The organism is Phenylobacterium sp. Root1290 (genome assembly GCF_001425305.1).
In the GTDB taxonomy this organism is placed as follows: Bacteria; Pseudomonadota; Alphaproteobacteria; order Caulobacterales; family Caulobacteraceae; genus Phenylobacterium.
In genome coordinates this window covers 807,201-917,233 of record NZ_LMEE01000002.1, presented here as the reverse complement: position 1 = coordinate 917,233, position 110,033 = coordinate 807,201, and the positions used below count along the sequence as shown (strand labels likewise).

The 110,033-nt window shown below is 68.0% G+C and carries 112 protein-coding genes and 2 pseudogenes (1 of these 114 only partly in view); 54 read left to right on the top strand and 60 right to left on the bottom strand.

Annotated elements, in window-relative coordinates:
* The first annotated feature begins 64 nt into the window (after positions 1–64).
* Both ASC79_RS21125 and ASC79_RS21120 read left to right on the top strand, forming a co-directional pair.
* Complete coding sequence (locus ASC79_RS21125; RefSeq protein WP_056017431.1) at positions 65–1,654, top strand: MFS transporter; 1,590 nt, start codon at positions 65–67, stop codon at positions 1,652–1,654.
* A 2-nt stretch (positions 1,655–1,656) separates the two neighbouring features.
* Positions 1,657–2,730, top strand: coding sequence for an HlyD family secretion protein (locus tag ASC79_RS21120; RefSeq protein WP_056017428.1), 1,074 nt, complete (start codon positions 1,657–1,659; stop codon positions 2,728–2,730).
* Positions 2,731–2,751: 21 nt separating this feature from the next.
* On the opposite strand, the gene ASC79_RS13975 is transcribed toward ASC79_RS21120, so the two are convergent.
* From ASC79_RS13975 to typA, 3 genes are read right to left on the bottom strand one after another with little or no spacing between them, the layout of a single operon-like run.
* On the bottom strand, positions 2,752–3,093 hold the full coding sequence (locus ASC79_RS13975; protein WP_056017425.1) for a response regulator: 342 nt from the start codon (positions 3,091–3,093) through the stop codon (positions 2,752–2,754).
* 17 nt (positions 3,094–3,110) lie between these two features.
* A complete protein-coding gene (locus ASC79_RS13970; RefSeq protein ID WP_056017422.1) occupies positions 3,111–4,418 on the bottom strand; it encodes a sensor histidine kinase in 1,308 nt (435 codons plus the stop codon).
* Entirely contained in the window at positions 4,418–6,253 is a 1,836-nt protein-coding gene (gene typA / locus ASC79_RS13965) for a translational GTPase TypA (RefSeq protein ID WP_056017419.1), read from the bottom strand. The genes ASC79_RS13970 and typA overlap by 1 nt, the downstream gene beginning before the upstream one ends.
* Positions 6,254–6,650: 397 nt before the next feature.
* On the opposite strand from typA, the gene ASC79_RS13960 reads away from it, so the two are divergent.
* Together ASC79_RS13960 and def are read left to right on the top strand one after the other, a co-directional pair.
* Positions 6,651–7,922 carry a DNA recombination protein RmuC gene (locus ASC79_RS13960; protein WP_056017416.1) on the top strand — a complete coding sequence of 424 codons (1,272 nt, stop codon included), beginning with the start codon at positions 6,651–6,653 and terminating at the stop codon, positions 7,920–7,922.
* A 15-nt stretch (positions 7,923–7,937) separates the two neighbouring features.
* A complete protein-coding gene (gene def, locus ASC79_RS13955) occupies positions 7,938–8,447 on the top strand; it encodes a peptide deformylase (protein WP_056017413.1) in 510 nt (169 codons plus the stop codon).
* On the opposite strand, the gene ASC79_RS13950 is transcribed toward def, so the two are convergent.
* Both ASC79_RS13950 and ASC79_RS13945 read right to left on the bottom strand, forming a co-directional pair.
* Positions 8,444–8,866, bottom strand: a complete 423-nt coding sequence (locus ASC79_RS13950) for a DUF1801 domain-containing protein (protein WP_082532111.1) — start codon at positions 8,864–8,866, stop codon at positions 8,444–8,446. The two genes, def and ASC79_RS13950, sit on opposite strands and share 4 nt — an antisense overlap.
* 59 nt (positions 8,867–8,925) lie before the next feature.
* Positions 8,926–9,267, bottom strand: coding sequence for a hypothetical protein (locus ASC79_RS13945; RefSeq protein ID WP_082532110.1), 342 nt, complete (start codon positions 9,265–9,267; stop codon positions 8,926–8,928).
* A 90-nt stretch (positions 9,268–9,357) separates the two neighbouring features.
* Between ASC79_RS13945 and fmt the strand changes: the two genes are divergently transcribed.
* Positions 9,358–10,284 carry a methionyl-tRNA formyltransferase gene (fmt, locus tag ASC79_RS13940; protein WP_056017408.1) on the top strand — a complete coding sequence of 309 codons (927 nt, stop codon included), beginning with the start codon at positions 9,358–9,360 and terminating at the stop codon, positions 10,282–10,284.
* Positions 10,284–11,021 (top strand): tRNA pseudouridine(38-40) synthase TruA, encoded by a 738-nt coding sequence (gene truA, locus ASC79_RS13935; RefSeq protein ID WP_056017405.1) that lies wholly within the window; start codon positions 10,284–10,286, stop codon positions 11,019–11,021. The genes fmt and truA overlap by 1 nt, the downstream gene beginning before the upstream one ends.
* A 63-nt stretch (positions 11,022–11,084) precedes the next feature.
* On the opposite strand, the gene dapE is transcribed toward truA, so the two are convergent.
* Positions 11,085–12,236, bottom strand: a complete 1,152-nt coding sequence (dapE, locus tag ASC79_RS13930; protein WP_056017402.1) for a succinyl-diaminopimelate desuccinylase — start codon at positions 12,234–12,236, stop codon at positions 11,085–11,087.
* Between the two features lie 363 nt (positions 12,237–12,599).
* On the opposite strand from dapE, the gene ASC79_RS13925 reads away from it, so the two are divergent.
* Positions 12,600–13,055, top strand: a complete 456-nt coding sequence (locus ASC79_RS13925) for a hypothetical protein (RefSeq protein WP_056017399.1) — start codon at positions 12,600–12,602, stop codon at positions 13,053–13,055.
* Here ASC79_RS13925 and ASC79_RS13920 read toward each other — a convergent pair.
* The 16 genes and pseudogenes from ASC79_RS13920 to ASC79_RS13845 all read right to left on the bottom strand — a co-directional run bounded on the left by ASC79_RS13920 (position 13,052) and on the right by ASC79_RS13845 (position 27,676).
* Positions 13,052–13,543 (bottom strand): hypothetical protein, encoded by a 492-nt coding sequence (locus ASC79_RS13920; protein WP_056017396.1) that lies wholly within the window; start codon positions 13,541–13,543, stop codon positions 13,052–13,054. The genes ASC79_RS13925 and ASC79_RS13920 overlap by 4 nt on opposite strands.
* A 399-nt stretch (positions 13,544–13,942) precedes the next feature.
* Positions 13,943–14,773, bottom strand: a complete 831-nt coding sequence (gene dapD, locus ASC79_RS13915) for a 2,3,4,5-tetrahydropyridine-2,6-dicarboxylate N-succinyltransferase (protein ID WP_056017393.1) — start codon at positions 14,771–14,773, stop codon at positions 13,943–13,945.
* Positions 14,773–15,435: a pyrimidine 5'-nucleotidase gene (locus tag ASC79_RS13910; RefSeq protein WP_056017390.1), complete on the bottom strand. Its 663-nt coding sequence runs from the start codon at positions 15,433–15,435 to the stop codon at positions 14,773–14,775. The genes dapD and ASC79_RS13910 overlap by 1 nt, the downstream gene beginning before the upstream one ends.
* Positions 15,432–16,346: an acetylglutamate kinase gene (argB, locus tag ASC79_RS13905; protein ID WP_056017383.1), complete on the bottom strand. Its 915-nt coding sequence runs from the start codon at positions 16,344–16,346 to the stop codon at positions 15,432–15,434. Before argB ends, ASC79_RS13910 begins: the two co-directional genes overlap by 4 nt.
* A 149-nt stretch (positions 16,347–16,495) precedes the next feature.
* Complete coding sequence (locus ASC79_RS13900) at positions 16,496–17,638, bottom strand: acyl-CoA dehydrogenase family protein (RefSeq protein WP_056017380.1); 1,143 nt, start codon at positions 17,636–17,638, stop codon at positions 16,496–16,498.
* Between the two features lie 90 nt (positions 17,639–17,728).
* Entirely contained in the window at positions 17,729–18,379 is a 651-nt protein-coding gene (yihA, locus tag ASC79_RS13895; protein WP_056017373.1) for a ribosome biogenesis GTP-binding protein YihA/YsxC, read from the bottom strand.
* The gene (gene yidC / locus ASC79_RS13890; RefSeq protein ID WP_056017370.1) at positions 18,376–20,187 is read right to left on the bottom strand and encodes a membrane protein insertase YidC; all 1,812 of its coding nucleotides are present in this window, start codon (positions 20,185–20,187) and stop codon (positions 18,376–18,378) included. Before yidC ends, yihA begins: the two co-directional genes overlap by 4 nt.
* Positions 20,188–20,198: 11 nt before the next feature.
* Positions 20,199–20,597, bottom strand: a complete 399-nt coding sequence (gene rnpA, locus ASC79_RS13885) for a ribonuclease P protein component (RefSeq protein WP_056017367.1) — start codon at positions 20,595–20,597, stop codon at positions 20,199–20,201.
* A gap of 34 nt (positions 20,598–20,631) precedes the next feature.
* Positions 20,632–20,766, bottom strand: a complete 135-nt coding sequence (rpmH, locus tag ASC79_RS13880) for a 50S ribosomal protein L34 (RefSeq protein WP_056017364.1) — start codon at positions 20,764–20,766, stop codon at positions 20,632–20,634.
* Positions 20,767–20,842: 76 nt separating this feature from the next.
* Positions 20,843–21,592, bottom strand: a complete 750-nt coding sequence (gene map, locus ASC79_RS13875; protein WP_056017363.1) for a type I methionyl aminopeptidase — start codon at positions 21,590–21,592, stop codon at positions 20,843–20,845.
* A 16-nt stretch (positions 21,593–21,608) separates the two neighbouring features.
* Positions 21,609–22,587: pseudogene (locus ASC79_RS13870) on the bottom strand (NADPH:quinone oxidoreductase family protein).
* A complete protein-coding gene (locus ASC79_RS13865; RefSeq protein WP_056017360.1) occupies positions 22,568–23,620 on the bottom strand; it encodes an alpha/beta hydrolase in 1,053 nt (350 codons plus the stop codon). Before ASC79_RS13865 ends, ASC79_RS13870 begins: the two are co-directional and overlap by 20 nt.
* Before the next feature lie 5 nt (positions 23,621–23,625).
* Entirely contained in the window at positions 23,626–24,249 is a 624-nt protein-coding gene (locus tag ASC79_RS13860) for a TetR/AcrR family transcriptional regulator (RefSeq protein WP_056017357.1), read from the bottom strand.
* Between the two features lie 64 nt (positions 24,250–24,313).
* Positions 24,314–24,631 (bottom strand): hypothetical protein, encoded by a 318-nt coding sequence (locus tag ASC79_RS13855; protein WP_056017354.1) that lies wholly within the window; start codon positions 24,629–24,631, stop codon positions 24,314–24,316.
* Positions 24,632–24,685: 54 nt separating this feature from the next.
* On the bottom strand, positions 24,686–25,600 hold the full coding sequence (locus ASC79_RS13850) for an SDR family oxidoreductase (RefSeq protein WP_056017351.1): 915 nt from the start codon (positions 25,598–25,600) through the stop codon (positions 24,686–24,688).
* A gap of 135 nt (positions 25,601–25,735) precedes the next feature.
* The gene (locus tag ASC79_RS13845; RefSeq protein ID WP_056017348.1) at positions 25,736–27,676 is read right to left on the bottom strand and encodes a methyl-accepting chemotaxis protein; all 1,941 of its coding nucleotides are present in this window, start codon (positions 27,674–27,676) and stop codon (positions 25,736–25,738) included.
* 238 nt (positions 27,677–27,914) lie between these two features.
* Here ASC79_RS13845 and ASC79_RS13840 point away from each other — a divergent pair, with 238 nt between their 5' ends.
* On the top strand, positions 27,915–28,223 hold the full coding sequence (locus tag ASC79_RS13840; RefSeq protein ID WP_056017344.1) for a hypothetical protein: 309 nt from the start codon (positions 27,915–27,917) through the stop codon (positions 28,221–28,223).
* A 71-nt stretch (positions 28,224–28,294) separates the two neighbouring features.
* On the opposite strand, the gene ASC79_RS13835 is transcribed toward ASC79_RS13840, so the two are convergent.
* Positions 28,295–29,098 (bottom strand): DUF72 domain-containing protein, encoded by an 804-nt coding sequence (locus ASC79_RS13835; protein WP_056017341.1) that lies wholly within the window; start codon positions 29,096–29,098, stop codon positions 28,295–28,297.
* A 16-nt stretch (positions 29,099–29,114) separates the two neighbouring features.
* Complete coding sequence (locus ASC79_RS13830; RefSeq protein ID WP_056017338.1) at positions 29,115–30,764, bottom strand: M28 family metallopeptidase; 1,650 nt, start codon at positions 30,762–30,764, stop codon at positions 29,115–29,117.
* A 234-nt stretch (positions 30,765–30,998) separates the two neighbouring features.
* Between ASC79_RS13830 and ASC79_RS13825 the strand changes: the two genes are divergently transcribed.
* From ASC79_RS13825 to ASC79_RS13810, 4 genes are all read left to right on the top strand, one after another.
* Entirely contained in the window at positions 30,999–32,441 is a 1,443-nt protein-coding gene (locus ASC79_RS13825) for an efflux transporter outer membrane subunit (RefSeq protein WP_162244294.1), read from the top strand.
* 1 nt (position 32,442) lies between these two features.
* The gene (locus ASC79_RS13820; RefSeq protein ID WP_056017332.1) at positions 32,443–33,597 is read left to right on the top strand and encodes an efflux RND transporter periplasmic adaptor subunit; all 1,155 of its coding nucleotides are present in this window, start codon (positions 32,443–32,445) and stop codon (positions 33,595–33,597) included.
* Positions 33,597–36,728 carry an efflux RND transporter permease subunit gene (locus ASC79_RS13815; RefSeq protein WP_056017329.1) on the top strand — a complete coding sequence of 1,044 codons (3,132 nt, stop codon included), beginning with the start codon at positions 33,597–33,599 and terminating at the stop codon, positions 36,726–36,728. Before ASC79_RS13820 ends, ASC79_RS13815 begins: the two co-directional genes overlap by 1 nt.
* Before the next feature lie 65 nt (positions 36,729–36,793).
* A complete protein-coding gene (locus ASC79_RS13810) occupies positions 36,794–37,711 on the top strand; it encodes a hypothetical protein (protein ID WP_056017326.1) in 918 nt (305 codons plus the stop codon).
* Here ASC79_RS13810 and ASC79_RS13805 read toward each other — a convergent pair.
* A complete protein-coding gene (locus tag ASC79_RS13805; RefSeq protein ID WP_056017323.1) occupies positions 37,708–38,688 on the bottom strand; it encodes a threonine/serine dehydratase in 981 nt (326 codons plus the stop codon). The two genes, ASC79_RS13810 and ASC79_RS13805, sit on opposite strands and share 4 nt — an antisense overlap.
* Positions 38,685–39,104, bottom strand: coding sequence for a VOC family protein (locus tag ASC79_RS13800; protein ID WP_056017320.1), 420 nt, complete (start codon positions 39,102–39,104; stop codon positions 38,685–38,687). Before ASC79_RS13800 ends, ASC79_RS13805 begins: the two co-directional genes overlap by 4 nt.
* Before the next feature lie 201 nt (positions 39,105–39,305).
* Here ASC79_RS13800 and ASC79_RS13795 point away from each other — a divergent pair, with 201 nt between their 5' ends.
* Positions 39,306–40,592: an adenylosuccinate synthase gene (locus ASC79_RS13795; protein ID WP_056017317.1), complete on the top strand. Its 1,287-nt coding sequence runs from the start codon at positions 39,306–39,308 to the stop codon at positions 40,590–40,592.
* A gap of 78 nt (positions 40,593–40,670) precedes the next feature.
* A complete protein-coding gene (locus tag ASC79_RS13790; protein ID WP_235528668.1) occupies positions 40,671–41,486 on the top strand; it encodes a two-component system response regulator in 816 nt (271 codons plus the stop codon).
* 25 nt (positions 41,487–41,511) lie between these two features.
* On the opposite strand, the gene ASC79_RS13785 is transcribed toward ASC79_RS13790, so the two are convergent.
* From ASC79_RS13785 to ASC79_RS13770, 4 genes are all read right to left on the bottom strand, one after another.
* Entirely contained in the window at positions 41,512–43,815 is a 2,304-nt protein-coding gene (locus ASC79_RS13785) for a TonB-dependent receptor (protein WP_235528666.1), read from the bottom strand.
* A 292-nt stretch (positions 43,816–44,107) separates the two neighbouring features.
* Positions 44,108–44,995: an RNA polymerase sigma factor RpoH gene (rpoH, locus tag ASC79_RS13780; RefSeq protein WP_056017997.1), complete on the bottom strand. Its 888-nt coding sequence runs from the start codon at positions 44,993–44,995 to the stop codon at positions 44,108–44,110.
* Positions 44,996–45,212: 217 nt separating this feature from the next.
* Positions 45,213–46,172, bottom strand: a complete 960-nt coding sequence (locus ASC79_RS13775; RefSeq protein ID WP_082532142.1) for an RluA family pseudouridine synthase — start codon at positions 46,170–46,172, stop codon at positions 45,213–45,215.
* 53 nt (positions 46,173–46,225) lie between these two features.
* Positions 46,226–47,140 (bottom strand): helix-turn-helix transcriptional regulator, encoded by a 915-nt coding sequence (locus tag ASC79_RS13770; protein WP_056017312.1) that lies wholly within the window; start codon positions 47,138–47,140, stop codon positions 46,226–46,228.
* Between the two features lie 199 nt (positions 47,141–47,339).
* On the opposite strand from ASC79_RS13770, the gene ASC79_RS21115 reads away from it, so the two are divergent.
* Positions 47,340–47,486: a hypothetical protein gene (locus tag ASC79_RS21115; protein WP_156378269.1), complete on the top strand. Its 147-nt coding sequence runs from the start codon at positions 47,340–47,342 to the stop codon at positions 47,484–47,486.
* 244 nt (positions 47,487–47,730) lie between these two features.
* Positions 47,731–49,401 carry an alkaline phosphatase gene (locus ASC79_RS13765; RefSeq protein WP_056017307.1) on the top strand — a complete coding sequence of 557 codons (1,671 nt, stop codon included), beginning with the start codon at positions 47,731–47,733 and terminating at the stop codon, positions 49,399–49,401.
* A gap of 13 nt (positions 49,402–49,414) precedes the next feature.
* Here ASC79_RS13765 and hisI read toward each other — a convergent pair whose 3' ends face one another.
* Positions 49,415–49,813, bottom strand: a complete 399-nt coding sequence (hisI, locus tag ASC79_RS13760) for a phosphoribosyl-AMP cyclohydrolase (RefSeq protein WP_056017993.1) — start codon at positions 49,811–49,813, stop codon at positions 49,415–49,417.
* Between the two features lie 46 nt (positions 49,814–49,859).
* On the opposite strand from hisI, the gene ASC79_RS13755 reads away from it, so the two are divergent.
* The gene (locus ASC79_RS13755; protein ID WP_082532108.1) at positions 49,860–50,774 is read left to right on the top strand and encodes a DUF817 domain-containing protein; all 915 of its coding nucleotides are present in this window, start codon (positions 49,860–49,862) and stop codon (positions 50,772–50,774) included.
* On the opposite strand, the gene folE is transcribed toward ASC79_RS13755, so the two are convergent.
* On the bottom strand, positions 50,771–51,403 hold the full coding sequence (gene folE / locus ASC79_RS13750; RefSeq protein ID WP_056017304.1) for a GTP cyclohydrolase I FolE: 633 nt from the start codon (positions 51,401–51,403) through the stop codon (positions 50,771–50,773). The two genes, ASC79_RS13755 and folE, sit on opposite strands and share 4 nt — an antisense overlap.
* Positions 51,404–51,616: 213 nt before the next feature.
* On the opposite strand from folE, the gene cysS reads away from it, so the two are divergent.
* The 6 genes from cysS to ASC79_RS13725 are packed head-to-tail and all read left to right on the top strand — an operon-like array spanning position 51,617 to position 57,261.
* Positions 51,617–53,005 (top strand): cysteine--tRNA ligase, encoded by a 1,389-nt coding sequence (gene cysS / locus ASC79_RS13745; protein ID WP_056017990.1) that lies wholly within the window; start codon positions 51,617–51,619, stop codon positions 53,003–53,005.
* On the top strand, positions 53,005–53,562 hold the full coding sequence (locus ASC79_RS13740) for an SRPBCC domain-containing protein (RefSeq protein WP_235528664.1): 558 nt from the start codon (positions 53,005–53,007) through the stop codon (positions 53,560–53,562). Before cysS ends, ASC79_RS13740 begins: the two co-directional genes overlap by 1 nt.
* Entirely contained in the window at positions 53,559–54,008 is a 450-nt protein-coding gene (locus tag ASC79_RS13735) for an iron-sulfur cluster assembly scaffold protein (protein ID WP_056017986.1), read from the top strand. Before ASC79_RS13740 ends, ASC79_RS13735 begins: the two co-directional genes overlap by 4 nt.
* 56 nt (positions 54,009–54,064) lie before the next feature.
* Entirely contained in the window at positions 54,065–54,346 is a 282-nt protein-coding gene (gene yidD, locus ASC79_RS20805; protein WP_082532107.1) for a membrane protein insertion efficiency factor YidD, read from the top strand.
* Positions 54,343–56,313 carry a threonine--tRNA ligase gene (gene thrS, locus ASC79_RS13730; RefSeq protein ID WP_056017302.1) on the top strand — a complete coding sequence of 657 codons (1,971 nt, stop codon included), beginning with the start codon at positions 54,343–54,345 and terminating at the stop codon, positions 56,311–56,313. Before yidD ends, thrS begins: the two co-directional genes overlap by 4 nt.
* Before the next feature lie 9 nt (positions 56,314–56,322).
* Positions 56,323–57,261, top strand: a complete 939-nt coding sequence (locus ASC79_RS13725; RefSeq protein ID WP_056017299.1) for a glycosyltransferase family 2 protein — start codon at positions 56,323–56,325, stop codon at positions 57,259–57,261.
* Here ASC79_RS13725 and ASC79_RS13720 read toward each other — a convergent pair.
* Together ASC79_RS13720 and ASC79_RS13715 are read right to left on the bottom strand one after the other, a co-directional pair.
* Positions 57,258–58,154, bottom strand: a complete 897-nt coding sequence (locus ASC79_RS13720; protein ID WP_056017297.1) for a hydroxymethylglutaryl-CoA lyase — start codon at positions 58,152–58,154, stop codon at positions 57,258–57,260. The genes ASC79_RS13725 and ASC79_RS13720 overlap by 4 nt on opposite strands.
* A complete protein-coding gene (locus ASC79_RS13715; protein ID WP_056017295.1) occupies positions 58,151–59,824 on the bottom strand; it encodes a glycosyltransferase family 39 protein in 1,674 nt (557 codons plus the stop codon). The genes ASC79_RS13720 and ASC79_RS13715 overlap by 4 nt, the downstream gene beginning before the upstream one ends.
* Positions 59,825–59,873: 49 nt before the next feature.
* On the opposite strand from ASC79_RS13715, the gene ASC79_RS13710 reads away from it, so the two are divergent.
* From ASC79_RS13710 to ASC79_RS13700, 3 genes are all read left to right on the top strand, one after another.
* A complete protein-coding gene (locus ASC79_RS13710; protein ID WP_056017292.1) occupies positions 59,874–60,602 on the top strand; it encodes a glycosyltransferase family 2 protein in 729 nt (242 codons plus the stop codon).
* 71 nt (positions 60,603–60,673) lie between these two features.
* Positions 60,674–61,102 carry a hypothetical protein gene (locus tag ASC79_RS13705; protein ID WP_056017984.1) on the top strand — a complete coding sequence of 143 codons (429 nt, stop codon included), beginning with the start codon at positions 60,674–60,676 and terminating at the stop codon, positions 61,100–61,102.
* A gap of 155 nt (positions 61,103–61,257) precedes the next feature.
* Positions 61,258–61,572, top strand: coding sequence for a hypothetical protein (locus tag ASC79_RS13700; protein ID WP_056017289.1), 315 nt, complete (start codon positions 61,258–61,260; stop codon positions 61,570–61,572).
* Here ASC79_RS13700 and ASC79_RS13695 read toward each other — a convergent pair.
* Together ASC79_RS13695 and phaR are read right to left on the bottom strand one after the other, a co-directional pair.
* Complete coding sequence (locus ASC79_RS13695) at positions 61,569–61,892, bottom strand: hypothetical protein (RefSeq protein ID WP_156378268.1); 324 nt, start codon at positions 61,890–61,892, stop codon at positions 61,569–61,571. The two genes, ASC79_RS13700 and ASC79_RS13695, sit on opposite strands and share 4 nt — an antisense overlap.
* A gap of 30 nt (positions 61,893–61,922) precedes the next feature.
* The gene (gene phaR / locus ASC79_RS13690) at positions 61,923–62,528 is read right to left on the bottom strand and encodes a polyhydroxyalkanoate synthesis repressor PhaR (protein WP_056017286.1); all 606 of its coding nucleotides are present in this window, start codon (positions 62,526–62,528) and stop codon (positions 61,923–61,925) included.
* 179 nt (positions 62,529–62,707) lie between these two features.
* On the opposite strand from phaR, the gene ASC79_RS13685 reads away from it, so the two are divergent.
* The 3 genes from ASC79_RS13685 (at position 62,708) to ASC79_RS13675 (ending at position 65,500) form a co-directional block, all read left to right on the top strand.
* On the top strand, positions 62,708–63,883 hold the full coding sequence (locus ASC79_RS13685) for an acetyl-CoA C-acetyltransferase (RefSeq protein WP_056017284.1): 1,176 nt from the start codon (positions 62,708–62,710) through the stop codon (positions 63,881–63,883).
* A 65-nt stretch (positions 63,884–63,948) separates the two neighbouring features.
* Positions 63,949–64,674, top strand: a complete 726-nt coding sequence (phbB, locus tag ASC79_RS13680) for an acetoacetyl-CoA reductase (RefSeq protein WP_056017281.1) — start codon at positions 63,949–63,951, stop codon at positions 64,672–64,674.
* 115 nt (positions 64,675–64,789) lie between these two features.
* Positions 64,790–65,500: a DUF4908 domain-containing protein gene (locus ASC79_RS13675; RefSeq protein WP_235528663.1), complete on the top strand. Its 711-nt coding sequence runs from the start codon at positions 64,790–64,792 to the stop codon at positions 65,498–65,500.
* A gap of 63 nt (positions 65,501–65,563) precedes the next feature.
* On the opposite strand, the gene ASC79_RS13670 is transcribed toward ASC79_RS13675, so the two are convergent.
* Complete coding sequence (locus tag ASC79_RS13670; RefSeq protein ID WP_056017278.1) at positions 65,564–65,881, bottom strand: UrcA family protein; 318 nt, start codon at positions 65,879–65,881, stop codon at positions 65,564–65,566.
* 262 nt (positions 65,882–66,143) lie between these two features.
* Here ASC79_RS13670 and ASC79_RS13665 point away from each other — a divergent pair, with 262 nt between their 5' ends.
* The 9 genes and pseudogenes from ASC79_RS13665 to ASC79_RS13625 all read left to right on the top strand — a co-directional run bounded on the left by ASC79_RS13665 (position 66,144) and on the right by ASC79_RS13625 (position 75,494).
* Positions 66,144–66,611, top strand: coding sequence for a (2Fe-2S)-binding protein (locus ASC79_RS13665; RefSeq protein WP_056017275.1), 468 nt, complete (start codon positions 66,144–66,146; stop codon positions 66,609–66,611).
* Positions 66,612–66,613: 2 nt separating this feature from the next.
* Positions 66,614–68,794, top strand: a complete 2,181-nt coding sequence (locus ASC79_RS13660) for a xanthine dehydrogenase family protein molybdopterin-binding subunit (RefSeq protein WP_056017272.1) — start codon at positions 66,614–66,616, stop codon at positions 68,792–68,794.
* An 82-nt stretch (positions 68,795–68,876) separates the two neighbouring features.
* Positions 68,877–70,094: a TetR/AcrR family transcriptional regulator gene (locus ASC79_RS13655; RefSeq protein ID WP_056017270.1), complete on the top strand. Its 1,218-nt coding sequence runs from the start codon at positions 68,877–68,879 to the stop codon at positions 70,092–70,094.
* Between the two features lie 53 nt (positions 70,095–70,147).
* On the top strand, positions 70,148–73,480 hold the full coding sequence (locus tag ASC79_RS13650) for a carboxyl transferase domain-containing protein (protein WP_056017267.1): 3,333 nt from the start codon (positions 70,148–70,150) through the stop codon (positions 73,478–73,480).
* A gap of 84 nt (positions 73,481–73,564) precedes the next feature.
* Positions 73,565–73,768 (top strand): hypothetical protein, encoded by a 204-nt coding sequence (locus ASC79_RS13645; protein ID WP_056017264.1) that lies wholly within the window; start codon positions 73,565–73,567, stop codon positions 73,766–73,768.
* Positions 73,769–73,923: 155 nt separating this feature from the next.
* Positions 73,924–74,091 (top strand): annotated as a pseudogene (locus ASC79_RS21655) (LuxR C-terminal-related transcriptional regulator); the annotation flags it as partial.
* 109 nt (positions 74,092–74,200) lie between these two features.
* Positions 74,201–74,470 (top strand): hypothetical protein, encoded by a 270-nt coding sequence (locus ASC79_RS13635; protein WP_056017258.1) that lies wholly within the window; start codon positions 74,201–74,203, stop codon positions 74,468–74,470.
* A 192-nt stretch (positions 74,471–74,662) separates the two neighbouring features.
* Positions 74,663–75,019: a hypothetical protein gene (locus tag ASC79_RS13630; RefSeq protein WP_056017255.1), complete on the top strand. Its 357-nt coding sequence runs from the start codon at positions 74,663–74,665 to the stop codon at positions 75,017–75,019.
* A 4-nt stretch (positions 75,020–75,023) separates the two neighbouring features.
* On the top strand, positions 75,024–75,494 hold the full coding sequence (locus ASC79_RS13625; protein WP_156378267.1) for a hypothetical protein: 471 nt from the start codon (positions 75,024–75,026) through the stop codon (positions 75,492–75,494).
* A 3-nt stretch (positions 75,495–75,497) separates the two neighbouring features.
* Here the strand turns inward: ASC79_RS13625 and ASC79_RS13620 are convergent, their stop codons facing one another.
* The 3 genes from ASC79_RS13620 to ASC79_RS13610 form a co-directional block, all read right to left on the bottom strand.
* Positions 75,498–76,850 (bottom strand): VWA domain-containing protein, encoded by a 1,353-nt coding sequence (locus tag ASC79_RS13620; RefSeq protein ID WP_056017249.1) that lies wholly within the window; start codon positions 76,848–76,850, stop codon positions 75,498–75,500.
* 4 nt (positions 76,851–76,854) lie between these two features.
* The gene (locus ASC79_RS13615) at positions 76,855–77,817 is read right to left on the bottom strand and encodes a MoxR family ATPase (RefSeq protein WP_235528661.1); all 963 of its coding nucleotides are present in this window, start codon (positions 77,815–77,817) and stop codon (positions 76,855–76,857) included.
* A gap of 185 nt (positions 77,818–78,002) precedes the next feature.
* Entirely contained in the window at positions 78,003–79,085 is a 1,083-nt protein-coding gene (locus tag ASC79_RS13610) for a hypothetical protein (RefSeq protein WP_056017246.1), read from the bottom strand.
* 182 nt (positions 79,086–79,267) lie between these two features.
* Here ASC79_RS13610 and ASC79_RS13605 point away from each other — a divergent pair, with 182 nt between their 5' ends.
* From ASC79_RS13605 to ASC79_RS13595, 3 genes are read left to right on the top strand one after another with little or no spacing between them, the layout of a single operon-like run.
* Positions 79,268–80,548, top strand: a complete 1,281-nt coding sequence (locus tag ASC79_RS13605) for a cytochrome P450 (RefSeq protein WP_056017244.1) — start codon at positions 79,268–79,270, stop codon at positions 80,546–80,548.
* Positions 80,549–80,554: 6 nt separating this feature from the next.
* On the top strand, positions 80,555–81,574 hold the full coding sequence (locus ASC79_RS13600) for a phosphotransferase family protein (protein ID WP_056017242.1): 1,020 nt from the start codon (positions 80,555–80,557) through the stop codon (positions 81,572–81,574).
* Entirely contained in the window at positions 81,571–81,990 is a 420-nt protein-coding gene (locus tag ASC79_RS13595) for a hypothetical protein (RefSeq protein WP_056017240.1), read from the top strand. The genes ASC79_RS13600 and ASC79_RS13595 overlap by 4 nt, the downstream gene beginning before the upstream one ends.
* Positions 81,991–82,142: 152 nt before the next feature.
* Here the strand turns inward: ASC79_RS13595 and ASC79_RS13590 are convergent, their stop codons facing one another.
* A complete protein-coding gene (locus ASC79_RS13590; protein ID WP_056017237.1) occupies positions 82,143–82,571 on the bottom strand; it encodes a DUF1810 domain-containing protein in 429 nt (142 codons plus the stop codon).
* A gap of 117 nt (positions 82,572–82,688) precedes the next feature.
* Here ASC79_RS13590 and ASC79_RS13585 point away from each other — a divergent pair, with 117 nt between their 5' ends.
* Together ASC79_RS13585 and ASC79_RS13580 are read left to right on the top strand one after the other, a co-directional pair.
* Positions 82,689–83,093 carry a Zn-ribbon domain-containing OB-fold protein gene (locus ASC79_RS13585; protein ID WP_056017234.1) on the top strand — a complete coding sequence of 135 codons (405 nt, stop codon included), beginning with the start codon at positions 82,689–82,691 and terminating at the stop codon, positions 83,091–83,093.
* Positions 83,094–83,106: 13 nt separating this feature from the next.
* Positions 83,107–84,246 carry a thiolase gene (locus ASC79_RS13580; RefSeq protein WP_056017231.1) on the top strand — a complete coding sequence of 380 codons (1,140 nt, stop codon included), beginning with the start codon at positions 83,107–83,109 and terminating at the stop codon, positions 84,244–84,246.
* A gap of 111 nt (positions 84,247–84,357) precedes the next feature.
* Here the strand turns inward: ASC79_RS13580 and ASC79_RS13575 are convergent, their stop codons facing one another.
* A complete protein-coding gene (locus ASC79_RS13575) occupies positions 84,358–85,488 on the bottom strand; it encodes a zinc-binding dehydrogenase (protein ID WP_056017228.1) in 1,131 nt (376 codons plus the stop codon).
* 219 nt (positions 85,489–85,707) lie between these two features.
* On the opposite strand from ASC79_RS13575, the gene ASC79_RS13570 reads away from it, so the two are divergent.
* From ASC79_RS13570 to ASC79_RS13555, 4 genes are all read left to right on the top strand, one after another.
* The gene (locus ASC79_RS13570; RefSeq protein WP_056017225.1) at positions 85,708–88,167 is read left to right on the top strand and encodes a TonB-dependent receptor; all 2,460 of its coding nucleotides are present in this window, start codon (positions 85,708–85,710) and stop codon (positions 88,165–88,167) included.
* Positions 88,167–89,675 (top strand): CehA/McbA family metallohydrolase, encoded by a 1,509-nt coding sequence (locus tag ASC79_RS13565; protein ID WP_056017222.1) that lies wholly within the window; start codon positions 88,167–88,169, stop codon positions 89,673–89,675. The genes ASC79_RS13570 and ASC79_RS13565 overlap by 1 nt, the downstream gene beginning before the upstream one ends.
* 95 nt (positions 89,676–89,770) lie before the next feature.
* Positions 89,771–90,373, top strand: coding sequence for a two-component system response regulator (locus ASC79_RS13560; RefSeq protein WP_056017218.1), 603 nt, complete (start codon positions 89,771–89,773; stop codon positions 90,371–90,373).
* Entirely contained in the window at positions 90,370–90,843 is a 474-nt protein-coding gene (locus ASC79_RS13555) for a hypothetical protein (RefSeq protein ID WP_056017215.1), read from the top strand. Before ASC79_RS13560 ends, ASC79_RS13555 begins: the two co-directional genes overlap by 4 nt.
* A gap of 40 nt (positions 90,844–90,883) precedes the next feature.
* On the opposite strand, the gene ASC79_RS13550 is transcribed toward ASC79_RS13555, so the two are convergent.
* From ASC79_RS13550 to ASC79_RS13495, 12 genes are read right to left on the bottom strand one after another with little or no spacing between them, the layout of a single operon-like run.
* On the bottom strand, positions 90,884–91,333 hold the full coding sequence (locus ASC79_RS13550) for a hypothetical protein (RefSeq protein WP_056017213.1): 450 nt from the start codon (positions 91,331–91,333) through the stop codon (positions 90,884–90,886).
* Positions 91,330–91,926: a response regulator gene (locus ASC79_RS13545; RefSeq protein WP_056017210.1), complete on the bottom strand. Its 597-nt coding sequence runs from the start codon at positions 91,924–91,926 to the stop codon at positions 91,330–91,332. The genes ASC79_RS13550 and ASC79_RS13545 overlap by 4 nt, the downstream gene beginning before the upstream one ends.
* 13 nt (positions 91,927–91,939) lie before the next feature.
* Positions 91,940–92,305, bottom strand: coding sequence for a hypothetical protein (locus tag ASC79_RS13540; protein WP_056017207.1), 366 nt, complete (start codon positions 92,303–92,305; stop codon positions 91,940–91,942).
* Positions 92,305–92,865: a chemotaxis protein CheD gene (locus tag ASC79_RS13535; protein WP_056017204.1), complete on the bottom strand. Its 561-nt coding sequence runs from the start codon at positions 92,863–92,865 to the stop codon at positions 92,305–92,307. Before ASC79_RS13535 ends, ASC79_RS13540 begins: the two co-directional genes overlap by 1 nt.
* Complete coding sequence (locus tag ASC79_RS13530; protein ID WP_056017201.1) at positions 92,862–93,251, bottom strand: response regulator; 390 nt, start codon at positions 93,249–93,251, stop codon at positions 92,862–92,864. Before ASC79_RS13530 ends, ASC79_RS13535 begins: the two co-directional genes overlap by 4 nt.
* Entirely contained in the window at positions 93,251–94,288 is a 1,038-nt protein-coding gene (locus ASC79_RS13525) for a chemotaxis response regulator protein-glutamate methylesterase (protein ID WP_056017198.1), read from the bottom strand. Before ASC79_RS13525 ends, ASC79_RS13530 begins: the two co-directional genes overlap by 1 nt.
* Positions 94,285–95,166 (bottom strand): protein-glutamate O-methyltransferase CheR, encoded by an 882-nt coding sequence (locus ASC79_RS13520; protein ID WP_056017195.1) that lies wholly within the window; start codon positions 95,164–95,166, stop codon positions 94,285–94,287. Before ASC79_RS13520 ends, ASC79_RS13525 begins: the two co-directional genes overlap by 4 nt.
* Positions 95,163–95,633 carry a chemotaxis protein CheW gene (locus tag ASC79_RS13515; protein WP_056017192.1) on the bottom strand — a complete coding sequence of 157 codons (471 nt, stop codon included), beginning with the start codon at positions 95,631–95,633 and terminating at the stop codon, positions 95,163–95,165. Before ASC79_RS13515 ends, ASC79_RS13520 begins: the two co-directional genes overlap by 4 nt.
* Before the next feature lie 2 nt (positions 95,634–95,635).
* Positions 95,636–97,960, bottom strand: coding sequence for a chemotaxis protein CheA (locus ASC79_RS13510; RefSeq protein WP_056017189.1), 2,325 nt, complete (start codon positions 97,958–97,960; stop codon positions 95,636–95,638).
* Positions 97,961–97,989: 29 nt separating this feature from the next.
* On the bottom strand, positions 97,990–98,355 hold the full coding sequence (locus tag ASC79_RS13505; protein ID WP_056017186.1) for a response regulator: 366 nt from the start codon (positions 98,353–98,355) through the stop codon (positions 97,990–97,992).
* A 10-nt stretch (positions 98,356–98,365) separates the two neighbouring features.
* Positions 98,366–98,647: an STAS domain-containing protein gene (locus ASC79_RS13500; protein WP_056017182.1), complete on the bottom strand. Its 282-nt coding sequence runs from the start codon at positions 98,645–98,647 to the stop codon at positions 98,366–98,368.
* Positions 98,648–98,683: 36 nt separating this feature from the next.
* Positions 98,684–100,594, bottom strand: coding sequence for a methyl-accepting chemotaxis protein (locus tag ASC79_RS13495; RefSeq protein ID WP_235528660.1), 1,911 nt, complete (start codon positions 100,592–100,594; stop codon positions 98,684–98,686).
* A 564-nt stretch (positions 100,595–101,158) separates the two neighbouring features.
* Between ASC79_RS13495 and ASC79_RS13490 the strand changes: the two genes are divergently transcribed.
* The 5 genes from ASC79_RS13490 to ASC79_RS13470 all read left to right on the top strand — a co-directional run bounded on the left by ASC79_RS13490 (position 101,159) and on the right by ASC79_RS13470 (position 105,301).
* Positions 101,159–102,346, top strand: coding sequence for an acyl-CoA dehydrogenase family protein (locus tag ASC79_RS13490; RefSeq protein ID WP_056017175.1), 1,188 nt, complete (start codon positions 101,159–101,161; stop codon positions 102,344–102,346).
* 1 nt (position 102,347) lies between these two features.
* Complete coding sequence (locus tag ASC79_RS13485; RefSeq protein ID WP_056017172.1) at positions 102,348–103,424, top strand: acyl-CoA dehydrogenase family protein; 1,077 nt, start codon at positions 102,348–102,350, stop codon at positions 103,422–103,424.
* 50 nt (positions 103,425–103,474) lie between these two features.
* Positions 103,475–104,275, top strand: a complete 801-nt coding sequence (locus ASC79_RS13480; RefSeq protein WP_056017169.1) for a hypothetical protein — start codon at positions 103,475–103,477, stop codon at positions 104,273–104,275.
* Complete coding sequence (locus ASC79_RS13475) at positions 104,272–104,568, top strand: UBP-type zinc finger domain-containing protein (protein WP_056017166.1); 297 nt, start codon at positions 104,272–104,274, stop codon at positions 104,566–104,568. The genes ASC79_RS13480 and ASC79_RS13475 overlap by 4 nt, the downstream gene beginning before the upstream one ends.
* Positions 104,569–104,689: 121 nt before the next feature.
* Entirely contained in the window at positions 104,690–105,301 is a 612-nt protein-coding gene (locus tag ASC79_RS13470; protein ID WP_056017163.1) for a PEPxxWA-CTERM sorting domain-containing protein, read from the top strand.
* Here ASC79_RS13470 and ASC79_RS13465 read toward each other — a convergent pair.
* The 4 genes from ASC79_RS13465 to ASC79_RS13450 form a co-directional block, all read right to left on the bottom strand.
* Positions 105,298–105,507: a hypothetical protein gene (locus ASC79_RS13465; protein ID WP_056106281.1), complete on the bottom strand. Its 210-nt coding sequence runs from the start codon at positions 105,505–105,507 to the stop codon at positions 105,298–105,300. The two genes, ASC79_RS13470 and ASC79_RS13465, sit on opposite strands and share 4 nt — an antisense overlap.
* 132 nt (positions 105,508–105,639) lie before the next feature.
* Positions 105,640–105,936, bottom strand: coding sequence for a GNAT family N-acetyltransferase (locus ASC79_RS13460; protein WP_056017156.1), 297 nt, complete (start codon positions 105,934–105,936; stop codon positions 105,640–105,642).
* A complete protein-coding gene (locus tag ASC79_RS13455) occupies positions 105,933–106,247 on the bottom strand; it encodes a GNAT family N-acetyltransferase (RefSeq protein ID WP_056017153.1) in 315 nt (104 codons plus the stop codon). Before ASC79_RS13455 ends, ASC79_RS13460 begins: the two co-directional genes overlap by 4 nt.
* 46 nt (positions 106,248–106,293) lie before the next feature.
* A complete protein-coding gene (locus ASC79_RS13450; protein WP_156378265.1) occupies positions 106,294–107,127 on the bottom strand; it encodes a hypothetical protein in 834 nt (277 codons plus the stop codon).
* A 91-nt stretch (positions 107,128–107,218) separates the two neighbouring features.
* Here ASC79_RS13450 and ASC79_RS13445 point away from each other — a divergent pair, with 91 nt between their 5' ends.
* Positions 107,219–108,547, top strand: coding sequence for an SLC13 family permease (locus tag ASC79_RS13445; RefSeq protein ID WP_056017147.1), 1,329 nt, complete (start codon positions 107,219–107,221; stop codon positions 108,545–108,547).
* A 1-nt stretch (position 108,548) separates the two neighbouring features.
* Here ASC79_RS13445 and ASC79_RS13440 read toward each other — a convergent pair whose 3' ends face one another.
* A complete protein-coding gene (locus ASC79_RS13440; RefSeq protein ID WP_200937187.1) occupies positions 108,549–109,607 on the bottom strand; it encodes a class I SAM-dependent methyltransferase in 1,059 nt (352 codons plus the stop codon).
* A gap of 142 nt (positions 109,608–109,749) precedes the next feature.
* Here ASC79_RS13440 and ASC79_RS13435 point away from each other — a divergent pair, with 142 nt between their 5' ends.
* Positions 109,750–109,998, top strand: coding sequence for a DUF333 domain-containing protein (locus ASC79_RS13435; protein WP_056017144.1), 249 nt, complete (start codon positions 109,750–109,752; stop codon positions 109,996–109,998).
* On the opposite strand, the gene ASC79_RS13430 is transcribed toward ASC79_RS13435, so the two are convergent.
* Positions 109,983–110,033: the end of a VOC family protein gene (locus tag ASC79_RS13430; RefSeq protein ID WP_056017141.1), read on the bottom strand. Its footprint extends 588 nt past the window's final position; only the last 51 of its 639 coding nucleotides appear in the window; the start codon falls outside the window, past its right edge — the gene reads right to left on this strand; its stop codon occupies positions 109,983–109,985. The two genes, ASC79_RS13435 and ASC79_RS13430, sit on opposite strands and share 16 nt — an antisense overlap.

Here is a 110,033-nt window from a genome sequence, read left to right as displayed (position 1 = left end):
GTCGAGATGGAGCGCCCGCTCTAGCTTGCGGCGCGACGTCTCCGGCGGAGGAGGGGCATGAGCCATGGGCGGAGCGCAGCCGCCAACCGGCTGGAAGCGCTATGTCACCTATGGCGGCGTCTCGCTCCTGCTGGGCCTTACCCAGGGGCTGGGCTTCAACCTGGTCAACAACAACCTTCCCTGGATCCAGGGCTCGCTCGGCGCCTATCCCAGCGAGGCGGCCTGGCTGTCGACGGCCTATACGGCCACCAACGCCACCATCGGCCTGCTGGCGATCAAGTTCCGCTTCCAATACGGGCTGCGGCTGTTCGGCGACATCGGGCTGGGCCTGTTTATCATCGTGGCGATCGCCCACCTGTTCACCGACGACCTGCGCTCGGCCATCGCGGTGCGGGCGGCCTCGGGCATCGCGGCGACGGCGCTGTCGACCATGGCGCTGCTCTACATGATCGCCGCCGTGCCCGAGCACCGGCGGCCGATGGGCATCGCGCTGGGCGTCAGTTGGAGCCAGCTGGCCGCGCCGCTGTCGCGGCTGGTGTCGTCGGAGCTGCTGCAGAACGGCCAGTGGCACGGGCTCTACCTGCTCGAGATCGCGCTGAGCCTTCTGTGCCTGGTCGCCGTCAACCTAGTACGGGTCCCGCCGATGCCGCGGGTGAAGATGTTCCAGGCGCGGGACTTCCTGACCTTCGCGCTGTTCGCGCCGGGAGTGGCGCTGCTGTGCGCGGTGCTGGCCCAGGGACGGTTCGTCTGGTGGTTCGACGCGCCATGGCTCGGCTGGGCGCTGGTGGCCGCGATCATCCTGCTGGCCGCCTCGGTCCTGGTGGAGCTGCACAGGGCGCAGCCGCTGCTGCACATCCGCTGGCTCTCCAGCGCCGACATGGTGCGGCTGGTGGTGATCATCCTGCTGTTCCGCATCGTCCTGTCAGAGCAGGGCGTGGGCGCCTTCGGCTTCCTGCAGGCCATGGGCATGAACAACGACCAGATGCGGGGACTGTCCTGGGTGATGTTCTGGGCCACCCTGGCCGGGGTCGTCACGGTGGCCGCCACGATCAATCCTGCGCGGGTCTCCACGCCGGCTCTGATCGCGCTGCTGCTGATCGCGGCCGGCGCCTGGTGGGACAGCAACGTGACCAACCTCACGCGGCCCCAGCAGATGTACTTCAGCCAGGGCATGATCGCCTTCGCCAGCGCGTTGTTCCTGCCTGCTGCGATGCTGGCCGGGTTCGGCCGCGCGATGCGCCAGGGGCAGGAGTTCATCATCAGCTTCGCGGTGATCTTCGGCGCGGGCCAGAGCATCGGCGCGCTGGCCGGCGCGGCGTTTCTCGGCACGCTGATGACCGTGCGCGAAAAGGCCCACTCGGCCCAGATCGTCGAACGCCTGCTGCTGACAGACCCGCTGGTCGCCGCCCGGGTCCGCCAGTACGCAGGCGCCTATGGCGGCACGCTCAGCGACCCGGCCCTGCGACAGGGCGAGGGCCTGGCGTTGCTGGCGCAGCTGGCGACGCGCGAGGCGACCGTCCTGGCCTATGCGGACGTCTTCCGCGTCATTGCCGTGCTTTCGCTTCTGGTCTTCGTCTATCTCCTGGCCCTGCGCCTGCGCGAGGATGCGCGGGCGCGGCGGGCCGCCGCCCTTACTCCAGCCGAGGCCGCCTGATCTTGAGCGACGCAGCCGTCCCGACCGCAGAACCGCCCGCCAAGCGTCCCTGGTCACGGGCCGCCATTCCCATCGTGTTGGCCGCGATCGGCGGCGTGCTGCTGGTGCTGTTCGCCTGGCGCCTGCCGCCGTTCGACACCGGCGTGCAGAGCACCGACAACGCCTATGTCCGCGGCTATGTCACCGTCATCAGCCCGAAGCTCGACGGCTATGTCGCGGAGGTTCTGGTCAAGGACTTCATGCCGGTAGAGGCCGGCCAGACCCTGGTGGTCATCGACGACCGCAACTATCGTCAGAAGGTGGAGCAGGCGACCGCGGCCCTGGCGGTCGAAAAGGCCAATCTCGCCAACTGGGAACAGCAGCGCCGCCGTGGGCAGGCCAATGTCAGCCTGGTCGGCGCCGAGGCGGCCAGTGCGAGGGCCGCCCTGGCCAAGGCGCAGGCCGACTTCAAGCGCGCCGAGCCGCTGGTTCAGAAGGGCTGGCTTGCGCCGGCGGAGCTCGACCGGCTGCGGCTGGCGGTGCAGCAGGCTCAGGCCTCGGTGGGGCAGGCCCAGGCGCAGGGCCGGGTGGCGGAGGAAGACCTTGCCTCGGTCGGCGTGAACCGTGCGGCGCTGGAGGCGGCCGTCGCTCAATCGGAAGCGTCGCTACGGCTGGCGCAGATCGATCTGTCCAATACGCGCATCCTTGCGCCGGTCGACGGCCAGGTCGGGGAGGTGGGCGTCAAGGTCGGCCAGTACGTGGCGCCCGGGACCCAGCTGATGGGCCTGGTGCCGCAAGCCGTCTGGATCACGGCCAACTTCAAGGAGACCCAGATGAAGGACGTCGCGGTCGGCGAGCCCGTCCGCATCCGCGTCGACGCCCTGCCGGGCACGAAGCTGACCGGCAAGGTGGAGCGGATCGGGCCGGCGGCGGGATCGGAGTTCGCGGTGATCAAGCCCGATAACGCCACAGGCAATTTCACCAAGGTCGTTCAGCGCCTGCCGGTGCGGATCGTCCTGGACGAGGGGCAGGCGGCCACGGCGCGGTTGCGGCCGGGCATGTCGGCGGTGGTAAGCATCGATACGCGCGCCAGGTAGCCCAAGCGGCCCCAGGTCTTCTCAGGCCGCGCTGAGCGCGTCGTTGAGCGTGCGGCGGCTGAGCGGTTTGCCGACGAACCCGATCGGGTTGATGGCTGCCACGGAGCGGCGGAAATCGTCGGTGATGGAGCCCGATACGAACAGCGAGCGGACGCCAAGCTGGTCGTAAAGCTTGCGGGCGAGGGCCCCGCCATCGGCGCCGCGCGCCAGACGGATGTCGACCAGCGCGATGTCCGGCCGGCCGCCTTCGGCCAGCGCCCAGGCTTCTGTGGCGTCGGCCGCCTCGGCGACGACTTCGTGGCCCATGTCTTCCAGGAGACCGACGATGTCGAGCGCGATCAGCGCGTCGTCCTCAACAACCATTATACGCACTGCGCAGTTCAACTCCTGGGGAAGACTACCGCGAAAGACGCGCCGGCCTTCGGCTGTTCAATCTCGAAGCGCCCGCCGAGTTGCCTCGCCAAGGCTTCGATCGCCCGCATCCCGAGGCTCTTGCTCGCCTTCGGCGAAAAGTCCTTGGGCAGACCATCGCCGTCGTCAGCTACGCTCAAACGGTAAAGCTCGCCTTCCGTTCCGAGCGCGACCCTTATTCTGGACGGCCTATCGGCGGGGCAGCCGTATTTCAAGGCGTTGGTGATCAGTTCATTCAGGATCAGCGCCAAGGGCACCGCCTGCTTCACGTCGAGCACGGCGTGCTCGATTTCGGTCTCGAGGTCGACGTCTTCGCGTCCGAGCGAACTGACAAGATCGCGCGCAAGGGCCTCGGTGTAGCGCCCCGCGTCGAAGGCCCCGATGGCGTCGCCGGCCTTGTACATCTGCTCGTGGACGCGGCCCACCGCGATGATCCGGTCGAGGGTCCTGTCCAGCGCGTCGCGCGCGTCGGCATGCTCGACGGATCGCGACTGCAGCCGCACGACGCTGGCGATCTGCTGCAGCGAGTTCTTGACGCGGTGATTGACCTCGTCGAGCAGCAGGGTTCGGTCCGCCAGCAGTTGGCGTAGGCGCTGGGCGATGTCCGCTTCGGTCTCGCGGTCCAGGCTGATGTCGCGCAGGGCCTTGAAGAACAGCAGGGCGAGCAGTGCGGCGAAGATCACCAGCGAGGCGACGATCACAGCCCGTATGATGGTGACCTGCTGCTGCCGCAAGTTCAGGAGGCGCTGTTCCTCCTGCTCAAGTTCGGCGGCGATGGCGCGTACGCTGTCCATCGCCGCGACGCCCTGGCCGCGCAGGATGACCTGAATGGCCGCGCCCGGCGAACCTGTCCGCCGGGCGGCGACCGTCTCGTCGATGATCCTCATGCGCTCGGCCATCAGCTCGCGCAGGCGGATCAGGCGTTCTTGCTGGGAGGGATTTTCGCGGGTCAGCCGATCCAGGGCGACGATGCGCTCGCCGGCTTCGGTGCGCGCGCCTTCGATCTGGCGCGTGAAGCGGGAATCGCCGGTGAGGATGAAGGCCCGCTGGGCCGACTCGGCCTCTGTCAGCGACAGCCGCAGGCCTTCGATCTCGGTCCTCACCTCATGGGCGTGGTTGAGCCAGCCCGCGGCGCGATCGTACCAGATGAACGCGCCGCCGAGGGCGGCGAAGGCGAGGAACAGTGCGGAGACGGTGACAGCGAGCAGGCGGAAAGCACGTTCGCGCGCCGCCTGCCTGCTTTCACTCGGCTGGGGAGCCGCCTCCGTGAACCCCACTACTCCTCCTTGACGCGCCGCTTGCGGAAGGAGGGGTTCAGAACCTGCTTGCGCAGGCGGATCGACTTCGGCGTCACTTCGACCAGTTCGTCTTCCTCGATGTAGGCGATCGCCTGCTCGAGGGTCATGCGGCGCGGCGGGGTGAGGCGCACGGCCTCGTCCTTGCCGGAGGCGCGCACGTTGGTGAGCTGCTTGGCCTTCATCGGGTTGACGTCGAGATCGTCGGCGCGGCTGTTCTCGCCGATGATCATGCCCTGGTAGGTCTTCTCGCCGGCGCCCACGAACATGGTGCCGCGCTCTTCGAGGTTCCACAGCGCATAGGCCGCGGTTTCACCGTCCGAGTTGGAGACCAGCACGCCCTTGCGGCCGGCGTCGATGGCGCCCTTGTAGGCTTCGTAGTGGCTGAACACGCGGTTCAGAACGCCCGAGCCGCGAGTGTCAGTCAGGAACTCGCCCTGATAGCCGATCAGCGAGCGCGAGGGGGACATCAGGCTGATGCGGGTCTTGCCCGCGCCCGACGGGCCCATGTCCTTCAGCTCGGCCTTACGGGCCGACAGCTTCTCGATGACGATGCCGGTGAACTCGTCGTCCACGTCGATCATGACGTCTTCGATCGGCTCCATCCGCTGTCCGGTCTCCGGATCGGTCTGGAACACCACGCGCGGACGGCTGATCGAGACTTCGAAGCCTTCGCGGCGCATGCCTTCGATCAGCACGCCCAGTTGCAGTTCGCCGCGGCCGGCCACTTCGAAGGCGTCCTTTTCGGACGTTTCGGTGACGCGGATGGCGACGTTCGATTCCGCTTCTTTCAGAAGGCGTGCGGCGATGACGCGGCTTTGGACCTTGTCGCCTTCGCGGCCGGCCAGCGGACTGTCGTTGACCGAGACGGTCATCGAAATGGTCGGCGGGTCGATCGGCTGGGCCGGCAGGGCCTCGGTGACGTCCACGGCGCACAGGGTGTCGGCCACGGTGGCCTTCGACAGGCCGGCGATGGCGACGATGTCGCCCGCTTCCGCGCCGCCGTCGATCGGCTGGCGCTTCAGGCCGCGGAAGGCCAGCACCTTGGTGATGCGGCCGCGTTCGATTTCCTTGCCGTCACGCGACAGCGCCTTGATGGCCAGGCCTGGGACGGCCTTGCCCGCTTCGATGCGGCCGGTCAGCAGGCGGCCCAGGAACGGGTCGCTTTCGATCAGCACCGACAGCATCTGGAAGGGCTCATCCTTCCGCGCTTCGGCCTTCGGCGGCGGCACGTGGTCGACGATCATGTCGAACAGCGGGCCGAGATTGTCGTTGGGCTGGGCCAGGTCCAGCGTCGCCCAGCCGTTCTTGCCCGACGCGTAGATGTGCGGGAAGTCCAGCTGCTCGTCGCTCGCGCCCATGGCCGCGAACAGGTCGAAGGCGTCGTTGAGCACGCGGTCGGGATCGGCGTGAGCGCGGTCGACCTTGTTGAGGCAGAGGATCGGCCGCAGGCCCATCTTCAGCGCCTTGCCCAGCACGAACTTGGTCTGGGGCATGACGCCCTCTTCGGCGTCGACCAGGAGGACGCAGCCGTCCACCATGCCGAGGATCCGTTCGACTTCGCCGCCGAAGTCGGCGTGGCCAGGGGTGTCGATGATGTTGATGCGGGTCTCGCCCGCTTTTCCGTTCCAAAGAACGCTGGTGCACTTGGCGAGGATGGTGATCCCGCGTTCGCGCTCCTGGTCGTTGGAGTCCATGGCGCGCTCAACCGTCGCCTCATTGGCTCGGAAAACGCCCGACTGGGCAAGGAGCTGATCCACGAGCGTGGTCTTGCCGTGGTCGACGTGTGCGATGATGGCGATGTTGCGGAGCGACATTGATTTGGCTTTGAGGGCGCCTATTTGGGGAAGCGCGCGCTTTTAGGTGACGAATGACGTTTGCGCCAGCGCCTTCTCGCCGCGGCGCCGAACATTGATATCATGCCATTGTGCGGTGCAGCAAACTGAATGGCCCTGAGGCGCTTTCAAATCTCACTGATTTGTAACGTATTTTTTCGCCGTTTTCAGAAAATGTGATGGGCTCGGCACAAATTCGGTTGTTGTTTTGTGCGTCGCACCGTATATATTCGAACTGTGAGGCGGCGCTGCCGCTTCTGCCCTTCCTGGGCGTTTCCTCCCTAATGAACTGCCGGGCCTTCGGGTCCGGCTTTTTTTTGGCCTGAGCCCTGGGGCTGCGAAACTATCGCCTGGGTCCGACTCCGTATAGGAACGGAGCATGAACCTGGACTCCATCCTGCTCGCCGTCCTCGCCGCCCTGCTGGCGGCCATTCCCGCTCTCGCCTGGGCGCTCATGGAGCGCGGGCGCGCCAACCGGGCCGAGGCGCGCGCCGCCTTGCTGCAGGAGGCCGCCACCCGGCTGCGCGTGATGGAGGAGCAGGAGGCCAAGAACGCCGGCTTCCTCCAGGCCCAGGCCGCCGCGGCCATCGCCGAGCAGGTGATGAAGCGCGCCGACGAGACCTTCCATAATAGAGAGCAGCTGGCCCAGGCGCGCCTCGAGGCGCAGCTCAAGCCGGTCGCCGAGACTCTGGCCAAGTTCCAGGAGCAGGTCGTCGCGGTCGAAAAGACCCGGGCGGAAGAGACCGGCGGCCTAAAGGAGCAGATCAACCAGCTGATGCTGGCGTCCAGCGCCACTCAGGCCGAGGCGCGCAAGCTGTCTGCGGCGCTGCGTCGCGGGGCCGGCGTTCAGGGCCGCTGGGGCGAGCAGACCCTGCGCAACGTGCTGGAGGCCGCCGGCCTGCACAACCGCTACGACTTCGACGAACAGACCTCGACCGACACCGACGAGGGCCGGCGCCGGCCTGATGTGACCGTGCGTCTGCCGGGCGGGGCGGTGTTCGTGATCGACGCCAAGTGCTCGCTGAACGCGTTTCTCGAGGCGCAGGAGGCGACCGACGACGCCAGCCGCGAGGCCGCCTATGTGCGCCACGCCCAGAGCGTGCGCGCCCACATGCAGGGGCTCTCGGCCAAGGCGTACTGGGATCAGTTCAACCAGGGCTCGCCAGACTTCGTCGCCATGTTCATTCCGGGCGACAGCTTCCTGGCCGCGGCGTTGGAGCGCGCGCCGGAGCTGATGAGCGAGGCGATGGATCGCCGCGTCCTCGTTGTCACTCCGACGACGCTCTTCGCGCTCTGCAAGGCGGTCGTCTACGGCTGGCGGGTCGAGGAGCAGGCCGCCAACGCCCAGGAGATCTCAAAGCTGGGCCGCGAGCTCTATAAGCGGATCTCGGTGATGGGCGCGCACGCCGGCTCGGTCGGCAAGGCGCTGGAGGCGGCGGTCTCCCGCTACAATCAGTTCGTCGGGTCGCTTGAGACGCAGGTCCTGACCCAGGCTCGGCGCTTTGAGGACCTGAAGGTCGACCACGAGGGCAAGGAACTGCCCGAACTGGCGCCGGTGGAGACCGGAATCCGGCCGCTGGCCAAGCTCGCCGCCGACCCTGATGCGCCCGAGACGGGGCGCCTCACCGCCTTGACGGCGAAGGGACGCTGACCTACCTGCGTTTTTATGGCTATCCGCGAAATCCTCGTCGTTCCGAATCCGGTCCTCAAGCAGGTCTCGCAGCCCGTCGACAAAGTCGACGATGAGCTGCGCGCGCTGATGGATGACATGCTGGAGACGATGTACGACGCTCCGGGCATCGGCTTGGCCGCGATCCAGATCGGCGTACCCAAGCGCGTGATCGTCATGGACATCTCCGGCCCCGACGACGAGAAGGCGCCGCGCTACTTCGTCAATCCTGAAATCGTCTGGAGCTCCGAGGACACCGCGCCCTACGAGGAAGGCTGCCTGTCGATCCCGGACATCTACGACGAGGTCGAGCGTCCGGCCCGCGTGAAGCTGAAGTACCTGAACTATCAGGGCGAAGAAGTGATCGAGGACGCCGACGGCCTGTTCGCGGTCTGCATCCAGCACGAGATGGACCATCTCGAAGGCGTGCTGTTCATCGACCACCTGTCGCGCCTGAAGCGCGACCGCGCCGTCGCCAAGGTCAAGAAGCAGGCCCGCGCGGCCTAGGCGCGGGCGTTCGCCCCCACCCGAGCGCGCTTCCGAGAGCGATACGTCAGCGCCAACGCGATGCAGCGCGCCACAACTTCTTCGTCGATCGGCTCGGCCGCATCGAACACGAGCGCCCGCTTACCTTCATAGGTCAGGGCGTCGCCGTAGATGTCGCGGAAGCTGGCCAGCAGGTCGGTCTGGCAGTGGACATAGAGCGCATAGCGGTTGCGCGCGCCCTTCAGGGCGTCGATCCGGATCGTGCTGCCGGTAGACGTCAGATAGCTGGGCTGGCCCCAGCGGACGCCCTGTTCGATCTTGCCGACACCCGGCGTTGCGGTCGCTGTCTCAAGGATCAGATGGTGCAGGCGCCGAAGCGCCGATCGCGCCGGCTCTGGGCGGGCGTCCAACAGAGTCTCGATATCGACTGTTTCGCCCATCGCCTTCGGCCCAAGAGGGAACGCACCTGCCCGACCCGCGGGCAGGTGCGGAGCCTGACCTAGTGCTTTTCCGGCGCCGTGGCGTCGTGGACCGCGGCCTTGGCGTCCTTGGCGGCGCCGGTGGCGGCGGCCTTGGCGTCAGCCGCGGCGTCCTTGGCGGCGACGCTGGCGTCTGCAGCCGCGGCCTTGGTGTCGGCCGCAACGGCGCCCGCAGCGGCCTGAGCCTCGGCGGCGGCCTTGTCGGCGGCGGCCTTGGCGTCCGCAGCCGCCTGGTCGGTCGCGGCCTTGGCGTCGGCGGCGGCCTGATCGGCCGTGGCCTTGGCCTGATCCTGCGTCGCTTGCGAACAGGCCGACAGGGCCAGGCCCGAGGCGACCAGGGTGACGATCATCAGATTGCGCATGGTGTGGTTCTCCCTACCCGAGTGCATCACAGAACGGCCAAGCTTGCATGAGGTTCCTAAAATCCTCCGCCATCGTTACATGCACCTCTGATGCGCATCGCTTTTCTCGGAACGCCCGACTTCGCCGTCGCCGCCCTCGCCGCCCTGGTCGAGGCGGGGCACGAGGTCGCGTGCGTCTATTCCCAGCCGCCGGCTCCGCGAGGCCGCGGCCAGACCCTCAAGCCGTCGCCGGTCCACGCCTATGCTGAAGAGCAGGGCATTCCGGTGCGCACGCCCGCCTCCATGCGCGATCCGGCGGAGATCGAGGCCTTCGCCGCCTTGAATCTCGACGCCGGCGTGGTGGTGGCGTTCGGCCAGATCCTGCCGGCGGCGGTGCTCGATGCGCCGCGGCTCGGCTGCTTCAACCTGCACGCCTCGCTGCTCCCGCGCTGGCGCGGCGCCGCGCCCATCCAGCGGGCGATCATGGCCGGCGACCTGGTCACCGGCGTGGAGGTCATGCAGATGACCGAGGGTCTGGATGAAGGGCCGGTGCTCGCCTCCGAGACCGTGCGGATCGATGCGCTGGAGACGGCCTCGACCCTGCACGACCGGCTCGCGGTCGTCGGCGCCGCGCTCCTGGCCCGGACCATGGCCGCCGTCGAGCGCGGCGAGGCGAAGGCTACGCCCCAGGCCGCGGAGGGCGAAACCTACGCCAAGAAGATCCGCCCCAAGGAAGCCCGCATCCGCTGGGACAAGCCGGCCGCAGAGGTCGACCGCAAGATCCGCGGCCTGTCGCCGTTCCCAGGCGCCTGGTTCGAGCTGCCGACCGACAAGGGCCCCGTGCGGGTGAAGGCGCTGCTTTCGCGTCTGGAAGATGGCGCGGGCGCGCCCGGCCAGGTGCTCGACGACGCCCTGCTGGTCGCCTGCGGCGAGGGTGCGGTCAGGCTGTTGCGCATTCAGCGCGAGGGCAAGGGTCCGCAGGACGCGGAGACCTTCCTGCGCGGCGCGCCGGTCGCCGCTGGAACCCGGCTCGGCTGATGCCGCGCTACAAGCTCACCATCGAGTACGACGGCCGGCCCTATAAAGGCTTCCAGGCCCAGGACAACCTGCCCTCGGTGCAGGGCGCGATCGAGCGCGCGGTGAAGTCGTTCAGCGGCGAGACCCTGCGCCTCCAGGCCGCCGGACGCACCGACACCGGCGTCCACGCCACCGGCCAGGTGATCCACATCGACCTCGCGAAAGAATGGCGGCCCGAGGTCGTGCGCGACGCGATGAACGCCTATCTCGTCCCCGAACCGGTCGCGGTGATCGACGTGACGGTGGCGGAGGGCGACTGGCACGCGCGGTTCTCGGCGACCGAGCGGCGCTACATCTACCGAATTCTCAACCGCAAGAGCCCGCCGGCCCTCGACCGCGGCCGGGTCTGGCACGTCAAGAAGCCGCTTGACGCCGAGGCGATGAACGCGGCGGCGGCGCAACTGATCGGCCACCACGACTTCACCACCTTCCGCCACATGCAGTGCCAGGCGAAGTCGCCGATGAAGACGCTGGACGTGGCGCGGGCGTGGCGCGAGGGCGAGTACGTGCTGCTGGAGTTCGCCTCGCGGTCCTTCCTGCATCGCCAGGTTCGCTCGATGACCGGAACCCTGGCCGAGGTCGGCGTCGGCCGCTGGGCGCATGGGCAGGTGGCCGCCGCGCTGGAGGCCCGCGACCGAACCGCCTGCGGCCCTGTCGCGCCGGCGGACGGCCTCTATCTCACTGGCGTGAAGTACTAGCCGCCCCGCTATGCGCCCCTCTCCCGCTCGCGGGAGAGGGTGGGCGAGCGTAGCGAGGACGGCCTAAGCCGCGAACGCCGCGAAATAGCGCTCGATCAGCCGCTCATAGACCTTCTGCAGGTCGTGGATTTCCTGCACCGGCGCCCGTTCGTCGACCGCATGCATGGTCTTGCCGACTAGGCCCAGCTCGACGACGGGGCAGAGGTCGCGGATGAAGCGCGCGTCCGAGGTGCCGCCGGTAGTCGACAGTTCCGGCGCAGCGCCCGCGACGTCCTGCACCGCCCCGGCGACGACGTCGGTGAAGGCGCCCGGCGCGGTCAGGAAGGCCTCTCCGCTGATGACCGGCTCGACGGTGATCGTCCCGCCGAAGCCCTCGCGCGACTTGGCGGCCTCGGCCTCGATCCATGCGGCGAGCTCGGCGCCCTTGTGGGCGGGATTGAAGCGGATGTTCAGGCGCGCCTTCGCCTGGGCCGGGATCACGTTGGTCGCGGCGTTGCCGACATCGACCGTGGTGACCTCGAGGTTCGAGGGCTGGAAGCCCGTATAGCCCTCGTCCAGCACGTGGTTCTGCAGCCGCGCCAGCAGGTCGATCAGCACCGGGATCGGATTGGCTGCGCGGTGCGGATAGGCGACGTGGCCCTGGCGGCCGTCGACCGTGATCCAGGTGTTGATCGAGCCGCGGCGGCCGATCTTGATCATGTCGCCGAAGGTCTCGGCGCTGGAGGGCTCGCCCACCACGCAGTGATCGATGATCTCGCCCTCAGCCTTCAGGGCCTCGACGACCATCTTGGTGCCGTGGGTGGCGACGCCTTCTTCGTCGCCGGTGATCAGGAAGGACAACGAGCCCTTCACCTGGCCGGCGGCGATCGCCTTGGCTGCGGCCGCGGCGAAGGCGGCGACCGCGCTCTTCATGTCGACCGCGCCGCGGCCGATCAGCATGCCGTCGACGATTTCGGCGGCGAAGGCCTCGCGGCTCCAGGCGGCGCTGTCGCCCACCGGCACGACGTCGGTATGCCCGGCGAAACAGAGGTTCGGGCGCGCGGCGCCGTAGCGGGCGTAGAGGTTCTCGATATCGCCGAACTTCATGCGCCGGCAGCTGAAGCTGAGGCTTTCCAGCGTGCGCTGGACCACGTCCATGGCGCCCTCGTCGGCGGGGGTCACCGACGGGCGGCGGATGAGTTCCTGGGTGAGGGCGACGGGATCGAGCTGCGGCATGGCTCGCTGGTAGCTGCGTAGGCGCTCAGGGGCAATGGGGCTTGAGTCGATCCTCAGTCAAGGCCGGGCGCCCAGATTGGGCATGCTTAATCGGCGTTTACCATCCCGATTTGGGAAGCAAGTGGATCGACCTGACACACGCATTCAAGAACTATGCCTGCACCGCGTGTGGGGTGTTGCGTCATGTTCAATTTCTTCAAGAAGAAGAAACCCAGAACATCTTCAGAAAAGATCGAGGATATCCTTGATATTCTGGAGCGCGGCGGCGTTATTCGTGGAACGCAGTTACCCGAGCATATATTCCCGCCGGCGACATCGCATCAGGTCTCAGCCAGCGAGCATGTCTACTTCGCAGTTCGTTCGGTGGCCGCGGACGCTCGTCAGCACGTGATGCAGTACGCCTTCGTCGATGACCGTGGGAATGTCGCGCTCAGCGCCTTCGTGCGCTCATCCAGTCCGGCCAACCTGTTCGGCGGATCGGCCAGCGAGGATCTCGCCGTTGAACCCATGGACGAGGCGGCCTTCGCGGTGCTGGCGGCGCGGATCTGCCGGGGCGCGACGCTGGTCGCCTTCCACCGCGTGCTGCAGACTGGGCTTCTGCCGGCTGGCGCGGTGGACGGTGCGGCCGGCTCGGAATGCGTCTGGCGGCGGTTCCAGGCGGTGGCCCGGCGCAAGGGCGTCGCGCTCTCGCGGCGCGAGCCCCTGGCGCTGAACGACTGCCTGCTGAAGTTGGGCATGTCGCCGCTGGACTCCGAGGACGCGGCGGTCCGCGCCCTGGCGATCCGCCGTCTCTGGCGGAAGCTCGACAATATCGACTAGCGCTCGGTGCGCACGGCGTCCCAGAACAGCGGCTTGAGGTCGGTGAAGAACTGATCGACGTCGTAGGCCTCGCCCAGCGTGAACAGCCCATCGTCCTCGCGCACCAGATAGCCGCGCTCGACCAGGGCCAGCAGCTTGCGGCGGGTGGTCTCGCGCGGGATCTGGGTGATGTCGGCCAGGCTGAGCGCGTTGAGCCCCCTACGGCGGCGGAAGGTCTGGGGCGGTCGGGGGCCGCGGGGCAGGCTCTCGGAAATCTCGGCCAGCAGGAACACCAGGTAGAGCAGGTACTGGTCTAGGTCGCCGTCGAAGCGCGAGCGCACCCGGATCAGCGTCGCCGAGAGGTGGCCGCCCCAGCGGTAGAAGAACCGCATCGCGTCCTGTTCGAGATAGCCGGCGGCCGGTTCGGTCCAGGAAGAGGCCTCTGCAGGCGGGAAGTCCTGGCTCGGCGGCTCGGCGATGAGAGCTGCGAGGGAAGTCGCTGGGATCATCGGTTCGGGCCCTGCGTTAAAGTTAACGGCATCCGCTTCAATCGTCGTGGCGAATGCTAATGTCCTTGAATAACAACGGGCTCCGAACATGCCGCGTTGCTACGTTAAGGATACTATCAATGCTCGCCGCGGCTACGTTCGCGTCACGCGATAAACTAAGGACCCGGAAGTATCGCGAGAAGCGAATGCTATAGTTAATCGGTTGCTAAGCCCCGATCTGGGGGCTTTTCCTGTGGATGACGAGGGCGCAGTGCGGCGCGCCGCCGCATGCTCGCGCCGGCTAGGCCGCGCAAGCGGGCGCACGGAGGCGCTTACGGGGCCGAATGCCTCGCATCCCCGCGAATCATCGAGAATCAGTGGGAGTGGTCCGGCGGCGCGCCGCGCCGCCGGAGCCGGCGCCTAGTCGCGCAGCAGTTCGTTGATCGAGGTCTTGGAGCGGGTGCGCTCGTCCACGGTCTTGACGATGACCGCGCAGTTGATCGAGGGCAGGCCCTCGCCGAACGGGCTGGGCATCGAGCCCGGCATGATCACCGAGTAGGGCGGGACCTCGCCCATGAACACTTCGCCGGTCTTGCGGTCGACGATGCGGGTGGTCGAGGTGATGAAGGTGCCCATCGACAGCACGCTGCCTTCGCGCACGATCACGCCTTCGGCCACTTCCGAACGCGCGCCGATGAAGCAGTTGTCCTCGATGATTGTCGGGTTGGCCTGCAGCGGCTCCAGCACGCCGCCGATGCCCGCGCCGCCCGACAGGTGGACGTTCTTGCCGATCTGGGCGCACGAGCCGACCGTCGCCCAGGTGTCGACCATCGTGCCTTCGTCGACATAGGCGCCGATGTTCACGAACGACGGCGTCATGATCACGCCCTTGGCGATGTAGGCGCCGCGGCGGACGACGCAGCCGGGCACCGCGCGGAAGCCGGCGGCCTCGAACTTGGCGGCGTCCCAGCCGGTGAACTTCAGCGGGATCTTGTCCCAGTAGGGGTGCGGCGCGCCCTCGTCGATCAGTTGGTTGGCGTTCAGACGGAAGGACAGCAGGATCGCCTGCTTGGCCCACTGGTGCGTGCTCCACACGCCGTCGTCGCCGCGCGAGGCGACGCGCAGCGTGCCGTTGTCCAGGCGCGTCAGGGTCTCTTCGACCGCCTCGCGGACCTGCCCCTTGGTGCTGGTGTTGACGCCGTCGCGGGCTTCCCAGGCGGCTTCGATCACGGACTTCAGGTCGTCGGACATCAGGCGGTTTCCTTCAGACGCGCCGTACTCAGGAACGGCGTCAGCTTCTCGGTGCGGTGGTGGACAAAATCAGCGGTCGAGGCGAGCGCGCGCGAGCCGACCAGCACGGTGGTCATGCCAATGTCGGCGGCCGGGTGCAGGTTGCGCTCGGAGTCCTCGAAGAATGCGGTCGTGGCGGGCGTCAGGCCGTGAGCGTCGATCATCCGCTGGAAGCCCAGCGGATCGGGCTTGGGCGCGAACCCGAACGAATGGATGTGGAACACGTCGTCGAACAGGTCACGCAGGTTCAGGTGCGCCAGCACCCGTTCGGCATGGGTGTCGTCGGCGTTGGTGAAGATCAGGCGCCGGCCCGGCAGCCGGGCGATCGCTGCGACCAGTTCGGGATCGCGGGCCAGCAGGTCCAGCGACAGATCGTGGAACAGGGCATGGAAGTCCGCCGGATCGACGCCGTGATGCAGCATCAGCCCCTTCAGCGTCAGGCCGTGTTCGGCCAGGTAGTGCTTCTGGAGGTTATAGGCGGCGTCATGCTCCAGCCCCGTGACCTTGGCCACGAAGTCGGTCATCCGGCCCTCGACGCCCTGCATGAACCCGGACTCCTCCGGGTAGAGGGTGTTGTCCAGGTCGAACAGCCAGGTGTCGATATGCGACAGGTCCGCGGTCATGCGCGGATGAGCGTGCCCGAGCCGTGTTCCGTGAAGAGCTCGGTCAGCATCGCGTGCGGCCGCCGGCCGTCCAGGATGACCACCGCCTCGACGCCGGACTCGACCGCGGCGATCGCGGTTTCCAGCTTGGGGATCATGCCGCCGGTGGCCACGCCCGAGGTGATGGCCTCGCGCGCTTCGGCCAGCGTCATCTGGCGGATCAGATCGCCGTTCTTGTCCAGCACGCCGCGGACGTCGGTCAGCAGCAGCATGCGCTTGGCGTTCAGGGCTCCGGCCAGGGCGCCGGCCACGGTGTCGGCGTTGATGTTGTAGGTCTCGCCCTGCTTGGACACGCCGATCGGCGCGACCACCGGGATGTAGTCTTCCTCGGCGTAGATCAGCGCCTCGATCAGCTTGGGGTCGATCCGGGTCGGCTCGCCCACAAAGCCCAGGTCCACGACCTGCTCGATCTGGCTGTCGGGGTCCTTCTTGGTGCGGTGCGCCTTCTCGACCGTGATCAGCCGGGCGTCCTTGCCCGAAAGGCCCACGCCGCGAACGTCGGCCTCGGCCCCGGCCAGGGTGATCCAGTTGGCGATCTCTTTGTTGATGGCGCCCGACAGCACCATCTCGGCGACTTCCATGGTCGCTTCGTCGGTCACCCGCAGGCCATCGACGAACGTCGACTTCACGCCGGCCTTGTCGAGCATGCGCGAAATCTGCGGACCGCCGCCGTGCACCACGACCGGGTGGACGCCCAGCATCTTCAGCAGAACCGCGTCGGCTGCGAATAGCTTGGCGACGCTTTCCTCGCCCATGGCGTGGCCGCCATATTTGATCGTCACGACCTCGCGGTCGTAGATCTGGATGTAGGGCAGGGCCTCGGCGAGGGTCTTGGCGGTGGCCCAGCCCTGTTCTTCGGCGTCGTCGGTCAAGGTCGGAACCCTCCAGGAGCCTTCGAGGCTCCACCACACAATGCCAGGCGCGATACTTCGCGCGCTGTTGGGGGCTCCGATAGCGGACCTAAATGCCCCTGTCACCGCCTGGAGACGATGACGGGGTCATACGCCGGGCCAGGGCGCTCTCAGATCGACCGCGCGACGACTTCCTTCATGATCTCTGAGGTGCCGCCATAGATCCGCTGGACCCGCGCATCGCGCCACAGTCGGGCGATCGGATACTCGTTCATGTAGCCCGCGCCGCCATGCAGCTGCAGCGCCGTGTCGCACGCCTCCCACTGCAGTTCGGTGTGGAACAGCTTGGCGGCGGAAGCCTCGGCGGCGTCCAGCTTTCCGGCCACGTGGCGCGTGATCGCCCAGTCCAGGTGGGCCCAGCCGGCCTGCAGCTTGGCCTTCAGGGCGGCCAGGGTGAAGCGGGTGTTCTGGAAGTCGAAGATCGCCTGGCCGAAGGCCTTGCGGTCCTTGGTGAACTTCACGGCCTCGTCGAAGGCCCGTTGCGCGCCGGCCTGGGCGGCGACGGCGATCTGCAGCCGCTCCTGCGACAGCTGGCCCATCAGATAGGCGAAGCCGCGGCCTTCCTCGCCCAGGCAGTTGGTGATCGGCACGCGCACGTCGTTGAAGAACAGCTCGGAGGTGTCGGCCGAGTTCTGGCCGACCTTGTCGAGGTTGCGGCCGCGCTCGAAGCCTTCGCGGTCGCGTTCGACCAGGATCAGCGAGATGCCTTTCGCGCCCAGCGTCGGATCGGTCTTGGCGACGACGATCACCACGTCGGCGTTCTGGCCGTTGGTGATGTAGGTCTTGCTGCCGTTGATGACGTAGTGGTTGCCGTCCCGCCGGGCGGTGGTCTTGACGCCCTGCAGGTCCGAGCCGGTGCCGGGCTCGGTCATGGCGATGGCGGTGATGATCTCGCCGGAGACCATGCCCGGCAGCAGCCGCTTCTTCTGCTCTTCTGAGCCGTAGTTGATGATGTAGTCGACGGTGATGTCGGACTGCAGGGTCACCCCTGCCGATGAGCCGGCATAGGACAACTCCTCGCCGATGACGGCGTTGAAGCGATAGTCGAGGCCCAGGCCGCCGTATTCGGCCGGGACCTGCGGGCACAGCAGGCCCGCCTCGCCATATGCCTTCCAGAACCCGCGATCGACGATGCCCTCCTCTTCCCAGCGGTCGAGGTGCGGATAGAGCTCCTTGTCGAAGAACTTGCGCACCTGGTCGCGGAACAGGTCGAGGTCGGCGTCATAGGCCGTGCGGCTGGCGGTGGAGAGCATGGTGGCGGTTCCGAGGTTGCCTTCCCCGCCGTTCTTCCATGGACGCTGCGGCGCGCAAAGACTGACCCCGCGTCAGTGCGGCGCCGTGCGCTAGAGCGTGAGCTCGCAGGCCGACATGATCTCGGCGCGCAGTTCCGGTAGGCCCAAGCCCTTCTCCGACGAGGTGGCCAGCACGCGCGGGAAGGCGGCCGGGCGCTTGATGATCGCCGCCTCGGTGCGCAGGCGCACGGCCTCGACCTCGGCAGGCTTCAGCTTGTCGGCCTTGGTCAGGATGATCTGGTAGGAGACCGCGGCCTTATCGAAGGCGGCCATGGGCTCCTCGTCGACCGCCTTCAGGCCGTGGCGGGCGTCGATCAGCAGGTAGGCGCGCTTGAGGTTCGCCCGTCCGCGCAGGAAGTCGCGGCCGAGGTTCTGGAACTTCTTCACCGTGACCTTGGAGGCCTTGGCCCAGCCATAGCCGGGCAGGTCGACCAGCCGCAGCCGCTCGTCCAGCACGAAGAAGTTCACCTCGCGCGTGCGGCCGGGCTCGTTGGAGGCGCGGGCCAGGCCCTTGTGACCGACCAGCCCGTTGATCAGCGACGACTTGCCGACGTTGGACCGGCCGGCGAAGGCGACCTCGGGGAGGTCGCCGGGGGGCAGGCCGTCGACCGAGACCGCCCCCATGAGGAAGCTGGCCTGCCGCGCGAACAGAACCCGCGCGGCTTCCAGTTCGTCCTCGGTGAAGAGCGGGTCCTGGCTCACCCGACTTCCCTGGGCTTGCCGGTCACCTTGGCGATGATCTGGTCGATCGGGTTGTCCACCTTGAAGCGGCGCATGATCACGTACTGCTGCAGGATCGTCAGCACGTTCGACCAGGTCCAGTAGATCAGCAGGCCGACCGCGAACGGGGCCATGATGAACGTGAACATGATCGGCATGAACTGGAAGATCTTCTGCTGGATCGGGTCCGGCTGCGGCGGGTTCATGGCCGTCGAGAGGTACATGGTGAAGCCGTACAGCAGGGCCATCGGGCCCAGGTGCAGCAGGTCCGAATTCAGGATCGAACCGATCACCGGCACGTTGGCGGGATTGTAGGGGATCAGGCCGAAGAGGTTCCAGATGGTCAGCGGATCCTTGGCCGACAGATCTTGGATCCAGCCGAAGAACGGCGCGTGCCGCATTTCGATGGTGACCGTCAGCACCTTGTACAGGCCATAGAAGACCGGGATCTGGACCAGCATCGGAAGACAGCCCGTCAGCGGGTTGATCTTTTCCTTCTGGTACAGGGCCATCAGCTCCTGCTGCTGCTTGGCCGGGTCTTCCTTGTATTTCGCGCGCAGCGCTTCGACCTGCGGCTGCACCTTCTTCATCTTGGTGAGCGACTCGTAGCTCTTGTTGGCGAGCGGGAAGAAGATCAGCTTCACGGCCACGGTCAGCAGCAGGATGGCGATGCCGAAGTTGCCGACCTTCTGGAAGATGAAGTCCAGGAACATGAACATCGGCCGGGTGATGAACCAGAAGTTCCCCCAGTCGACCGCCATGTCCAGGTGCGGCACGCCCAGCTTGGTCTCGTATTCCTTCAGCAGCGGCACGGTCTTGGCGCCGGCGAACAGGCGGGTGACCTCGGTGACCTGCTTGCCGGCCGGGATGATGTGCGGGCGGCCGACATAGTTGGCCTCAAAGATGTCCGCGGCGACCGAGCGCGTGACGCGGTACTGGCTCTGGATCGGTTCCTTCTGATCGGGGATCAGGGCGGTCAGCCAGTACTTGTCGGTGATGCCGGTCCAGCCGCCGACGGACGACACCGACATGCCGCCCTCCTTCAGCCACTTGGCGTATTTCACCTGGCGCAGTTCGTCGCCCAGCCAGCCGATCGCGCCTTCATGGACGATCTGGTTGCGGCCGAGGTCGGACGGAATGCCCTGGCGCTGCACCGAGGCGTAGGGCGCCAGGGTGACCGAGCCGGCGCCGGTGTTGGCCACGGTGTCGGACACCGTGAACATGAACTTGTCGTCGACTTCGATCTTGCGCGTGAAGGTCAGCCCTTGGCCGTTCGCGGTCCGCAGCACCAGGGGCTGGCCGGGCGCGAGCACCGAGCCTTCGACCACCTGCCAGACGGTCTCGGCGTTGGGCAGGCCGGGCAGGTTCGCTCCGGTCCAGCCGAACTCGGCGAAGAAGGCGTACTTGGCGCCCTCGGGACGCAGCAGCTCGACCGGCGGCGAGTCCTTGGCCACCGCGACGCGGTAGTTCTTGAGGAACAGGTCGTCGATCCGTGCGCCGCGCAGCGACACCGAGCCCGACAGGGCCGGCGTCGAAATCGGCGCGCGCGCGCTGGCGGCGGCGGCGTCCTGGCGCGAGACCACGACGGGACCGGGCTGGGCGCCTGGCGCAGTCGGCGCGGCCGGGCCGCCTGGCGCGGCCTGCACCTCGGCGGACGCAGCCTTCTGGCGCGCCATCTCGGCGTTCCGTTTCTTCGCCGCCGGATCCAGCACGAGGAACTGGTAGGCGATCAGGATCAGAACCGCGCTGACCACGAAGATGATCGTGTTGCGGTTATTGTTCTCTTGCATTGGGGGCGCGCTCAGGCGGAGGGAGTGGGGGCGCGCTGCGATGCGCGGGACGGGCTGTCGCTTTCGGCCGCGAGGCTTATCAGCGCGGTTTTCACATCGTCAAGCAAACGCGGCCACGCGCGGGTGGGCGCGCCGTTGCGAGCGATCAAAACATAGTCAAATCCAGGCTGAGCCAGTTGCGGCAAAACCGCCTGGGCGGCCGCCCGCATTCGACGCTTGGCGCGATTGCGCACGACGGCGCCGCCGATCTTGCGGGTCGCCGTGAAGCCGACACGAATGACAGGGGAATCGTCGGCCCGATCACGGGCCTGCATCACCACCGCGCCCTTGGCGTGCGAAGACGCCCGCGCGGCGGCGAGAAAGTCCGAACGCTTCTGGATGCGCTCGATGACCTTAGGGGCGTCGGTCATGCCGACACCTCAGGAGCCCAGACGCTGATGCGTCTTAGGCGGTCAGGCGCTTGCGGCCCTTGGCGCGACGGCGAGCCACGATCTTGGCGCCGTTCTTCGTCGCCATGCGCGCGCGGAAACCGTGACGGCGTGCACGCACCAGTCGGGACGGTTGGAAAGTCCGCTTCACGAGATCAACTCCGGTATAAAATTGAGCGGCGGTTCCTAAGGGAGGCGAGGAGAGGAGTCAACCTTCTCCTGCGTTCTCAGGCCGCAAGAGTGAGGATCACCGGTCCGCGGCGGGTCGCGATCAGCGTATGTTCGTACTGAACGGTCGGCTCGTGGCCTGGCGGGGTCAGCGTCCAGCCGTCGTCGCCCTCCTCGACCCAGTCCGCCCCGAGCGACAGGAACGGCTCGATGGTGAACACCAGACCCTCGTGAATCCGGCGGCGGTCTCCCGGCTCCCACCAGGTCGGAATCTCGGCCGGTTCGTCGTGCAGGGAGCGTCCGACCCCGTGGCTGGCGAGGTTGGTGACCAGTGAGTAGCCGTTCTTGTCGGCGAAGCCCTGGATGGCCTTGCCCACCTCGTTGAGCTTGGCGCCCGGCCGCACGGCGCGGATGCCCGCCCACATGGCCCGGCGGCCGTCGCGGCACAGCCGCTCGATGTTCGGCTTGACCGGCGGCACCGCGAAGCTCGCCCCGGTGTCTCCGTAGAAGCCGTTCAGCTCGGCCGACACGTCGATATTGACCAGGGTCCCGGCCTCGATGCGGCGGTCGTCCGGAATGCCGTGGGCGCAGTCGGGGGCCACCGAGATGCAGGTCGCGCCCGGGAAGTTGTAGGTCAGCTCCGGCGCCGAGCGGGCGCCTTCCAGCTCCAGCATCTGGCGGCCCAGCTGATCCAGCTCGCGGGTGGTGATCCCCGGCTCCAGCGCCTTGCCCATGGCCTCCAGCGTGCGCGCGACCAGACGGCCGGCGGCCTTGAGGCCCTCGAGTTCGTGTTCGTGTTCGACGGTCATGACCCGACTATATAGGTCAGAGGTCCGGCCTGACGATGGTCTTGCCCACGACCTTGCGGTTGGCGAGCGAGTCGAAGGCGGCCCGCCAGTCGCTCAGCGCATACCCCTGGTCGACGCGCGGCTTCATGCTGGCGGCCAGGTCCCCAGATCGCGGCCTGGTTCTCGCGGCCCTTCTCGGGGAACTGGCGGCCGTATTCGCCCGCCCGGACGCCCATCACCGAGAAGCCCTTGATCAGGGCGAGGTTCACCGGCAGCACCGGCAGCCGGCCCGAGGCGAAGCCGACCACCAGCAGCCGGCCGTCAAAGGCGATGCAGCGGGTGCTCTCGTCGAACACGTCGCCGCCCACGGGATCGTAGATGACGTTCGCGCCGCGCCCGCCGGTGATCTCCTTGACCTTTTCGCGGAAGCCGCCGCTGACGTTCACGACGGCGTCGGGCTGATATTCACGCTGCACGATGGCCAGCTTGTCGTCCGAGGCCGAGGCGGCGATCACCCTGCAGCCCAGATGCTTGGCCAGGTCGACGGCCGCCAGGCCGACCCCGCCGGCCGCGCCGTGCACCAGCACCCACTCGCCCGGCTCCACCGCCGCGCGGCGCACCAGCGAGACATAGGCCGTCAGATAGGCCGTGGCGTAGCCTGCCGCCTGGCTGAACGACAGGCCTTCGGGCTTGCGCCGCAGGCCCGCGGCCGGGGTCACGGCGTATTCGGAAAAGCCGCCGATCCGCGCCCCGCCGACCACCGCCTCGCCGATCTGGAACTGGTCGACGCCCTCGCCCAGGGCGCTGACCTCCCCGGCGATCTCCATGCCCGGGATGAACGGCAGGGGCGGCTTGTGCTGATACTCGCCGCGGGTCTGCAGCAGGTCGGGGAAGTTGACCGCCGCGGCGCGCACCCTGACCTGCACCTCGCCGGGGCCGGGGGCGGGCGTCTCGATCTCCTTCAGGACGCAGCCGCCGTAGTCGGGGGCGAGGTCTTCAACCAGCAACGCGCGCAATACGTCCCTCCAGGCCTTCGCGGACCAGGCCCGCAATTTCTCGGCACGCCACGTCGGCGCACGGGACCACGCCGGTGAAGGCGGTGAACCCGTGCGCCATGGCGTCATAGCAACGATAGATCACCGGCACGCCCGCGGCGCGCAGGCGCTTGGCGTAGGCCTCGCCCTGGTCGACCAGCGGATCGAAGCCCGCGGTGACGACGACGGCGGGCGCCAGGCCGGCGAGGTCCGGCTCCCGGATCGGCGACAGCCTCGGATCGGCGGGGTCGGCCTCTGGGCCCATGTAGTGGCCCATGAACCAGTCCATCATCGCCCGCGACAAAGGGAACGCCTCGGCATAGGTGGTCATCGAGGCGGTCTGGCTGGCGACGTCCACGCACGGATAGATGAGCAGCTGCAGGTCTGGCTGCGGCTCGCCCGCGCGGCGCAGCTCCTGGCAGATCACGGCGGCGAAATTGCCGCCCATCGAGTCGCCCCCGATGATCGCGCGGCCCTCCGGCGCGCCGAACCGCGCGGCGTTGTCGCGGACATGCCGATAGGCCGCCAGAACGTCGTCGAGCCCGGCGGGGAAGCGGTGTTCGGGCGCCAGGCGGTAGTCGACCGAGATCACCGGGGCGCGGCTCACCTTGGCCAGGATCCCGCAGAACGCATGGCTGGTCTCGAGGTCGCCGATCACTCCGCCGCCGAAATGCGCGAAGACGATGGCCGGCGCGGCCGGGTCCTGGCCCTCGGGTCTGTAGAGCCTGGTGGGGAGGTTCCGGTCGCCGGCGGGAATGGCCAGCGGCTCGGCGCTCACGCCCGGCTCGGGGCCCCCGCCATAGACCTTTGCGCCCTCGGAGGTCGCGCGCCGGGCCTCCTCCGGCGACTGCGTGGTCATCGGGGGCAGGCGCGCGGCCTGGGCGGCCATGAACTGAAAGCGCGGGTCCAGGGTCCGGCCGCCGCGATAGACGGCGGCGCCGCCGGACATCAGGCGCAGGATCGGCGAGGGCAGCGAGAGGAGGGTGCGGGCAAGGGTGCGCTGGATGCTCGCCACCCTGCTCAGTCCTCCGCCTGTCGCAGGCCGTTCAATCCGCCCTGGATCATCGCCACCGCAAACTGCGTGGCGCCCTTGGTGTCGATCGGACGGCGGGCCAGCATTTTCTCGCCGACGTCGCGGGCGATGGCGATGCAGGCGGCGGCCAGATAGTCGGGGTCGGTGATCGGCGCGCCCCCGTTCGCCATCTCCTCGACGATGGCCTCGCGGACCTCGTTGAACACGGCCGCCATTTCGGGCGTCTCGCCATGGACGTGCGGCTGGGTCTCGCCGGGCGGGCGCTGGCTGAGCCAGCTCTTGTGCGCATCGGCCAGGAACAGGAAGTAGGCCTCGATGGCGGCGTTGAGGAACTCCTCCCAGCCGGCCGACTGTGCGCGCTGAGCCTTCAGCAGCGGCGCGAACTGGCGCGCGCCCTCGCTGGCCAGGGCGAGGTAAACCTCATCCTTGGACTTGAAGTAGTTGTAGAAGGTGCCGGCAGCCAGGCCGGTGCCGCGGATGATGTCTCGCACGGTCGCCGTCTCATAGCCCAGCTCGCCGAACACCTTGCGGGCGGCGTCGAGGATGGCCTGCCGGTTGGCGACCTTGGTCAATTCGCGCTTGCCGGTGGGAAGATAGGCGACTTCGGACATCTCAGGCCTGACTCGGAAAGGTGACGCCCGTCATATTACGACCAGGGCGGCCCGGAAGCCAAGCTCAGGAACGCTCCGAACCCGTCGTAGCGCTCCGGCGGCGCGCTGCGGCGTCGCAGCCGCTGCGGCATTGCATCCAGTTCGGGGCGCAATCCTCGGCCGCCTCGGTCGAGAGGCAGACATAGTAGCCGCTTGCGCAGTTCAGCCGGCAACGCTCGGCGTCGGCCGCGCTCGGCGGCGCCAGCGGGGCCAGGAGGGCAGGCAGCGGCGCGGCCGCCTCTTTCGCCGGCCCGGGCGTCACCGGCCCGCGCAGGGCGCTCTGCTGGGCGCTTGCGGGCCATGCGGACAAGGCCAGGATCAGCAGGAGCAGGGCGGCGCGCATGCCCCAGCCTTGAGGCGACGCGCCTTAAGGTCCGGTTAACCATAAAAGCGCCCCTCAGACCGTCCGCGCAGCGCGGTCCTTGGCGTTGGTGGCCTGGATCGCCTCCTTGGCCGCCGCCCACTCGCTCTCCCCCCATCCGGTCAGGCGCGAGAAGTTGCCGCCGGAGGCCTGCCAGGCCGCGCCGTCGATGGCGATGGTCTGGCCGTTCACATAGGCCGACAGCGGATGCAGCAGGTAGACGGCCAGATTGGCCAGCTCACGCATGTCGCCGACCCGGCCCATCGGATGGCCGCTCATGTCGGAATAGGCGCCGCCGGCGCCTTCCTCCTGGCTTGGATTGAGGCGGGCGCTCATGCCCTCCGTAGGGAAGGGGCCCGGCGCGATGTTGTTGAACCGGATGCCGTGCTGGCCCCACTCGACCGCCAGCGATTGGCTCATGGTGGCGAGCCCCGCCTTGGACATCGCCGAGGGCACGGTGAACGGGCCGCCGTTCCAGATCCAGGTGGTCAGGATCGAAATCACCGAGGCGCGCCGCCCTTCGGCGATCCAGCGCTTGCCGCAATCCAGGGTCACGAAGAACGAGCCGCGGAAAACGATGTTGGCGATGGCGTCGAAGCCGCGCGGCGACAGGTCCTGGGTGCGGCTGATGAAATTGCCGGCCGCATTATTGACCAGGCCGGTCAGCGCGCCGTCCGCCCAGATGGTGTCGAGCATCTCCGAGATCGCCTCGGGCACGCGGATGTCGCAGGCCAGGCCGACGCACTTGCCGCCGTGGGCGTCCATCAACTCCTTGGCGGTCGCCTCGACCACCCCGCCCCGCCGGCCGCAGATATAGACCTCCGCCCCCAGCATCAGCAGCGCCTCGGCCATCACCTTGCCCAGGCCCGTGCCGCCTCCGGTGATCAGGATGCGCTCGCCGGTCATCAGGCCGGGCTTGAACATCAGGTCGTCGGCCGAGAATTGAGCCATCGCGTGTCCTCCTGTCGGTGCAGGAAGTCGGCGTCGGCTGACGCCGCGTCGGTCAAGGCGCGCCGTTCAGAGCTGGCGCAACGAAAAAGGGGCCGCCTTGCGGCGACCCCCTTCGTTCCTGGACGTCTTGTATTTTTAGAACTCTTCCCAGCTGTCCTGCTCGACGTGGGCGCTCGGCGCCAGGGCGGTGGCGCCCCGGGTGGCCAGGCGCTGCGCCGGCTGGTGCTGACGCGGCGGCGCGGAGCCGACGGTGCGGGTGGCGGTCTGCACGCCGCCGCCGGTGACCCGGAAGCGCGCGACCAGACGGGCCAGTTCGTGGGCTTCGTCGGCCAGCACGCGGCTGGCGGCGGTCGACTCCTCGACCATGGCGGCGTTCTGCTGGGTGACCTGGTCCATCTGGTTGACCGCGGTGTTCACCTGGCCGAGGCCGAGGGCTTCTTCCTTGGCCGAGGCGGCGATCTCGCCGACGACGTTGGAGATTTCGGCCACCTGCCGGACGATGCGTTCCAGCGCCTTGCCCGTCTCGCCGACTAGGCTCACGCCGGAGGCGACTTGCTGGCTGGACGCCGAGATCAGGGTCTTGATCTCCTTGGCCGCTTCGGCCGAGCGCTGGGCCAGGGCCCGCACTTCGGAGGCGACGACCGCGAATCCGCGGCCGGCTTCCCCGGCGCGGGCGGCTTCGACGCCGGCGTTCAGGGCCAACAGGTTGGTCTGGAAGGCGATCTCGTCGATCACGCCGATGATCTGGCTGATCTGCTTGGCCGAGCTTTCGATCTGGCCCATCGCCTCGATGGCGCGGCCCACGACCAGGCCGCCTTCTTCGGCGTCGGACTTGGCGGCGGCGACGGCTTCACGGCCGTGGCTTGCGCCTTCCGAGGTCTTGTTGACGGTGGCGGTGATCTCGTCCAGCGCCGCGGCGGTTTCTTCCAGGGTCGCGGCCTGATGCTCGGTGCGGCGCGACAGGTCGTCGGCCGAGGTGCTGATCTCGCCAGCGCCGGACTGGATCGAGGCGGTGGCGCCGGCGATGGCGGCCATGGCTTCTTCCAGCTTGGCGGAGGCGGCGTTGAAGTCGTCGCGCAGCTTGCGGTAGTCGCCGGGGAATTCGGTGTCCAGGCGATAGGTCAGGTCGCCGGCCGCCAGGCTGTCGAGCCCGCGGGCCAGAGAGTTCACGACCATCGCCTGCTCTTCGGCGATCGCGGCGGCGGCGTCGGCGTTCTGGCGACGGGTCACTTCGGCCGCAGCCTCGGTCTGGTCGTGCTCGACGCGCAGCTTCTCAAGATGCAGCTGGTTGTCGCGGAAGATGGTCAGCGACGAGACGATGGCCCCGAGTTCGTCCTTGCGGCCGAGCTTGTCCAGGTCGATCGCATTGTCGCCGCGGGCCAGGGCCTCGGTGGCGCCGGCGATCTGCTTGACGTCGCGGCGCAGCATCATGGTCAGCGCCCAGGCCAGGGCGCCGGCGATCAGCAGGGTCGCGATCGCGGCCACCATCTGAACCATCTGGGCGGTCTGCGCGCGCTGCTCGCTGGCCTTGGCGTTGGCGTCGGTCAGGGTGTTGTTGGCGGCGACGATCTTGTTCAGCATGCTCGCCATGTTCGTATATTCCTGCTCGAACGGAGCAGCGAACCCGGCGGCGGTCCCGAAGTCGACGCTGATCATGGCGGCGATCACGTCCAGCGCGTCGCGGGTGCCCTTGAGCGCCTTGACCAGGTCCTGGAAGGCTTTCTTCTGCGAGGCGGGCGCCGTCGCTTCGAGGGCCTGCACTTCCTTGGTGATCGCATCCACCTCGGCCAGCATCTTCTGGCTTTCGCCCTCGATCTTGTCAGTTTCGATCGAAGCGGCCTGGTGGGTCAGCAGGAAGTAGAGCTGGCCGTGCACGGCGGTGATCCGTTCGGACACCTTCTGCAGGCGCAGACTGTTGGGAAGGTCAGTATGCACGACCTGCTTCAGGTCGTTGGCCTGGCCTCGCTGGATGACGACGGCGCCGCCGGCCGTCAGGGCCAGCATCACCAGTGCGAAAGCAGGAGCGAAGCCGATCTTCGCGATGAGCGGCAGGTCGACGAGCCGAAAACGCTTCACCTAAGTTTCCCCCGACTAGGTAGTATCCTTACCTTCACAATGACGGGAGGTTGCTAACCAATCGTCACTGGAAATCCGCATTTCCCTGACTTCACGTGCGCAATATATATAAAGACACGAGAATTGTGATTTCGGCATTTACTGCGCGTTAACCACATCTAATTCTCGGCCATCAGATTCTTTTAACCTGAATGCCCCATACCAGGGATGCGTCCGTTATCTAGAAAGGAGTGGGGCCATGAAGAATCTCATCAAAATCGGCGGCGGTGTCGCCCTCTGCCTGGCGTTTGCCGGCGCGTCGGCTGCGGCTGATTTCCAAGAAAGCATGTCGAAGTGCCTGACCAAGCACGCCAACACCCGCGATGCGGCTGTGGTGATGCTCGAGTGCAACGCCGCGGCTGGTAAGCTGTCGGGCTGCAAGGTCCTGGAAGACAGCAAGGCCGGCAAGGGCTTCGATAAGGCCGCCCTCTGCGTCGCCGACGCTCTGCCGATGGGTGCGAAGACCGGGACCGTGAAGGTTCCGATGCGCTTCCCCGGCGGCGCGTAAGCCGCAAACAAGAATTCGCATTCTTGCAGATCGCGCCCCCGGCCATGGCCGGGGGCGTTTTGCATTTGGGGCTACGTGTTCACCCGCTTCAGCAGTTCCTGCGCGGCCGCGGGGGCGCGGACCTTCCCCTCGTGAATAAAGAACACGAAGGTCTCGTGCGGGCCTTCGGCGGGGCCGGTCCGGTCGATGGGTTTCAAGTCTCCGGGGACGCGGCCCTTCGAATACTCGCCGAAACGCTGCGCCCAGGCGTCGATGTCCTCGGGCGGGTAGCCGGTCTCGATGTCGTCCGAGCCCATCAGCAGGCGCGAATAGACGAAGTCCGCAGTGATGTCGGAGATCAGCGGATAGTTCTCGTGTTCCGAGATGCAGATCGCCACGTTCCGGTCGCGGCACATCTTCACGAAGGCGCGATCCACGAAGCTGGCGTGCCGGACTTCCACGCAATGGCGCAGCTTCAGGCCGCCTTGCGTCTTCGGCAGCAGGTCGAGAAACCCTGCGAAGTCGTCGGCGTCGAACTTCTTGGTGGGCATGAACTGCCAGAGGATCGGGCCGAGCCGGTCGCCCAGTTCGACGATCCCCTGGTTCAGGAACTTGCCGATCGAGTCGGCTGACTCGGCCAGCACCCGGCGGTTGGTGCAGAACCGCGAGGCCTTCACCGCAAAGACGAAGCCGTCCGGCGTGGCGGCCGCCCACTTGGCGAAGGTCTCGGGCTTCTGGCTTGAGTAGTAGGTCGAGTTGATCTCCAGCGTGGTGAGATGGCGACTGGCGTAGGACAGCTCGTCCGCCTGCTTCAGTCCCTGCGGATAGAACACGCCGCGCCAGGGCTCGAAGGTCCAGCCCCCGATGCCGGCCCGGATCTGACCTGCCTGCGCCATCTCGTTCCTCGCCTTGCTACTTCCGTTCGGACGCCGTGGCGTCCCGGGTCTGCTTGAATTCCGAGCCCGCCTTCCACTCCGGCCAGGTCGTGGAGTCGGCCAGCTGGCGGCCCAGCTCGAGCATCAGTTGGCCGTCCTGGGCGATGCCTTCAAGGTTCCAGCTGTCGTCGAAATGGTCGGCCGGCTGGTGATAGCGGTCGGCGGTGTAGGCCTTCGACCAGGCCGCGCCAGCCTCCTTGCCGCCCTGCACCAGGTCGGAGCCCGAGCCGAACGAGATCGCCGGCACGCCGCGCTTGGCGAAGGGGAAGTGGTCCGAGCGGAAGAACAGGCCCGCTTCCGGACGCGAGTCCGGCGTGTAGTAGCGGCCTTGAGCCTTGCCCACGGCGATCAGCGCGTCCTGCAGCGTCGACGCGGCGTCCCCTGAGGAGGTGAAGTCCTTGGCCGGGCCGGCCGGCGACAGGGCGTCCATGTTGATGTTCGCCACCGTCTTGCCCAGCGGATAGAGCGGGTTGGCCGCGTAGTATTCCGAGCCCAGCAGGCCCTTCTCCTCGGCGGTCACCGCCAGGAACACCACCGAGCGGTCCGGCTGCGGGCCCTTGGCGAAGGCGCGGCCGATCTCGATCATCGTGGCGATGCCGTCGGCGTTGTCGACGGCGCCGTTGTAGATCGCATCGCCCTTGGCGTCCGGCAGACCGACGCCCAGATGGTCCCAGTGCCCGGAATAGATGATGGTCTCGTCGGGACGCTTGGCGCCGGGGATCAGCCCGACCACGTTCTTCGAGACGATCTTCTGGACGTCGACTTCATAGTCGGTCGAGAAGGTCGCGCCCTTCAGTTCCACTGGCTTGAAGTCGCGGGTCTGGGCCTGCTTCTTCAGCGCCTCGAAGTCGAGGCCCGAGGCCTTGAACAGCTCGACCGTGCGGTCGCGCTGGATCCAGCCTTCCAGCAGCGCGTGCGCCTCGCTCGGCTTGTCGCGGATGATGTCGAACAGCGGCGCGGTGTTGGAGTTCTTCACCGTCGCCCAGCCGTACGAGGCCGGCGCGGTCTCGTGGACCACCAGGAAGCCGACGGCGCCGCGGCGCGCGGCCTCCTCGTACTTGTAGGTCCAGCGGCCATAATAGGTCATCGCCTTGCCGCCGAAATCGCCGTTCCCGGTCTCGAAATCGGGATCGTTGACCAGCACCAGCGCGACTTTGCCCTTCAGGTCGACGTCCTTGAAATCGTCCCAGTTGCGTTCGGGCGCGGTGACGCCATAGCCGACAAACACGACCGGCGCGTCCTTGATGCTGACCCGGGTCGCCCCGGTCTGCGCCGCGCGCAGCGCGACATCGTCGCCCTGGGTCCAGGCCTGGGCCTTGCCGCCGGTGGTCACGCCGACCGCGACGGGGCCCTTGATCTCGAAGCGAGCCAGCGGCACGTCCTGGGTCCAACTGCGCTGGCCGTTCACCAGGTCGCCGCCGGGCTTCAATCCAGCGGCTTTGAACTGCTCGGAGATGTAGGCGACGGTCTTCTTCTCGCCTTCCGTGGCCGGGCCGCGGCCCTCGAACGCGTCGGACGACAGGACCTTCACGTGCTCGGCGATCTTGGCCGGTTCGAGATCGGCGGCCAGCGCCGGAGCGGCGAAAACGGCCCAAATGGCGGCGCCAGCGAGGAGAAACTGTTTCATAGTTCACTCAAACGGGGATGGAATTGCGCCGAACCCTAGTTCGGGGCGGGAGCTTACGCCAGCGCCATGCGACCAGGATGCGACACCCGCGCGACCAATACCGATTGTCTCGTCTCTGCAATCGACCTGAAGCATGAGCATCGCTAAGAACGGAACACCGGTATCAAGGTCTGCGCCGCGCCTGCCGCCCGGCGCGGTGGGTGGTGTCGCGAACCGAAAGTAATGAAGAGAGCGATGCGCCTAGTCTCCCCTGCTGTCGGACCGGTGGCCGGCATGGCCTGCCTGATGCTGCTGTCCGCCTGCGCCTCGACCCGTGACGCCGATACGCGCGTGCCGGCCGTCTATGAGGCGCCGGTCTCGCCGGAAGTCGCCAGTGCGCCGTCGCTGGAAACCTGGTGGACCGGCTTCAACGATCCGCAACTCACCGCCCTGATCGAGCAGGCGCTGGCCGCCAGCCCCGACGCGCGCAGCGCCGCGGCCAAGCTGCGCGAAGCCCGCGCCACCCGCTCCGGCGCGCTGACCAGCTTCCTGCCGCAGGGCAATCCGCGCGGCTCCGTCACACAGACCGACAGCAAGGTCATCGACGGCGCCGAGGTTGCGGTTCCGGGCTTCTCGACCGCGGGCGACAGCGAGACCCAGAGCGCGAACTTCGACGTCAGTTGGGAGATCGACCTCTTCGGCCGGATCTTCGCCGCCCGCCGCGCCGCCAACGCCGAGATGGCCGCCGCCCGGCTGGACTACGAGGCGGCGCGCGCCAGCCTCGCAGCCGCCGTCGCCGACGGATATTTCGCCGCCCGCGGCCTCGCCATTCAGCTTGAGGACACGCGCGCGACCGAGCGGATCCAGGCCGAACTCTATCGCATCGTGAACATCCGCGCCGAACGCGGCATCGCCTCGACCGCCGACGCCGACCGCGTCGCCGGCGACCTGGCGCAGGCGCGCTCGCAGGTGACCGCTCTTGAGGCCGACCTGCAGGCCGCGCAGCGCAATCTGCTCATCCTCACCGGCCGTGGGATCGAGCCGATCGCCAGCCTGCCGATCGACGCGTCGGTCGGCGTCGTGCCGCAGGTCCCGGCCGCCGTGCCGGGCGAACTGCTCGCCCGCCGCCCGGACGTGCGCCGCGCCGAGGCGATGCTTGTCTCGGCCCTGGGCCGCCTCGACTACGCCAAGCTCGCCTTCTTCCCGACCTTCAAGCTCGCGCCCGGCATCGGCCTGCAGCAGAACGACCAGCCCAGCTACTCGGCGACGATCCAGTCCTGGACCATCGGCGCCAACGTCACGGTCCCGGTGCTCGACATCCCGCGCCTGCTGACCGAAATGAACGCCCAGGACGCCCGCGCCGAACAGGCCGCCATCGCCTACGAGAAGGCGGTGCAGACCGCCTATGGCGAGGCCGAGAATTCGCTGGTTCAGCTGGAGGCGGATCGCCGCCGCATCGCCCTTCTGGAGAACGGCGAAGAGCGCGCCCTGCGCGCCTACGAGGCCTCTCGCAAGGGCTACGTGGCCGGCTTCAACGACCTTCAGACGACGCTCGACAACGAACGGGCCTGGCGCACCCTGCGCACCCTTTCGACCGCGGCCCAGGTGCAGGGCCTGCGCCGCGCCGTTCAATCCTACAAGGCGCTCGGCGGCGGATGGCCGCTTGAGGCCGCCCCGACCAATAAAGAGGCTCGCTGACGTGACGAGAACGACGACCATCCTCGCCATCGCGGCCGGCCTGGCTTCCGCTGTGACGCTCGCCGCCTGCGGCCCCAAGGAAGCGCCAAAGAAGGACGAGGCCGCCAACGCGCGCGCCGTCCGCGTCGTGCGCGTCGAGAACCGCGCGATCTCCGGTTCGCTCACCGCGTCGGGCTCGCTGATCCCGCGCGAAGAGGCGGCGGTGAACCCGGAAGTCAGCGGCTATCGCGTCTCGCGCGTGCTGGTCGAGGAAGGCGCGCAGGTGAAGGCGGGCCAGACCCTCGCTCAGCTCGACGGCGTGCTGATCAACGCCCAGGTCGAGCAGCAGAAGGCCCTGGCCGCCCAGGCCGAAGCCCAGGCCCAGCAGGCCGAGGCGGAAGCCGGCCGCGTCGCCGGGCTGGACGGGCAGGGGGTGCTCAGCCAGGAGGCGATCGACCAGCGCCGCTTCCAGGCCAAGGCCGCCCGCGCCACCGCCAACGCCCAGGCCGCCGCCTATCGCGACGTCCAGACCCGTGCGACCAAACTGGCCGTGACCGCCCCGGTCAGCGGGGTCGTCCTGGAACGCACCGTTCGTCCTGGCGATCTGGCCAGCGCCGGCGGAACGCCCTGGTTCCGCATCGCCCGCGACGGCCAGATCGAACTCTCCGCCGATCTGTCGGAAGACAGCTTGGCGCGGGTGCGTGTGGGCCAGGCCGCAACCGTCACCTTGCCGTCCGGCGCGACCGCGGTCGGCCGCGTGCGGATCATCTCGCCGCAGATCAACACCCAGACCAAGCTCGGCACGGTCCGCATCCTGCTGCCCGTTCGCAACGACATCCGCGCCGGCGGCTTCGGCCGCGCCGTGTTCGGCGACGTGGCCGGCCAGGGGCTGGTGGTGCCGGAAACGGCGATCCGCTACGACGCCGACGGCGCCAGCGTGATGACCATCGACGCCCAGAACCGCGTCAAGCGCGTCAACGTCCAGACCGGCGCCCGCGGCGAGGGTCTGGTGACCCTGGTTCGCGGACCTGCCGCCGGCACGCGCGTCGTCCAGAACGCGGCCGCCTTCCTGCTCGACGGCGACATCGTCAAGCCGGTGGAAGGCGCGCAGGCCCAGCCGGTCGCGGCGCCCGCCGCTCAACCGGCGGCCAAGGCTCAACCGGCGGATAAGCGCTGATGACCAACGCTCATTCCAGCGGCGGCGGCGATGGTCTGAAGATCTCCGCCTGGGCCATCAAGAACCCGGTCCCCGTGGCGGTGCTGTTCGTGGCGCTGCTGCTGGCCGGGATGGTGGCCTATTCCGGCCTCTACGTGAAAATGTTCCCCAACGTGCAGTTCCCGGCGGTCTCCGTGACCGTCACGCAGAACGGCGCGGCCCCCGGGGAAATGGAGACCCAGATCACCCGTCCGGTCGAGGACGCGATGGCGGGGATCCCCAACGTCAAGAACATCTACTCGACCGTGATGCTGGGGGTCTCGACCACCACCATCGAGTTCGAGCTCGGCGAGGATCTCCAGAAAAAGACCGACGAGGTCCGCTCGCGGGTCGATCAGACCCGCGCCGTGCTGCCGCGCGAGATCGACGAGCCGACCATCACGCGGGTGGAGATCGACAGCCAGCCGATCCTGACCTACGCGGTCGCCGCGCCCGAGATGTCCGACGCCGAACTGTCCTGGTTCGTCGACGACACCATCGCCCGCACGCTGCAGTCCGAGAACGGCGTGGCGCAGGTGGCCCGCGTCGGCGGGGTGACGCGCGAGATCAACGTCATCATCGATCCTGACCGGATGAACGCCCGCGGCCTGACCGCGGCCCAGGTCAACAACGCCCTGCGTGCGGCCGATCTCGACTCGCCCGGCGGCCGGGTGCAGGTCGGCGGGCGCGAGCAGACCCTGCGGGTGCTCGGCTCGGTCAACACCCTCGCGGGCTTGCGCGAGCTGACCATCCCGACCGGAACGGGCGGCTTCGTGAAGCTGACCGACATCGCCGAGGTCGGCGACGGCGCCTCCGAGGTGCGCGGCTTCGCGCGCCTCAACGGTCAGCCCGTCGTCGGCTTCCTGCTGATGAAGACGCGGGACTCCAGCGACGTCGCCGTCGAAGACAACGTCATGGCCGCGCTGGAGAAGGCCGAGGCGCAGTACAAGGGCGTCACCTTCACCAAGATCTTCTCCAGCGTCGACGAGACGCGGGCCAACTTCCGGGCCACCCAGCACGTGCTGCTGGAGGGGATGATCCTGGCGGCGCTGGTCGTGTTCCTGTTCCTGCGCGACTGGCGCTCGACGGCGATCACCGCCTTCGCCATGCCGGTCTCGCTGATCCCGACCTTCTTCTTCATGCAGCTGTTCGGCTTCTCGCTGAACGTCGTCACCCTGCTGGCCCTGACCCTGGTCATCGGCATCCTGGTCGACGACGCGATCGTCGAGATCGAGAACATCGAGAAGCGGGTGTCCGAGGGCATGCGGCCCTTCCAGGCCGCGATGGAGGGCGCCGACGCCATCGGCCTGGCGGTGGTCGCGACGACCTTCGCCATCGTGGTGGTGTTCACCCCGGTCTCGTTCATGGCCGGCATGGCGGGCCAGTTCTTCCGCGAATTCGGCCTCACCGTCTCGGTGGCGGTGTTGTTCTCGCTGGTGGTCGCCCGCCTGCTGACTCCGCTGATGGCCGCCTACCTGCTCAAGCCCGCGGCTCATCCCAAGCCGCGCAAGCCGTTCGAGGGCTTCTACCGGAACGCCCTGGAGTGGGCCCTCGACCACCGGATCATCGCCTCGATCCTCGGCGGCGTAATGTTCATCGGCTCGCTCGGCCTGGCGACGTTGCTGCCCCAGGGCTTCCAGCCGGCCGGCGACCCGGACTACCTCTATGTCGACATCCAGGGGCCGCCCGGCGCCACCGCCGAGGACATGGAAGAAGTCACCCGCGAACTGAACCGCGTGTTCCAGGCGCGGCCGGAAGTGACCGGCACCTTCGCCCAGATCGGCTCTACCGTGATCACCGGCGGCCCCGGCGGCGGCGGCGGGGGCAGCGATCTGCGCTCCGGCACCATGACCGTCTTGCTGACCGCGGATCGCGACAAGAGCGGCGATGAAATCCGCCGCGAGCTGCGCGAGGAACTGATGGGCGTTCCCGACGCCCGTGTGACCTTCCTGGACTTCCAGGGTCAGGCCGGCCTGTCCAAGGTCCTGCAGAGCGACAATCCGGCCAAGCTGGACGCCACGGCGCTCGAACTCGAACGCCAGATGCGGACGCTCGACGTCATCGCCAACCCGCGGCCCTCGACGCCGCCGGTCGGGCCTGAGGTCGTGATCCGTCCGCGTCACGCCGAAGCTGCGCGCCTCGGCGTCTCGTCCGAGACCATCGCCCAGGTGGCCCGCGTCGCCACCGTCGGCGACATCGACGCCAACGTCGCCAAGATGACCGACGGCGAGCGGCGGCTGCCGATCCGCATCCGCCTGCCGGCCGACGCCCGCGCCGACATCCAGCGGATCAAGGCGCTGCGCATCCCCACGGCCAGCGGCGGGGTCACCACGCTCGACGCCGTGGCCGACGTCGAGTTCCAGGCCGGCCCGGCCAAGATCGAGCGGCTCAACCGCATGCGGCAGCTCACCATCCAGGCCGAGCTCAACGGCGTGGAGATGGGCGTCGCGAACAACGCCGTCGACAACCTGCCGATCATGAAGAAGCTGCCTGACGGCGTAACGCCGGCCCAGACCGGTCAGCTCGAGGCCATGCAGGAGCTGTTCGCATCCTTCGGGCTGGCGGTGTTCGCCGGCGTCTCGATGATCTACGGCGTCCTGGTCCTGCTGTTCCGCTCGTTCTTCAAGCCGATCGTCATCCTCTCGGCCCTGCCGCTGGCGGTGGGCGGAGCGTTCCTCGGCCTGCTGATCTTCAACCTCTCGCTCTCCATTCCTTCGCTCATCGGCTTCCTGATGCTGCTGGGTCTGGCCGCGAAGAACTCGATCCTGCTGGTCGAGTACGCCATCGAGCGCGAGCGCGAAGGCATGGAGCAGCGACAGGCCCTGATCGAGGCCTGCCGCGAGCGGGCCCGCCCCATCGTGATGACCACCGTGGCCATGGCGGCGGGCATGCTGCCGACCGCCTTCGCCCTCGAAAAGGGCGCGGAATTCCGTCAGCCCATGGCGGTCGCGGTGATCGGCGGCCTGATCACCTCGACCATTCTGTCGCTGGTGCTGGTGCCGGTCGTCTACGAGTTCGTCGACGACTTCGAGAACTGGCTGCGGCCCAAGCTCGGCAAGCTGATCACCCCGCGCGAGGCGCCGACCGACGCCGTGCCCGAAGACCGGCTCTAAGCGGAGCTGTTGCGGCTCTAGGCCGCCAAGCTATGCTTCGCACCTCGTAGTTGCGGGGGCGAAGCATGGCGACATTTTCCGGCCGAAGCGCGTTTGCGTCCGGCTTCAAGGTCATCGGACGCAATCCGTTGGCTTTCCTGGCCTGGTGTCTCGTCTATCTCGTCGTCGCGCTCGGTCCGTTGGCGCTGATGGGAGCGATGGTCTGGCCGCAGCTCCAGGCGCTGGCGGCGCTGAATGAGGCCGACGTCTCCCCCGACTCTCCCGCGGCGACCCAGCAGATGATGGCCCTGATGGGCCAGATGAACGCCTTCCAACTCCTGCAATGGGGTTCCAGCCTGGCGTCGTCGGCCCTGATCGTCGGGGCGGTGTTTCGCGCGGTGCTGGAGCCGGAGAGGCGCTCCTTCTTCTATCTCCGCTTCGGCCGTCAGGAGCTTTGGCTGGCGCTGTGCCTAGTCGTGGTCGGCGTGGTCCTGTTCCTGGTGACGATGATCTCGATGTTCCCGATCTTCATCACCACCGCCTTGTTCGCTTGCGCGGCCGAGCCGAGCGCGGGCCTGGCTCCAAGCGTCGTGCTGGCGTGCGGCGCGATGGTGCTGATCGCGCTGGGCGCGATCATCTGGCTCTTCCTGCGCTTCTCGCTGGGCCTGCCGATGTCGTTCGCCGACAGCTATTTCCGGCTGTTCGAATCCTGGTCCCTCACCCGCGGGCAGGTCGGCAAGATGGTGGTGGTCGGGGGCCTGGTCAGCGTCGTCACCTTCGTGATCCAGGCGCTGCTGTTCACCGGCTTCATCGCCGCGGCGTTCGCGATCCTGCAGCCCACCGCCGCGATGGACGTCACCGCCCTGACCTTCGCGCAGGCGGCGCCGGTGGTCGGCGTCGCCGCGGTGCTGATGGCCGTGGTCAGCGTGCTCAGCACGACGCTCTACCTCGCGCCCCTGGCCGACATCTATCGCCAGCTCGTCGCCCAGCGCGAGAGCGCCTAGACCTCCTTGCGGAGCACCTTGGCGAACAGCTCGGGATCGACGTTGCCGCCCGACAGGATCAGTCCCGTGGCGTTGTCGCCGAAGTCGCCGACCTTGCCGGCCAGCAGCGCGGCCAGGCCCACCGATCCGCCGGACTCCACCACCAGCTTCAGCACCGAGAACGCATAGCGCATCGCCTCGGCGACCTCGGCATCGGTGACCAGGGCGACGTCGGCCACCGTCTTCTGCAGCACCGGGAACGTCAGCAGCCCGGGGGCCGGGCTCTCCAGCGCGTCGCACAATGAGCGCGAGGTCGGCTTGGTCACGATCCGCTCGCCCTTCTGCAGCGAGCGCAGGGTGTCGTCGAAGCCGGCCGGCTCGACGCCGACGATCGCGGTGTTCGGCGACAGCGCCTTCACCGCCGTCGAGACGCCGGCCAGCAGCCCGCCGCCGCCGATCGGCGAGATCACCGTGTCCAGGGATAGGCCGCGGCCCCGCGCCTGGTTGACCAGCTCCAGCCCGACCGTGCCCTGGCCGGCGATCACGTCCAGGTCGTCGAACGCCGGAACCGTCACCGCGCCGCGCTCGGCGGCGATCGCAGCGGCTATCTCCTCGCGGCTCTCGGTCAGGCGGTCGTAGAACCTGATCTCGGCGCCATAGCCGCGCGTCGCCTCGACCTTCACGCTCGGCGCGTCGGCCGGCATCACGATGATCGCCGGCAGGCCCAGCAGCCGCGCCGCCAGCGCCACGCCCTGGGCGTGGTTGCCCGAGGAGAACGCCACCACCCCGCGCCTGGCGTCCCGCGCGGAAAGCTGCGCCAGGCGGTTGTAGGCCCCGCGGAACTTGAACGCCCCGACCCGCTGCAGCGTCTCCGGCTTGATCAGCACCCGGCGCCCCAGGCGCTCGTTCAGCGCCGGGCTCTCGATCAGCGGCGTCTCGACCGCGTGGCCGGCCAGCCGCGCAGCGGCGGCCTCGATATCGGCCAGGGTCACGCTCACGTCGCGAACACCATCGAGTCGTCGGCGAAGGCCTTGAACTCCAGCGCGTTGCCGGACGGGTCGAGGAAGAACATCGTCGCCTGCTCGCCGGGCTGCCCCTCGAAGCGGATCTGCGGCTCGATGACGAACTTGATCCCGGCGTCCTCCAGCTTGCCCGCCAGGACGTGCCACTCGGGCACGGTCAGGATCGCGCCGAAGTGCCGGACCGGCACGTCCTCGCCGTCGACGCTGCTGGTGTTGCGATGGCCGCATTCCTCGGGCGACAGGTGCGCGACGATCTGGTGGCCATAGAAGTCGAAGTCGATCCAGTCGGGGCTGGAGCGGCCCTCCGGGCAGCCCAGCAGCTGGCCATAGAAGGCGCGCGCCTCGGCCAGGTCGCGGACGGGAAAGGCGAGGTGAAAACGCGGTCGGGTCATGGCCTATCCATAGCCTGCGCCGCGCCGCCGCGCGACCAGGGGCTTGACGCGGAAGCCGCTCGCTGGTTTACCCCGCCCGAACGGAGAGCCGCCGCCTTAAGGCCTGCGCCTCCGCTTCCTACAATCGATCCAGTCCACCCGCCGAGAGCCTGTCGAAGGGCGTGGTCGGACCCGCTCGGCAGGCCGGGAGATCGTATCTGAATGGCCAATGTGACCGTGATCGGCGCTCAGTGGGGCGACGAAGGCAAGGGCAAGCTCGTCGACTGGCTGTCGAACCGCGCGGACGTCGTCGTGCGCTTCCAGGGCGGCCACAACGCCGGCCACACGCTGGTGGTGGGCGACCAGGTCTACAAGCTCAGCCTGCTGCCCTCGGGCGTGGTTCAGGGCAAGCTGTCGGTGATCGGCAACGGCGTCGTGGTCGACCCCTGGCACCTGCTGGAAGAGATCGCCAAGCTCGGCGGGCAGGGCGTGGCCATCGGCCCCGAGCTGCTGGTCCTGGCCGACAACGCCTGCCTGATCCTGCCGCTGCACCGCGACCTCGACCAGGCGCGCGAAGCCGCCGCCGTCAACAAGATCGGCACCACCGGTCGCGGCATCGGCCCGGCCTATGAGGACAAGGTCGGCCGCCGCGCCATCCGCGTCGACGACCTGCGCGACCGTGATGCGCTGGAAGCCAAGATCGACCGCCTGCTGGCCCACCACACCCCGCTGCGCCGCGGCCTAGGACTGCCGGAGTATGACGGCGCCCAGCTGCTGGCGGCGCTGGAGGAGATCGCGCCGAAGATCCTGCCCTTCGCCCAGCCGGCCTGGAAGCTGCTCGACGCCGAGGTTAAGTCCGGCAAGCGCGTGCTGTTCGAGGGCGCCCAGGGCGCCCTGCTCGACGTCGACCACGGCACCTATCCCTATGTGACCTCGTCCAACACCGTCGCCGGCCAGGCCGCGGCCGGTTCGGGCCTGGGACCCAAGGGGCCGGGCTATGTGCTGGGCATCGTCAAGGCCTACACCACCCGCGTCGGCGAGGGCCCGTTCCCGACCGAGCTGAGCGACGAGATCGGCCAGCACCTGGGCACGGTCGGCAAGGAGTTCGGCGTCGTCACCGGCCGCCCGCGCCGCTGCGGCTGGTTCGACGCCGTGCTGGTGCGCCAGTCGGTGGCCCTGAACGGCATCGACGGCATCGCGCTGACCAAGCTCGACGTGCTGGACGGCCTTGAGAAGCTGAAGATCTGCGTCGGCTATCGGCTGGGCGGCGAGGTGCTCGACTACCTGCCCGCCGGCCTCAAGTCGCAGTCGGCGCTGGAGCCGGTCTACGAGGAGATGGACGGCTGGAGCGAAAGCACCGCAGGCGCCACCTCGTGGAAGGATCTGCCGGCCAACGCGGTCAAGTATGTGCGCCGCGTGGAAGAGCTGATCGGCGCCCCGGCGGCCATGGTCTCGACCAGCCCGCAGCGCGACGACACCATCATGGTCCGCGACCCGTTCCAAGACTGATCGAAGACGGGCGGCGTAAGGCGTTCTTAAGGACGCTGCGGCACTCTCTGGGAGATTCCAGGAGTCCGAGCGCCGCCCGTGTTCACCGAGAACCTCAAACAAATTCAGCGCATGACGCCGCTGATGCAGCGGGTGTTGATCATCGACCCGGCGCCCGCCAGTGCGCGCCTGCTCGCTGACTCGATGCGGAACATCGCCAACGTACAACTCTGGCATGCGCCGACCACTCGCAAGGGTTTGGAAGCCGCCCGCCAGGTCAATCCGCAGCTGATCTTCGTGGAGCTCGCCGGGACCGAGGTCGACGGCGTCCAGTTCTCCCGCCAGCTTCGGCGTTCCGACGCCGCGTGCCGGATGGCGCCGATCATCATGGTCACGGCGACTGCGACCGCCGCGGCCATCCTGTCGGCGCGCGACGCCGGCGTGCACGAGTTCCTGCGCAAGCCCTATACGACCAAGGACCTGCTGCGCCGGCTCGAGGCGGTGACCCTGCATCCGCGCGACTGGGTCGAGGCCGTCGAATATGTCGGCCCCGATCGCCGCCGCTTCAACTCCGGCGACTATAGCGGCCCGCTGAAGCGCCGCTCGGACGCCACCGCGACGCCGGAAGCGCAGCGCATCACCCAGGCGCTCAAGATCGTGCGCTCGGCCATTCCCGCCATCGCCACCGACCCCAGCCAGGCGATGCGCGCGCTGCTGGCCCAGATGGTGGAGCTGCAACGCGCCGCCGCGGTGACCAAGAACGCCAAGCTCGCCGCCGCGACGGTCGAGTTCCAGCGCGAACTGGCCGTCGCCGCCCAGTCCGGCGCCCTGGTCCCCGAGGACCTCGCCCGCAAGGCCGCCGACCTGCTGGCCTTCCTGCCCAAGGACGAACCGGGCAGGGAACGGGCGGCCTAGCGACCGCCCGCGCCCCCCCGATCGGTTAGAATTCGGCCGACAGGGTCAGTTGCACCGAGCGCGGCGGGCCGGGCCGGAAGGTGGCCAGGCCGGTGGTCGTCGTGGTGATGGTGCCCAGGTAGTCCTCGTCGAGGATGTTATCGACATTGAGCCGGAACTTCAGGTGGCTCAGCGGCCCCGTGCCCAGTTCGCCCACGTCCAGATAGGCGTTCCAGACCGTGTAGCCGTCGGTCGACTCGGTGTTGATGAAGTTGGTGTAGCGCGATGAGATGTGCCGGGCCGAGATGTTGAACAGCGCCCACTCAGTCGGCTCGAAGGTGACCCCGCCCTGGAACACCCACTCGGGGAAGTCGGGCACGATCTTGCCGGCGATCGCCACGGTGGTCGGGGTCCCGTTCACGACCGTCGTGTAATTGTCCTTAAATTCCGCGTGGTTATAGGACAGGTTCGTGTTGAAGTAGATGCGCCCGCCGAACAGGTCGGGCTTCCACTGGCCTGAGAACTCGCCCCCATAGGCGTCCACGCCGCCGACGTTCTGGAAGAACGTCTCGGTGGTCGTCGAGCCGGGCACCACCGAGGCGAACGACTGCAGGCGGTTGGCGAAGCTGGTCTGGTAGGCCACCAGCGAGGCGTTGAACGTCGGCCGGTTGGTCCGAATGCCCAGTTCCCAGTTCTTGGCGGTTTCGGGATCGGGCGCCGGGACGGTGGGACTGGCGGCCGAGAAGACGTCGTCGGCCCCGCGCGGCAGCGCCATGTTCTCGGAGTACGAGGCGAACACCTGCTCGCGGTCGGTCAGGTTGTAGACCCCGCCCACCTGGGGCAGGAAGCTGTCCTCCCACTTGGCGGTCAGGCTGGGCTGTCGCCTTGCGATGTAGTCGCCGGGGTTACGGAAGCCGGTGATCTCGTAGTCGATCCACAGCCCCTTGAAGCCGATGTCGAGCTTGAGGCGGTTGTCCAGCAGGCTGATGACGTCCTTCAGGAAGAACTGCGTGCTCTGGCGGGTGGAGACGTAGTTGCGCTGCAGGTGGACCGGCTCGTTCAGCAGCGGCGCGCCGTCGGGATTGCCGCCTTCGTGGTTATAGCGGGCCTGGGTGCGGTGATACTCGTCGTCCTCGTACCAGAGCCCGGTCTGCAGGCTGTGGTTGGCTACGCGCCATTCGCCCTTGGCGCTGATCCCCTTGCGCTCGCCATTGATGGTCGAGAGCCCGTACTGCAGACCGCGCGGAGCGGTCAGGCCGGGCACGATCAGCCGCTCGGCGTTGTAGCTGGTGAGCGACGTCGCATAGGCCTCCGGCGAGACGCCGTAGCCCTGCTTGTCCTCGTAGTAGGCGGTCGCCGACAGGTCGATGCTCTCGCCCACCGGGGTCTTGGCGTTGAGCGCCCAGAGGTAGTCGGTCCGCGAGTTGACCGCCTGCTTGTAGTACTGGTTGTAGGCCGTGTTCGAGTAGGTGATCCCCGGCGAAGTGACCGCCAGGCTCGGCACGTAGCTCAGGTATGGGAAGAACCGGCCCCGCCGCCCGAACTGGTCCGGCGGCCCCTCGTACTGGGCCTTGGTGATGGCCGGTGAGTCGTAGTCGAAATAGTCGTTGTAGACGCCCTGCAGCGTCACCTCCGCGCCGCCGTCGAAGCGGTAGCGGATCTTGCCCTCGATATGCTCGCGGTTGATGTCGCCGGCCCCGCGCCAGAGGTCCGACTGGATATCCGAGCGTGCGATGTAGGCCGACCAGCCGTCGTGCTCGCCGGTGTCGATGCGCAGGAAGTTGCGGAACAGGGCGTCGGATCCGGCGGTCAGGCTGACTGAGCCGCCGAACTGTTCCTTCGGCGCGGTGGTGAAGTAGCTGACGATGGTGCCCAGCGAGGCGTAGCTCGGCAGGCTGACGTCTCCCGCGCCGGACGAGGCCTGCACCCGCGCCAGATTCTCGTTGTCGACATAGCGATAGATCGGCGAGCCGCCGAACTGGTCGGAGCGCCCCATCGGCACGTCGTCCAGCAGGAAGCCGATCTGGGTGAAGGAGAAGGCCCGCACGCTGACCGAGTTGCCGAACTCGTACATGCCCAGCGGGTCGTTGGCCTGGACGTTGAAGCCGGGCAGGCTCTCCAGCATCTTCAGCCCGGTGATCCCCGCCGGCGCCGACAGCAGCGCGTCGCGGGTGATCGAGACCGTGGCCGTCGGCTGGTCGGTGCCGATGGCCACGGCGGCCTCGGAGACCCGCCGGCCGGTGACCACCACCTCGTCGATCTGCTGGGCCAGAGCGCCTGACGCGGGAGCCGCCAGGGCGCTGGCCAGCAACAGGCCGCGCAAAGTAGTTCCAAGTGTTTTGGTGTTCATTCCTATCCCCATAGAAGCGACGCGTAATGTTGCGACGCTCTGAGGATAGTCATGGTCAGGAATATCGGTGGTTAGTCAGTATCTCTTCGAAATGCGACAGAAATGCTCAAGCCCTGTCGCGCAATTATTCACCCCGCTATTATTTCGTTTTCAGCAGATTTGAGGCTGATGCGAAAGTCGGCAGTTTTTCTGGCCGCCTGTCAACGCACCGGGCGCCTTGCGCGGCGGGCACGGAAAAGGCGCCGCAATCATGGGACTGCGGCGCCTTCTGGTTGTGCGTTCGAGGCCGTCGTCAGGCTTCGATCAGGTTCTTGTCGCGCGCCGCGGCCGTCACCGACTTCTGCAGCTTCTCGAAGGCCCGGACCTCGATCTGACGGACGCGTTCGCGGCTGACGCCGTACTCCGCCGCCAGCTCTTCGAGCGTGGTCGGGTTATCCTTCAGGCGCCGCTCGGTCAGGATGTGACGTTCGCGGTCCGACAGTTCGGTCATCGCCGCTTCCATCAGGGTCATGCGCTGGGTGCGCTCCTGATTTTCGGCGACGTAGGTCTCCTGGCTGACCGAGGTCTCGTCCTCCAGCCAGTCCTGCCATTCGCTCTCGCCGTCGGCGCGCAGGGGCGCGTTCAGCGAGGCGTCCGGACCGGACAGCCGGCGGTTCATCGAGATCACTTCGGCGTCCAGGACGCCCAGCTTGGTGGCGATCTGGCTGACCTGGTCGGGGTGCAGGTCCCCGTCCTGGAAGGCGCTGATCTGGCTCTTGGCCTTGCGCAGGTTGAAGAACAGCTTCTTCTGCGCGGCGGTGGTGCCCATCTTCACTAGGCTCCAGGACCGCAGGATGTACTCCTGGATCGAGGCGCGGATCCACCACATGGCGTAGGTCGCCAGGCGGAAGCCCTTGTCCGGTTCAAACTTCTTCACCGCCTGCATCAGGCCGACATTGCCTTCGGAGATGACTTCCCCGATCGGCAGGCCATAGCCGCGATAGCCCATGGCGATCTTGGCCACGAGGCGCAGGTGGCTGGTCACCAGCTGGTGGGCGGCGTCGGAATCCTCGTGCTCACGCCAAGCCTTGGCGAGCATGAACTCCTGGTCCTTGGCCAGCATCGGGAACTTACGAATTTCGGTCAGGTACCGGCTCAGTCCGCCTTCCGGCGACATCACGGCAAGCGCGTTAGCGGCCATGGACATATCCCCTTTCTTACTCGGCGGACCTTCGGGTGGCTGCGCGATACGCGCGCGAAACCGTCCGCCCCCTCCAACCATTCAGATAGGTATTGGTTGCGGTGGGCGTAAGGGCCTGGCTTGGGAGAAACCTGCGGCCCGGAAGTCCGACTGCTCTAGTCAGGTATTACTACAGTTCGATCGGGGCGCCTTCAAGGCGGATCGGGCACAAGCTTTCTTACAAAGCTGACAGATTAGCTTCCAGTTGCGCCATATCGGCGGGCAGGGGGCTTTCGAACCTCAAAGCCTGGCCTGTTACGGGATGGACGAACCCCAGCACCGCCGCGTGCAGGGCTTGTCGCCTAAGGCCCGCCTGGGCGATCGCCTCGCGGACGGGCCCGGCGGGAGGGCCTGAGCCATAGACCGGATCGCCGAGGCAGGGGCTGCCTTTTGAGGCCATGTGAACCCGGATCTGGTGGGTCCGTCCGGTCTCCAGCGTGCAGGAAATCCGAGCCGCCAGCGGCTTGCCGTCGCCCCCGAAGGTGCGCTCGGTGCGATAGTGCGTGATCGCCTCGCGGCCGCCGGTCTTCAGCACCGCGATCTTCTTGCGGTCGTGGGCCGATCGGCCCAGCCGCGTCTCGATGGTCCCGCGCTCCGGGCTGGGCGCGCCGCGGACCAGGGCGATGTAGACCCGATCGATATCGTGCGTGGCGAACAGCTTCGAAAGCCCCTGGTGCGCGGCGTCCGACTTGGCCGCGACCATCACGCCGGACGTCTCCTTGTCGATCCTGTGCACGATGCCGGGGCGCGCCACGCCGCCGATCCCCGACAGGCTGTCGCCGCAGTGGTGCAGCAGGGCGTTGACCAGGGTGCCGGTCTCGCTGCCAGGCGCCGGGTGCACGGCCATGCCGGGCGGCTTCTCGACCACGATCAGGTGCTCGTCCTCGTAGAGGATCGCGAGCGGGATGTTCTCGGGCTGCGGGTCGGCCGGCGCCGGGGGCGGGATCAGCAGCTGGTACTCGCCTGGCTTGGCCTTCGACGAGGCGTCCGACAGCATCGCCCCCTCGCGGCTGATCAGCCCCTGCGCCATCAGCGCCTGGATGCGGCCGCGCGAAAGGTCCGGCAGATGCTCCGCCAGGGTCTTGTCCAGCCGCCCGCCGGCCGCCTCGGGTGCGATCGTGACCAGGCGCACGACCATGCCGGCCTCGGCCGAAGGTTCTTCGGCGGCCAGGTCGTCGTCGTCGAATTGGCTCACCCTTGCAGGTGTCCGCCGGAGGAAAGGCCCTTCGACAGGCTCGTGGCCCAGGTCGACAGCAGGAACAGTTCTCCCGTGCCCGCGGCTGCGGCGGCCGGACCGATATCGCGGATCAGGTGCTTGCGCATGGCTTCTGGCGCGGTGTCCTCGGTGGCGGCGGTGTCGAGCTTCAGCAGCTCTACGCAGCGTTCGTCGTCGGTTTCGTGGTCGCCGGTCAAGTCTCCGATCCGCTCCAGCACGACCGGATAGGCCGACGGCGTGCGCGCGGCGTTGAGCGCCGCGGCCAGGATCAGTCCGTCCAGTTGCACCGCCTTGTGCAGCGACACCCCGTTGAAGACCAGGAACACCGGCGTCTGGCCCACCGTGTCGAACAGGATCGCGAAGACCTGGCCCTCGACCGGCATCAGCCAGCCGTCGAACAGCAGCCCCGAGCCGCCCATCTTGAACCGCAGCAGGCCGTCGGGGCCGCGCCGGATCATGCCGTAGTCGTGGAAGATCTCGCCGGGCATGGCGATCGACGGGCGGGTGCTGCGCCAGAACCCTTCATAGGTCGCGCCGCGGCGCTCGGTGAGCATGCGCACCATGTCCATGCCGGGCAGCGGCAGCCCGTCCTGGCCCGCGCCATTCGCAGGCTGCACCGGCGCGCGTGCGGCCGCCGGCTCGACCCCGAACACCTGGGCCAGCCCCTCGAGGTTGCGGTCCCAGTCCAGCATCGTGAAGCCGATGCGCCGCTGGGCGACCAGCCTTGTCAGGTTTTCCAGGTTGTGGGCCGAGGGCGTCACCGCCCCTGAGGCCCAGCGGCCGACCAGCGACTTGTCGACTCCCAGGTCGGCGGCAAGACGGCCCCGGCTCATCGAGAGCGCCTTCAGGACCAGATCCAGCTTCTCTGAGAAGGGCGTGGCGAGGTGCATGGGACCTCAATGATTCCATAGCCGCCTCAGAATGCAACCCTGCATGCAACGGTTGCGCTTTCGAATGCAACGGTTGCATGCCGGGGTGCAAGGGTTGCGCAGGCCGTCGCCGCCCGCTGCAACTGTCTCGCAGAACATCGTTCTACATAAATCTTCCGGCAACCAAGGCGGCGGTTCGAGCGCCGGCAGAGGAAGATCCATGAAATACCTTCCGCTCGGCTTTTCGATCGCCTCCTTCATCGCCGCCGGCGTGATCGCCCTGACCATGCCGGCGCGCGCCCAGACGGCTGCAAGCGCTCAGAGCCTTTCGCCCGGCCTCCCCGTCCCGGCGGCGGCTCTGCGGTGATCCACGGTCCCCACCCATAATTGGATCACCACGACCGGAGGCGGCGTCGGCGGACGCCGCCTCCGCGTCGAACCGCTCATCCCGGCGAGGGCCGGGACCGCCTGGAGGGTCTGGGGGCTCTCCTCGCCGCGTCGCTCGGGCGCGAGGTCCCGGCCTTCACCCGGATGAGCGGCTGGACATGTGGCCGTCATCCTTCTCCTCTAAGCTCAAGGCTCGACGACAGGGCGTGAGGGGGAACTGAAGGATGCGGATCGACAGACGCCGGGCGCTGGCCCTGCTTGGCCTGGGCGCCGCCGGCCCCGCCGCGGCCCAGGGCGCCGCCCGCTATGCCGGCGCGGTCTCCTTTCAGCACGGCGTCGCCTCGGGCGATCCGCTGGCCGACCGGATCATCCTCTGGACCCGCATCACCCCGGCCGATCCGAACGCTGGCGACATCGCCTACAGCTGGACGCTCACTCCGGTCGACCGCCGCGCCGGCGGCGCCAAGTCGGGGCAGGGGCTCACCGGCCCCGGCCGCGACTGGACGGTGAAGGTCGACGCCGCCGGGCTCGACGCCGGCCGCGCCTACACCTTCGCGTTCACCGCCAACGGCGTCGCCTCGCCGACCGGGCGCACGGCGACCTTGCCGACCGGCGCGACCAAGGACGCGGTGCTCGCCGTCGCCTCCTGCTCGCTCTATCCGAACGGCTACTTCAACGCCTACGAGGCCATCGCCCGGCTGCCGCGCGTCGACGCCGTCCTGCACCTGGGCGACTACATCTACGAGTATGGCGGCGCGGACTCCTACGGCATGACCTCGGCCGTGGCCGCCGAGCGGCCGCACGATCCGAACCACGAGATCCTGTCGCTGGCGGACTATCGCCGCCGCCATGCGCAGTACAAGTCCGACCCGCAGCTCCAGGCGGCGCACGCCCGCGCGCCCTGGATTGTCGTCTGGGACGACCACGAGACCGCCAACGACAGCTTCACCGGCGGGGCCCAGAACCACCAGCCCGAGACCGAGGGCGACTGGAACGCGCGCAAGGCCCGCGCCATCAAGGCCTATTACGAGTGGATGCCGATCCGCGAGCCGGCGAACGGCGGCGCGGCGATCAACCGGGCCTTCCAGTTCGGCGACCTGCTCAGCCTGTTCATGCTGGAGACGCGGCTCACCGCCCGCGACCAGCAGCTCAGCTACGACCGCGACCTCGCCGCCCCGGGCGGCCCGGCCGAGCTGGCGGCGTTCAAGACCAAGCTGAACGATCCGGCCCGCAAGATGATGGGCGCCGAGCAGGAGGCCTGGCTCGCCGCCGGCCTCAAGGACTCGGTCAAGGCCGGCCGCGTCTGGCAGGTGCTCGGCAACGAGGTGGTGATGGCCCGCCTGCCGGTCCCCAGCATCAAGGCGCAACTCGGCGAGGCCAAGCTCGCCGAGGTCATGGCCGCCGAGAGCGAGGGATCGCGCAAGCGCCTGGGCCGCATGGAACAGCTGGCCCAGCTCGGCATGCCCTACGGCCTGGACATGTGGGATGGCTATCCCGCCGACCGCGAGCGGGTCTACGACGCCATCAAGTCCGCGGGCGCGCGCGCCATCGTGCTGGCCGGCGACAGCCACGCCTTCTGGGCCAACGAGCTCTATGACGACGCCGGCAACCGCGTCGCCGCCGAGTTCGGGACCACCGGCATCACCAGCCCCGGCGCCAACGACGCGATCAAGGGCTTCTCGGTCGGCGAGGTGTTCGCCGCGGGGAACAAGGAGGTCGTGTTCTCCGACCAGGCGGCCAAGGGCTTCCTGCTGCTGACCCTGACCCGCCAGGAGGCCAAGGCCGAACTGATCGCGGTCTCGACCATCGTGTCGAAGACCTTCGAGACCAGGGCGATCAAGACCTTCAAGGTCACGCCCGAAGCCCACCGGGTCTCGGCGCTGTCGGAGGCCTAGTAGAAGCGGCCCCTTAAGGCCGCTCCACCAGCTTGCCGTCCTCGACCACCCGGTAGAAGCACGAGCGGAAGCCGACGTGGCAGGCGCCGCCGTCACCCTGCGGCAGCACCTTCAGCCAGATGCAGTCCTGGTCGCAGTCGATGCGCATCTCGACGATCTGCTGGATCTGCCCGCTGGTCGCGCCCTTGTGCCAGATCTCGTTTCGCGAGCGGCTGAAATAGACCGCCTCGCCAAGCTCGATTGTCCTGGCCAGCGCTTCGGCGTTCATGTGCGCGAACATCAGCACCTCGCCGGTCTGCGCGTGGGTCGCGACGACGGCCACCAGGCCGTTTGCATCGAACCGGGGGCTCAGGACCTCGCCGCGTTCGAGCGCGTCCTTGGAAGAGGCTGTGGGAAAGCTCGCTTGGGTCATGGCGCGCATATGGCGCCCGCGCCCCCGCTCGCGCTAGCCTCAAACCATGAGTTTGAAGGACCAGATCAAGGGCCAGGTCGCCCGCTTCGACGCTCTGGCCCGGCCCTGGGCCCAGCGCGGCCGCTGGCATGGATATGCCTACGAGTTCCTGCTCTTCGGCCTCAAGCAGGCCTGGGCCTGCCTGTTCGGCGGGGCGATGCTGGCCCTGCTCATCCTCACCGGCTTCTTCTGGCCCGATCACGCGCCCATCGCGCGCTACGACTTCCTGGTCGTCGCCGCCGTGCTGATCCAGGGCCTGCTGCTCGCCACCAGGCTGGAGCGGATGGAGGAGGCGCTGGTCATCCTGATCTTCCACGTGGTCGGCACGGCCATGGAGGTGTTCAAGACCGCGCACGGCTCCTGGACCTATCCGGAGGAAAGCCTGCTGCGGATCGGCGGCGTCCCGCTGTTCTCGGGCTTCATGTACGCCTGCGTCGGCTCCTACATGGCCCGCGCCATCCGCCTGTTCGAGATCCGGTTCGAGCGCTATCCGCCGCTGTGGGGGCCGTGGATCCTGGCGGTCCTCGCCTATGCGAACTTCTTCACGCACCACTACCTGCCCGACATCCGCTGGGGGTTCTATGCGCTGTCTGTGGTGCTGTTCGGCCGCGCCTGGTTCCAGTTCACTCCGGACCTGAAGGTGCGGCGGATGCCGATGCTGCTCGGCTTCGTGCTGGTCGCCCTGTTCATCTGGATCGCCGAGAACGTCGGCACCTTCACCTCGGCCTGGATCTATCCCAGCCAGAAGGACGGCTGGAGCCTGGTGCCCCTGGCGAAGATGGGCTCGTGGTATCTGCTGATGATGCTGAGCTTCGTGCTGGTCACGCTGGTGCATCGGCCCGAGCGTGCGGCGGCGGCGTCGCCGCTGGGAGCGGCCCCCACCGCGCCGGGCAGGGGGGCCGTCGCCGATAGATCGACCTAGCGCTTGTTGACGAAGTCGAGGAAGCGCTGACGCAGGGTCGCGTCGGTCTTGAAGACGCCCGTGAACTGGGTGGTGATCGTCGAGACGTGGCGGTGATGCACGCCGCGGGTGGTCATGCACTGGTGGGCTGCGTCGATCAGGATCGCGACGCCGGCCGGACGCAGGCTGTCGGTGATCGCGTCGGCGATCTGCTGGGTCATCGTTTCCTGGGTCTGCAGGCGGCGGGCGTAGATCTCGACGACCTTGGCCAGCTTGGAGATGCCGACCACGCGGTTGGTCGGCATATAGGCCACGTAGGCCTTGCCCAGGAACGGCGCCATGTGGTGCTCGCAATGGCTCTCCACCTCGATCTCGCGCAGCATGACGATGTCGTCATAGCCCTGCACGTCTTCGAAGGTGCGCGAGAGTTCCTTGGCGGGGTCGAGTTGGTAGCCCTCGAACCACTCGCCATAGGCGTCGACCACCCGCTTGGGGGTGTCGATCACGCCTTCGCGGCGGGGATCGTCGCCGGCCCACGCGATCAGCGTGCGCACGGCTTCCATAGCCTCGTCGCGCGTCGGGCGCTTCACGGCTTCAAGATCAAGACCGGGCGTGCCGATCAGGGTTCGGTCGCGACTAGGAGCGTCCATGGTCGAGCGGTTCTTTCCGGGGCCTGAGTTGCGCCGGGACGAAGGTCCCGGAAATGACGCGTGCCACCCCTGATGCGGCCATCTGCGCGACCACGGACGGAACCGTGGCCTCGCGGCCAGACCGAATGTATATGGGGCCAACCCCTTTGCGGGCAACTGTTACCCAGCGTCAGTTTTTCTCAATTGCTGCCGCTTCTTTCCATGAAGGACCCGATGGCCCTCTCGCTCTACGACACCATGGCCCGTGAAAAGCGGCCCTTCGTCCCCAAGGATCCGAGCCGGGTGACGATGTATGTCTGCGGGCCCACGGTCTATAACTACGCCCACATCGGCAACGCCCGGCCGGTCGTCGTCTTCGACCTGCTGTTCCGCCTGCTGCGCCACGCCTATGGCGAAAAGTCCGTGATCTACGCCGCCAACGTCACCGACGTGGACGACAAGATCAACAAGAAGGCCGCCGAGGAAGGCGTGCCGATCGACACGATCACCGACCGCTATCTCGCCATCTACAACGACGACATGGCGACGCTGGGGGCCCTGCGGCCGACGCATCAGCCGCGCGCCACCCAGACCATGGACGAGATCATCGAGATGATCGGCAAGCTGGTGGCCAACAACTCGGCCTACGCGGCCGAGGGCCACGTGCTGTTCAACACCCAGGCCTATGCCGACTACGGCAAACTGTCGCGCCAGCCGATGGACGACATGATCGCCGGCGCCCGCGTCGACGTGGCCCCCTACAAGCAGCACCCCGCCGACTTCGTGCTCTGGAAGCCTTCCAAGGAGAACGAGCCGGTCTGGGACAGCCCCTGGGGCCCCGGGCGTCCGGGCTGGCACATCGAGTGCTCGGCGATGATCGAGAAGACGCTGGGCCTGCCGATCGACATTCATGGCGGCGGCATCGACCTGCTGTTCCCGCACCATGAGAATGAAATGGCCCAGGGGGTCTGCGCCGGCCACGATCACGAGGTCGGCTACGCCAATTACTGGATGCACAACGGCTTCCTGAACATGGCGGCCGAGAAGATGTCCAAGAGCCTGGGCAATGTGGCCCTGGTTCACGACCTGATCGCCCAGGCGCCGGGTGAAGCCCTGCGCTGGGCGCTGCTGGTCGGCCACTACCGCGCCCCGCTGGAATGGACCGGCGAGCTGATCGAACAGTCCAAGAAGGCGCTCGACCGGCTCTACGGCGCCCTGCGCCGCGCCAGCGAGGTCGAGGCCGAGGATGTCCCGCCGCCCGCCGCGTTCCTCGCCGCCCTCGAGGACGACCTGAACACCCCGGCCGCCTTCGCCGAACTGTTCGCCATGGCGACCAAGCTGGAGACGGCGACCGGCAAGGGGCGTGCTCAGGCCAAGGGCGAACTGCTCGCCGCGGCCAACGTCATGGGCTTCCTGCTCGGCGATCCCGAGGACTGGTTCCAGGCCGGCGTCACCGACGATCTGCGCGCCCAGGTGGACGACCTGATCGCCCAGCGGCTCGAAGCCCGCGCCGCCAAGGATTGGGCCGCCGCCGACCGCATCCGTGACGAACTGACCGCGTTGAACATCGAGGTGATGGACGGTCCGACCGGCGCGACCTGGCGGATCAAGGAGTCCGGTTGATGGGATTGGGTCCGAAGGCGCAGAACGCCAACATGTTCACCGCCGGCGCCGGCTTCAAGTTCAAGGGGCGGGCGCCGGCCGGCCCCAGCGGCGTGCGGGTCGAGCACCGGATCGGCATCCAGGCCCCGGTCGAGACGGTCTGGGACATCCTCTACGACATCGAGCGCTGGCATGAGTGGAACCCGCTCTACACCCAGGCCGAGGGCAAGATCCGCATCGGCGGCCAACTGAACCTGACCCTGGCGCTGGAGGGCGAGACGCCCCGGGTGATCCAGCCGGTGGTGTTCGAGTGGGTGCCCAACGACCAGATCCACTGGCGGCTGAAGATGCTGGGCGGCCTGGTGCTGAACACCCGCTTCCTGGAGCTTGAGAAGCTCGACACCGGCAGCACGATCGTCTCGAACGGCGAACTGATCGGCGGCCTGCTGGGGCCGACCATCGCCCGCCGCCTGGGCCGCAAGATCTATCGCGGCTTCCAGGGCATGAACGAGGCGCTGAAGGCGCGCGCCGAAGCGGAATGGCGCGCACAGGGCGGGGCGCCTACATCAGCGACATGATCGACGATCTCTACTCGGCCAAGCTCCTGAAGCTGGCGGCGAACATGCCCCATCTCGGCCGGCTGCCGGAACCGCACGCCAGCTCGGAGAAAGTCGCCAAGCTTTGCGGCAGCCGGGTGGTCGTCGACGTGACGGTCGAGGGCGACCGCGTCGCCCAGTTCGCCCAGGACGTAAAGGCGTGCGCGCTCGGCCAGGCGTCGGCGGCGGTGCTCGGGGCGAGCGTGCTGGGCGCCAGCCTTTCGGAGATCGAGATGGCCCGGGACCAGTTCCGTGCTATGCTCAAGCAAGGCGCAGATGCGCCAAACGGACGTTTTTCGGATCTCTCCATGCTGGCCCCGGTGAAAGACTATCCCGCCCGCCACGCCTCCACGCTCCTGGCGTTCGAGGCCGCGGCCGAGGCTGTCCGCCGCGCAGTGGAACGAACTAGCCGCGCCGGCGCGGCTTGATCCTCAAGGCCGCCCAGCGTAATCGCTGCGGCTGAATCGCACGTCCGCGAGCCGGCATGAACCTCTACGAGACCTGCGTCCTTGGCGCCCTACGCGCCTACAAGCTGACGCTTTCGCCCCTGATCGGGCGCCAGTGCCGGTTCCTTCCGACCTGTTCGGAATACGCCGCCCAGGCCCTGATCCTGCACGGCCCCGCTCGCGGCTCCTGGCTTGCGACCCGGCGGTTGTGCCGCTGTCACCCCTGGGGAGCTTCCGGCTACGACCCGGTGCCCCAACCGCGCGACAAGGCCCCTGACGGAGATGGGCCGGCCTCGCGGACATGGACATGTGAGACATGATCGACCTGATTTTCCCCGATGGTTCCAAGCGCCAGTACGACGACGGCGTGACGGGACGTGACGTCGCCGCCTCCATCGCCAAGTCGCTGGAGAAGAAAGCGGTGCTGGTGAAGCTCGACGGCGAGCTGCGCGACCTCGATCGCCCGCTCGACAAGGGCGGCCCGTTCGAGATCCTGACGCGCGAAAGCCCGGAGTCGCTGGAGACCATCCGCCACGACGCCAGCCACGTCATGGCGCAGGCCGTCCAGGAGCTGTTCCCCGGCACGCAGGTGACCATCGGCCCGGCCATCGACGACGGCTTCTATTACGACTTCGCTCGCGACACGCCGTTCAGCCTCGATGATCTGGCGACGATCGAGCAGCGCATGAAGGAGATCGTCGACCGCGACGAGAAGATCGTGCGCGAGGTCTGGGATCGCGGCGAGGCCATCGAGCACTTCAAGTCGATCGGCGAGGCCTACAAGGCCGAGATCATTTCCGACCTGCCGGAAGGCGAGACGATCACGGTCTATCGCCAGGGCGACTGGAAGGACCTTTGCCTGGGCCCGCACCTGCCCTCGACCAAGTCGGTGGGCAAGGCCTTCAAGCTGATGAAGCTGGCCGGCGCCTATTGGCGCGGCGACCATCGCAACGCCCAGCTCCAGCGCATCTATGGCACGGCCTGGGCCAGCGAGGCCGATCTCGAGGCGCACCTGACGCGCCTGGAGGAAGCCGAACGCCGCGACCACCGCAAGATCGGCCGCGCCATGGATCTCTTCCATCTGCAGGAAGAGGCCAAGGGCATGATCTTCTGGCACCCGAAGGGCTGGACCCTCTACCGCACGGTCGAGGCCTATATGCGCCGCCGCCTGGACGTCGACGGCTATGTCGAGGTCAAGGCGCCCCAGATCATGGACCGCGCCCTCTGGGAGAAGTCGGGCCACTGGGAGAAGTTCGGCGCGAACATGTTCACCTGCGAGACGGCGGAAGGCGAAGAGCTGGCCGTCAAGCCGATGAACTGCCCCGGCCACGTCCAGATCTTCAACTTCGGCCAGAAGTCCTATCGCGACCTGCCGCTGCGCATGGCCGAGTTCGGCGCCTGCCACCGGTTCGAGCCGTCGGGCGCCCTGCACGGCATCATGCGCCTGCGGGCTTTCACCCAGGACGACGCGCACATCTTCTGCCGCGAGGATCAGATCGAGGAGGAGACGACGAAGTTCGTGCGCCTACTGAACTCGGTCTATGCGGACTTCGGCCTGGAACTGCACAGCGTGAAGCTCGCCCTGCGTCCCGACCTGCGCGCGGGCACGGACGAGGTGTGGGACATCGCCGAGGACAAGCTGGACCGCGCCGCCCGCCAGGCGGTGAACATGGAGGTCGAGCGGCTGCCGGGCGAGGGCGCCTTCTACGGCCCGAAGCTCGAATTCCACCTCTCGGACGCCATCGGCCGGACCTGGCAGTGCGGTACGCTGCAGCTCGACTTCGTCCTGCCCGAGCGCCTCGACGCCGAGTACGTGGTCGAGGACGGCTCCAAGCAGCGCCCTGTCATGCTGCACCGTGCGATCTGCGGCTCGATGGAGCGTTTCATCGGCGTGGTGATCGAAAATTATGCAGGCGCGTTCCCGCTGTGGCTGGCGCCCACGCAGGTGGTTGTCGCCACAATTACGTCAGACGCCGATGATTATGCCTTGCGGGTAGCTCAAGAATTGAGCGCCGCCGGTCTCCGGGTTGAAACGGATCTGCGGAACGAAAAAATCAACTACAAGATTCGTGAGCACAGTCTCGCCAAGGCTCCGATCATCGCGGTGGTCGGCCGGCGGGAAGCTGAGGAAGGCAAGGTCGCCTTGAGGCGTTTCGGCTCTGAAGGACAGTCCATTCTCACGCTTCAGGAGGCGGTTATTAAACTTGCCTTAGAGGCGAGTCCGCCGGATGTTACACGCCAGGCTGTGCTTCGGGGTGCTTCGACCGAGCATGGCGCGGTCGGTTAGGGAGGCTGGATGAACGGCATCGCCGCACCGATCGTTGCTTACGAGCCTGCTCCGACTCAGGACTTCCTGAAGCCGCATCGCAAAGTCTCCGTCGTCATGGTCGTCTACATGACCGGCGAAGCCCTGCAGCAAAGCATCGAATGCGTGCTCGCCGACCCGCTGGTCGACGAGCTCGTGATCGTGGACAACGGTTCGACCCGCATGGAGGCGGCGCGGCTCAAGCGCCTGTCCGACGGCGACAAGCGCGTGCGGCTGATGACCGGTCACGGCAATGTCGGGTTCGCCCGCGGCGCCAATCTCGGCGCGCGCGCCGCGGCGGGCGACACCATCGTGTTCCTCAATCCTGACGCCTTCCTGCAGCCGGGCTGCATCGCCGAACTGGCGCGCGCCATCGAGGGCCGCCCGTCGCCGACCCTGGTCGGCGGACGGGTGCTCAACGCCGACCGGACCGAGCAGCGCGGCGCGCGGCGCGGCGACATCACGCCGGTCAGCGCGCTGATGAGCCTGAGCCACCTGTCGAAGATGATCCCGGCCTGGCGCCGCTACGAGGTGCACTGGGAATCCGAGGCGGCGCCCGAAGCCGTGATCCCGGTGCCGACCATCTCGGGGGCGTGCTTCTGCATGCGCCGCGAGGACTTCGACATCGTCCAGGGTTTCGACGAGGGCTACTTCCTCCACGTCGAGGACGTCGACCTGTGCTGGCGCGTGCGTCAGACGGGCGGCGACGTCCTGTTCCAGCCCAAGGCCGAGGTGATTCATCTTGGCCATACCAGCCACGCCAGCCCGCTGCGGGTCGAGTTCCACAAGGGCGTCGGCCTGGCGCGTTACTTCCGGAAACGTGCCGAAGGCTTCGGCGAGCAGGTGCTGGCCCTGATCCTGTCACCGATCATCGTCTGCACCGCGATTGCGCGCCCGATGATGTGGCGCATCCGCGGCCGCGCGGCCTAGGGAAACACGCCGGCGCGGCTGACCGAGGCGGCGATCGGCTTGTCCAGCAGACCCGACATCCACTTGGCGGTCTCGATCAGCGCGCCGATGTCGTAGCCGGTGGTGAAGCCGGCCCGCTCCAGCATGTAGACCAGGTCCTCGGTGCCGATGTTGCCGGTGGCGGCCGGCGCGAACGGGCAGCCGCCCAGGCCCCCGCAACTGGCGTCCAGGATATCGATCCCCGCCTCGACGCCGGCGAAGGCGTTCGCCAGGCCGGTGTTGCGCGTGTCGTGGAAGTGCAGGCGCAGCGGGATGTCGCCGATCACCTCCTTCACCGCCTCGACCCGGGCGCGGACCATCCAGGGATCGGCGACGCCGATGGTGTCGGCCAGGGCGATCTCGTCGACCTTGGCGTTCGCCGCTTCGCGCGCCAGCGACACCACGCGGTCCTGCGGGACCTCGCCGTCGAACGGACAGCCGAAGGCGGTCGAGAAGGTCACCGAGATCGGCGGTCCGCCTTCCGACTTCTGGCGTGCGGCGATGGCGTGCATGGCCTCGATCTGCTCGGCGACGTTGGCGCCCTGGTTGCGGATCCCGAACCCGTCCGACGAACAGACGACTACATTGGCCTCGTCGCAGTCGGCGGCGACCGCGCGTTCCCAGCCGCGCATGTTCAGCACCAGTCCGATTCGCGACAGTCCCGAGCCGCCAGGCAGCGCGGCCATGATCTCCTCCGCGCCGGCCATCTGCGGCACACGGTTCGGATTGACGAACGACACTACTTCCATGCGCTTGGCGCCGGCGGCCTGCAGGCGGCCGATGAAATCGAGCTTCTGCCCGACGTCGAGGATGGCCTTTTCGTTCTGCAGTCCGTCGCGCGGACCGACTTCGACGATTTCAATGAAGCGGCTCATGGAGTCTCAGATGGGGCTGGGGCGTAGATGCGTAAAGTCGTCTCGTCGCCGTTCGAGTAGTTCAGTCCCTCGACCTTGCCGATTTCTCGGGCCTTCAGGCCGCGGGCCTTCAGTTCGGCCTCGAAGGCGGCCTGTTCGCGGCCCTCGACGACCGCCGGGCGCTGGTCGGCCAGCGCCTCGATGGCCTCGGGCACGTCGCCCAGGTCCGTCGGGGTGCCCAGGGCGAACACCAGGCTCGGCTCGGCGAAGCCGGCGACCGCGATCGGCGCGGGGGTGAACCCCTGCCGGGGCAGCAGGCGCGCGTCTTCCAGCACCCGCTCCGAGCGCTGGGACAGCCACAGGGGCTCCAGCCGCGGGGCGAAGGCCGCGGCGAAGGCGCCGTGGCCAAGGATGGTAAGGGCGCCGGCGACGGTGATCGCCTTCAAGGCGTCGCCGCGCCACATCAGGAACGCGCCGCTCAGGCCGGCGGCGGCGAGCAGCAGCGCCGTGGCGATGGTCGCCGGCAGATCGCTGGGATCGCCGTACTCGCCATAGAGGTAGAAGATCGCCGCCGCGAACACGACGCCGACGAGGGACGAAAGCGCGATGCCGAGCCACTTGGGGATCGAGCCGATCGGCGGCCGCATCACCGCGGCGGCCATCAGCCAGGCCAGGGCGCCATAGGTCGGCAGGGTGTAGTGCACCAACTTGGTCGGGGTCGCCTCGAACACGATGAAGGCCGGAATCAGCCAGCACAGGGCGAAGCGCACGCCCGGCTCGTGGCGCGCCCGCCAGCCGAGCGCCAGCGCCGCGGGCAGCAGCAACGCGCCGGGGAAGATGAGCAGGGGCGTCAGGAGCGTATGGTAGCCGGGAGGCGCGCCGTGGCTTTCCTGGCCGCCGACCAGCTTGGGCGCGAAGTCGGCGCCGAAGGCGGTGGTCCAGAAGCCGCCGTCGGTCGCGACGGTGACGGCCGCCGCCCAGGGGCCGACGATGGCGGCCATCAGGATCAGGCCCCACCCCCAGCCCAGCCCCTTCAGCCAGGCGCCCTTGCGGTCCCAGGCCCACAGCGCCAGCGCTGTCAGGGTGACGACCATCAGGCCGACCGGGCCCTTGACCAGCATCGACAGCGACAGGCCCAGCCAGAACAGCAGTCGTGTCAGCCTTCCCGCAGGAGGGCCGTCGCGAGAGGCGGCGTAGATCCGCGCCAGGGCGGCCAGGGCCAGGGTGGTGGTTCCGGCCAGCACCGCGTCGGTCTTGGCGATGAAGGCCTCGGTGGAAAGCAGGAAGGTCGAGCCGAGGATGGCCCCGGCCAGCAGGCCGGTCGGTCCGCCGAAGAACACCGCCGCGCCCCAGGCGCAAGCCGCCGCCGCCAGCATGGCGCCCAGCAGCGAAGGCAGGCGGTAGGCCCAGATCTCCCGATCCTCGACCTGCGACACAAGCGCGACGCTGCCTGCCTGCATCCAGTGGATGCCGACCGGCTTCTTGAAGCGCGGCTGGTCCTGGAACTGGATGACGACGAAGTCGCCGGTCTCCAGCATCTGCGCCGTGGCCTGGGCGAACCGGCTTTCGTCGCGGTCCAGCGGAGGCATGGCGAAGACGCCGGGCAGACCAGCCAAAAGGGCGATGAGGGCTGCGAACGCCGGCGCGCGCCACCCCCGGCTGAACCGGTCCAGATAGGCCTGAAGACTCATGGCAGCGTTGATAGCATCCGCGCGGCGAATTTTCCGCTATGGAGGGGCCATGGCCAAATCAACGCCCGACATTTCCGTGGTCGTCCCCGTCTTCGACGAGGAGGGCGCGGCGCCCGACCTTGCACGCGAGATCGCTGCCGCCTTTGCTGGCCGCGACTACGAGATGATTTTCGTCGACGACAAGAGCCGCGACGGCACTCGCGCGGCCCTGGGCGCCCTGAAGGTCGAGATCCCGCAGCTGCGGGTGCTGAGCCACACCAGCAACTCCGGCCAAAGCCGGTCGATTCGCACGGGCATCCTGGCGGCGCGCGGCGACGTCATCGTGACCCTGGACGGCGATGGCCAGAACGATCCCGCCGATGGTCCCGGCCTGGTCGATGCGTTGACGGCGGGGCCGGCCGACCTGGTGCTCGTCGGCGGCGAGCGGGTCAAGCGCCAGGACAGCGCCGCCAAGAAGTTCGCCTCGCGGTTCGGGAACGGCGTGCGCAAGAAGTTGCTCAGGGACACCGCCAACGACACGGGCTGCGGCCTGAAGGCGTTCCGCCGCGAGGCCTTCCTGCGTCTGCCGTACTTCGATCACATCCACCGCTACCTGCCGGCGCTGATGCTGCGTGAGGGCTATCAGGTCGCGTTCCGGCCGGTGAACCATCGCCACCGCCAGACCGGCCAGTCGAAGTACACGAATCTCGGCCGGCTCTGGGCGTCTTTGTCCGACCTGTTCGGCGTGATGTGGCTGCAATCGCGCTCACGTCTGCCGGGCCGCGTGGAAGAGCTCTGAGGGCGGAGCGCTTGTCGCGTCTGGAGAAGCAGCGGAAGCTCCTGCTCGATCCCGAAGGGGGAGGGGTTTCGATGTTCGCCGCCGTGCCGCTGCTGGCCCTGCCCGTGCTCGCCTACAATATCGTCGCGCTGACCCTGGCCGGGGGGTTCGCCTCGCAGGAGGCGACGATCCGCATGACCGAGCCGCTGTTCACGGTGGCGATGAACTCCGCCGCCGCCTGGCCGGTGACCTTGGGCGACCTGCTGCTGCTTGCCGGGCTGGTGGTGCTGTTCATCGAGCTGCTCAAGTCGACCACGAGCCGCCGGACCGCGATCGTCAATCATGCCCTGTCGATGCTGCTGTTCGTCGGATGCCTGGTCGAGTTCCTGCTGGCCCCGGCCTTCGCGACCTCGACCTTCTTCCTGCTGACCGTGATGGTCCTGCTGGACGTCCTGGCCGGTTTCATCGTCACCATCGTCTCGGCGCGCCGAGACGTCGACTTCGGCCAAGGCGACTACTAGCGGCGCGGGCCGCTACGGCCCTAGGTGAGCGCGGAGAAGATCAGGGTGACGACGGCCAGATCGAAGAAGCGGGTGGCGATGGCGAACATGGGAGTCCCGTCGGCGATGGATTCACTCCTGGTTAAGCAAGACCGGCGCCAGACCGGACTCAGCTGATGGCCCTGTTCTTCGATCGCCAATGGTTTGAGGAAAAACTGGCCGAGCGCGGCCTCAACGCGCGGATCATGGCCGCCGCCGCCGGCATGAGCGAGACGGACCTCGCTCTGGCCTTCAAGGACCAGCGGGAACTTTCCGCCGAGGAGGTAGGCATTTTCGCCGATCTGCTGGGCGTGTCCGCCGCCGAGGTCGCCGATCGTGCGGGCATTTCGACGCCCGTGCCCGGACAGGGCGACCTGGGCGGGCGACTGCAGGGGCTGGAGCGGCGTGTGGCGGTGCTGGAGGCGGAGCTAGCGCGCCTGAAGGGGCGCTAGACCTCGGTCTTGGCCGTGCGGCCCTTCGGCGTGCGGCGGTCGGCCGAGCCGGAATATTCGATCTTGTTGTAGAGGCTGCGGGCGCTGTCGAGCGTCTCCTTGCCGCCGCGCAGGCCACGCTTCTGTCCGTCCTGGCCCAGCATGTGCGCGGCGAACGCCGCCTCGGGTTGGGGCGTGACGGCCGCCGGAGCGGGCGGCGCCGGCGGCTCGTAGACCGCCGGCACGTTGCGATCCATCGATTCGCCGCGGCGCACGTCGTCGGAGCGCCGAATGCGGCGCGCCGGGGTCGGCCTGCGGGCGGGGTCGATGGGCGAAGTCATGGCCTGGGAGCCTAGCGCAGCGGGGTTAAGCTAGCGTTTTGCCAGCTTCTCGATTTGCGCCTGCATCTCCGCCATCTGCTTCTTGAGGGCGTCGAGGCTCTCATCGGCGGCCGGCGGCGGTGCGGCGGCGGCCTTGGGCGCGGGCTGCGCGTCGTCCTGCGGCCGCGTATAGGCGAACGGCGAAAACATCTTCATCGCCCGATCGAACATCGCCAGGTTCTGGCGGATCTGATCTTCGTAGGCGCCGCCCAGGCCGGCGCCCTGGCCGATGTTGGAGAACTGCGAGCGCATGCGCTCCTGCTGTTCGGCGAAGGTGGCCAGCGACAGCTCCAGATAGCTGGGCAGGAAGGCCTGCATCGAGTTGCCATAGAACCCGATCAACTGGCGCAGGAACTGGATGGGCAACAGATTCTGCCCTTCGCGGCTCTCTTCCTCGAAGATGATCTGGGTCAGGACGGTGCGGGTGATGTCCTCGTTGGTCTTGGCGTCATAGACCACGAAATTGACGCCCTGCTTCACCATGTCCGACAGGTGCTCAAGCGTGACGTAGGAGGATGACGCGGTGTTGTAGAGCCGCCGGTTGGCGTACTTCTTGATGACGACGCGGCCGTCGTCGGATCCCTGGGTCTCGGCCATCCCACAGTCCTTTATCAGCCCGCCCCCGACGGCGGATTGTCATTCTTGCACCGCAGTATCGCGGATGCGAGGGGCTTCCGAAAGTAGGCGTTCCGATTAGGCGAGTCGGTTTGCACCCTTGCCCAAGCTCCGCCCTTTATCGATAGATGAAAACCTCAAATGAGCTGAGGAGCCCACCCATGAGCGACGTCGTCATCGTCTCGGCCGTCCGCACCCCCGTCGGATCGTTCAATGGGGCGCTTTCCAGCTTGCCCGCCCACGATCTCGGAAAGGTCGCCATCCAGGCGGCGATCGAGCGCGCGGGCATCGCCGCCGCCGACGTCGGCGAAGTGATCATGGGGCAGGTGCTGCAGGCCGGCGCCGGCCAGGGTCCCGCCCGCCAGGCGGCGGTCAACGCCGGCATCCCGGTGGAGAGCCCGGCCTGGAGCCTGAACCAGCTGTGCGGCTCGGGGCTTCGCGCCGTGGCGCTGGGCGCCCAGCAGATCGCCGACGGCTCGGCCTCCATCGTCATCGCCGGCGGCCAGGAAAGCATGAGCCAGGCGCCGCACGCCCAGCAGCTCCGCTCGGGGCAGAAGATGGGCGACCTCGCGCTGGTCGACACCATGATCAAGGACGGCCTCTGGGACGCCTTCCACGGCTACCACATGGGCCAGACCGCCGAGAACATCGCCGCCCGCTGGCAGATCACCCGCGATGAGCAGGACAAGTTCGCCGTCGCCAGCCAGAACAAGGCCGAGGCCGCCCAGAAGGCCGGCAAGTTCACGGGCGAGATCGCGCCGGTCACGATCAAGGGCCGCAAGGGCGATACGATTGTTGATCAGGACGAATACATCCGCCACGGCGCGACGCTGGAGAGCGTGGCGGGCCTGCGTCCGGCCTTCGCCAAGGACGGGTCGGTCACTGCCGCCAACGCTTCGGGCCTCAATGACGGCGCCGCTGCGCTGGTGCTGATGAGCGCCGAAGAGGCCGAGAAGCGCGGCCTCAAGCCGCTGGCCCGCATCGCTTCGTGGGCCAATGCCGGCGTCGATCCCGAGATCATGGGCACGGGCCCGATTCCGGCCAGCCGCAAGGCGTTGGAGAAGGCCGGCTGGAGCGTCGCCGACCTCGATCTCGTCGAATCGAACGAAGCGTTCGCCGCGCAATCGATCTGCGTCGTGCGCGACCTGGGGCTCGATCCGGCCAAGGTGAACGTCAACGGCGGCGCGATCGCCATCGGTCACCCGATCGGCGCTTCGGGCGCCCGCATTCTCACCACCCTTGTGCACGAAATGAAACGTTCCGGCGCCAAGAAGGGTCTGGCGACCCTTTGCGTCGGGGGCGGCATGGGCGTGGCCATGTGCGTCGAGTCAGTCTGACGTTCCTGTTCCTGGAGCGCCGGACCAACCGGCGCCCAGAGATTTAAACGAGGGAGGCGAGCCCGATGGGCAGAGTGGCGTTCGTGACGGGGGGAACCCGGGGTATCGGCCGGGCTATCGTCGAGCGATTGAAGAGCGACGGCTTCGCCGTCGCAGCCGGCTATTCCGGCAATGAGGAGGCCGCCCAGGCCTGCGCGGCCGAGTTGGGCGTAATGGTCGTGAAGGGCAATGTGGGCAGTTTCGACGACTGCCGCCGCGCGGTCGAGACAGTGACCGCCGAGCTCGGCCCGATCGAGGTGCTGGTCAACAACGCCGGCATCACCCGCGATGGCGTGTTTCACAAGATGACGCCCGAGCAGTGGTCGGAAGTCATCCGCGTGAACATGGATTCGGTGTTCAACATGACCCGCCACGTGATCGAGGGCATGCGCGACCGGGGCTGGGGCCGGGTCATCAACATCTCGTCGATCAACGGCCAGAAGGGCCAGATGGGCCAGACCAACTACTCGGCGGCCAAGGCCGGAGTCATTGGCTTCACCAAGGCGCTGGCGCTGGAGAACGCCCGAAAGGGCGTCACCGTGAACTGCATCGCGCCGGGCTACATCGACACCGAGATGGTCCAGGCCGTGCCCGAAAACGTGCTGGCCTCGATCATCGGACAGATCCCGGTCGGCCGCTTGGGCAAGGGCGAAGAGATCGCCGACATGGTTGCGTTCCTGGCCGGCGAGCACGCCGGCTATGTCACCGGATCGACATTGTCGCTGAACGGTGGCCAGTACATGGCCGGCTAAGCTTGAGGCGCGTCCAAAAAGCGCCCCAGTCAAAGGGCATCTGCCTAGCTCGATGGTGAGCGAAAGACCGGCGTCAGCGTACCTAAGTCTCATCGCCGTGGCGCTTGCCGCGGCGATGAGCCTTGTCTGTGCGTCGAGCGCGCTCGCCGCCGGACCTCAGACTCTGCGCGAGGGCCTGTTCGGCGACCGACCGGCGCCGGGCCGCCAGCCGAGCCCGCCCGTCGCCCGGTATGTCAGCGAAGACGGCGACGAGTTCGTGCTCGATCGCAGCCAGCCCCGCGTCTACATGAAGTTCGACGCCAGCCCCGAAATATGGGCGCTGCGACCGCATCCGGCGCCGCGCGGCGACGTGATCTACAAGAACGATCTGGGCGAGCCGATGTTGCGCGCGACGCGCCTCGGCGGCCTCACCCTGTTCACCGCCGATCGCCCTGGCGGCTCGCCGGCCGCCCTTGCCGGCGCCGGCGGCGCCCTGCGTCTGGCGCCGCTCAGCCCACAGGTTCTGCTCGAGCGTCTGGCCCAGGCCAGCGCCCGGGCGACGCGCGCGGCGCGGCGCCTGATTCCCTTCGAGGCCGACGCCTCCCCGGCCTCGTCGGCGGTCGTCGCCGACGCCGCGGCCGTGACGGCGGAGGCGGTGGTGCGCATCTCGCGCCGCCCCGACGGCCGCAGCCTTCTGTCGCGGGTCAAGAAGGTGAAGCTGGTCGAAGGCCGCCGGCCTTCCGCCATCCTGTACGGCGAGGAAATGCGGATCACCGTAACCCCGGCCGACGGGCTTTACGGCCGTCCCTCGTCCGACCGCATCATGCAGGCCGCGGGCTCCCGCTAGCGGCCCCTGCATGCAAAAGCCCGCCACGGGTTGGCGGGCTCTCGATGGGCCGGGACCGCGCTGCTAGCGCTGGGCGAGCATCTGCGAGGTCGCCGCCTGCCGCATCGCCAGCTTTTCCTGGATCTCCGCGCGGGCGCCCTGCAGGCAGTCCTGACGGGCAGAGAGGGTGATGCGGCCCGCCGCGGCGTTGCTGCAGTACGCGCTCGCCGCCTTGGCGACCCGATGCTCCAGGGTGTGGGCGTCGCGCGGCGAACCGACGGCGATGTCCGAAACCTTCACCGCGACGGGGGCGGCCTGGGCGCTGGTCGTCAGGGCCAGCGCCGGGACAGCCGCCAGGGCGATGGTCGCCAGGCCGGCCAGGGTGTTGCTGAACTTGGTCATCTGAACTCTCCCTATTCTGGTGGCTTTGCTTGCCGCCGATGGCGTAGGGATATTTCAGAGTGCGACGATAAGTCTTGTTAAGTCGGGGTAATGACGCAGATTTAAGAATATTACCGAATGTACATTCGACATCATTACTTGGATGTTAGTCGGCGTTCTCGATGCTGATCGCCCGGCCCGCCGACGGCGATAGATTTACTCCGCTTGCGGTGAAGCCGTACCAGCCCTTAGGATTCAGCCTCAAAAGGGGAGGGCGGCTTTCATGGCCTTCAAGCTCAATGTGAACGGCAAGACTCTGTCGGCGGACGTCGACGGGGATACGCCTCTGCTCTGGGTGCTGCGTGACACCCTCGGCATACTCGGTCCCAAATACGGCTGCGGCGTCGCCCAATGCGGGGCCTGCACCGTACACGTGGACGGCGCCCCGATGCGCTCGTGCGCGATCCCGGTAGAGGGATTGGGCGCCGCTAAGATCGTCACCATCGAGGGCGTGGGCGCCGGCGCCGTCGGCAAGAAGGTCCAGCAGGCCTGGAGCGAGCTCGACGTCGCCCAGTGCGGCTACTGCCAGGCCGGCCAGATCATGTCGGCCACGGCGTTGCTGACCGAAAAGCCCAAGCCGACCGACGCCGACATCGACGAGGCGATGGCTGGCAACATCTGCCGCTGCGCGACCTACACGCGCATCCGCGCGGCCATCAAGCTGGCGTCCGGCCAGAAGACGGAGGCCTGATCATGGCGGACGGATCGCACCTTCCCTCGGCCAACCGCCGCGACGTGCTCGCGGGCGCCGGCCTGGTCCTCTCCTTCGCGATCGCCGGCAAGGCCGGCGCGGCCGAAGCCGGCGGCGCGGGCGGCAAGCTCAACGCCTATGTGCGCGTGGCGCCCGACAACAGCGTCACCATCGTCGCGAAGAACCCCGAGGTCGGCCAAGGCATCAAGACGATGCTGCCGATGCTGATCGCCGAGGAACTCGACGTCGACTGGGCGCAGGTCCGTACTGAGCAGGCGAAGAACGACTTCGCCACCTATGGCCGCCAGTTCGCCGGCGGCAGCATGGCGACGCCGCTGCACTGGGACGAACTGCGGCGCGTCGGGGCTGCGGCCCGGATGATGCTGGTCGCCGCCGCGGCGCAGGGCTGGGGCGTGCCGGCCACTGAGTGCACGACCGCCGCCGGCGTGGTTCACCATGCGGGCTCGAAGCGCAAGGCGACCTATGGATCGCTGGCGACCAAGGCCGCCTCCGTCACGGTGCCGGACCTGAAGACTGTCCCGCTGAAGGACGCCAAGGACTACAAGATCATCGGCAAGCCGCTGCGCCAGGTGGACACCGACGCCATCGTCACCGGCAAGCCGCTGTTCGGCATCGACGTCGTCGTGCCCGGCATGCTGTTCGCCACCTTCGAAAAGGCTCCGGTATTCGGCGCCAAGGTCGCCAGCGCCGACCTGGCCGCGGCCAAGGGCGTCAAGGGCGTGCGCGACGCCTTCGTGGTCGAGGGCGGGACCGTGCTCGACGGGTTGCTGCCGGGCGTCGCCGTGGTCGCCGACAACTGGTGGGCGGCGCGCAAGGCGCGCGACAAGCTGAACATCCGCTGGGCCGAGCATCCGACCGCCAGCCAGTCTTCGGCCGCCTTCGCGGCCCAGGCATTGGCGCTTTCCAAGGCCGCGCCAGGCAAGACCGAGCGCAATGACGGCGACGTGGACGCGGCGCTGAAGGGCGCGGCCAAGACGGTCGAGGCGGCCTACGCCTACCCGTTCATCTCGCACGCCAATCTCGAGCCGCAGAACTGCACGGCGCACTTCAAGGACGGCAAGGTCGAGATCTGGGCCCCGACCCAGAACCCCGAGCCCGGCCGTCAACTGGTCGCCAAGACCCTGGGCGTCGCCCCGGACGACATCACCATTCACATGATCCGCGGCGGCGGCGGTTTCGGCCGCCGGCTGATGAACGACTACATGGTCGAGGCGGTCTGGATTTCCAAGCAGGTCGGCGCGCCGGTGAAGCTGCTCTGGACGCGTGAAGACGACATGCGCCACGACTTCTATCGCCCGGCCGGCTGGCACTTCCTGAAGGGCGGGGTGGACGCGGCGGGCGAGATCGTCGGCTGGCACGACCACTTCGTCACTCTCGGCGAGAACGGAACCCCGGCGCGCAGCGCCGGCATGTCGCCGACCGAGTTCCCGGCCCGCTTCCTGACCAACTATCGCTATGACCTGTCGATGGTGCCGTGCGGCGTGCCGACCGGCCCCCTGCGTGCGCCGGGCTCGAACGCGATCTCCTTCGTCGTGCAGTCGTTCATCGACGAACTCGCCCACGCGGCGGGCGCCGATCCGGTGGCGTTCCGGCTGAAATTGCTGGGCGACAAGCCGATGGTCGGCGAGCCTCCGTCCGGCTACGCCGCCGGACGCATGGCCGCGGTGGTCAAGCTGGCCGCCGAGAAATCGGGCTGGGGCCGCAAGCTGCCCAAGGGTTCGGGCCTGGGCGTCGCATTCCACTACAGCCACCTGGGCTACTTCGCCGAAGTGGTGGAGGTGGCGGTCGCCGCCGACGGCGCGATCAAGGTGGTGAAGGTGTGGGTGGCGGCCGATGTCGGCCGGCAAGTGATCAATCCGTTCGGCGCGCTGAACCAGATCGAGGGTTCGGTGCTGGACGGACTTTCAGGCGCGCTGCATCAGAAGATCACCATCGAGAACGGGGCGGCGGTCGAGAGCAACTTCACCGACTATCCGTTGATGCGGATCAACGAGGCGCCGCCGATCGAAACGCACTTCATCAAGTCGGACAATTCGCCGACCGGCCTGGGCGAACCGGCCCTGCCGCCGATCGTCCCGGCGCTGTGCAATGCGATCTTCGCCGCCACAGGAAAGCGCATTCGTCAGCTTCCGATCGATACAGCCATGCTCAAGAGTGGATAAGCGCGTCAGCCTAAGCCATCATAGGCTTGGGAGGACGCGGCGGGGCTGATCCGTCGTCGCCTGCATAACAAGAATAAGATCGATGACGACGACGGTCCGTGCACCGACCAAGCGCTTTGAGTTGCGCAAGAACGCGATTGTGGGTTCGGCCGTGGAGGTCCTCAATCGGCGGGGCGTACGCGGCATGACTCTGGCCGACGTGGCTGCGCGGCTCGACCTGGTGCCCACCGGCGTCATCTACTACTTCAAGAACAAGGAAGATCTGGCCGCCGCCTGCTTCCTGCGCGGGATCGAGCGCTACAACGACCTCATCGCGCTCGCGGAGGGCGGCCCCGACGTCCGGGCGCGGCTGAAGCTGTTCCTCGACGCCTACTTCGACTACCGCGCCCGCATGATGGCCGGGGACGTCGAGCCCCTCACCGTCTTCAACGATGTCCGTGCGTTGAACAGCGCGTCGGTCAACGCCGCCTATGTCGACATGTTCCGCCGCATCCGCACGCTGTTCGCGGGGCCGGAGACGCGTGGCCTGTCGCGGCCGGCGCTCGGCGCGCGCGCGCTGCTGTTGATCTCCGAAGTGTTCTGGGCGCCGGTCTGGCTGCACCGGAACGACGTGGAGGACTTCGGCCGCGTCTCGCAGCGGGTCTGGTCGATCAGCGTCGATGGTCTGGCCGCCCCGGGCGCCGCCTGGAATCCGGTGGCCCTGCCGACTCTGATCCCGAAATTGGGTGGAGAGGCTTCCAGCGAGCTCTTCTTGCGCGCCGCCACGCAGCTGATCAACGAGGAGGGCTATGTCGGCGCCTCGGTCGAGAAGATCTCGTCGCGGCTCAACGTCACCAAGGGCGCCTTCTATCACCACCACGAGACCAAGGACGAATTGGTCGTGGCGTGCTTCGAGCGGACGTTCGACGTCATGCGCAGGGCCATCCGTCAGGCCGAGGCGGTGTCGACCAGCGGCTTGCAGACCCTGACGACCATCGCCTCCGCCCTGGTCGAGTATCAGCTGAACGGCAACGCGCCGCTGCTGCGCGCGTCGGCGCTCACCTCGGCGCCGGAAGCGATCCAGCCCCAGCTGGTGGCGCGCTTCGACCGGCTCTCCGATCGCTTCGCCTCGTTGATCTCCGACGGGATTGTCGACGGGTCGGTGCGGCCGGTCGACGTCAATATCGGCGCGCAGATGCTGACGGCGATGATCAACGCCGCCGCCGAACTGCATCACTGGACGCCGGGGGTGACGCCGCAAACGGCGGCGGCGCTCTATGTCCGGCCGTTCTTCGAGGGCCTGGCTTCCAAGCAGGCATAGACGTCCCAGGCGACGCCCGGGCAAAGTGAGCCAAAAGCCCGAGGGAACGCCACGTGAAGAAGCTGCTGATCGCCAACCGCGGCGAGATCGCCATCCGTATCGCCCGCACCGCCGCGGACATGGGGATCGAGACTCTGGCGGTCTACTCCAGCGATGACGCGGCTTCGCTTCACACCCGCATGGCCGACGGCGCCCACGCCCTGAACGGGGCTGGGCCTGCGGCCTATCTCGACGGTGCGCAGATCCTCGCCGCGGCGCGGGAGCATGGCTGCGATGCGGTGCACCCCGGGTACGGATTTCTGTCCGAGAACGCCGCCTTTGCACGGACGTGCGCCGAAGCCGGGGTGACGTTCGTCGGCCCGTCGCCCGAAACCTTGGAGCTGTTCGGCGACAAGGGCGCGGCCCGGGCGTTGGCGGAGCGCTGCGACGTTCCGATCCTCGCGGGGACTCAAGGCGGCGTCACCTTGGCCGAGGCGCGGGTGTTTCTCGAGGGCCTGGGCGCGGGCGGCGCGGTGATGGTCAAGGCGGTCGCCGGCGGGGGCGGCCGGGGGATGCGGCCGGTTCGGTCGGCCGACGAGCTCACCGGCGCCTTCGAACGCTGCGCGTCCGAGGCGCAGGCCGCCTTCGGCGACGGGGCGCTCTATGTCGAGGAATTCCTGCCACGCGCGCGCCACGTCGAGGTGCAGATCGTCGGCGACGGACAGGTTGTGTCCCATCTCTGGGACCGCGAGTGCAGCCTGCAGCGACAGCGCCAGAAGGTCGTCGAGATCGCGCCGGCCGCCACCCTGCCGCTCGAGACCCGCGAGCGGCTGTTCGAGGCCGCCGTGGCCCTTGGGCGCGCCGCCCGCTATCGCAATCTGGGCACGGTGGAGTTCCTGGTCACTGGCGATCGCGTCGTGTTCATCGAGGCCAATCCGCGCCTTCAGGTCGAACACACGGTGACCGAAGAGGTCACTGGCCTTGATCTTGTCCGTATACAGATTGAATTGGCCCGCGGGGGATCGCTGGCCGACCTCGGGCTGACCCAAGCGGACATACCGCGCCCGCGCGGGGTGGCGGTCCAGGCGCGGGTGAACCTCGAAACCATGACGCCCGACGGCTCCGCCAAACCTTCCGGGGGCGTGCTCTCGGCCTACGAGCCGCCGTCCGGGCGCGGGGTGCGCGTCGACGGCTTCGGATATGGCGGCTACCGCACCAGCGCCCGGTTCGACTCGCTGCTGGCCAAGCTGATCGTCCATGGCCCCGACCTGCCTTCCGCGGTCGCCAAGACCCGGCGCGCGTTGTCCGAGTTCAAGATCGTCGGCGCCGCCACCAACATCGGCTTCCTGCAGAGCCTGCTGGGCCATCCCGCCGTCGCCGCCGGCGAGGTTCATACGCGGCTCATCGAAGAGCGGATGGAGGAATTGGCCCAGGCTCCGGCCTCGCCGCAGCTCTTTTTCGCGACCGCCGCGGCCGCAGCGCCCAAGCGTGCGGGGGCGCAGATCGATGCGTCCGATCCGCTCGCCGTGCTGAGCCATGGAAAGGCCGAGGCGGCGGCGCAGGAGGATCTCGAGGATGCCGACGGCCCTGAAGGCACGAAGCCGGTTCGCGCGCCGCTGCAGGGCACCGTCATCGGCCTGATGGTCCAGGCCGGCGACGAGGTCCGCGAGGGCCAGCCGCTCTTCGTCATGGAAGCCATGAAGATGGAGCATGTCGTCACCGCGGAGACTTCCGGCGTCGTGCGGCTGGTGGCTGTGGGGGAGGGCGACACGGTCTTCGAGGACCATGCCCTGGCTTTCATCGAGCCTGCCGACGTGGCCGGCGGCGCCGTTGCGACGGAAGAGGACGTCGACCTCGACCATATCCGCCCAGACCTGGCCGAGGTGCTGGAACGCCAGCGCATGACCCTGGACGAGGCGCGCCCGGACGCGGTCGCGCGCCGGCGCAAGACCGGTCAGCGCACTACCCGGGAGAACATCGACGATCTGTGCGATCCGGGCAGCTTCACCGAGTACGGCGCGCTCACCGTGGCGGCGCGCCGGCGCCGCAACACAGTGGACGAGCTGATCGCCCAGACCCCGGCCGACGGCATGGTCATGGGGTTGGGGGCGGTCAACGGCGACCGCTTCGCCGAGGACCGGTCCCGCGTTGCGGTGATGGCCTACGACTACACCGTGCTCGCCGGCACCCAGGGCTCGCACAATCACGACAAGCTCGACCGGATGAGCGAGATCGCCGCGCGCTGGCGGCTGCCGACAGTGTTCTTCACCGAGGGCGGCGGCGGGCGGCCCGGCGACACCGAGGGCGGCGGCTTCGTCCGCGGGTTCGAGTTCTGGGGCAGGCTTTCCGGCGCGGTGCCGCTGGTGGGCGTCTCCTCGGGCCGCTGCTTCGCCGGCAACGCCGCCATCCTCGGCTGCTGCGACGTGATCATCGCGACCAAGGACTCGGCGCTCGGCATGGGCGGTCCGGCCATGGTCGAGGGCGGCGGGCTTGGCGTCTTCCGTCCCGAGGAGATCGGGCCGATCAAGGTCATGCAGGCCAACGGCACGATCGACGTGCTGGCGCAGGACGAGGCCGACGCCGTGCGCCTGGCCAAGCAGTACCTCTCGTATTTCCAGGGGCCGGTCGCCGATTGGTCGTGCGCCGACCAGCGCCTGCTGCGCCGGGCGATCCCCGAGAACCGCCTGCGCGTCTACGACATCCGCAAGGTGATCGAACTGATCGCCGACGAGGGCTCGGTGCTGGAACTGCGGCCCAAGTTCGGCCTCGCCATGGTCACCGCCTTTATCCGGATCGAGGGCAGGCCTGTCGGGGTCTTCGCCAACAATCCGCAGCATTTGGGCGGCGCGATCGATTCCGACGCCTCCGACAAGGCCGCCCGCTTCATGCAGCTGTGCGAGGCCTTCGACATTCCGCTGCTGTCGCTCTCCGACACGCCCGGCAACATGGTCGGACCTGAGGCGGAGAAGACCGGCCTCATCCGCCACTGTTCGCGGCTGTTCGTGATCGGGGCGAACCTGACCGTGCCGCTGTTCTCCGTGATCCTGCGCAAGAGCTATGGCCTGGGCGCCATCGCCATGACCGGCGGCTCCTATCAGGGCTCGATGTTCTGCGTCTCATGGCCGACCGGCGAGTTCGGCGGCATGGGCCTGGAGGGATCGGTGAAGCTCGGCTACCGGAACGAGCTTGCGGCCATCGAGGACCCGGCCGCCCGCAAGGCCAAGTTCGACGACATGGTCGCCGCAGCCTACGCCCGCGGCAAGGCGCTGTCCCAGGCGATGGGCCCCGCGCTCGACGACGTCATCGATCCGAAGGACACGCGGCGATGGGTTCTGTCGGGTCTCAAGTCGTTGCCGCCGCTGCCGGTCCGCACCGGCAAGAAGCTGCGTTGGATCGACAGCTGGTGATCCCAGACTTGCAAGATACAACTTGTGTATGGACCGCGTCCGCGGGGCCGTGTGAGAAGCGCTCAACACCCCCGGAGCCGCGCCTTGCACCGTTCCACCAAGTCCGCCGAGCGCATCAGCGCGCAGAAGCTCCGGGCGCTGGCCGCAGCCTTGAGCCTGCCCGCGGGCGCGCTGCTCGACGGCATGGCGGCGGAGCCCGCCGACGTCGATCTGGCCGATGTCCTGCAGACGCTGCCGCTCGCCTGCCGCCGCCGGATCGTGCGCGTCGCCGTCTCGCTGAGCGCCTGACCCGCCGGCCGGCGCACGGGGGTGTGACCGCGCCCGGCTTGCCTCGCCATGCGCGTTAAGCAAGTTTACAAACCCTAAGCCTCGCGGCCTGCGCTGGCGCGCCCGCCCGTCAGAGGCGGCCGCCGCACCGGCCGCTGAGGGTCGGGGGACGAGTCATGGATAGGCTGGCCACGCTCACGCCACGCGAGCGGCAGTGCCTGATGGGGGTGGCCCGCCACCTCCAGTCGAAGGAGATCGCGCGCGAACTCGGGCTCGAAGCGCGCACGGTCGACAAGCACATCGAACGGGCGATGAAGAAGCTGGGCGCCGCCAACCGCCGCGACGCCGCCCGCATGCTCGCCGGCGATGTACGCGATGACTACGTAGGGGCGCCGCTCCCCCTGGCCGCCGGCGTCGAGGAGATGCTGACCTCCTTGTCGAAAGGAGGCGCACATGCCCCACACGGCGAAACAACTGCCACAGACCACCTGGGGCGACCTGGAAGCGATCTTCGACAGCCTGGCCAGCACGGGCCAGCAGAAGGAGACGGTGCATCACCTTCTGCAGGTGACGCGGGAGCTGAGCCCCTATCTCACGAGGCTCGATCTGCTGCGCGAGATTATCTGCATCGCGCTCGTCTTGTTGCCCGCGGAAGCTCAGCCCCCCCAGTCGTGGAGGTGGCTGGCTCAAGGCCCGCCCGGACCCCCTGGCGACGGCTCGTGAGCGCCATGCTGTTCACCCTGGTCGCTGGGGCCTTGCTGATCGGCGGTTTGGCCATCGCCATCCAGCTTGGCCATCTCATGCAGGCGCTCGACGTCTGGCTTGCCCGCGGCTGACGGCTCCAGGCCGCCGCCGTTTTCCATCGCAGCTCATCACACACACGTCCCGCGCCACGGCGCGGAGGAAGGACACCTCATGCAACGTCGCGAACTGGCCCAGGCCATCGCCACCTCGCTCTTCGAAACCGAGGCCGCGCTGGACGCCGCCCTCGAAAAGGCCGCCCTGCTGATCGCCCAGACCAGCGCCCTGCGCCGCGAGCACAACTACTCCGCCGTGCTTGGCCACGAGGCGGTGTCCGCGTTGACCCGCACGATCGACGCGCTGGGCGCTGCGCGCGGCCACGCCATGTCGGCGCATGCCGCCTTCGAGAAGGCCTCGCCGCAGCTGGGCGTTCAGCCCACGACCCTGCACGGCACCGGCGTCGAGAAGCCGCCGACCGGCGTAGCGGAGGGCGAGGGGCCGATCCTGCGCGCCGTCGCCAGCGCGGCTTGACGCAATGCTCGCACCGCTTTCCCTTCCGGGGATGAGCTGGTTCGAGATGTTCAATGCGCCCGTTCAGCTGACCGGCGCCGTCGCCACGGCGGCGGTCACGCTGGTGGCGCTCTGGAAGGGCGGCGTTCCCGAGCGGATCGCCGCCTGCGTCAGTCTCGCGGCCTTCTTCCTCAGCCCGTTCGCCCAGCAGCTCGGCGGCTTGCCGCAGCCGCTGTGGGGCGTGGCCGCGGTGGATGCGGCGGTGCTCGGCGTCGTGACCTTGCTGATCTGGTTCTACGACCGCCAGTGGCTGATCGGCGCCTGGGCGGCCGAGGCGCTGACCTTGATGTGCCACGCCGCCAAGCTGGCCGACGTCACCCTGCTGGCGCGGGGCTACGTCGCCAGCCTCTACATCCTCTATTTCGGGTTCCTGGCCTCGCTGGCCTGGGGAGCGTTCGAGGCGAACGCCCGCCGCACGAAGGCGGCGGACGCCTAGCTCCTAGTGCGGCACGTAGGTGCGCAGCACGTCCTCGATGATCCGTTCCAGCTGCCCCAGGGTGTTGCAGGTCTTGGCCACGTGGCAGAAGCGCTCGTAGCGGTACATGACGCTGTCCCCCTGGCTCCAGTAGCTCTCGGGCTCGGGGTTCAGCCAGATGACCGAGCGGGCGCGAGTCTGGATCGTGGCCATCAGATCGAGGCGCGGATCGGCATAATTCGACCGCCCGTCTCCCAGGAAGATGACGGTGGTGTGCCGGTCGACGCTGTCGAGGTGGTTCTCGCAGAAGTCCTCCAGCGACTTGCCGTAGTCGGTCTGCTGGAAGCCGATCTTGCGCAGCACCTGGAAGATGGCGCCGTCGACATGCTCGTCGTCGAGGATGTCGTTGACGCTGATCAGTCGGCCGGAGAACGCATAGGCCTCCATCCGGTCGACCACCTCGTTCAGCGAGTAGAGGAAGGTCAGCAGGAACTGTGCGGCCGCGGCCACCGACTTCGACACGTCGCAGATGCAGATGATCGACGGCTTGTCGATCTTCTCGGTCTTCCAGATGACCTCGAACGGCATGCCGCCATACGGCATCGACTTTCGCAGCGTGCGGCGGATGTCCATGTGGCCCTTGCGGGCGCGGTTGCGGCGGCGCGAGTAGCGGTCGGCCAGACGCTTGGCCATTTTCTTGACCAGCGCCTGCATCATCGCCTGGTCGACGGGATCGATGCCGCCGTCGGCGTTCAGCGCCTTGCGGGCAAGCATCTCCTCGCGCAGCATCTTGCCCGAGCCTGAGGCATAGAGCTCGTGCTGGCGCTCGACATAGCGCTGGGCTTCCTGGGCCAGGCGCCGCTTGCCCGCCTCCAGGCGATCGGCCGCGTCGCCGCCGCCTTCCAGCTTGCGGGCGTTGTTGATCAGCGCCTCGATCTCCGCGAGGCCCATCTCCTCGAGCAGCCGCCGGGTCAGGCGCGAGCGCTGGGTCGTCAGGCGGATCTGCGAGACCTGCGCGCGCTGGGCGGCTTCCTCCATCGCCTGGGCCAGGCCCGAGGCGTCGCCCTCCAGCAGCATGCGGGCCAGCTCCGAGTCCTCGGCGCCTTCCGGCAAGCCCTCCATCGGATCGCCGTCGCCTTGCGGCGGCGGCTCGAAGGCGAGCTCGTCACGCGAGAAGAAGGTCTCGAACGTCTCGTCGAACCGGATCACTTCGTCCGCGGTCTTGGCCAGGGTCGCGCACAGCGCGTCCTTGAACAGCTCGCGGTCGGTGAACCCGACCTTCGCCACCGTCCGGTGTGCGTCGATCGCCTCTACAGGCGAGACCTTGACGTCCGCGGCCCGCAGGGCCCGGAAGAAGTCTTCCAAAGCGCCCTGCATGGGGTCAGGCCGCCGGACGGCGCAGCAGCTCGGAGATTTGCGGCTCCACCGCGGCGATGTCCGGTTCGAACTTCAGCAGAACGTTGAGCGTGTCGCGCACGACCTCAGGGCTCAGGCTGTCGGCGTTCAGCAGGATCAGCGCGCGCGCCCAGTCCACCGTCTCCGAGATCGAGGGCGACTTGCGCAGGTCGAGCGTGCGCAGCGACTGCACGAAGTTCACCAGGCTGGCGGTGAGCGTCTGCTCGATGTCCGGCACGCGGCTGGCGACGATCTTGCGCTCCAGGTCGGCGTCGGGCAGCGGGATGTGCAGGTGCAGGCAGCGGCGCTTCAGCGCATCGCCGAGGTCGCGGATGTTGTTCGAGGTCAGGAACACCAGCGGCGGCGTCTTGGCTTCGATCACGCCGAGTTCCGGGATCGAGACCTGATAGGCCGACAGCATTTCCAGCAGGAAGGCTTCGAACGCCTCGTCGGACTTGTCGATTTCGTCGATCAGCAGGACGCAACCGTCGTCTTCCTTCAGCGCCTTCAGCAGCGGGCGCGGTTCCAGGAAGGGCTCGGAGAAGAACAGGTCGCCGATGCCGTGCAGGCGGTCCATCGCCGCGTCCATGTCCTTGGCGTCGGAGAGCGCTTCGCCCATCCGGTCCTTGAGGATCTGGGTGTAGAGCAGCTGCTTGCCGTATTTCCACTCGTACAGCGCCTTGGACTCGTCCAGGCCCTCGTAGCACTGCATGCGGATCAGCGGCTGGCCGAGCAGCTTGGCGGTCGACAGCGCCAGCTCGGTCTTGCCCACGCCGGCCGAACCTTCGACCAGGATCGGCTTCTGCAGGTGAATGGCCATGTAGAGGGCGGTGGCGATCCGGCGGGAGGCGATGTAGCCGACGCTGGCCAGCCCTTCGGTCAGGGCGTCCACGGAAGACAGGACGTCCGGCTGCGCGGCCTTAATCGCCGCGGGAGAGGTAGCGGTCAAAGTCTCAAACTTTCAAAAGTCGCGCGAAATGGCGCCTGGCTATCTTCAATGGGCGAGAGTGTGCAGGCGGCGAGGGCCGCGTGCAAGCGCTGGTTCAAACGGGTGTTGGGTGCGCTCCGCCCAGAGTGTCATCCCGGTTTCGGCGCAGCCGAAGACCGGGATGACACGACGGGGCGAGGGGACGCCTACACCCCATACGGCCGATACGGCCCGGCGATGAGTTGTTCGAACACGCCCATGCCTTCGACCGGCGCCTCGCCGGGCAGGGTCAGGGTTACGCGGCTGAGCGCCTGGATGTGCCAGTTCTCGGGGCTGCCCATGTTGGTCGCGGCCAGGTCGATGTCCTCGCGCTCGACGACGAGGTCGCCCTTGTAACCTCCGTGGCGCCAGTCGGGCGCGCCATAGCCGATGCCGCGCATCAGGAAGGTCAGGAACGGCTTGAAGCTGATCTTGGCCGAACCCTGAGCCAGCGGAATGTTCAGCGTGCCGGTGCTGGCGTGGCGGGTGCCGGCGATCAGCGAGACCTCGTCCATGGTCGGCTCTTCGCTTTCGTAGAAGCCGTCATGGCCGGCGCCGTCCGGGGCGATCACCGCGCGGGTGTTCCATGGACGCCCTTCGGGATCGGCGTTGACGTGGAAGAAGATGCTGCGGTCGGCGAAGTTCAGCGGGGTCCATTGCCAGAAGAAACCGCCCAGGGTCATCGGGACCGGCGGTTGGGGATCGGGCGCGCCGATCGGCCGGATGCCCCACGAGCGGTCGCGCGTGCCGACCGAGCCGCTGGCCAGCTCCTTGCGCACGCCGTCGACCTCGATCCAGCCGCTGCAACGTACGTTCTGGGTCAGGCGGGTGTAGTCCATGAAGGCGCGCGGTCCGATCCGCCGCATGAAACGCGGCTCCTCGATCGGGAAGGAGCGGCCCTCGAAGACGATCTCGGCGGCGAAGCCGTTCGACGGCGCGACCGTGACCTTCAACTTCTGCAGCGGCTCGAGAATCTCGATCGAGATCGGCCCGCAGGAGAGGTCGAGCCGCTCCATGTTCATCACCTTGGAGGCGTGCAGGCAGTGCTCGACGCCGTCGCGGATCACCGAGAAATGGGCGTCCGCCACATTGAGCTGGGGGTAGACGCCGAAGGCGACGGCGAAGAACTCGGTCCCGTCCGGCTGATAGCCGTTGAAAAAGTAGCGGTCGTAGAAGTTCCGGTCCGTGCCGGCATAGGCGATCGGTTCGGGCGTCTGGTGGATCGGAAAATCGTCGGCCTTGGTCAGCATGCGGGCGTCCTCCCAGACGTGTCTTGCACTGCAGCGATCATGTCTTTGTCGATTGACGGTATTGCGACGTCGCCGTGTGCGGCATTATCAAGTGAACAAAGATAACAAGACAAGGGAGGACGCTTTTTGCTGACGCCACGTAAGGTTACGCGGCGTGAACCAGCAACGGGCGCTCAGGAGAGATGAGCACAAGCAACGCGCGCATACCCACTGAATACGCGGCCAATCTGGTCGATCCTTCCGCCTATGCGGACGGGCGCATTCACGAAACCTATGCCTGGCTGCGGGCCAACAACCCGTTCGGCCTGGCGGAGATCGACGGCTTCGATCCGTTCTGGGTGGCCACCAAACACGCCGACATCCTGGAGATCAGCCGTCAGAACGCGCTGTTCCACAGCGGCGACAGGGCCACGGTGATCACCAACAAGGCCGCCGACACCGCCGTGCGCGCCATGATGGGCGGCAGCCCGCACCTGGTCCGCAGCCTGGTGCAGATGGACGCGCCCGACCACCCGAAGTACCGCGCCCTGACCCAGTCCTGGTTCATGCCGACCAACATCAAGGGCCTGGAAGACCGCATCCGCGGCATCGCCCGCAAGGCGGTCGATCGCATGGCGGCCACCGGCGGCGAGTGCGACTTCGTCCGCGACGTGGCGCTCGGCTATCCGCTGCACGTGATCATGGAGATCCTGGGCGTTCCCGAGGAGGACGAGCCCCGGATGCTCACCCTGACGCAGGAACTGTTCGGCGCCACCGATCCGGAGCTGGCGCGAGACGGCGGCAAGCAGCGCGATTTCGAGTCGCTGATGCGCGACGGGGTGATCGCCGACTTCTACACCTACTTCAACAAGGTGTCGGCCGACCGCCGGGCGAACCCGCGTGACGACGTCGCCTCGGTGATCGCCAATTCGACGATCGACGGACAGCCGATCTCCGAGCTGGAGGCGATCAGCTACTACATGATCGTCGCCACCGCCGGCCACGACACCACCTCGTCCTCGACCGCCGGCGCCCTGTGGGGCCTGGCCGCCAATCCGGGCGAGTTCGCCAAGGTGAAGGCCGATCCGTCGCTCATCCCCAGCCTGGTCGACGAAAGCATCCGCTGGATCACGCCGGTGAAGACCTTCATGCGCTCGGCGACCGAGGCCACCGAGTTCGCCGGCCGCCAGCTGGCCAAGGACGACTGGATGATGCTCTGCTACGCCTCGGGCAACCGGGACGAAGAGGTCTTCGACGACGCCGCGGCGTTCAAGGTCGACCGCAAGCCGAACAAGCATCTGGCCTTCGGCTATGGCGCGCACCTGTGCCTGGGCCAGCATCTGGCCAAGATGGAGATGCGGATCCTCTGGGAAGAGCTGCTGCCGCGCATCAAGACCCTGGAGCTGAACGGCGAGCCCAAGCAGAGCCTGGCGACCTTCGTCAACGGGCCCAAGACCCTGCCCGTCCGTTTCTCGATGCACTGACCTGGCATGGCGTTGGAACCCCGTCTGGCCGCGTACATCGCCGCCCGCATGCCTGGTGCGCGCGATGTCGCGGTCGAGGACCTGTCGCGTATCTCCGGCGGCGCCTCGCGCGAGACCTATCGCTTTCGGTTGCTTTGGAACGAGGACGGCGCTGCGCGCGAGCGCAAGCTGATCCTGCGGCGCGACCCGCCGGCCTCGCTGATCGAGACCGAGCGGCGGATCGAATTCGAGGCCTATCGCGCCTTTCACGGCAGCGCCGTGCCGGTGCCCGAGATGCTGTGGCTCGAGGAAGAGGACGCCGCCCTCGACCACCCGTTCTTCATCGCCGAGGAGATCGCCGGCTTCCAGGCCTCGCCCATGCTGCTGTTCGGGCCGCCCTATGCCGCGACCCTGGATCAGCTGGGCCAGCGCAAGTGGACGATCCTGGCCGAGATCGCCAAGGCCGACCCAGTCGCGCTGGGCCTGACGAGCGTGATGCCGCTGCCGGAGCCCGACGCCTGCTGGGAGCGCGAACTGTCCTATTGGGAGGGCCTGCTCGACCGCGACGAGCCCGAACCGCTGCCGATCACCCGCGCGGCGATCCGCTGGCTGCGGGCCAACCCGCCGCCGCCGGCCCAGAAGCTGTCGGTGGTGCATGGCGACTACCGGACCGGCAACTTCCTCTATGACCAGGCCGGCGGCATTCACGGCATCCTCGATTGGGAGATGTGTCACCTGGGCGATCCGCTGGAGGACCTCGGCTGGAGCTTCAATCCGGTCTGGTCGTTCGGTCAGGGCAAGGCCGGCGGGCTGTTGCCGCGCGAGGCCGCGATCGCGATCTGGGAACGCGCCAGCGGTCTTAAGGCCGACCCCGCCGCGCTGCACTGGTGGGAGCTGTTCAACTGCGTGAAGGGCCAGGCGATCTGGATCTCCTCGGCCCGTGTCTGGATCGACGGGGGCAACCGCGAGCCGATCATGGTCTATCCGCCCTGGCTGCTGCAGAACGCCCAGGACCGCGCCACCCTGCAAGTGATGGGACGCCTATGAACCCGACCGTTCCCGCCGTCCTGGCCGAACTGGCCGGGCTCTGCATGCGCAACGCCATGCCGGACGTGCATCCCGCCGACCGCGCCAGCTCGCTCGGCCTTACCGCGGCCCTGCTCGGCGTCGCGGCCGAGGTCTGGGACGGCATGGCCGCCCGGCTGGTGGCCGAGAACCGCGCGATTCGGCCGCTGCTGGCGCGGGCCGGGGAGGCGGGGCTGGATTTCGCTGTCCTGGCGTCGGGCGCCGACGAGGATCTGCGGCTTTCGGCGCTGAAAGCGGCCAACGATGCTCTGCGCGCCGCGCTCATCGCGCTGCACACAGCGGCCGAGGCGAAGGGCGCGAAGGATCTGGAGGCGGCCGTCTGGGCTGAGCTCCTCGCCTCGACCGACCGGCGCAAGCTGGCGTCGTCGCCGGTGTGATCAGACCATGAGTGTCATCCCGGTTTCGGCGTAGCCGAAGACCGGGGCCCACTCGCGCCGTGCTGGTCAAGTGACGCGGGGCCGCGCTAGAGCCTGATCCATCAGGAGGTCCCGGACAAGCGCTTCGCGCTTTCCGGGATGACACTTGGGGCTCACTTCAGCCGCTCCAGGACCTCCAAGGTGCGGAGATCGCGTTCGCCGCCGAAATAGCGCGCCAGCGCGGTGCGGAACGGGGCTTCCTCCGGCGCGACGGCGTTGAACAGCGTCATGCTGGAACGGAACTTCAGATCGTCCGGCGGGCCGAACACGTCGCGCGCCGAGCCGGGCGCCTCGTTCGCCAGTTCGGTCAGGTCGCGCAACCGCGAGCCGAGGACGGGATGCGCGAGATAGGCCTGCGCCTCGCCCGCCGAACCGATCGCATAGCGCTGGGCCATGGCGCTCGATCCCAGGCCGGCGATCTGCGGAAAAACGAACCACATCCAGTGCGAGCGCTTGCGTCCGGCCGCCAGTTCGGCGCGCGCCGCGGCGATCACAGGTTCCTGGGCGTCGACGAACCGGGCGAGGTCGAAGAGGTCTGACATCGAAGTTTTCCTTAGCGTCAGCATCGACAACGCGGCCGTATCGGGCTTTGCTGCCGCGCCCGTCGTCAGGCGGGCCAATTTCCAAACGTCGAATTTTGATTGGGGACGAATTTCCAGATGGCGAGAATCTTGCCCGAACCCACGCCTGAGACCCAGCATTTCTGGGACGGGGCGAGCCGGGGCGAACTGCTCCTGCAACGCAACAAGGCCACCGGCGAAGCCTACTTCCCGCCGCGCCCCTTCTGCCCGAAGACCGGGTCGCGCGATGTCGAGGTCTTCAAGGCCAGCGGCAAGGCGGTCCTGTGGTCCTATGTGATCAACCACCGTCCCCGCCCCGACATGGGGACCGAGCCCTACGCCATCGCGGTGGTGAAGCTCGAAGAAGGTCCGACCATGATGACCAACATCGTGGGCTGCCCGCAGACGCCTGAAGCCCTGGTCCTCGACATGCCGCTCGAGGTCGTTTTCGAAAAGTTCAGCGACACGATCTCGCTGCCCTTCTTCCAGCCGGCCAAGTCGTAAGGGCTCAGAGACAATGCAAAAGAATTCCGTCGCGGTCGTCGGGGCCGCGGAAACCACGAAGATGGGCAAGATTCCGGACGTGTCCGTGATCGGCCTCCACGCCGATGCGGCGCTGAACGCCATGGCCGATGCGGGCCTGACGCCGGCCGACATCGACGGCGTCGCCACCGCCGGCATCAGCCCGGTCGAACTCGCCCACTATCTCGGCATCAAGCCGACCTATGCCGACGGCACGTCGGTGGGCGGCTGCTCGTTCATGCTGCACGTCCGTCACGCGGCGGCGGCGATCGCCGCGGGCCACGCCAAGACCATCCTGATCACCCACGGCGAATCGGGCCGTTCGCGGGTCGGCGCCGGCGGCTTCGGCCGTGCGCCCTCCAGCCTGATGGGCCAGTTCGAGATGCCGTTCGGTCCGGTCGGTCCGCCGACCATGTTCACCGTGCCGGTGCTTCGCTACATGAAGACCTACGGCGTCACCGAGGAAGACCTGGCGACGGTCGCGGTCATCCAGCGCGAATGGGCCGCCAAGAACCCGCGCGCCAGCTTCAAGGACCCGATCAGCGTCGACCACGTGCTGAACTCGCCGATGATCGCCTGGCCGTTCCGGATGCTGATGTGCTGCCTCGTCACCGACGGCGGCGGCGCGCTGATCCTGACCAGCGCCGATCGGGCCAAGGACTTCCCGAACAAGCCGGTTTACGTGCTGGGCACGGGCGAGAGCGTCGAGACGCCGATGGTCTCGCAGATGTACGACTTCACCTCGTCGACGGCGTTCAAGATCTCGGGCGCGAAGGCGTTCGAGGACGCCGGCATCAAGCACTCCGACGTCGATCACCTGATGATCTACGACGCCTTCGCCCACCTGCCGCTCTACGGCCTGGAAGACCTCGGCTTCGTGAAGCCGGGCGAAGCCAAGGACTTCATCCGCGAGCGCAACACCGCCATCGGCGGCAAGCTGCCGCTCAACACCAACGGCGGCGGCCTCTCCTACATGCACTCGGGCATGTACGGGATGTATGCGCTGCAGGAGAGCGTTCGTCAGATGCGCGGCACCGCCGCGGCCCAGATCGAAGGCGCCAAGATCAGCGTCGCCCACGGCGTCGGCGGCATGTTCGCCTCCTCCGGGACGGTGATCTTCACGAACGAGAAGTAGCGGCGAAAAAAATCAGCCTTTCCCGCGCTGGGAAAGGCTGATGAAACAGCGACTTACCGCAGTTTATGCTGCACCCATGCTGCAAGGCCTGGGTGCAGCATTTTTTATGTGTCAGACGCCCTTGTTCGGGTTGATCAGGTACTTCTCGCCGGTGGCCTTGCGCGAGTAGGCGGCGATGACGTCGGGCTGCAGGGCCTCGGCCAGCGAGAGCTCGGCGGTGTAGTGGCTGGCGAAGGTGGTCTTCAGCTCAGCCGCCACGCGGGCGCGCAGCTTGCCGGCTTCCTCGGCGCCGATCTTGGCCAGGAAGGGCGTCAGCAGCCAGCCGTTCACGCCCCAGGAGAGGCCGAAGTTGCGGGCCAGTTCGGTCGGGCGCGTGTCCAGGCCGCCATAGATGTAGACCTGCTTGTAGGTCGACGAGCCGTAGCGGCTGTAGACGGTCGCCTTGCGGTTGGCCGCGACTTCCATCGCCGAGAGGATCTGCGAGGCCAGCTTGCCGCCGCCGATCGCGTCGAAGGCCAGGGTGGCGCCGGTCTCGTCGATGGCGTCGGTCAGGGCTTCGATGAAGTTCGCGGCCGAGGAGTCGACGACGTACTTCGCACCAATGCCGCGCAGCAGGTCGGCCTGCTCCTGGCTGCGGACGATGTTGACCAGAGCCACGCCGTCCTTGATGCAGATCTTGTTCAGCATCTGGCCGAGGTTCGAGGCCGCCGCCGTGTGGATCAGGGCGGTGTGGCCCTCGCGGCGCATGACTTCCACCATGCTCAGCGCGGTCAGCGGATTGACGAAGCAGGAGGCGCCGTCGGCCGGCGTCGCGCCTTCCGGCAGCACCAGCACGTCGGCCGCCTTGGCGGTGCGATGCTGTGCGTAGGTCGCGCCGCCCAACAGGGCGACGGTCTTGCCGATCAGGGCCTGGGCCTCGGGCGAGGAGCCGGCGGCGATGACCACGCCCGCGCCTTCGTTGCCCACCGGCATGGAGTCGTCCAGCCGCGCGTTGAGCGCGCGCAGGAACTGCTGCGGGACAGGGGCGGTGACGACGACGTCGTCGCCCGAGCCGCTCGCCTTGGCGTTGGCGATATCGGCCGGACCCAGCAGCAGGCCGAGGTCGGACGGGTTGATCGGGGCGCCTTCGATGCGCACGAGCACCTCGTCGGCGGCGGGCTCGGGCACCGGCACCCGCGCCAAGGACAGTTCCAGTTCGCCGCTCGACTTCACCAGCGAGCGCAGTTGCAGGCTCGTTCCCATACCCATCTCCAGTTTGAATTTTGCTTACGTCGTAAATATGGACGGGGCGCCGTCACGGCAACGGGAAACGCACGATCGGTCGGATTTTTGCGCCGCGAGGGCGGTCGTCGCCACAAATCGGCAATGAAGCTGTCGCCGCCCAGACGCCGAACCTTCGCCGCCCCGATATGAAGCGCCCTTAAAGCCCCCGCAGCACATTCCTCCGGGGGCTCGATTCTCATGAAAGCTGTACTCTTCACCGCCGCGGCCGCGACCGCGTTGCTCGCCGCCATGCCGGCGCTCGCCGACGACGCCGGGACGGTCGAAGAACTGATCGTCACCGCCCGCGCCGGCGCCGAACAGCGCAAGGTCGAGGCCAGCTACGCCATCACCACGATCAGCGAGGAGAAGCTGCGCCTGCAGTCGCCGGTCAGCGTCGCCGAGGCGCTGAAGAACGTGCCCGGCTTCTGGGTCGAGGCGTCGGGCGGCGAGGCCGGGGCCAACATCCGCGCCCGCGGCATTCCGATGGAAGGCTATTCCGCCATCGCCATGCAGGAGGACGGCGCGCCGATCCAGCATGACGGCGGGCTGGGCTTCCTCAATTCCGACTTCTCGTTCCGCATGGACGAGACCGTGCAGCGCATGGAGGTCGTGCGCGGCGGCCCGTCCTCGATCTTCACCTCCTACGCGCCGGGCGGGGTGGTGAACTTCATCACCCGCAAGGGCTCGGATCATTTCGAGGGCTTGGTGAAGGCGCAGGTCGGGGACTACGGCCTGGCGCGGGGCGACTTCTGGGTCGGCGGGCCGGTGGCCGGCTTCCGCGTCGGCCTGGGCGGCTTCTACCGGGTCAGCGACGGCGTGCGCGATCCCGGCTACCGCGCCGACGAGGGCGGCCAGATCCGCCTGTCGATCGGCCGCGACTTCGAGCGCGGCTCCATCGACTTCAACGTCAAGCACCTGGACGACAACACGATCTTCTTCCTGGGCGTGCCGCTGACCTTCGACGCCAAGGGCGAGACCGCCGGTGTGCCCGGCTTCGATCCGAACTACGGCACCTTCGCGGGGCCGGAGACCAGCAAGTTCACGTTCCGCACCAATCGCGGCCCGTACGACTTCGATCTCACGCGCGGCGCGGACGTGAAGCTCACCCAGTACAGCTTCAACTTCAACTATGAGCTCGGCGGCGGCTGGGAGGTGCAGGACAACCTGCGCTATCGCACCAGCGACGTCGCGCGCGCCGGCCTTTTCCCCAACACGCCAGTCACCGCCGCCTCCCGCCTGGCCCAGGTCCAGGCGGGCCTGCCGGCCGCGCTGGGCGCCACGTCCGTCCAGTACCGCTTCGTCAACGCGCCGACCGAGCGGTTCGATGTCGCGGGTCAGAACGGCAACGGGCTGGTGATGGACGCCTCGATGCGGCAGCAGGACATCACCCTCGACGAGTGGGTCAACGACCTTCGCTTGGTCAACCGCTTCGAGGTCGGCGGCCACACCCACAATGTGGCGCTGGGGCTTTACTACGCCAAGGTCGAAGAGACCTTCTTCCAGATCGGCGCCTCGGCGCTGGTCGATGTGCAGGACAACGCCCGCCTGCTGGACATCGTCGCGCTCAATGCGGCGGGGCAGGTGGTCGCCAACCTGACCGAGGGCGGCATCTCGCGCTACGGCCTGCAGTTCAACAATGCCGAGGGCGAGTCCGACACGCTCGCCCTCTACGCGTCCGACGAGTGGAGCCTGAACGACAAGCTCCGCGTCGACCTCGGCTTCCGCTGGGAACGCATCGAGATGTCAGGCCGTAACGAGCGCAGCGCGTCGATCAACCTTGGTCAATCGCCGACGCCGGCCGACGACGCCGTGCTCAGCGGCACGGGCGTCTTCGATCCGCTCGACCGCGAGTTCGACGGCTGGGGCGCTACGGTCGGCGTCAACTACCAGATCCAGCCGAACCTTGGCGTCTTCGCGCGCTACACCTACGGTTTCCGCCTGCCCTCGCTGGGCGACTTCCTGACCAATCCGACCCGCACGGACCCGCGGGTCCAGGGTATCGATCTGGCCGAGGCGGGCATCAAGATCGACGAGCCGAAGTTCAGCTTCTACGCGACCGCCTTCTATACCGGCTTCGACAGCCAGTCGTTCGGCGAGACGCGCTTCGACCCGGTGACCAACACCTTCGTCAGCCGCACGGAGTTCACCTCGACGACTTCGTATGGGGTGGAACTGGAAGGCGTCGTGCGGCCGGTCGAGTGGTTCGACGTCTCGTTCACCGGCACCGCCCAGGACCCGCGCTTCGGCGACTTCAAGTTCAACGAGGTGGTGAACGGCGCGCTTGTCCAGCGCGATTTCACCGACAACGTGCAGGTGCGCGCGCCGAAGGTCAGCGGCCGCATCACCCCGGGCTTCAACCTGCTGGACGGAAAGTTGCGGCTGGAGGGCGACGTTCAGTACTTCGGCAAGCGCTTCTCGGATGCGGCCAACACCTTGATCATCCCGGACTATTTCCTGCTGAACGCCCAGGTCCGCTACAACGTGACCGACAACCTGACGCTCTACGCCTACGGCACGAACCTCACCAACGAGATCGGCCTTACTGAGGGCAACCCGCGGGCGGGCCAGTTCATCAGCGGCGAGACCGGTGCGAAGTACTATCTTGGGCGTCCGGAGCTTGGCCGCGCCTTCCGGGCGGCCGTGCTATACCGCTTCTGATGATCCGGACCCTGCAACAGGGGCTGCGGGCGGGGGCGGTGTTGATCGCCCTCGCTCTCCTGGCCTTCTTCTTTGAAGCGGCGACGGCGCGGGCGCAGGTCCTGCGCGCGCCTGACCTCATCCTGACCGGCGTGCTCACCGGCGCGGCCCACGAGACCTATACCGAGGTCGCGTTCAAGGCGCCGGAGGGGACTCAGAGGCTGACCGTCGATTTCAGCTACACCGGCAAGGAACAGAAGTCGGTCATCGACCTGGGATTGCGCGATCCTGATCGTTTCCGCGGCTGGAGTGGCGGCAACAAGAGCCGCTTCACCGTGGCCGAAGCCGACGCCACGCCCTCATATCTGGCAGGTCCGTTGAAGGCCGGGACCTGGAAGCTGATCCTCGGCGCGCCGAACATCCGCAAGGATGCGCGCGCCGAGTACGTGGCCAAGATCTGGTTCGACCCCATCAGCGCGCCGTTCACCGGCTTCGTCGAGGCGCCGAGCGCCGCCGGCGAGCGCTGGTGGCGCGGCGACCTGCACATGCATACCGGCCACAGCGACGGCTCCTGTCTCTCGCGTAAGGGGGCGAAGGTCCCGTGCCCGGTGTTCAAGACGCTGGAGGCTGCGGTCGCTCGGGGCCTCGATTTCGTGGCGGTGACGGACCACAACACCACCTCGCACTTCGAGGCGCTGCGCGAACTTGCGCCCTATTTCGACGACCTGCTGGTCATGCCTGGGCGCGAGATCACCACCTTCTATGGCCACGCCAACCTGTTCGGCCCCACCGCCTTCGTGGACTTCCAGCTAGGCGGCCCGCGCGCGCCCACCTTCGCGGACATCCAGACCCAGGCCGAACGCGCCGGGGGGCTGCTGTCGATCAATCATCCGGGCCTGCCGTCCGGCGAGCTCTGCATGGGGTGCGGCTGGACTGCTCCGAGTACGGATTATTCCAGGGTTCAGGCTATCGAGGTGATCAACGGCGGGCTGGCGGACGGTCCGCTGTCGGGCCTGGCCTTCTGGGGAGCGCGGCTCGACGAGGGGCGGCGGATCACCGCGATCGGCGGCTCCGACAACCACGACGCCAGCCTCGATCCCGCCAAGGCGCCGGCCATCGGCGTGCCGACCACGGTGGTGCGCGCCCCGGACCTGAGCCAATCCGCCATCCTGCTGGCCATCCGGCAGGGGCACGTCTTCCTCGATGTGGCGGGCACGCGCGATCGGGTGCTGGAGGTCCACGCCGACGACGGAGCGGCGCAGGCGCAGATGGGCGACGTGCTCGCTGTCCCGGCCGGCCGCAAGGTGAAGGTTCAGGTTCGTGTCGCCGGCGTGCCCGGCGGCCGCGTGGTGCTGTCCGGCGATGGGGCCAAGCTCGCGACTCCGGGCGACCTGGCGCTCGTCGGCCCTGACCAGACGCTGAGCTTCGATCTCGTGGCCGACGGGCAGGCGCGATGGCTGCGCGTCGATGTGCGCGACGCGAGCGGCAAGCTCGCGCTGCTCGGAAATCCGATCTACCTGCGCCCCTGATCACTGTGGCCAGGCGTCGCAGCCTGCGGCCCGGAAACAGTTATTAACCGTGTCGTCCTAGGGTCGGCTCAGTTGTCCTGCCGCCCGGGAAAAGAATGGGTCTGAGTCCGGAATCCCGCGCCCGTTTCAATCTCGAGCGTACTTCGGTGCTGGTGCTCGATGAATCCCCCATGGGGATGAGCATCCTCGTGCAGATCCTCACCGGCTTCGGGGTCAAGACCTTGCATCGCTGCGAGAAGGTGGACGAGGCGAAGGACGTCATCGGCAAGGTCGAGGTCGACCTGATCGTCTGCGACGCCATGGGCGCGGCTGGCGAGGGCTATGACTTCGTGACCTGGCTGCGGTCGAGCCGGATCGAGCCGAACTGCTATGCGCCGGTGTTGCTGACCTCCGGGCACACCCCCAGCCATGCCGTGCAGAAGGCGCGTGATTGCGGCGCCCACTTCATCATGGCCAAGCCGCTGACGCCGATCGCCGTGCTCGAGCGCATCATCTGGATCGCCCGCGAAGGGCGCCGGTTCGTCGAGTGCGACACCTACATCGGCCCCGACCGCCGGTTCAAGAACGACGGCGTTCCCGCCGGCATGACGGGCCGCCGCCGTGACGATCTGCAAGGCGACATTGGCGAGGCCCAAACCCCCAACATGGATCAGGAAGTCATCGACGGCCTGATGAAGACGAGACGGGTGGAACTATGAGCTCGGTCAGAATTCACACGCCGCCGGTCAAGCTGGCCAAACTGTTGCGCACGCCCGGCGGTCTGCCGGTGGCGGAGGCGGTTCAGAGGGCGGGCGCGGGCCTGGCGAGCCTCAAGACGGAATGCCTTGGGGAACTGAAGACGGTGCTGGAGCAGGCCGAGGCCTGCGCCGCGCGGGCTGGCCCCGACTACGACGCGGCGCTGGCGGGCGAGCTTTACGACATCGTCGCCAAGCCGATCGGGGTGCCCAGCGTCTGCGGCCTGACGGCGGTCGACACCGCCCTGATCAGCCTGTCGGATCTGCTCGACTATCTGAAGGGACAGGAGCGTTGGGACGCCAACGCCGTGACCGTGCACCTGCGGGCGTTCCGTCTGTTGCTGCACACCGAGGGCTCGGCCGACGTCGCCGGCACTCAGGCGATCCTGGCGGGGCTGCGCAAGGTCAGCCAGCGCTACGCCAAGCCGGAGTAGGCGGCGGCAAGCCGCCTCTCGCCGGGCTGGACGTGAACGGTTAAGGCGCCAACCGGTCCGTGATCGACCACAGGCCGTCGACGACGGACTTCAGCGACGCCGGATCCTGGCCGTCCTTGGTCCACAGCAGGCGCAGCGCGCTCACATGAACCCCGATCGAGGTCCAGTCCGCGCGCTGGTGCGTGCGCTGGCGATCGACCAGTTCGCACAGGCTGTAGCAGGCGTCGCAGAGGACCCGCTTGTCGAACAGCCCGGCGATATCGAGGATGGTCGAGGCTTCCTCATAGACCGCGTCCAGCGCCGCGGTCTGTTCGCGGTTCATCGCTTCCAGGCGGCCGATCATATTGCCGAGCGACTTCATCGCATCGCCGGCATGCGCGGCCAGTTCGCGTTGGGCCCGCTCGTTGGCGATGCCCGCGGTCATGCCGCCCGGGCGGGCGACCTGTTCGGTCAAGCGGTACTTGACCTTGACGAATTCAGCTTCGCTCACAGTTGCGCCTTCATCGGTTTCAGCAGCATGTCGATGTCGGACTGATCCATGTTGGGATCGGTCGCGGCTCCGACGTGCGTGGAGAGGTCGTCCTTGCGTCGGCCTTTGACGCCAAGGGGCGGACCCATGTTCTTGAAGCGGCGATCGGGACCGACATAGCCGTCGGCAACCACCATCTGACGTTCGTCCTTGGCCACCCAGAACACCCGCTGCAGCAGGATTTCCGGGGTGAAGGGCCGCGAGACGACGAAGTTCGCGCCGGAATCCCGGCTCTTCTCGACCATGGTCCGCGCGGCGTGGCCGGTCAGCATGATCACCGGCGTGAATCGCGCGTTGTCGGGTCCCTCACGGCGCAGCCAGTGCACCAGGTCGTAGCCGTCCATGTCGGGCAGGTGGGAGTCGGTGACGATCAGGTCGAGTTCCTGCGTCTTCACGACGTGCATGGCCTCTGCGCCGGTGGCAGCCTTGAACTGCTTGCGCACGCCGAACCCACGAAACATCGCGGTCAGCGCGTCCATGGCCTGCGAGTTCTGCTGGACCAGCAGCACCACCGATCGGTCGAGATTGATCCTGATCTTGGGGTCGAGGGCCATCTGGCGCGCCGCTTCAGAAGAGGTCGAGGTCCCCGGCGTCGGCCGCCGCCCGGGCGGAACCCTCACGGGTCACCCGCGCCAGGCGGTTGGCGAGATCGCCGAGCGTAACGCCTGCGACGGCGTCGGTGAGGTCATAGGCGTCGCTCGCGGCCTGGGCCGAGAGCTTGCGGGTGAAGTTGGCCAGGGCCGCCAGGTGCTGGGTCAGCACGTCGAGGGTCTGGGCTTCGTGCAGGGCGATGGCCAGCGGCTCGCCGCGGCTGGCGCGGACCAGCTGCGTCACCAGGGTTTCCAGGCGGTCGCACAGCTCTCCGGCGTGCTCCAGCTCCTGGGCGATGGAGGCCAGGACCTCCGGGGTGCGGACGAGGGCGGATTGGCTCATCAGAACAGCTCCACGGACCCTTCGTCCTCGACCGGCGCAGGGACCCGCGCCACAGGTTCGCGCAGACGGGTTAGCTCCGCGTTATCAGTGACAGTTCTTTGTTGCGCCCGGCCGGTCGTCGGCCAGTACTGCACCCGCCGCGCCGCCAGCCCGCCCAGGCTGGAGCCCACGACCGGGATGCCTTCGTCGCGCAGGAATTTCTCGGCGAAGGCGGCGTTCGAAGCGCCGACATCCGAGAGGCCGCCGAACATCCGCGCCCCGCCGAACAGCTTGGCTTCGAGACGATCGCGCCGCGCGCCCGAGCGCAGCAGTTCGTTGATCAGCAGTTCCATGGCGTAGGCGCCGTAGCGGCGTCCTTCGTCGAGGCCCTCGACCTTGCCGGTGGGCAACAGGAAGTGGTTCATCCCGCCGACGCCGGTCTTCGGGTCGCGCATGCACACGGCCACGCACGATCCGAGGATCGTGGTCAGCATGACATCGGGATCGCTGGAGATGTGGTGCTCTCCCTGCACCACGTGGACCCGCTTGCCCGGTCGTCCGGAGACGTTTTCGACGATCATGTCAGGGGACCGAACACCGCTTCGATTTTTTCTTTGAGCGTCTGGGTGGTGAAGGGCTTCACCAGGTAGTTGTTCACGCCGAACTGCACCGCGCGCTGGACCAGCTCGCGGTCGGCGCGGCCGGTCAGCATGATGACGGCGGTCTTCGAGGTCGGACCATGGGCGCGGATCGCGCGCAGCAGGCCCAGGCCGTCCAGCTTGGGCATGTTGAAGTCGGTGATCACCAGGTTCGCCGGCGCGGCGATGATCTGGCGCAGGGCCTCTTCGCCGTCGGGCGCTTCACGTGTCTGGGTGATGCCCAGGGCGTGCAGGCTGGTGCGGATCAACGAGCGCATCGTCTGCTGGTCGTCGACGATCAGGGTCTTGATGCTGACAGCGGTGGGCATCAGGCGCTCCTATGGTGGTCTGCGGCGGAGCAGAGGTTCAAGATGGCGGGACCGAGGCGCGAGAGGCCGACTTGCTTCTCGACGGCCCCGATTTCGAAGGCGACGCGCGGCATGCCGTAGACGACGCACGAGGACTCGTCCTGGCCGAGCGTGCGGGCGCCAGCCTGGCGCATGGCCAGCAGGCCCGAGGCGCCGTCCCGGCCCATGCCGGTCAGGATCGCGCCCACCGAGTGCCGGTTGAGCTTGGCGACCGACTCGAACAGCACGTCGACCGACGGGCGGTGGCCGTTGACCGGCTCGCCGGCCCGCAGCCGGATCACCGGGTGCGACGCGGACAGCACCTCCATGTGCTGGTCGCCGCCCGGCGCGATGTAGACGTGGCCCGGCTGCAGCCGGTCGCCGTCGCGCGCTTCGGTGACGTGCGCGCCGGAAATGCGGTCCAGGCGCGCGGCGAAGCTCTTGGTGAAGGTCGCCGGCATGTGCTGGGTGATGACGGTCGGCGGGCAGGTCTCGGGGAAGGTCGCCAGGATGGTCATCAGCGCCTCGACGCCGCCCGTGGAGGAGCCGATCGCCAGGATCGCATCGGAGGCGCGATAGTCGCGGTCGCGTTCGACCGGCGCGGTCGGACCGTTGTAGGGCTTCACGCGGGCGCGGGCCGCGGCCTTCACCTTGGCGGTGAGGTCGTTGAAGGCTTCCTGCGCGGTGACGCCGCCCACCGGCTTGCCGACGCAGTCGACGGCGCCCAGTTCCAGGGCTTCCAGGGTCACCTCGGCGCCGGATTGGGTCAGGGTCGAGACCATGACCACCGGCGTCGGCCGCAGGCGCATGATCTTTTCCAGGAACTCCAGGCCGTTCATCTTCGGCATCTCGATGTCGAGCGTGACGACATCGGGATTGAGCTTCTTGATCTGCTCGCGCGCTTCCAGCGGGTCGTTGGCGAAGCCCAGGACCTCGATCTCGGGATCACGCTTCAGCGCCGCGGCGATCAGGCCGCGCATGGTGGCGCTGTCGTCGACGACGAGGACACCGACGGTCATCGGCCGCCTCGCAGGGCGTAGGTGGTCAGGCCGGTGGTCTCGAACTGGGTCGTGGCCGGGCCCGACACGCGTTCGGAATGGCCGATATAGAGCGTGCCGCCGGGCACGAGCGCGGGCGCGAAGCGGCTCCAGATCCGCTCCTGGGTCGGCTCGTCGAAGTAGATCACGACGTTGCGGCAGAAGATGACGTCGAACTTGCCCTTCATCGGCCAGTCGCCGATCAGGTTCAGCTCGCGGAAGGCCACCAACGTGCGCAGATCGTCGGCGACTTCCCAACCGGAGCTGGCCTTCTTGAACCACTTGCGGCGCAGTTCCAGCGGCACCGGGGCCACCGCGTCCTCGCGATAGATGCCCGCCTTGCCTTCGGCGACCATGTTCGGGTCGATATCCGTGGCCAGGATCTTGACGTCCAGGCTGGCGGCTTCTGGCAGCGCGGTCAGCACCGTGATGGCCATGGAGTAGGGCTCCTGGCCGTTGGAGCAGGCGGCCGACCACAGGCGCACGCGTCCGCCGCGGCGGGCGGTCTCGGCCAGCTTTGGCATGACGACGTCGCGCAGATGGTCGAAGTGATGCGGCTCGCGGAAGTAGCGCGTCACATTGGTCGTCAGCGCCGCCATCATCGTCTGGCGCTCGTCGACGCCCTGCTGCCCCTCGATCAGGCTGCAGTATTCGCGGAACGAGCGCATGCCCAGCGACCGCAGCCGCTTGGCCAGGCGGGAATAGACCAGCGCGGCCTTGCCCTCGGCCAGGGCGATCCCGGCGTGGCTATGCAGGATGTGGGCGATCTTCTTGAAATCGTCCTCGGTGAACAGGAACTCGCCTTCGACCAGTCCGGCCGCGGCGCCGCCCCTGGCGCGCGTATCGACTGGGCTCGTCATGCGGCTTCGGCCTCGGTCTCGGGCAGGACCCGATCCAGCGAGATCAGGCTGACCATGCGGCCGTCGATGGCGAACAGGCCTTTGACGAAGGTCTTCACTTGGTCGCAGGCGACGTCCGGCGTCGGCTGCACCATGTCGTCGCTGACATTGATGATGTCGCTGACCGCCTCGACCAGCAGGCCAAGCGTCCGGCCGCCGACATTGACCACCATGATCACGTGGCGGGCGCTCGGCTCGCTGGTGGCCAGGCCCAGGCGCGCGCCCAGGTCGACGATCGGCAGCACCGCGCCGCGCAGGTTGATGACGCCCTTCATGTAGGACGGCGTGCGGGGCAGGGGGGTGGCCACGGTCCAGCCGCGGATCTCACGCACCTGCATGATGTCGACGCAGAATTCCTGGTCGGCGATGCGGAAGGCGATCAGTTCGCGGCGGGCGCCGGCGGCTGTCTGGGTGACGGGATCGGTCATGCTTATCCTGCCATTCGCTTTTCGCTACGCGGCGCCGGCTTGCGCCGGTGCTGCGTGGTCACAAGGGCGTCGACGTCGAGGATCAGGGCGACGCGGCCGTCGCCCAGGATGGTCGCCGCCGCGATGCCCTCGATCTGCTGATAGTTGGCTTCCAGGCTCTTGATCACCACCTGGCGCTGGCCCTGGATCGCGTCGACCAGCAGGGCCGCCTTGCCGCCGCCCTCGCTCTCGACCAGGATGGCCACGCCCTGTCCGGCCTCCATCGGCCCGTCGCGGAAGCCAAGCGACACGCCCACGTCGATCAGCGGCACGAAGGTGTCGCGGATCCGGATCACAGCGTCCTTGCCGCCCACATAGTGCACGTCTTCCGGGCGCGGGGTCAGGCTCTCGACGATGGCCGACAGCGGGGCGACCAGAGTCTGCTCGGCCGCGGTCACCACCATGCCGTCCAGCACCGCCAGGGTCAGCGGCAGGGACATGGTGAACTTCGAGCCCTTGCCCGGTTCTGACGAGATGGAGATGCGGCCGCCCAGCGCCTGGATGGAGCGGCGGACCACGTCCATGCCCACGCCGCGGCCTGAGATGTCGGAGATCGTCTCGGCGGTGGAGAAGCCGGGCAGGAAGATCAGGTTGTCGACTTCCTCGTCCGACAGCACTGCGTCCTCGGCGATCAGGCCCTTGTCCACGGCGATGCCGCGTACGCGCTGGCGGTTGATGCCGCGGCCGTCGTCCTGGATCTCGATGACGATGCGCCCGCCCCGGTGCAGGGCGCGCATGTGGACCACGCCCTCGGCGGGCTTGCCGGCCTCGGCCCGGCCCTCGGGCGTTTCCAGCCCGTGGTCGATGGCGTTGCGCAGCATGTGGGTGATCGGATCGGTCAGGCGCTCGATGACGGTCTTGTCGACCTCGGTGCCTTCGCCTTCCATGACCAGCTTGACGCGTTTGCCGACCATGTCGGCGACCTCGCGGACCAGGCGCGGCATGCGCTGGAACACGCTCTTCACCGGCTGCGCGCGGATGGCCATGACGCTGTCCTGGATCTCGCGGGTCAGCAGTTCCAGGTCTTCCAGCCCGAGCACGACGTTCGACGAGCGCGCCAGGCCGCTCTCCAGCACGCGCTGGGACAGCATGGCCTGCTGGATGACCAGTTCGCCGACGGCGTTGATCAGGCGGTCTACGCGGTCGAGATCGACGCGGATCGTGGCCTGCGCCGGCGCGGCCGGGGCGTTGGTGTTGGCGGGCGCCGCCTTCGCTGCGGCCGGAGCCGGGGCGGCTGCGGCCGCGGGAGCCGCCACGGGCGTGGGAGCCGCCGGCGGAGCCTCGGCCTGGGCGCGCGCGATCAGCGCGGCGACATCCATGTCGGCGGCCGGTTCAGGCGCGGGTTCCGGCTCGGCCTCGGCGGCCGGCGCGTCGCCGGTGACCCGGGCCAGCAGGGCGGCCAGGTCCAGCGGGGCGTCGGCGCTCGCCTTGGCCAGGTCGTCGTCGCTGACCGGAATGTCGGCCTTGGGGGCCGGCTCGTCGCCGCCCTCGCGGATGATCGACAGAAGGCAGTCGTCTTCGACGAACTCGAACACTTCGCGGATCGAGGCTTCGTCCGACTCGGTGGTCAGCCGGATGGTCCAGCGGATATAGGCGCTCTCGGCCGAGATCTGGTCCAGGGGCGGCAGGTCGCTGTCGTCGAGGGTGACCTCCGTCTCGCCCAGACGCGCCAGTTCGCGCAGCACCAGGCCCGCTTCGTTGGCCTTGGCGTACATCTCGGTCTTGGGACCGAAGGTGATCACCCAGGCGCCGCCGCTGGCGGCGACCGGTTCGGGCTCCAGCGCGATCGGGGGCGGCAGGTCGAAGTCCATCGACGGGGCCGCGCCGTCGTCGTCGATCGAAACGGCCATCGGCACGAAGCCGAAGTCCTCGTCGCCGCCCAGATCGCCTTCGTCATCCAGGCCGTCGCCGATCAGCGACTTGAGCTCGGACAGCATGTTGGTCGAGCGGGCCTCGTCCACCATCGTGCCGTCGCGCGCGGCGGCCACATGGTCGGCCAGCACGTCGAAGGCGCGCAGCAGGGTTTTGGCGACCTCGTCGGTCAGTTCCATCTTCGCCGAGCGAAGATCGTCCATCACCGTCTCGAAGACGTGGGCGAAGCGGATGAGATCTTCCAGCCCGAAGGCGCCCGCGCCGCCCTTGACGGAGTGAACCGCCCGGAAGACCGCGTTGATGGTCTCACTGTCCGCGTCGCCCGTCTCCATAGCCAGCAGACCCTGCTCGGCGTCGGTCAGGAGCTCGTCGCACTCCTGGAAGAAGGTCTGCTTGATGCTCTCGAACGGATCCAACGGAACGCTCCGGTTGGGGGAAAAGGTATTTAGGCGGCGACCCGACGGACGGCTTCGACCAGCTTCACGGGATTGAAGGGCTTCACGATCCAGCCGGTGGCGCCGGCGGCGCGCGCCCGCTCCTTCTTGGCCGCATCGCTTTCCGTGGTCAGCACCAGGATCGGCGTGGCGCGGTGATCGGGATTGGCGCGGACGCCTTCGATCACGCCAAAGCCATCGAGGCGCGGCATGTTGATGTCGGTGATGACGACGTCGGCGCCGTTCGCCTGCAGAACTTCCAGGCCTTCCACGCCGTCTACGGCCTGGATCACGGTGTATCCGGCCTGAACCAGGGCGTGGTTCAGCATTTCCCGCATGGTGCGGCTATCGTCGATCGTCAGGACGGTCTTGCTCACGAGATTCCCCCTAGGACTCGAATTGCAGCTCGGGCTCGCCGAATGCAGCCAATTGTTCTGAAAAGCCCGAAGACGGTTGATCCACAGTTAAGCTAAGGCCGTCTTCGGCCCAGATTTTGCGCGCGGACATCAAAACCTGCAGGCAGAGCCCGCCCAGGCGCGTGACCTGAGAGGCGTCCAGCGTCAGGGGACGGCCGCGCAAGGCCATCAGTTCGGCCCGCAGGGGCTCGGCGGCCTGCAGATCCAGGATCGGCTGCAAGCTGACTACGGCGGGCGCCGCGGGCTCCGTCATCTTAACTCCCCCCAAGGGGCCGCCTTGTGCGGCGCCCTAGAATTCTTCCCAACCGTCCGACTCGGGCTCCGGCTTGCGAAGCGCCGAACCGTCACGGCTCGACCGTCTGATCTGCGGGGCCGCGGCGGCCGGACGGCGTCCGGTCTGCGCAGCCTGCGCGTGGCCGATCTTGAACCGCGCGACGGACCCCGAGAGGGTTTCGGCCTCGCCCGCCAGGGCATGGCTCGCCGCCGTCGATTCCTCGACCATGGCTGCATTCTGCTGAGTGACCTGATCCATTTGGTTAACGGCGGTGTTGACCTGTTGCAGGCCGACAGCCTGCTCCTGGGCGCTGGCGGCGATCTCCGAAACCAGTTCGTCGATCTCGGCCACGCGGCGGACGATGCGTTGCAGGGCCTCGCCGGTCTCGCCGACCAGGTGCACGCCCTGTCCGACTTGCTGGCTGGAGGCGGAGATCAAGGTCTTGATTTCCTTGGCGGCTTCGGCCGAGCGCTGGGCCAGGGCCCGCACTTCGGAGGCGACGACCGCAAAGCCGCGACCGGCTTCCCCGGCGCGCGCCGCCTCGACCCCGGCGTTCAGCGCCAGCAGGTTGGTCTGGAAGGCGATCTCGTCGATCACGCCGATGATCTGGCTGATCTGTTGCGCCGATTGTTCAATTTCGCTCATGGCCGCGACGGCTTGCCGCACCACTTCGCCGCTCTTCTGCGCATCGCCGCGGGCGCCCAGCACCACGTCGCTGCAGGTCTTGGCGCCGCTGGCGGTCTTGTTGACCGTGGCGGTGATCTCATCCAGCGCCGCAGCGGTCTCTTCCAGGCTGGCGGCCTGCTGCTCGGTCCGGCGCGACAGGTCGTCGGCGGCGATGCTGATTTCGCCAGCGCCGCTCTTGATGCCCTGGACGTTGGAGATGACGACGCTCATGGCGTCCTGCAGCTGCACCATGGCGGCGTTGAAGTCGGTCTTCAGCTGCTGGGCCTGCGGGGCGAATTCGGCGGTGATGCGGTGGGTCAGATCGCCGTGGGCCAGCTTGCCCAGGGCCTCGGCCAGGGCGCCGATGGCGACCGCGTCCTGCTCGGCCTGGAGGGCCTTTTCTTCCTCGCGGGCGCGGCGCTCGGCCTCGGCGGCGGCGCGTTGCTCGGCGGTCTGGCCTTCAAGACGCAGCTTCTCGATACCCGCTTCCTTGAAGACGGCGACGGCCTGCGCCATCTCGCCGACCTCGTCCTTGCGGCCCATGGCCGGGACGGCGGCGGTGAAGTCGCCCTGAGCCAGCCGGCGCATGGCGGCGGTCATCGCGTTCACCGGCGAGGCGATCATCTTGCTCAGCAGCCAGCCGAGGCCGATGGCGATCAGGACCGCCAGGGTAATGCCGATGGCCAGGCTCGCCGTGGCGGTGCTGGAGGCCTTGATCTGCTTGGCCTGGAGGCGGGCCATTTCTTCGTTCATCGCCGCCTGGACGGCGTCCATGGCGTCCTCGGCTGGGGCGATGACGGAGTCGGCGGCGCCGTCCGGGCCGACCATGGCGATGGCCTGGTCGATCGTGGCCGGATCGGAGGCCAGCTTCACGCCGGCTTCGAAGATCTCGGCGTACCACTTGTCGGCGGCCCCCGCGGCGGTGTCGATCTTCGCGGCCAGGTCGGGCGAGTCGGCCAGGCCGGCGCGCGCGGTCTCCAGGCGCTTCCTGAAGTTCGCGCGGTGCTTGTTCACCCGCTCGACGTAGTAGTCGCTCTTCGAGAGCAGATAGCCGCGGTAGCTGTTTTCCTGCCGGGTCATGAAGAACTTGGCTTCATCGAGGGCCGAGAGCACTTCGCGGCTCTCCTTGATCTCCTCGCGCGCATGATCGAGCGTGCGCAGGTTGATCATCATCGCGCCGCCCATGCCGGCCATGGTGAGCACGACCGCAGCGAAGCCCAGGGCCAGCTTGCGGGAGATCTTCAGATTGTCGACAAACACAGGCCGTCCCCGGGGTTCAGACCGCATCGCTCAATTGCGCGATGCGAGGCGAGCGCGCCCAAGGCTTCTCTTCCGTACCGATCATAAGAAAATGCTGGAAAGGATTGACCCGGCCCGCATCTGCAAAACGATGTTCTCAACTATACGAAAGCTCTACGCCTGAGGACGTGCACTATTCTCCTACGAATACTTTTCGACGGTGGGCGTCCTGGTGCGTCAGCCCCCCATCTCACGTCCTACCGCTAGGTCGTTCCGGCTGAAGAAATGGTTACTGCAACTGTCGCGCAGGCGCCGTTTTCTATGTGTTTGCGGGGGTTTGCAGAGTTAGCTGCGACAAGCCGCCACAGGGGGTGAGGCGGCCCGATCACCGCCCTAACCTCAGGATGTGCGGCGCGCTGACAATACAGTCCTAGGTAATATAGTGACGCCCATCTCATCTTGAACATAAGTCCAATGTGAGATGTCGAGAGCAACCCGCTAACCGCCCAGGTTCCGTCGGGTCACACTTGCGGGGCGCTGGCCGGGGTGCTCGCCTAGAGGCGACGACGCCCTGGGAGGACGCCGATGGACCTCAGATTCACGCCTGAAATGGAAGGTTTTCGCGAGGAGGTTCGCACCTTCCTGACGAAGCACCGCGATCGCTATGTCGGCGACGCCGTGCGTCCGCGCGAGGCCGCCCTGGAGTGGCAGCGGCTGCTCATCGACCACGGCTATGCCGCACGCACCATTCCTCGCGAATACGGCGGCTACGGCGCCGAGCCCGACATCCTCAAGACCCGGATCATCGCCGAGGAGTTCACTCGCGTCGGCGCGCCGCGCGGTTTCGCCAACCAGGGCATCTCGATGCTGGTGCCGACCCTGCTCGAGGTCGGGTCGGAGGAGCAGAAGAAGCGCTGGATCGGCCCGACCCTGCGCGGCGAGGTGGTCTGGTGCCAGGGCTATTCCGAACCCGGCGCCGGTTCCGATCTCGCCTCCCTTCAGACCAAGGCGGTCGAGGACGGAGACGACTTCGTGATCTCGGGCTCGAAGATCTGGACCAGCACCGCGGCCCAGGCCGACATGATCTTCTGCCTGGTGCGCACCGAGCCGGATGCGCCCAAGCACGACGGCATCTCCTACATCCTGTTCCCGATGACGACGCCGGGGATCGAGGTGCGGCCGCTGACGACCATGACCGGCTCGGCCGAGTTCAACGAGGTGTTCTTCACCGACGTCCGCGTGCCCAAGAGCGGCGTGGTCGGCGGGCGCGGCCGGGGCTGGTTCGTCGCCAACGCCACGCTCAAGCATGAGCGCGGCATGCTGGGCGATCCCAACGCCACCGAGGCGCGGCTGCACGCGCTGATCGAACTGATGAAGACCGAGAGCGTCGATGGTCGCCGGCTGATCGACGACCCGGTGTTCTGCGACCGCGCCATGCAATTGCAGGCCCGGGTGCTGACCATGAAGTTCAACGGCCTGCGCAACCTGACCGCCTCCATGGCCGGCGAGGCGAGCGGCATGGCCGGCCTGGTGGTCAAGCTGCAGGGCTGCGAACTGAACCACCAGATCGCCGCCCTCGCGATCGACGCGCTGGGCGAACTGGGCGTGCTCTACGAGGACGGCCCCCACCTGCGGGCCAAGGGCTCCTGGCAGTGGAACTACATGTTCGACCTGGGCCTGATCATCGGCGGCGGCACCGCCCAGATCCAGAAGAACATCATCGCCGAACGCGGCCTGGCCATGCCGCGCGAACCCAAGCTTGCGAGCGCCTGAGATGGATTTCTCGATCACCGCCGACCAGAGGCTGATGCAGGAGAGCCTCGCGCGCACCCTGGAGGCCGCAGCCCCGCTGGGACGCGTGCGCAGGTTCGCCGCCGACCGCGACGAGGCCGGCGCCGACGTCTGGGCGGCGCTGGCCGACTTCGGCCTGCCGGGCGTCATCATTCCTGAAGAGCACGGCGGACTTGGGCTCGGCCTGCTGGACGCCGCCCTGGCCGCCGAGGCGCTGGGCCGCGCCGTCGCTCCGGCTCCGTTCCTTGGCGCGGTCGCCGCGTCGGTCGCCCTGACCCGCGGCGGGAGCGCCGAGCAGCAGGCCCGCTGGCTGCCCGGTATCGCCTCGGGCAAGGTCGTCGCCGGTCTGGCCATCGGCGAAGCCGTCGCCGGCGCGCGCGACGGCATGGGTGTCAAGGCGTCGGGCGGCAAGCTGACCGGCGGGGCGCTGTTCGTCACCGATGCGATGATCGCCGACCTGTTCGTGGTCGCCGACACGTCCGGAGGCCTGCACCTGGTCGCCGCCGATGCGCCTGGCCTGACGCGCTCCGTGGTCACCAGCATCGACCTCACCCGCCGGCTCGGCGAGCTGCGCTTCGATGGCGTTCCGGCCGAGCCCCTGGCGGCCCACACACTGGACGCCGTGCGCGATGCGGCCTGGACGCTGCTGGCCGCCGATACGCTGGGCGCGGCCGAAGTGATGATCGAGAAGGCCGTCGCCTACGCCAAGGAGCGCCGGCAGTTCGGCCGGGTGATCGGCTCGTTCCAGGCGGTGAAGCACATGTGCGCCGAGATGGCGGCCGAGCTGGAGCCCTGCCGGGCGCTGGTGTGGTACGCGGCGTACGCCTTCGACGACGCGCCCGCCGAGGCGAGCCTGACCGCCGCCCACGCCAAGGCCCATACCTCCGAGGTCGGACGGTTCATCGCCCGCACAGCCACCGAGGTGCATGGCGGCATGGGCATCACCGACCTGCTCGGCCTGCACTACTGGTTCAAGCGGATCGGCCTGAACCGCCAGTTGCTGGGCGGGCCTGAGCGGGTGCGCCGCATCGCTGCGCAGATTCAGGGGCTCGCGGCCTGACGGTCAGACGCAGGCTTGCGCGCGACGCCTGACGCGCTAGCGTCCCGGCCATGGCGCGCATCCTGATCCAGACCACGATCCCGCCGACGCCGGACGACTGGCATGTCGGCCGCTTCTCGCTGCTGGCCGAGCATCTGCGCGGCCTCGGCCATGCGGTGACGGCGCGCGATCACCAGCCGGGCGCCGACCCGGTGCTGCTGAATCTCGCTGACAGCGACTTCGACCAGCTGTGGCTGCTCGCTGTCGACGTCGGCGACGGGCTGAGCGACGCGGAAAGCGCGGCCATCAGGGCCTTTCACGCGCGCGGCGGCGGGGTGATGGTCACCCGCGATCATCAGGATCTCGGCAGCTCGGTGCGCGCGCTGGGCGCGCTCGGCCGCGCGCATCACTTCCACACGGTCAATCCCGAGGCCGATCCGGCGCGTTGCTGCCGCGACGATCAGGATACGGCCTATATCGACTGGCCCAACTACCATTCTGGCGCCAACGGCGACTTCCAGGTGGTGAAGGCCGAGGTCGAGGGCCACCCGCTGTTGGCCGAGACGCCGTTCCTGCCCGCCCATCCGCATGAGGGCGCGATCAGCGCGCCGCCCGGCGCCCGGGTGATCGCCACCGGCGTCAGCGCGGTCTCCGGCGCGCGCTTCAATCTGATCGTGGCGTTCGAGGGCGAGGGCGGCCGGGCGGTGGCGCAGTCCACCTTCCATCATTTCGCCGACTACAACCTCGATCCGCGCGCCGGCTGCCCGAGCTTCGTCAGCGAGGCGCCGTCCGACCGCATCCTCACCGATCCCCGCGGCCGCCGCGCCGCGGAGCGATACTTCCAGAACCTGGCGGAGTGGCTCAGCCCATGACCTGCACCCACGGCGCGCACCTGAAGGTCGTCACCCCGTCGGCGGACGGCTGCGAGGAGTGCCTGAAGATCGGCTCGGGCTGGGTGCACCTGCGCCTTTGCCGCGATTGCGGTCATGTCGGCTGCTGCGACGACTCTCCCAACACCCACGCCACCAAGCACTTCAAGGCGACGGGCCATCCGATCATGGAGACCTACGATCCGCCGGACGGCTGGGGCTGGTGCTACGTCGACGAGGTGATGCTGGACCTCGAGGGCATGACCACGCCGCACCCTCCCGGCTGGCGGTACTAGGCGGCCGCCCCACCCAGGGGTCCGCATAGGGAGAATCACTAGGTCGATCCGCCTCGGCTTGAACCACCGCTCTGGCGGGGCGTAGCCTCCTCGGCAAGCCGCTTGAGGGAGGGCCAAGGCCATGAAGCGAGCTATTGCAGGCGCAGCATTCGCCGTCGCGCTGGGCGCGGCGGGACAGGCCGGCGCCGACGTCGTGGTGTTCCAGCAGTCTGGGACCACGTCCGTTTTCGATCTCTTCGGCGTGGGGCTTCCCGGCGGCGGGAACTACCGGTTCGACGCGACAAGCTCGATCCCGGTCTCCTTCGAGTTCCTGGCTTCGTACGAGGAGCACTGGGACATCTTCCGGGCGCCGGCGCCGCGCCCGCACAGCGAATTCATCGAGGGCAACAGTTCGCCGATCGAGGACAGCGCGAGCGCGAATGGGCTGGCGTTTTCGTGGACCTTCCTCGTGCCGCCGGCGACGACCACCTACTTTGACTCCGGCCCGGCCTACGAGGTCTACGGGATCCCGATCGGCACGCTGCTGTATGAGGAGGTCAAGTCGGACAACCCGTTCTTCGGCGTCTTCGTGCGCGACGAGGAGTTGGGGCGCCCCTTCGACTACAGCTTCACGGTCACGCGCCTGACGCCGATACCCGAGCCGTCGACCTGGGTCGGGATGATCCTTGGCTTCGGCGTGCTGGGCGCCGCGCTCCGGCGCCAGCGCGCGGGCCGGCTAAGCCCGGCAAACTAGGCCAGCCACGGGTCGGGTTCAGCCACCCGTCCGCAGCTGACCACTTTGCGCAGGCCTTGCCAGACGACCACGTGGGAGGCGGTGGGGTGCTCGCTGAGCAGCAACAACGCCTCGGCGATTGCGATCTTGTCCGTTGGACAACTCATCGCTTCGAAGGTCGCGGCGACGCCGTCCGGTTTGGTGGGATAGATCGTGTAGAGAGGCACGAGGTACTCCCTTCCGATTTGGCGGGAGCGTGTGGGCGGCAAGGCCCATGACTTCCAGTCGTCGAACGCCGGGAAGCCCCTCAATCGACGATGGCGCATCCTACGCCTGTCCGGGGGCTAAGCCGCGTGACGTTAGCGTGACTGCGACGCTCGCTCGTCTCGATGCACGAGATCCTGATGCTCTGGATGCTTACCGATATAGGCCCGGAAGAAGGCGCAGTGCGGCCGCACCTTCAGGCCCTGCTCGCGGGCATAGGCGAGGGCGGCCCTGGCCAGCTGCGAGGCCAGGCCCTGGCCCTCGAAGGCCCGCGGCGTGACCGTGTGCGGAAACACGATGCTGTCGCCTTCGACGCGGTAGTCGGCGAAGGCGACCTCGCCGCCGTCCAGCGCGATTTCGAACCGCTGCGGCGTGCGGACGACCTGGCTCATGCCTTCGCCAGGCCGGGGCGCTCGTCGGGGTGCACCATCTCGTGCAGCTCTGGGCGCTTGGAGATGTAGGCGTGGAAGAACGGGCAGTGCGGACGCACCCACAGCTTCTGCTCGCGGGCGAACTGCAGCCCGGCCTCGACCAGGCGCTTGCCGACCCCCTGGCCGGCGAAGGCCTCCGGCACGACGGTGTGCGGGAAGATCACGCTGTCGTCCTTCAGCCGGTACTCGGCGAAGGCCACGTGGTCGCCGGCGTGGATCTCGAAGCGCTTGTCGGTGCGCACCACTTCGGGCAGGTCGTTCGCTTCGGCCATCGGGGTTCCTTGTCGTGGCGGCTGGGACCTGAAATCTAGGGCGCTCTCAGTCCTTCCGCCACTCGCTGATCTGCGCTCCGGTGTCGGCGTCCTCGAACGCCACCCGATCGAGCTGCGCGGCCGCGATGCAGACTGGCCGCTGGTCAGGGCTGTCGGCGCGGCAGCGAATGGCGCGGCCGTCGGGGAACGCCGCGAACCGGCCCTCGAGTACAAGGCGATAGCCCTTGGCGGGCGGGATCGGCGGCGCCTCGCGCTCGCCCCGGGCCGTGAAGCTGTAGGCGCGGCCGTTGCGGCGGCCAAAGCGCGACCCTTCCGGTTCGAACACCGCGGCTAGGCCGACCGTCTGCGGGCTCGGTGTGGGAACGGGGACGTCCTCCGCGGGGGCCGAACCCTGCGGGCAGGCCTCGGACTGCAGCCAGGGGCGGTCGATCCAGTAGCCTTCGACCGCGTCCCACAGCTTGGCCTCGACCGCCTCGGCGGCCAGCGGCGAGGCGGCCCAGTCGGCGGGCGTCAGGCTCAGTTCCACGGTCTTGCTCTTGGCCCGCAGCGCGGCGCCGGCCAGGCCGGGCCCCGCCTCGCTGGCCGAGGCCGCGCAGCCGAAGGGGGTGCGGATCGTGAAGCTGCGCCCCGCGAGGGGATCGGGACCTTCCGGCGCGGCCCCGGACGCATAGGCCGACGCGGCGGCGCCGGCCGCGGCCAGCAGGTCCGCGCGGCTCAGCGCCGGCGGCGGTGCGATGACCTTCGGAGGCTCGGGCGCGGGCGGTGCGATCTTCGGCGGCGGGGCCGGGGGCGCGGTCTCCTTGGGACCGCAGGCCAGAAGCAGGCAGGGCAGGGACAGGACGGCGCAAAAACGCGCCCATCTCCGGCGCGTTGAGTTCACATCTGCGGGAGGCATGGGGCGAAGACTAGCAGGGCGCACGGCTACGTTCCAAGAACCTTGGCGTGAACGTCAAGAAGGCCGCCCCGCGCCGATGAACTTCGATCAGATCGCCGCCCTCGTGGTCTTAGTCGCCGTGGTCGGCGTGTTGATCCATGGGCGGATCAGGTCCGACGTCGCCGCTCTCACGGCGGCGGCGGCGCTGTTGCTGCTGGGCGTGATCCGGCCGGTGGAGGTGCAGGGGGCGTTCGCCAGCCCGGCGGTCATCGCGCTCGCCTCCCTGTTCGTCATCGCCTACGCCATCGAGCTATCGGGCCTGCTTGGCCTCATGATCCGCCAGGCGTCGAAGATGTGCGCGCGCCTGGGCGAAAAGGGCCTTTGGTTGGTGATCGGCTTCTGCGGCACGGTCGGCGGCTTCCTCAACAACACCCCTATCGTGGTGCTGGCCGCGCCGGTGATCCGCGATGTCGCGGCCTCGATCGGCCTGTCGCCGAAGCGCTTCCTGATGCCGCTCAGCTACGTGACGGTGATGGGCGGCCTGCTGACCCTGATCGGCACCTCGACCAACCTGCTCGTCAACGACATGGCCCGCAACGCCGGCCAGCCGACCTTCGGCCTGTTCGAGATTACGCCCGTCGGCCTGTGTGTGGCCCTGGCGGGGGCGGCCTATCTCTATGTCTTCGGCGTGCGCTTTCTGCCCAAGGGCGACGCGGTGATCGCCGACAGATCCGTCCCCATCCCGCTGGGCGAGGCGCGGGGGCATGAGGGCGGGGCCGGCGACGCGGTGCTCGGCGACGTGGCGCTGTTCAGCGCCGCCGACCGGCCGCTGCAGTTGGGAAAGGCCCTTACCTCCCTGGCGGTGTTCGTCGCCGTGGTCGTCGCCGCCGCCTTCGGGGCCGCGCCGATCTCGGCGGCGGCCTTCGCCGGCGCGGTGTCCCTGATCCTGCTGCGGGTGATCAGTCCCGACGAGGCCTATGCCGGGCTGCGGCCCGACGTGCTGCTGCTCATCGCCGGCATGGTGGTGGTCGGGCTCTCGATCGAGGTCACGGGCCTCGCGGCCATGGGCAGTGAGATCCTGATCGGCTTCATCCGGCCGTTCGGCCCGCTGGCGGCGCTGATCATCCTCTATGGCGTCACCCTCGTCGCCACCGAGTTCCTCTCGAACGCCGCCGTCGCCGTGCTTGTGACGCCGATCGCCGTCGCCCTGGCCGAGAGCCTGGGCGTCGATCCGCGGCCCTTCCTGGTGGCGGTGATGATGGCCGCCAGCGCCGCCTTCGCGACGCCCTTCGGCTATCAGACCAACGTCCTTGTCTTCCAGATGGGTAACTACAGCTACATGGACTTCGTCCGTGTCGGCGTGCCGCTCAATCTCGTCACCTGGGTCGCGGCGATGATCGCGATCCCGGTGTTCTTCCCGTTCTGATCTACGGCCGCACGTCGAACACCAGATTGAACGGCGTTTCGGTCGCCCGCTTGAAGTGGGTGAAGCCGGCGTCCTCAGCCACCTGCCGCAGCCGCTTCTCGCCGGCCTGGGCGCCGAGCCCGAGCCCCACCTCCTGGCTGAGCGAGGCCGGGGTGCAGATCATCGTCGAGGCCGAATAGAAGATCCGGCCGAACGGGTTGAGGTTGTCGGACAGGTCGTCGTTGGCGAACGGCTCGACCAGCAGCCAGCTGCCGTCGGGGGCCAGGCTCTCGCGGATGTGCTTGGCCGCGCCGACCGGATCGCCCATGTCGTGCAGGGCGTCGAAGATGGCGATCATGTCGTAGGCGCCGCCGTTGAAGTCCTTGGCCGAGGCGACTTCGAACGTCACCCGGTCCTCGACCCCGGCTTCCTTGGCCGCCTCTCGCGCCCGATCGATCGACGGGCCGTGATAGTCGAAGCCGTAGAACTTCGAGTTCGGATAGGTCTTGGCCATCAGCACGGTCGAGGCGCCGTGGCCGCAGCCGACGTCCGCCACCCGCGCCCCGGCTTTCAGCCGCCCTTCCATGCCGTCCAGCGCCGGAATCCACTCGGTCGTGAGGTGGGCGTTGTAGCCCGGCCGGAAGAACCGCTCGGTGCCGCGGAACAGGCAGACATCGTGCTCGTGCCAGCCTAGGCCCTTGCCGCTCTTGAACACCGCGGCGACCTTGGGCTCGTCACGGAACATCGACGCCAGCAGCTCGAAGCCGCCGGCCATGAAGGCCGGGCCGCCCTCGTCGGCGAACACCATCGCCTGCTCGGGCGTCAGCGAGAACTCGGACTTCACGGGGTCGTAGTCGACATAGCCCGCGGCCGCCTGGGCGGCGAGCCACTCGCGGACATACCGCTCGGTGGTGCCGGTCGCCGAGGCGAGCTGCAGCGACGTCATCGGTCCGCCCTGCGCCATGGCCTTGTAGAGCCCCAGCCTGTCGCCGAGGATCACCAGCGCCGCAGAGACGGCCGCGCCCATGTCGCCGAGCATCTTGCCTTGGAATGCTTCCAGTTTGGATTGATCGACTTGCACCTGGCCCTCCTTTGGTCGGGCGTGCGTTCGGATGACGATGTTCTGTCACTGTGCGGCGCGGGTTTGTAGACATCAGGCCGTGCGCCGGTCGCGTCCTGATTGCGGAGGGGCCCAGACTGGTCGCGACAGAGGAGCCGAGACCATGCTGCGAGCTTTGACATGGGCGTCGCTGGCGCTGCTAGGGGCGTGCGCGCAGGCGCCGTCGAGCGCCCCGCCGGGCCAGGCCGTCGGCATGGCCAATCCGGCTTCGGCGCACTGCGGCGCGCTGGGCGGCGTCAGCGAGATCCGCAGTGGTCCGGGCGGCCAGTACGGCGTCTGCAAGCTGCCGGACGGCAAGGTCTGCGAGGAGTGGGCGCTCTATCGCGACAAGGTCTGTCAGCCGGCGACGTGATCGCGCGACGACAGGCGCACCCGCCCGCGAGGCGT

Coding starts and splice junctions, on each gene's coding strand:
- ASC79_RS13855 (WP_056017354.1), bottom strand. CDS start 24,631: ATGCGCGCCGCCCTGCTCCTGCTGATCCTGGCCTTGTCCGCATGGCCC.
- ASC79_RS13810 (WP_056017326.1), top strand. CDS start 36,794: ATGGCGACATTTTCCGGCCGAAGCGCGTTTGCGTCCGGCTTCAAGGTC.
- ASC79_RS13710 (WP_056017292.1), top strand. CDS start 59,874: ATGGCCAAATCAACGCCCGACATTTCCGTGGTCGTCCCCGTCTTCGAC.
- ASC79_RS13515 (WP_056017192.1), bottom strand. CDS start 95,633: ATGACCGATCCCGTCACCCAGACAGCCGCCGGCGCCCGCCGCGAACTG.
- ASC79_RS13835 (WP_056017341.1), bottom strand. CDS start 29,098: ATGGCGCAGGCAGGTCAGATCCGGGCCGGCATCGGGGGCTGGACCTTC.
- ASC79_RS13830 (WP_056017338.1), bottom strand. CDS start 30,764: ATGAAACAGTTTCTCCTCGCTGGCGCCGCCATTTGGGCCGTTTTCGCC.
- ASC79_RS13900 (WP_056017380.1), bottom strand. CDS start 17,638: ATGCTCTCCACCGCCAGCCGCACGGCCTATGACGCCGACCTCGACCTG.
- ASC79_RS21115 (WP_156378269.1), top strand. CDS start 47,340: ATGAAATACCTTCCGCTCGGCTTTTCGATCGCCTCCTTCATCGCCGCC.
- ASC79_RS13860 (WP_056017357.1), bottom strand. CDS start 24,249: ATGTCCGAAGTCGCCTATCTTCCCACCGGCAAGCGCGAATTGACCAAG.
- ASC79_RS13540 (WP_056017207.1), bottom strand. CDS start 92,305: ATGAGCCAATCCGCCCTCGTCCGCACCCCGGAGGTCCTGGCCTCCATC.
- ASC79_RS13785 (WP_235528666.1), bottom strand. CDS start 43,815: ATGAACACCAAAACACTTGGAACTACTTTGCGCGGCCTGTTGCTGGCC.
- folE (WP_056017304.1), bottom strand. CDS start 51,403: ATGGACGCTCCTAGTCGCGACCGAACCCTGATCGGCACGCCCGGTCTT.
- ASC79_RS13735 (WP_056017986.1), top strand. CDS start 53,559: ATGATCGACGATCTCTACTCGGCCAAGCTCCTGAAGCTGGCGGCGAAC.
- cysS (WP_056017990.1), top strand. CDS start 51,617: ATGGCCCTCTCGCTCTACGACACCATGGCCCGTGAAAAGCGGCCCTTC.
- ASC79_RS13920 (WP_056017396.1), bottom strand. CDS start 13,543: ATGATCCCAGCGACTTCCCTCGCAGCTCTCATCGCCGAGCCGCCGAGC.
- typA (WP_056017419.1), bottom strand. CDS start 6,253: ATGTCGCTCCGCAACATCGCCATCATCGCACACGTCGACCACGGCAAG.
- ASC79_RS13635 (WP_056017258.1), top strand. CDS start 74,201: ATGCCCCACACGGCGAAACAACTGCCACAGACCACCTGGGGCGACCTG.
- ASC79_RS13480 (WP_056017169.1), top strand. CDS start 103,475: ATGGCGCGCATCCTGATCCAGACCACGATCCCGCCGACGCCGGACGAC.
- ASC79_RS13485 (WP_056017172.1), top strand. CDS start 102,348: ATGGATTTCTCGATCACCGCCGACCAGAGGCTGATGCAGGAGAGCCTC.
- ASC79_RS13460 (WP_056017156.1), bottom strand. CDS start 105,936: ATGAGCCAGGTCGTCCGCACGCCGCAGCGGTTCGAAATCGCGCTGGAC.
- ASC79_RS13770 (WP_056017312.1), bottom strand. CDS start 47,140: ATGCACCTCGCCACGCCCTTCTCAGAGAAGCTGGATCTGGTCCTGAAG.
- ASC79_RS13700 (WP_056017289.1), top strand. CDS start 61,258: ATGGCCCTGTTCTTCGATCGCCAATGGTTTGAGGAAAAACTGGCCGAG.
- ASC79_RS13715 (WP_056017295.1), bottom strand. CDS start 59,824: ATGAGTCTTCAGGCCTATCTGGACCGGTTCAGCCGGGGGTGGCGCGCG.
- ASC79_RS13560 (WP_056017218.1), top strand. CDS start 89,771: ATGGGTCTGAGTCCGGAATCCCGCGCCCGTTTCAATCTCGAGCGTACT.
- ASC79_RS13585 (WP_056017234.1), top strand. CDS start 82,689: ATGGCGAGAATCTTGCCCGAACCCACGCCTGAGACCCAGCATTTCTGG.
- ASC79_RS13500 (WP_056017182.1), bottom strand. CDS start 98,647: ATGACGGAGCCCGCGGCGCCCGCCGTAGTCAGCTTGCAGCCGATCCTG.
- ASC79_RS13950 (WP_082532111.1), bottom strand. CDS start 8,866: ATGGGCGAAACAGTCGATATCGAGACTCTGTTGGACGCCCGCCCAGAG.
- ASC79_RS13520 (WP_056017195.1), bottom strand. CDS start 95,166: ATGACGAGCCCAGTCGATACGCGCGCCAGGGGCGGCGCCGCGGCCGGA.
- ASC79_RS13800 (WP_056017320.1), bottom strand. CDS start 39,104: ATGACCCGACCGCGTTTTCACCTCGCCTTTCCCGTCCGCGACCTGGCC.
- ASC79_RS13630 (WP_056017255.1), top strand. CDS start 74,663: ATGCAACGTCGCGAACTGGCCCAGGCCATCGCCACCTCGCTCTTCGAA.
- yidC (WP_056017370.1), bottom strand. CDS start 20,187: ATGCAAGAGAACAATAACCGCAACACGATCATCTTCGTGGTCAGCGCG.
- truA (WP_056017405.1), top strand. CDS start 10,284: ATGCCGCGCTACAAGCTCACCATCGAGTACGACGGCCGGCCCTATAAA.
- ASC79_RS13815 (WP_056017329.1), top strand. CDS start 33,597: ATGACCAACGCTCATTCCAGCGGCGGCGGCGATGGTCTGAAGATCTCC.
- ASC79_RS13600 (WP_056017242.1), top strand. CDS start 80,555: ATGGCGTTGGAACCCCGTCTGGCCGCGTACATCGCCGCCCGCATGCCT.
- ASC79_RS13555 (WP_056017215.1), top strand. CDS start 90,370: ATGAGCTCGGTCAGAATTCACACGCCGCCGGTCAAGCTGGCCAAACTG.
- def (WP_056017413.1), top strand. CDS start 7,938: ATGGCTATCCGCGAAATCCTCGTCGTTCCGAATCCGGTCCTCAAGCAG.
- ASC79_RS13725 (WP_056017299.1), top strand. CDS start 56,323: ATGAACGGCATCGCCGCACCGATCGTTGCTTACGAGCCTGCTCCGACT.
- ASC79_RS13530 (WP_056017201.1), bottom strand. CDS start 93,251: ATGCCCACCGCTGTCAGCATCAAGACCCTGATCGTCGACGACCAGCAG.
- ASC79_RS13840 (WP_056017344.1), top strand. CDS start 27,915: ATGAAGAATCTCATCAAAATCGGCGGCGGTGTCGCCCTCTGCCTGGCG.
- rpoH (WP_056017997.1), bottom strand. CDS start 44,995: ATGGCCGCTAACGCGCTTGCCGTGATGTCGCCGGAAGGCGGACTGAGC.
- ASC79_RS13525 (WP_056017198.1), bottom strand. CDS start 94,288: ATGACCGTCGGTGTCCTCGTCGTCGACGACAGCGCCACCATGCGCGGC.
- ASC79_RS13655 (WP_056017270.1), top strand. CDS start 68,877: ATGACGACGACGGTCCGTGCACCGACCAAGCGCTTTGAGTTGCGCAAG.
- ASC79_RS13595 (WP_056017240.1), top strand. CDS start 81,571: ATGAACCCGACCGTTCCCGCCGTCCTGGCCGAACTGGCCGGGCTCTGC.
- ASC79_RS13670 (WP_056017278.1), bottom strand. CDS start 65,881: ATGACCAAGTTCAGCAACACCCTGGCCGGCCTGGCGACCATCGCCCTG.
- ASC79_RS13795 (WP_056017317.1), top strand. CDS start 39,306: ATGGCCAATGTGACCGTGATCGGCGCTCAGTGGGGCGACGAAGGCAAG.
- ASC79_RS13675 (WP_235528663.1), top strand. CDS start 64,790: ATGAGCCTTGTCTGTGCGTCGAGCGCGCTCGCCGCCGGACCTCAGACT.
- rnpA (WP_056017367.1), bottom strand. CDS start 20,597: ATGACCGACGCCCCTAAGGTCATCGAGCGCATCCAGAAGCGTTCGGAC.
- ASC79_RS13695 (WP_156378268.1), bottom strand. CDS start 61,892: ATGACTTCGCCCATCGACCCCGCCCGCAGGCCGACCCCGGCGCGCCGC.
- ASC79_RS13705 (WP_056017984.1), top strand. CDS start 60,674: ATGTTCGCCGCCGTGCCGCTGCTGGCCCTGCCCGTGCTCGCCTACAAT.
- yidD (WP_082532107.1), top strand. CDS start 54,065: ATGAACCTCTACGAGACCTGCGTCCTTGGCGCCCTACGCGCCTACAAG.
- ASC79_RS13625 (WP_156378267.1), top strand. CDS start 75,024: ATGCTCGCACCGCTTTCCCTTCCGGGGATGAGCTGGTTCGAGATGTTC.
- ASC79_RS13665 (WP_056017275.1), top strand. CDS start 66,144: ATGGCCTTCAAGCTCAATGTGAACGGCAAGACTCTGTCGGCGGACGTC.
- ASC79_RS13620 (WP_056017249.1), bottom strand. CDS start 76,850: ATGCAGGGCGCTTTGGAAGACTTCTTCCGGGCCCTGCGGGCCGCGGAC.
- ASC79_RS13435 (WP_056017144.1), top strand. CDS start 109,750: ATGCTGCGAGCTTTGACATGGGCGTCGCTGGCGCTGCTAGGGGCGTGC.
- ASC79_RS13475 (WP_056017166.1), top strand. CDS start 104,272: ATGACCTGCACCCACGGCGCGCACCTGAAGGTCGTCACCCCGTCGGCG.
- thrS (WP_056017302.1), top strand. CDS start 54,343: ATGATCGACCTGATTTTCCCCGATGGTTCCAAGCGCCAGTACGACGAC.
- phbB (WP_056017281.1), top strand. CDS start 63,949: ATGGGCAGAGTGGCGTTCGTGACGGGGGGAACCCGGGGTATCGGCCGG.
- ASC79_RS13660 (WP_056017272.1), top strand. CDS start 66,614: ATGGCGGACGGATCGCACCTTCCCTCGGCCAACCGCCGCGACGTGCTC.
- dapE (WP_056017402.1), bottom strand. CDS start 12,236: ATGCCGCAGCTCGATCCCGTCGCCCTCACCCAGGAACTCATCCGCCGC.
- ASC79_RS13765 (WP_056017307.1), top strand. CDS start 47,731: ATGCGGATCGACAGACGCCGGGCGCTGGCCCTGCTTGGCCTGGGCGCC.
- ASC79_RS13975 (WP_056017425.1), bottom strand. CDS start 3,093: ATGGTTGTTGAGGACGACGCGCTGATCGCGCTCGACATCGTCGGTCTC.
- map (WP_056017363.1), bottom strand. CDS start 21,592: ATGACCGTCGAACACGAACACGAACTCGAGGGCCTCAAGGCCGCCGGC.
- ASC79_RS13775 (WP_082532142.1), bottom strand. CDS start 46,172: ATGGTCGTGCGCCTGGTCACGATCGCACCCGAGGCGGCCGGCGGGCGG.
- ASC79_RS13610 (WP_056017246.1), bottom strand. CDS start 79,085: ATGCTGACCAAGGCCGACGATTTTCCGATCCACCAGACGCCCGAACCG.
- ASC79_RS13685 (WP_056017284.1), top strand. CDS start 62,708: ATGAGCGACGTCGTCATCGTCTCGGCCGTCCGCACCCCCGTCGGATCG.
- ASC79_RS13580 (WP_056017231.1), top strand. CDS start 83,107: ATGCAAAAGAATTCCGTCGCGGTCGTCGGGGCCGCGGAAACCACGAAG.
- fmt (WP_056017408.1), top strand. CDS start 9,358: ATGCGCATCGCTTTTCTCGGAACGCCCGACTTCGCCGTCGCCGCCCTC.
- ASC79_RS13945 (WP_082532110.1), bottom strand. CDS start 9,267: ATGCGCAATCTGATGATCGTCACCCTGGTCGCCTCGGGCCTGGCCCTG.
- ASC79_RS13740 (WP_235528664.1), top strand. CDS start 53,005: ATGGGATTGGGTCCGAAGGCGCAGAACGCCAACATGTTCACCGCCGGC.
- ASC79_RS13755 (WP_082532108.1), top strand. CDS start 49,860: ATGAGTTTGAAGGACCAGATCAAGGGCCAGGTCGCCCGCTTCGACGCT.
- ASC79_RS21125 (WP_056017431.1), top strand. CDS start 65: ATGGGCGGAGCGCAGCCGCCAACCGGCTGGAAGCGCTATGTCACCTAT.
- ASC79_RS13545 (WP_056017210.1), bottom strand. CDS start 91,926: ATGGCCCTCGACCCCAAGATCAGGATCAATCTCGACCGATCGGTGGTG.
- ASC79_RS13535 (WP_056017204.1), bottom strand. CDS start 92,865: ATGATCGTCGAAAACGTCTCCGGACGACCGGGCAAGCGGGTCCACGTG.
- ASC79_RS13960 (WP_056017416.1), top strand. CDS start 6,651: ATGAACCTGGACTCCATCCTGCTCGCCGTCCTCGCCGCCCTGCTGGCG.
- ASC79_RS13910 (WP_056017390.1), bottom strand. CDS start 15,435: ATGACCGCGGACCTGTCGCATATCGACACCTGGCTGTTCGACCTGGAC.
- dapD (WP_056017393.1), bottom strand. CDS start 14,773: ATGTCCGACGACCTGAAGTCCGTGATCGAAGCCGCCTGGGAAGCCCGC.
- ASC79_RS13720 (WP_056017297.1), bottom strand. CDS start 58,154: ATGAGCCGCTTCATTGAAATCGTCGAAGTCGGTCCGCGCGACGGACTG.
- ASC79_RS13575 (WP_056017228.1), bottom strand. CDS start 85,488: ATGGGAACGAGCCTGCAACTGCGCTCGCTGGTGAAGTCGAGCGGCGAA.
- ASC79_RS13490 (WP_056017175.1), top strand. CDS start 101,159: ATGGACCTCAGATTCACGCCTGAAATGGAAGGTTTTCGCGAGGAGGTT.
- ASC79_RS13455 (WP_056017153.1), bottom strand. CDS start 106,247: ATGGCCGAAGCGAACGACCTGCCCGAAGTGGTGCGCACCGACAAGCGC.
- hisI (WP_056017993.1), bottom strand. CDS start 49,813: ATGACCCAAGCGAGCTTTCCCACAGCCTCTTCCAAGGACGCGCTCGAA.
- ASC79_RS13850 (WP_056017351.1), bottom strand. CDS start 25,600: ATGGCTCAATTCTCGGCCGACGACCTGATGTTCAAGCCCGGCCTGATG.
- ASC79_RS13590 (WP_056017237.1), bottom strand. CDS start 82,571: ATGTCAGACCTCTTCGACCTCGCCCGGTTCGTCGACGCCCAGGAACCT.
- ASC79_RS13605 (WP_056017244.1), top strand. CDS start 79,268: ATGAGCACAAGCAACGCGCGCATACCCACTGAATACGCGGCCAATCTG.
- ASC79_RS13470 (WP_056017163.1), top strand. CDS start 104,690: ATGAAGCGAGCTATTGCAGGCGCAGCATTCGCCGTCGCGCTGGGCGCG.
- ASC79_RS13570 (WP_056017225.1), top strand. CDS start 85,708: ATGAAAGCTGTACTCTTCACCGCCGCGGCCGCGACCGCGTTGCTCGCC.
- ASC79_RS13565 (WP_056017222.1), top strand. CDS start 88,167: ATGATCCGGACCCTGCAACAGGGGCTGCGGGCGGGGGCGGTGTTGATC.
- phaR (WP_056017286.1), bottom strand. CDS start 62,528: ATGGCCGAGACCCAGGGATCCGACGACGGCCGCGTCGTCATCAAGAAG.
- ASC79_RS13445 (WP_056017147.1), top strand. CDS start 107,219: ATGAACTTCGATCAGATCGCCGCCCTCGTGGTCTTAGTCGCCGTGGTC.
- ASC79_RS13825 (WP_162244294.1), top strand. CDS start 30,999: ATGCGCCTAGTCTCCCCTGCTGTCGGACCGGTGGCCGGCATGGCCTGC.